The organism is Mesorhizobium sp. M1273 (assembly GCF_040318195.1).
Taxonomy (GTDB): domain Bacteria; phylum Pseudomonadota; class Alphaproteobacteria; order Rhizobiales; family Rhizobiaceae; genus Mesorhizobium.
On the sequence record NZ_JAMYLV010000003.1, the window covers coordinates 1 to 109,292 of the forward strand.

General features: G+C 62.9%; 123 protein-coding genes (1 of these 123 running past the window's edge). 75 read left to right on the forward strand and 48 right to left on the reverse strand.

What is annotated here, in order from left to right:
- Positions 1–172 precede the first annotated feature (172 nt).
- A complete protein-coding gene (locus NKH30_RS04255) occupies positions 173–661 on the reverse strand; it encodes a GNAT family N-acetyltransferase (RefSeq protein ID WP_352541079.1) in 489 nt (162 codons plus the stop codon).
- Positions 654–1,430, reverse strand: coding sequence for a transglycosylase SLT domain-containing protein (locus NKH30_RS04260; protein WP_352541078.1), 777 nt, complete (start codon positions 1,428–1,430; stop codon positions 654–656). Before NKH30_RS04260 ends, NKH30_RS04255 begins: the two co-directional genes overlap by 8 nt.
- Before the next feature lie 207 nt (positions 1,431–1,637).
- Between NKH30_RS04260 and NKH30_RS04265 the strand changes: the two genes are divergently transcribed.
- A complete protein-coding gene (locus NKH30_RS04265) occupies positions 1,638–2,207 on the forward strand; it encodes a methylated-DNA--[protein]-cysteine S-methyltransferase (RefSeq protein ID WP_352541077.1) in 570 nt (189 codons plus the stop codon).
- A 52-nt stretch (positions 2,208–2,259) separates the two neighbouring features.
- Here the strand turns inward: NKH30_RS04265 and NKH30_RS04270 are convergent, their stop codons facing one another.
- Positions 2,260–2,586 (reverse strand): hypothetical protein, encoded by a 327-nt coding sequence (locus NKH30_RS04270; protein ID WP_352541076.1) that lies wholly within the window; start codon positions 2,584–2,586, stop codon positions 2,260–2,262.
- A gap of 295 nt (positions 2,587–2,881) precedes the next feature.
- Between NKH30_RS04270 and NKH30_RS04275 the strand changes: the two genes are divergently transcribed.
- On the forward strand, positions 2,882–3,094 hold the full coding sequence (locus NKH30_RS04275; RefSeq protein WP_023678332.1) for a cold-shock protein: 213 nt from the start codon (positions 2,882–2,884) through the stop codon (positions 3,092–3,094).
- Positions 3,095–3,426: 332 nt separating this feature from the next.
- On the opposite strand, the gene NKH30_RS04280 is transcribed toward NKH30_RS04275, so the two are convergent.
- The 3 genes from NKH30_RS04280 to NKH30_RS04290 form a co-directional block, all read right to left on the reverse strand.
- On the reverse strand, positions 3,427–4,035 hold the full coding sequence (locus NKH30_RS04280; protein ID WP_352541074.1) for a glutathione S-transferase family protein: 609 nt from the start codon (positions 4,033–4,035) through the stop codon (positions 3,427–3,429).
- Positions 4,036–4,298: 263 nt separating this feature from the next.
- On the reverse strand, positions 4,299–5,153 hold the full coding sequence (locus NKH30_RS04285) for an EAL domain-containing protein (protein WP_352506737.1): 855 nt from the start codon (positions 5,151–5,153) through the stop codon (positions 4,299–4,301).
- On the reverse strand, positions 5,150–6,043 hold the full coding sequence (locus NKH30_RS04290; RefSeq protein ID WP_352541073.1) for an EAL domain-containing protein: 894 nt from the start codon (positions 6,041–6,043) through the stop codon (positions 5,150–5,152). Before NKH30_RS04290 ends, NKH30_RS04285 begins: the two co-directional genes overlap by 4 nt.
- Before the next feature lie 202 nt (positions 6,044–6,245).
- Between NKH30_RS04290 and NKH30_RS04295 the strand changes: the two genes are divergently transcribed.
- Complete coding sequence (locus tag NKH30_RS04295; protein ID WP_352541072.1) at positions 6,246–7,448, forward strand: pyridoxal phosphate-dependent aminotransferase; 1,203 nt, start codon at positions 6,246–6,248, stop codon at positions 7,446–7,448.
- A gap of 6 nt (positions 7,449–7,454) precedes the next feature.
- Here NKH30_RS04295 and NKH30_RS04300 read toward each other — a convergent pair whose 3' ends face one another.
- Complete coding sequence (locus NKH30_RS04300; RefSeq protein WP_023678338.1) at positions 7,455–7,850, reverse strand: (R)-mandelonitrile lyase; 396 nt, start codon at positions 7,848–7,850, stop codon at positions 7,455–7,457.
- 30 nt (positions 7,851–7,880) lie between these two features.
- On the reverse strand, positions 7,881–8,477 hold the full coding sequence (locus NKH30_RS04305) for a methyltransferase family protein (RefSeq protein ID WP_352994362.1): 597 nt from the start codon (positions 8,475–8,477) through the stop codon (positions 7,881–7,883).
- A gap of 147 nt (positions 8,478–8,624) precedes the next feature.
- Between NKH30_RS04305 and NKH30_RS04310 the strand changes: the two genes are divergently transcribed.
- The 4 genes from NKH30_RS04310 to NKH30_RS04325 all read left to right on the forward strand — a co-directional run bounded on the left by NKH30_RS04310 (position 8,625) and on the right by NKH30_RS04325 (position 12,978).
- Positions 8,625–9,491: an alpha/beta fold hydrolase gene (locus NKH30_RS04310; protein WP_352475048.1), complete on the forward strand. Its 867-nt coding sequence runs from the start codon at positions 8,625–8,627 to the stop codon at positions 9,489–9,491.
- Between the two features lie 179 nt (positions 9,492–9,670).
- Complete coding sequence (locus NKH30_RS04315; protein ID WP_352541070.1) at positions 9,671–11,722, forward strand: elongation factor G; 2,052 nt, start codon at positions 9,671–9,673, stop codon at positions 11,720–11,722.
- A 497-nt stretch (positions 11,723–12,219) separates the two neighbouring features.
- Positions 12,220–12,432, forward strand: a complete 213-nt coding sequence (locus tag NKH30_RS04320) for a hypothetical protein (protein WP_352541069.1) — start codon at positions 12,220–12,222, stop codon at positions 12,430–12,432.
- Positions 12,433–12,480: 48 nt separating this feature from the next.
- Entirely contained in the window at positions 12,481–12,978 is a 498-nt protein-coding gene (locus tag NKH30_RS04325) for a methyltransferase family protein (protein WP_352541068.1), read from the forward strand.
- Between the two features lie 19 nt (positions 12,979–12,997).
- Here the strand turns inward: NKH30_RS04325 and NKH30_RS04330 are convergent, their stop codons facing one another.
- Positions 12,998–13,750 carry an SDR family oxidoreductase gene (locus NKH30_RS04330; RefSeq protein WP_352469808.1) on the reverse strand — a complete coding sequence of 251 codons (753 nt, stop codon included), beginning with the start codon at positions 13,748–13,750 and terminating at the stop codon, positions 12,998–13,000.
- A 121-nt stretch (positions 13,751–13,871) separates the two neighbouring features.
- Between NKH30_RS04330 and NKH30_RS04335 the strand changes: the two genes are divergently transcribed.
- On the forward strand, positions 13,872–14,516 hold the full coding sequence (locus NKH30_RS04335; RefSeq protein WP_352541067.1) for a TetR/AcrR family transcriptional regulator: 645 nt from the start codon (positions 13,872–13,874) through the stop codon (positions 14,514–14,516).
- A 264-nt stretch (positions 14,517–14,780) separates the two neighbouring features.
- On the opposite strand, the gene NKH30_RS04340 is transcribed toward NKH30_RS04335, so the two are convergent.
- Positions 14,781–15,677: a LysR family transcriptional regulator gene (locus NKH30_RS04340; RefSeq protein WP_023678345.1), complete on the reverse strand. Its 897-nt coding sequence runs from the start codon at positions 15,675–15,677 to the stop codon at positions 14,781–14,783.
- Positions 15,678–15,775: 98 nt separating this feature from the next.
- Positions 15,776–16,750, reverse strand: a complete 975-nt coding sequence (gene trxB, locus NKH30_RS04345) for a thioredoxin-disulfide reductase (protein WP_352541066.1) — start codon at positions 16,748–16,750, stop codon at positions 15,776–15,778.
- 255 nt (positions 16,751–17,005) lie between these two features.
- On the opposite strand from trxB, the gene NKH30_RS04350 reads away from it, so the two are divergent.
- Positions 17,006–17,482 (forward strand): Lrp/AsnC family transcriptional regulator, encoded by a 477-nt coding sequence (locus tag NKH30_RS04350; RefSeq protein ID WP_352469300.1) that lies wholly within the window; start codon positions 17,006–17,008, stop codon positions 17,480–17,482.
- A 323-nt stretch (positions 17,483–17,805) separates the two neighbouring features.
- Here the strand turns inward: NKH30_RS04350 and NKH30_RS04355 are convergent, their stop codons facing one another.
- The 3 genes from NKH30_RS04355 to NKH30_RS04365 form a co-directional block, all read right to left on the reverse strand.
- Entirely contained in the window at positions 17,806–18,381 is a 576-nt protein-coding gene (locus NKH30_RS04355; RefSeq protein WP_352541065.1) for a D-sedoheptulose-7-phosphate isomerase, read from the reverse strand.
- Between the two features lie 7 nt (positions 18,382–18,388).
- On the reverse strand, positions 18,389–19,867 hold the full coding sequence (rfaE1, locus tag NKH30_RS04360) for a D-glycero-beta-D-manno-heptose-7-phosphate kinase (RefSeq protein ID WP_352541064.1): 1,479 nt from the start codon (positions 19,865–19,867) through the stop codon (positions 18,389–18,391).
- Positions 19,868–20,006: 139 nt separating this feature from the next.
- On the reverse strand, positions 20,007–20,639 hold the full coding sequence (locus tag NKH30_RS04365; protein ID WP_352994367.1) for a LysE family translocator: 633 nt from the start codon (positions 20,637–20,639) through the stop codon (positions 20,007–20,009).
- A gap of 175 nt (positions 20,640–20,814) precedes the next feature.
- On the opposite strand from NKH30_RS04365, the gene rfaD reads away from it, so the two are divergent.
- From rfaD to waaC, 3 genes are read left to right on the forward strand one after another with little or no spacing between them, the layout of a single operon-like run.
- Positions 20,815–21,765 (forward strand): ADP-glyceromanno-heptose 6-epimerase, encoded by a 951-nt coding sequence (gene rfaD / locus NKH30_RS04370; RefSeq protein WP_352450437.1) that lies wholly within the window; start codon positions 20,815–20,817, stop codon positions 21,763–21,765.
- The gene (gene waaF / locus NKH30_RS04375) at positions 21,738–22,739 is read left to right on the forward strand and encodes a lipopolysaccharide heptosyltransferase II (RefSeq protein ID WP_352541062.1); all 1,002 of its coding nucleotides are present in this window, start codon (positions 21,738–21,740) and stop codon (positions 22,737–22,739) included. Before rfaD ends, waaF begins: the two co-directional genes overlap by 28 nt.
- Complete coding sequence (gene waaC / locus NKH30_RS04380) at positions 22,736–23,719, forward strand: lipopolysaccharide heptosyltransferase I (protein WP_352541061.1); 984 nt, start codon at positions 22,736–22,738, stop codon at positions 23,717–23,719. Before waaF ends, waaC begins: the two co-directional genes overlap by 4 nt.
- 199 nt (positions 23,720–23,918) lie before the next feature.
- On the opposite strand, the gene greA is transcribed toward waaC, so the two are convergent.
- Together greA and NKH30_RS04390 are read right to left on the reverse strand one after the other, a co-directional pair.
- Positions 23,919–24,392, reverse strand: coding sequence for a transcription elongation factor GreA (gene greA / locus NKH30_RS04385; protein ID WP_023719113.1), 474 nt, complete (start codon positions 24,390–24,392; stop codon positions 23,919–23,921).
- A gap of 328 nt (positions 24,393–24,720) precedes the next feature.
- On the reverse strand, positions 24,721–25,278 hold the full coding sequence (locus tag NKH30_RS04390) for a tetratricopeptide repeat protein (protein ID WP_352541060.1): 558 nt from the start codon (positions 25,276–25,278) through the stop codon (positions 24,721–24,723).
- A 236-nt stretch (positions 25,279–25,514) separates the two neighbouring features.
- On the opposite strand from NKH30_RS04390, the gene NKH30_RS04395 reads away from it, so the two are divergent.
- The 4 genes from NKH30_RS04395 to NKH30_RS04410 all read left to right on the forward strand — a co-directional run bounded on the left by NKH30_RS04395 (position 25,515) and on the right by NKH30_RS04410 (position 28,745).
- A complete protein-coding gene (locus NKH30_RS04395; protein ID WP_023678354.1) occupies positions 25,515–25,940 on the forward strand; it encodes a DUF3775 domain-containing protein in 426 nt (141 codons plus the stop codon).
- Positions 25,941–26,052: 112 nt separating this feature from the next.
- A complete protein-coding gene (locus NKH30_RS04400) occupies positions 26,053–26,985 on the forward strand; it encodes an extensin-like domain-containing protein (protein WP_352541058.1) in 933 nt (310 codons plus the stop codon).
- A gap of 116 nt (positions 26,986–27,101) precedes the next feature.
- Positions 27,102–27,971 carry an extensin-like domain-containing protein gene (locus NKH30_RS04405; protein ID WP_352541057.1) on the forward strand — a complete coding sequence of 290 codons (870 nt, stop codon included), beginning with the start codon at positions 27,102–27,104 and terminating at the stop codon, positions 27,969–27,971.
- A gap of 66 nt (positions 27,972–28,037) precedes the next feature.
- On the forward strand, positions 28,038–28,745 hold the full coding sequence (locus NKH30_RS04410; protein ID WP_352541056.1) for an LssY C-terminal domain-containing protein: 708 nt from the start codon (positions 28,038–28,040) through the stop codon (positions 28,743–28,745).
- Between the two features lie 47 nt (positions 28,746–28,792).
- Here NKH30_RS04410 and NKH30_RS04415 read toward each other — a convergent pair whose 3' ends face one another.
- Complete coding sequence (locus NKH30_RS04415) at positions 28,793–29,812, reverse strand: zinc-dependent alcohol dehydrogenase family protein (RefSeq protein WP_352541055.1); 1,020 nt, start codon at positions 29,810–29,812, stop codon at positions 28,793–28,795.
- A 127-nt stretch (positions 29,813–29,939) separates the two neighbouring features.
- Between NKH30_RS04415 and NKH30_RS04420 the strand changes: the two genes are divergently transcribed.
- From NKH30_RS04420 to NKH30_RS04430, 3 genes are all read left to right on the forward strand, one after another.
- Positions 29,940–30,881 (forward strand): LysR family transcriptional regulator, encoded by a 942-nt coding sequence (locus NKH30_RS04420; RefSeq protein ID WP_352541054.1) that lies wholly within the window; start codon positions 29,940–29,942, stop codon positions 30,879–30,881.
- A gap of 59 nt (positions 30,882–30,940) precedes the next feature.
- Entirely contained in the window at positions 30,941–32,251 is a 1,311-nt protein-coding gene (locus tag NKH30_RS04425) for a hemolysin family protein (protein ID WP_352541053.1), read from the forward strand.
- A gap of 76 nt (positions 32,252–32,327) precedes the next feature.
- Positions 32,328–33,065 (forward strand): class I SAM-dependent DNA methyltransferase, encoded by a 738-nt coding sequence (locus NKH30_RS04430; protein WP_352994373.1) that lies wholly within the window; start codon positions 32,328–32,330, stop codon positions 33,063–33,065.
- A gap of 119 nt (positions 33,066–33,184) precedes the next feature.
- On the opposite strand, the gene NKH30_RS04435 is transcribed toward NKH30_RS04430, so the two are convergent.
- Positions 33,185–33,445: an NAD(+)--rifampin ADP-ribosyltransferase gene (locus NKH30_RS04435; RefSeq protein ID WP_352994376.1), complete on the reverse strand. Its 261-nt coding sequence runs from the start codon at positions 33,443–33,445 to the stop codon at positions 33,185–33,187.
- Between the two features lie 178 nt (positions 33,446–33,623).
- Between NKH30_RS04435 and NKH30_RS04440 the strand changes: the two genes are divergently transcribed.
- Positions 33,624–33,917, forward strand: coding sequence for a hypothetical protein (locus NKH30_RS04440; protein WP_352541050.1), 294 nt, complete (start codon positions 33,624–33,626; stop codon positions 33,915–33,917).
- Between the two features lie 52 nt (positions 33,918–33,969).
- Here NKH30_RS04440 and NKH30_RS04445 read toward each other — a convergent pair whose 3' ends face one another.
- The gene (locus NKH30_RS04445; protein ID WP_352450454.1) at positions 33,970–34,260 is read right to left on the reverse strand and encodes a hypothetical protein; all 291 of its coding nucleotides are present in this window, start codon (positions 34,258–34,260) and stop codon (positions 33,970–33,972) included.
- Between the two features lie 195 nt (positions 34,261–34,455).
- Between NKH30_RS04445 and NKH30_RS04450 the strand changes: the two genes are divergently transcribed.
- The 5 genes from NKH30_RS04450 (at position 34,456) to NKH30_RS04470 (ending at position 39,413) form a co-directional block, all read left to right on the forward strand.
- Complete coding sequence (locus tag NKH30_RS04450) at positions 34,456–34,773, forward strand: ArsR/SmtB family transcription factor (RefSeq protein WP_352541104.1); 318 nt, start codon at positions 34,456–34,458, stop codon at positions 34,771–34,773.
- The gene (locus tag NKH30_RS04455) at positions 34,770–35,258 is read left to right on the forward strand and encodes an SRPBCC family protein (protein ID WP_352541049.1); all 489 of its coding nucleotides are present in this window, start codon (positions 34,770–34,772) and stop codon (positions 35,256–35,258) included. The genes NKH30_RS04450 and NKH30_RS04455 overlap by 4 nt, the downstream gene beginning before the upstream one ends.
- Before the next feature lie 573 nt (positions 35,259–35,831).
- Entirely contained in the window at positions 35,832–37,829 is a 1,998-nt protein-coding gene (locus NKH30_RS04460; RefSeq protein ID WP_352541048.1) for an ABC transporter ATP-binding protein/permease, read from the forward strand.
- Positions 37,830–38,076: 247 nt separating this feature from the next.
- Positions 38,077–38,550 carry a VOC family protein gene (locus NKH30_RS04465; RefSeq protein ID WP_352541103.1) on the forward strand — a complete coding sequence of 158 codons (474 nt, stop codon included), beginning with the start codon at positions 38,077–38,079 and terminating at the stop codon, positions 38,548–38,550.
- Positions 38,551–38,633: 83 nt separating this feature from the next.
- A complete protein-coding gene (locus NKH30_RS04470) occupies positions 38,634–39,413 on the forward strand; it encodes a class I SAM-dependent methyltransferase (RefSeq protein WP_352541047.1) in 780 nt (259 codons plus the stop codon).
- 42 nt (positions 39,414–39,455) lie between these two features.
- Here NKH30_RS04470 and gcvA read toward each other — a convergent pair whose 3' ends face one another.
- A complete protein-coding gene (gene gcvA, locus NKH30_RS04475) occupies positions 39,456–40,349 on the reverse strand; it encodes a transcriptional regulator GcvA (RefSeq protein WP_352541046.1) in 894 nt (297 codons plus the stop codon).
- A gap of 204 nt (positions 40,350–40,553) precedes the next feature.
- On the opposite strand from gcvA, the gene NKH30_RS04480 reads away from it, so the two are divergent.
- The 5 genes from NKH30_RS04480 (at position 40,554) to NKH30_RS04500 (ending at position 43,686) form a co-directional block, all read left to right on the forward strand.
- Positions 40,554–40,739 (forward strand): DUF1127 domain-containing protein, encoded by a 186-nt coding sequence (locus NKH30_RS04480; protein WP_352541045.1) that lies wholly within the window; start codon positions 40,554–40,556, stop codon positions 40,737–40,739.
- 72 nt (positions 40,740–40,811) lie between these two features.
- The gene (locus NKH30_RS04485) at positions 40,812–41,297 is read left to right on the forward strand and encodes a VOC family protein (RefSeq protein WP_352683522.1); all 486 of its coding nucleotides are present in this window, start codon (positions 40,812–40,814) and stop codon (positions 41,295–41,297) included.
- Between the two features lie 34 nt (positions 41,298–41,331).
- Positions 41,332–42,057: an SDR family oxidoreductase gene (locus NKH30_RS04490; protein ID WP_352541043.1), complete on the forward strand. Its 726-nt coding sequence runs from the start codon at positions 41,332–41,334 to the stop codon at positions 42,055–42,057.
- A gap of 234 nt (positions 42,058–42,291) precedes the next feature.
- Positions 42,292–42,726, forward strand: coding sequence for an FKBP-type peptidyl-prolyl cis-trans isomerase (locus NKH30_RS04495; protein WP_352450461.1), 435 nt, complete (start codon positions 42,292–42,294; stop codon positions 42,724–42,726).
- 369 nt (positions 42,727–43,095) lie between these two features.
- Positions 43,096–43,686 (forward strand): HAD family acid phosphatase, encoded by a 591-nt coding sequence (locus NKH30_RS04500; RefSeq protein WP_352994380.1) that lies wholly within the window; start codon positions 43,096–43,098, stop codon positions 43,684–43,686.
- A gap of 49 nt (positions 43,687–43,735) precedes the next feature.
- Here NKH30_RS04500 and NKH30_RS04505 read toward each other — a convergent pair whose 3' ends face one another.
- Positions 43,736–44,716: a quinone oxidoreductase family protein gene (locus NKH30_RS04505; protein ID WP_352994382.1), complete on the reverse strand. Its 981-nt coding sequence runs from the start codon at positions 44,714–44,716 to the stop codon at positions 43,736–43,738.
- Positions 44,717–44,814: 98 nt separating this feature from the next.
- Here NKH30_RS04505 and NKH30_RS04510 point away from each other — a divergent pair, with 98 nt between their 5' ends.
- The gene (locus tag NKH30_RS04510) at positions 44,815–45,207 is read left to right on the forward strand and encodes a winged helix-turn-helix transcriptional regulator (protein ID WP_352994385.1); all 393 of its coding nucleotides are present in this window, start codon (positions 44,815–44,817) and stop codon (positions 45,205–45,207) included.
- 74 nt (positions 45,208–45,281) lie between these two features.
- Here NKH30_RS04510 and NKH30_RS04515 read toward each other — a convergent pair whose 3' ends face one another.
- Entirely contained in the window at positions 45,282–45,887 is a 606-nt protein-coding gene (locus NKH30_RS04515; RefSeq protein WP_352469781.1) for an NADPH-dependent FMN reductase, read from the reverse strand.
- A gap of 90 nt (positions 45,888–45,977) precedes the next feature.
- Between NKH30_RS04515 and NKH30_RS04520 the strand changes: the two genes are divergently transcribed.
- Entirely contained in the window at positions 45,978–46,346 is a 369-nt protein-coding gene (locus NKH30_RS04520) for a winged helix-turn-helix transcriptional regulator (protein ID WP_023678378.1), read from the forward strand.
- A gap of 50 nt (positions 46,347–46,396) precedes the next feature.
- Here NKH30_RS04520 and NKH30_RS04525 read toward each other — a convergent pair whose 3' ends face one another.
- From NKH30_RS04525 to NKH30_RS04535, 3 genes are all read right to left on the reverse strand, one after another.
- Complete coding sequence (locus NKH30_RS04525) at positions 46,397–46,717, reverse strand: hypothetical protein (protein ID WP_352541039.1); 321 nt, start codon at positions 46,715–46,717, stop codon at positions 46,397–46,399.
- Positions 46,718–46,861: 144 nt separating this feature from the next.
- Positions 46,862–47,257 carry an acyl-CoA thioesterase gene (locus tag NKH30_RS04530; protein ID WP_023678380.1) on the reverse strand — a complete coding sequence of 132 codons (396 nt, stop codon included), beginning with the start codon at positions 47,255–47,257 and terminating at the stop codon, positions 46,862–46,864.
- Positions 47,258–47,653: 396 nt separating this feature from the next.
- On the reverse strand, positions 47,654–48,580 hold the full coding sequence (locus NKH30_RS04535; protein WP_352994387.1) for a LysR family transcriptional regulator: 927 nt from the start codon (positions 48,578–48,580) through the stop codon (positions 47,654–47,656).
- Positions 48,581–48,686: 106 nt separating this feature from the next.
- Between NKH30_RS04535 and NKH30_RS04540 the strand changes: the two genes are divergently transcribed.
- The 6 genes from NKH30_RS04540 (at position 48,687) to NKH30_RS04565 (ending at position 54,707) form a co-directional block, all read left to right on the forward strand.
- Positions 48,687–49,478: an alpha/beta fold hydrolase gene (locus tag NKH30_RS04540; RefSeq protein WP_352994389.1), complete on the forward strand. Its 792-nt coding sequence runs from the start codon at positions 48,687–48,689 to the stop codon at positions 49,476–49,478.
- A 127-nt stretch (positions 49,479–49,605) separates the two neighbouring features.
- A complete protein-coding gene (locus NKH30_RS04545) occupies positions 49,606–50,178 on the forward strand; it encodes a GNAT family N-acetyltransferase (protein WP_352994392.1) in 573 nt (190 codons plus the stop codon).
- Positions 50,159–50,815, forward strand: a complete 657-nt coding sequence (locus NKH30_RS04550; protein ID WP_352994395.1) for a hypothetical protein — start codon at positions 50,159–50,161, stop codon at positions 50,813–50,815. The genes NKH30_RS04545 and NKH30_RS04550 overlap by 20 nt, the downstream gene beginning before the upstream one ends.
- Positions 50,816–50,962: 147 nt before the next feature.
- Positions 50,963–52,579, forward strand: coding sequence for a GMC family oxidoreductase (locus NKH30_RS04555; RefSeq protein WP_352994398.1), 1,617 nt, complete (start codon positions 50,963–50,965; stop codon positions 52,577–52,579).
- Positions 52,576–53,787, forward strand: a complete 1,212-nt coding sequence (locus NKH30_RS04560) for a mandelate racemase/muconate lactonizing enzyme family protein (protein ID WP_352816082.1) — start codon at positions 52,576–52,578, stop codon at positions 53,785–53,787. The genes NKH30_RS04555 and NKH30_RS04560 overlap by 4 nt, the downstream gene beginning before the upstream one ends.
- Positions 53,784–54,707 (forward strand): NAD(P)-dependent oxidoreductase, encoded by a 924-nt coding sequence (locus NKH30_RS04565; protein WP_352819934.1) that lies wholly within the window; start codon positions 53,784–53,786, stop codon positions 54,705–54,707. The genes NKH30_RS04560 and NKH30_RS04565 overlap by 4 nt, the downstream gene beginning before the upstream one ends.
- A 92-nt stretch (positions 54,708–54,799) precedes the next feature.
- Here NKH30_RS04565 and NKH30_RS04570 read toward each other — a convergent pair whose 3' ends face one another.
- The gene (locus tag NKH30_RS04570) at positions 54,800–55,738 is read right to left on the reverse strand and encodes a diacylglycerol/lipid kinase family protein (RefSeq protein WP_352683501.1); all 939 of its coding nucleotides are present in this window, start codon (positions 55,736–55,738) and stop codon (positions 54,800–54,802) included.
- 737 nt (positions 55,739–56,475) lie between these two features.
- Here NKH30_RS04570 and NKH30_RS04575 point away from each other — a divergent pair.
- The 3 genes from NKH30_RS04575 to NKH30_RS04585 all read left to right on the forward strand — a co-directional run bounded on the left by NKH30_RS04575 (position 56,476) and on the right by NKH30_RS04585 (position 58,723).
- The gene (locus tag NKH30_RS04575; protein ID WP_023719157.1) at positions 56,476–56,910 is read left to right on the forward strand and encodes a DUF4383 domain-containing protein; all 435 of its coding nucleotides are present in this window, start codon (positions 56,476–56,478) and stop codon (positions 56,908–56,910) included.
- Between the two features lie 6 nt (positions 56,911–56,916).
- Positions 56,917–58,047: a hypothetical protein gene (locus tag NKH30_RS04580; RefSeq protein ID WP_352836587.1), complete on the forward strand. Its 1,131-nt coding sequence runs from the start codon at positions 56,917–56,919 to the stop codon at positions 58,045–58,047.
- A gap of 160 nt (positions 58,048–58,207) precedes the next feature.
- Positions 58,208–58,723 carry a hypothetical protein gene (locus NKH30_RS04585; protein WP_352994401.1) on the forward strand — a complete coding sequence of 172 codons (516 nt, stop codon included), beginning with the start codon at positions 58,208–58,210 and terminating at the stop codon, positions 58,721–58,723.
- Between the two features lie 8 nt (positions 58,724–58,731).
- Here the strand turns inward: NKH30_RS04585 and NKH30_RS04590 are convergent, their stop codons facing one another.
- The gene (locus NKH30_RS04590; RefSeq protein WP_352994404.1) at positions 58,732–60,354 is read right to left on the reverse strand and encodes an FAD-binding protein; all 1,623 of its coding nucleotides are present in this window, start codon (positions 60,352–60,354) and stop codon (positions 58,732–58,734) included.
- Between the two features lie 118 nt (positions 60,355–60,472).
- Here NKH30_RS04590 and NKH30_RS04595 point away from each other — a divergent pair, with 118 nt between their 5' ends.
- Positions 60,473–60,967, forward strand: a complete 495-nt coding sequence (locus tag NKH30_RS04595; RefSeq protein ID WP_352469768.1) for a YegJ family protein — start codon at positions 60,473–60,475, stop codon at positions 60,965–60,967.
- A 15-nt stretch (positions 60,968–60,982) separates the two neighbouring features.
- On the opposite strand, the gene NKH30_RS04600 is transcribed toward NKH30_RS04595, so the two are convergent.
- Together NKH30_RS04600 and NKH30_RS04605 are read right to left on the reverse strand one after the other, a co-directional pair.
- Positions 60,983–61,954, reverse strand: a complete 972-nt coding sequence (locus NKH30_RS04600; RefSeq protein ID WP_352994407.1) for a DUF3137 domain-containing protein — start codon at positions 61,952–61,954, stop codon at positions 60,983–60,985.
- A 72-nt stretch (positions 61,955–62,026) separates the two neighbouring features.
- Positions 62,027–63,067, reverse strand: coding sequence for a CapA family protein (locus tag NKH30_RS04605; protein ID WP_352994410.1), 1,041 nt, complete (start codon positions 63,065–63,067; stop codon positions 62,027–62,029).
- A 143-nt stretch (positions 63,068–63,210) separates the two neighbouring features.
- Here NKH30_RS04605 and NKH30_RS04610 point away from each other — a divergent pair, with 143 nt between their 5' ends.
- From NKH30_RS04610 to NKH30_RS04635, 6 genes are all read left to right on the forward strand, one after another.
- Complete coding sequence (locus tag NKH30_RS04610; RefSeq protein ID WP_352541025.1) at positions 63,211–64,464, forward strand: hypothetical protein; 1,254 nt, start codon at positions 63,211–63,213, stop codon at positions 64,462–64,464.
- A gap of 114 nt (positions 64,465–64,578) precedes the next feature.
- Positions 64,579–67,869, forward strand: a complete 3,291-nt coding sequence (gene uvrB, locus NKH30_RS04615; RefSeq protein ID WP_352541024.1) for an excinuclease ABC subunit UvrB — start codon at positions 64,579–64,581, stop codon at positions 67,867–67,869.
- A 431-nt stretch (positions 67,870–68,300) separates the two neighbouring features.
- Positions 68,301–69,830, forward strand: a complete 1,530-nt coding sequence (locus NKH30_RS04620; RefSeq protein WP_352541023.1) for an ABC-F family ATP-binding cassette domain-containing protein — start codon at positions 68,301–68,303, stop codon at positions 69,828–69,830.
- Positions 69,831–69,933: 103 nt separating this feature from the next.
- Positions 69,934–70,107 carry a hypothetical protein gene (locus NKH30_RS04625; RefSeq protein WP_023719167.1) on the forward strand — a complete coding sequence of 58 codons (174 nt, stop codon included), beginning with the start codon at positions 69,934–69,936 and terminating at the stop codon, positions 70,105–70,107.
- Between the two features lie 128 nt (positions 70,108–70,235).
- Positions 70,236–70,664, forward strand: a complete 429-nt coding sequence (locus NKH30_RS04630; protein WP_352541022.1) for a VOC family protein — start codon at positions 70,236–70,238, stop codon at positions 70,662–70,664.
- Between the two features lie 77 nt (positions 70,665–70,741).
- Positions 70,742–71,095, forward strand: a complete 354-nt coding sequence (locus tag NKH30_RS04635) for a DUF1428 domain-containing protein (RefSeq protein ID WP_023678403.1) — start codon at positions 70,742–70,744, stop codon at positions 71,093–71,095.
- On the opposite strand, the gene NKH30_RS04640 is transcribed toward NKH30_RS04635, so the two are convergent.
- The 3 genes from NKH30_RS04640 to NKH30_RS04650 all read right to left on the reverse strand — a co-directional run bounded on the left by NKH30_RS04640 (position 71,082) and on the right by NKH30_RS04650 (position 73,378).
- The gene (locus NKH30_RS04640) at positions 71,082–72,737 is read right to left on the reverse strand and encodes a tetratricopeptide repeat-containing sulfotransferase family protein (protein ID WP_352541021.1); all 1,656 of its coding nucleotides are present in this window, start codon (positions 72,735–72,737) and stop codon (positions 71,082–71,084) included. The genes NKH30_RS04635 and NKH30_RS04640 overlap by 14 nt on opposite strands.
- 181 nt (positions 72,738–72,918) lie before the next feature.
- Complete coding sequence (locus NKH30_RS04645) at positions 72,919–73,185, reverse strand: DUF1488 family protein (RefSeq protein ID WP_023678405.1); 267 nt, start codon at positions 73,183–73,185, stop codon at positions 72,919–72,921.
- A gap of 10 nt (positions 73,186–73,195) precedes the next feature.
- A complete protein-coding gene (locus NKH30_RS04650) occupies positions 73,196–73,378 on the reverse strand; it encodes a hypothetical protein (protein WP_023678406.1) in 183 nt (60 codons plus the stop codon).
- A gap of 368 nt (positions 73,379–73,746) precedes the next feature.
- Between NKH30_RS04650 and NKH30_RS04655 the strand changes: the two genes are divergently transcribed.
- Both NKH30_RS04655 and NKH30_RS04660 read left to right on the forward strand, forming a co-directional pair.
- Positions 73,747–74,013 carry a hypothetical protein gene (locus tag NKH30_RS04655; RefSeq protein ID WP_352469759.1) on the forward strand — a complete coding sequence of 89 codons (267 nt, stop codon included), beginning with the start codon at positions 73,747–73,749 and terminating at the stop codon, positions 74,011–74,013.
- Entirely contained in the window at positions 74,010–74,255 is a 246-nt protein-coding gene (locus NKH30_RS04660; RefSeq protein ID WP_023678408.1) for a hypothetical protein, read from the forward strand. Before NKH30_RS04655 ends, NKH30_RS04660 begins: the two co-directional genes overlap by 4 nt.
- A gap of 136 nt (positions 74,256–74,391) precedes the next feature.
- Here the strand turns inward: NKH30_RS04660 and NKH30_RS04665 are convergent, their stop codons facing one another.
- A complete protein-coding gene (locus NKH30_RS04665; protein WP_023678409.1) occupies positions 74,392–74,793 on the reverse strand; it encodes a Kazal-type serine protease inhibitor family protein in 402 nt (133 codons plus the stop codon).
- Positions 74,794–75,283: 490 nt separating this feature from the next.
- On the opposite strand from NKH30_RS04665, the gene NKH30_RS04670 reads away from it, so the two are divergent.
- The 3 genes from NKH30_RS04670 to NKH30_RS04680 all read left to right on the forward strand — a co-directional run bounded on the left by NKH30_RS04670 (position 75,284) and on the right by NKH30_RS04680 (position 76,537).
- Positions 75,284–75,496 (forward strand): cold-shock protein, encoded by a 213-nt coding sequence (locus NKH30_RS04670; RefSeq protein ID WP_006202520.1) that lies wholly within the window; start codon positions 75,284–75,286, stop codon positions 75,494–75,496.
- Between the two features lie 227 nt (positions 75,497–75,723).
- Positions 75,724–75,936: a cold-shock protein gene (locus NKH30_RS04675; RefSeq protein WP_006202521.1), complete on the forward strand. Its 213-nt coding sequence runs from the start codon at positions 75,724–75,726 to the stop codon at positions 75,934–75,936.
- 190 nt (positions 75,937–76,126) lie between these two features.
- Positions 76,127–76,537 (forward strand): BA14K family protein, encoded by a 411-nt coding sequence (locus NKH30_RS04680; RefSeq protein WP_023678410.1) that lies wholly within the window; start codon positions 76,127–76,129, stop codon positions 76,535–76,537.
- 69 nt (positions 76,538–76,606) lie between these two features.
- On the opposite strand, the gene NKH30_RS04685 is transcribed toward NKH30_RS04680, so the two are convergent.
- From NKH30_RS04685 to NKH30_RS04695, 3 genes are all read right to left on the reverse strand, one after another.
- Positions 76,607–77,248: an MBL fold metallo-hydrolase gene (locus NKH30_RS04685; protein WP_352450491.1), complete on the reverse strand. Its 642-nt coding sequence runs from the start codon at positions 77,246–77,248 to the stop codon at positions 76,607–76,609.
- Between the two features lie 176 nt (positions 77,249–77,424).
- Positions 77,425–77,736 carry a hypothetical protein gene (locus tag NKH30_RS04690; RefSeq protein ID WP_352450492.1) on the reverse strand — a complete coding sequence of 104 codons (312 nt, stop codon included), beginning with the start codon at positions 77,734–77,736 and terminating at the stop codon, positions 77,425–77,427.
- A 145-nt stretch (positions 77,737–77,881) separates the two neighbouring features.
- Complete coding sequence (locus NKH30_RS04695; RefSeq protein WP_352450493.1) at positions 77,882–78,775, reverse strand: branched-chain amino acid aminotransferase; 894 nt, start codon at positions 78,773–78,775, stop codon at positions 77,882–77,884.
- Between the two features lie 249 nt (positions 78,776–79,024).
- Here NKH30_RS04695 and NKH30_RS04700 point away from each other — a divergent pair, with 249 nt between their 5' ends.
- The 4 genes from NKH30_RS04700 (at position 79,025) to NKH30_RS04715 (ending at position 82,953) form a co-directional block, all read left to right on the forward strand.
- Positions 79,025–79,552 carry a MarR family winged helix-turn-helix transcriptional regulator gene (locus tag NKH30_RS04700; protein WP_352456926.1) on the forward strand — a complete coding sequence of 176 codons (528 nt, stop codon included), beginning with the start codon at positions 79,025–79,027 and terminating at the stop codon, positions 79,550–79,552.
- On the forward strand, positions 79,539–80,258 hold the full coding sequence (locus NKH30_RS04705) for a response regulator (RefSeq protein WP_023678415.1): 720 nt from the start codon (positions 79,539–79,541) through the stop codon (positions 80,256–80,258). Before NKH30_RS04700 ends, NKH30_RS04705 begins: the two co-directional genes overlap by 14 nt.
- A 50-nt stretch (positions 80,259–80,308) precedes the next feature.
- Positions 80,309–81,724, forward strand: coding sequence for an ATP-binding protein (locus NKH30_RS04710; RefSeq protein ID WP_352541020.1), 1,416 nt, complete (start codon positions 80,309–80,311; stop codon positions 81,722–81,724).
- A gap of 206 nt (positions 81,725–81,930) precedes the next feature.
- Entirely contained in the window at positions 81,931–82,953 is a 1,023-nt protein-coding gene (locus NKH30_RS04715; RefSeq protein WP_352541019.1) for a glycosyltransferase family 4 protein, read from the forward strand.
- Positions 82,954–82,965: 12 nt separating this feature from the next.
- Here NKH30_RS04715 and NKH30_RS04720 read toward each other — a convergent pair whose 3' ends face one another.
- From NKH30_RS04720 to NKH30_RS04730, 3 genes are all read right to left on the reverse strand, one after another.
- Complete coding sequence (locus NKH30_RS04720; protein ID WP_352541018.1) at positions 82,966–83,325, reverse strand: tRNA-binding protein; 360 nt, start codon at positions 83,323–83,325, stop codon at positions 82,966–82,968.
- Between the two features lie 6 nt (positions 83,326–83,331).
- The gene (locus NKH30_RS04725) at positions 83,332–83,832 is read right to left on the reverse strand and encodes a type III secretion system chaperone family protein (protein ID WP_023678420.1); all 501 of its coding nucleotides are present in this window, start codon (positions 83,830–83,832) and stop codon (positions 83,332–83,334) included.
- Between the two features lie 331 nt (positions 83,833–84,163).
- A complete protein-coding gene (locus NKH30_RS04730; RefSeq protein ID WP_352469829.1) occupies positions 84,164–84,466 on the reverse strand; it encodes an accessory factor UbiK family protein in 303 nt (100 codons plus the stop codon).
- Between the two features lie 131 nt (positions 84,467–84,597).
- Here NKH30_RS04730 and lgt point away from each other — a divergent pair, with 131 nt between their 5' ends.
- The 6 genes from lgt (at position 84,598) to NKH30_RS04760 (ending at position 90,473) form a co-directional block, all read left to right on the forward strand.
- Positions 84,598–85,449 carry a prolipoprotein diacylglyceryl transferase gene (gene lgt, locus NKH30_RS04735; RefSeq protein ID WP_352541017.1) on the forward strand — a complete coding sequence of 284 codons (852 nt, stop codon included), beginning with the start codon at positions 84,598–84,600 and terminating at the stop codon, positions 85,447–85,449.
- Positions 85,446–86,534, forward strand: a complete 1,089-nt coding sequence (locus NKH30_RS04740; RefSeq protein WP_352541016.1) for a class I SAM-dependent methyltransferase — start codon at positions 85,446–85,448, stop codon at positions 86,532–86,534. Before lgt ends, NKH30_RS04740 begins: the two co-directional genes overlap by 4 nt.
- Positions 86,535–86,672: 138 nt before the next feature.
- Positions 86,673–87,461 (forward strand): peptidoglycan editing factor PgeF, encoded by a 789-nt coding sequence (gene pgeF / locus NKH30_RS04745; RefSeq protein ID WP_352469752.1) that lies wholly within the window; start codon positions 86,673–86,675, stop codon positions 87,459–87,461.
- A complete protein-coding gene (locus tag NKH30_RS04750) occupies positions 87,461–88,612 on the forward strand; it encodes a M24 family metallopeptidase (protein ID WP_023678425.1) in 1,152 nt (383 codons plus the stop codon). Before pgeF ends, NKH30_RS04750 begins: the two co-directional genes overlap by 1 nt.
- A 53-nt stretch (positions 88,613–88,665) precedes the next feature.
- Positions 88,666–89,286, forward strand: coding sequence for a hypothetical protein (locus NKH30_RS04755; protein ID WP_023678426.1), 621 nt, complete (start codon positions 88,666–88,668; stop codon positions 89,284–89,286).
- 251 nt (positions 89,287–89,537) lie between these two features.
- A complete protein-coding gene (locus NKH30_RS04760; protein ID WP_023678427.1) occupies positions 89,538–90,473 on the forward strand; it encodes a ribose-phosphate pyrophosphokinase in 936 nt (311 codons plus the stop codon).
- 99 nt (positions 90,474–90,572) lie between these two features.
- Here the strand turns inward: NKH30_RS04760 and NKH30_RS04765 are convergent, their stop codons facing one another.
- Positions 90,573–91,454, reverse strand: coding sequence for an AraC family transcriptional regulator (locus NKH30_RS04765; RefSeq protein ID WP_352994416.1), 882 nt, complete (start codon positions 91,452–91,454; stop codon positions 90,573–90,575).
- A 128-nt stretch (positions 91,455–91,582) separates the two neighbouring features.
- On the opposite strand from NKH30_RS04765, the gene NKH30_RS04770 reads away from it, so the two are divergent.
- The gene (locus NKH30_RS04770) at positions 91,583–92,833 is read left to right on the forward strand and encodes an MFS transporter (protein WP_352994419.1); all 1,251 of its coding nucleotides are present in this window, start codon (positions 91,583–91,585) and stop codon (positions 92,831–92,833) included.
- Positions 92,834–92,956: 123 nt separating this feature from the next.
- On the opposite strand, the gene NKH30_RS04775 is transcribed toward NKH30_RS04770, so the two are convergent.
- Positions 92,957–94,147 carry a glycerate kinase family protein gene (locus NKH30_RS04775; protein WP_352469747.1) on the reverse strand — a complete coding sequence of 397 codons (1,191 nt, stop codon included), beginning with the start codon at positions 94,145–94,147 and terminating at the stop codon, positions 92,957–92,959.
- 1 nt (position 94,148) lies between these two features.
- Positions 94,149–95,573, reverse strand: coding sequence for an SLC13 family permease (locus NKH30_RS04780; protein ID WP_352469746.1), 1,425 nt, complete (start codon positions 95,571–95,573; stop codon positions 94,149–94,151).
- A gap of 208 nt (positions 95,574–95,781) precedes the next feature.
- Here NKH30_RS04780 and NKH30_RS04785 point away from each other — a divergent pair, with 208 nt between their 5' ends.
- The 10 genes from NKH30_RS04785 to NKH30_RS04830 all read left to right on the forward strand — a co-directional run bounded on the left by NKH30_RS04785 (position 95,782) and on the right by NKH30_RS04830 (position 104,593).
- Entirely contained in the window at positions 95,782–97,386 is a 1,605-nt protein-coding gene (locus NKH30_RS04785) for a sensor histidine kinase (RefSeq protein WP_352469745.1), read from the forward strand.
- On the forward strand, positions 97,364–98,044 hold the full coding sequence (locus NKH30_RS04790; protein ID WP_352450507.1) for a response regulator transcription factor: 681 nt from the start codon (positions 97,364–97,366) through the stop codon (positions 98,042–98,044). Before NKH30_RS04785 ends, NKH30_RS04790 begins: the two co-directional genes overlap by 23 nt.
- Before the next feature lie 421 nt (positions 98,045–98,465).
- The gene (locus tag NKH30_RS04795) at positions 98,466–98,972 is read left to right on the forward strand and encodes a DUF2938 family protein (protein WP_352541013.1); all 507 of its coding nucleotides are present in this window, start codon (positions 98,466–98,468) and stop codon (positions 98,970–98,972) included.
- Between the two features lie 223 nt (positions 98,973–99,195).
- Positions 99,196–99,840, forward strand: a complete 645-nt coding sequence (locus NKH30_RS04800) for a 50S ribosomal protein L25/general stress protein Ctc (protein WP_352469743.1) — start codon at positions 99,196–99,198, stop codon at positions 99,838–99,840.
- A gap of 23 nt (positions 99,841–99,863) precedes the next feature.
- Positions 99,864–100,589, forward strand: a complete 726-nt coding sequence (gene pth / locus NKH30_RS04805; RefSeq protein WP_352541012.1) for an aminoacyl-tRNA hydrolase — start codon at positions 99,864–99,866, stop codon at positions 100,587–100,589.
- Between the two features lie 3 nt (positions 100,590–100,592).
- Complete coding sequence (locus NKH30_RS04810) at positions 100,593–101,156, forward strand: hypothetical protein (protein WP_352541011.1); 564 nt, start codon at positions 100,593–100,595, stop codon at positions 101,154–101,156.
- 77 nt (positions 101,157–101,233) lie between these two features.
- Entirely contained in the window at positions 101,234–102,337 is a 1,104-nt protein-coding gene (gene ychF, locus NKH30_RS04815) for a redox-regulated ATPase YchF (protein WP_352469740.1), read from the forward strand.
- Positions 102,338–102,555: 218 nt separating this feature from the next.
- Positions 102,556–103,530 (forward strand): magnesium/cobalt transporter CorA, encoded by a 975-nt coding sequence (gene corA / locus NKH30_RS04820; RefSeq protein WP_352469737.1) that lies wholly within the window; start codon positions 102,556–102,558, stop codon positions 103,528–103,530.
- Between the two features lie 134 nt (positions 103,531–103,664).
- On the forward strand, positions 103,665–104,126 hold the full coding sequence (locus tag NKH30_RS04825; protein WP_352469736.1) for a MaoC family dehydratase: 462 nt from the start codon (positions 103,665–103,667) through the stop codon (positions 104,124–104,126).
- Entirely contained in the window at positions 104,123–104,593 is a 471-nt protein-coding gene (locus NKH30_RS04830; protein WP_352541010.1) for a MaoC family dehydratase, read from the forward strand. Before NKH30_RS04825 ends, NKH30_RS04830 begins: the two co-directional genes overlap by 4 nt.
- A 46-nt stretch (positions 104,594–104,639) precedes the next feature.
- On the opposite strand, the gene NKH30_RS04835 is transcribed toward NKH30_RS04830, so the two are convergent.
- The 4 genes from NKH30_RS04835 to petA form a co-directional block, all read right to left on the reverse strand.
- On the reverse strand, positions 104,640–105,185 hold the full coding sequence (locus tag NKH30_RS04835; RefSeq protein WP_352469734.1) for an adenine phosphoribosyltransferase: 546 nt from the start codon (positions 105,183–105,185) through the stop codon (positions 104,640–104,642).
- Positions 105,186–105,399: 214 nt separating this feature from the next.
- A complete protein-coding gene (locus tag NKH30_RS04840) occupies positions 105,400–106,272 on the reverse strand; it encodes a cytochrome c1 (RefSeq protein WP_352541009.1) in 873 nt (290 codons plus the stop codon).
- An 89-nt stretch (positions 106,273–106,361) separates the two neighbouring features.
- The gene (locus NKH30_RS04845) at positions 106,362–107,663 is read right to left on the reverse strand and encodes a cytochrome b (protein WP_352541008.1); all 1,302 of its coding nucleotides are present in this window, start codon (positions 107,661–107,663) and stop codon (positions 106,362–106,364) included.
- A gap of 16 nt (positions 107,664–107,679) precedes the next feature.
- Positions 107,680–108,240: a ubiquinol-cytochrome c reductase iron-sulfur subunit gene (gene petA, locus NKH30_RS04850; protein ID WP_352541007.1), complete on the reverse strand. Its 561-nt coding sequence runs from the start codon at positions 108,238–108,240 to the stop codon at positions 107,680–107,682.
- Positions 108,241–108,521: 281 nt separating this feature from the next.
- On the opposite strand from petA, the gene NKH30_RS04855 reads away from it, so the two are divergent.
- Positions 108,522–108,878 (forward strand): cupin domain-containing protein, encoded by a 357-nt coding sequence (locus tag NKH30_RS04855; RefSeq protein WP_352469828.1) that lies wholly within the window; start codon positions 108,522–108,524, stop codon positions 108,876–108,878.
- Positions 108,879–108,905: 27 nt separating this feature from the next.
- On the opposite strand, the gene NKH30_RS04860 is transcribed toward NKH30_RS04855, so the two are convergent.
- Both NKH30_RS04860 and NKH30_RS04865 read right to left on the reverse strand, forming a co-directional pair.
- Positions 108,906–109,220, reverse strand: coding sequence for a DUF6665 family protein (locus NKH30_RS04860; protein ID WP_352469730.1), 315 nt, complete (start codon positions 109,218–109,220; stop codon positions 108,906–108,908).
- Positions 109,221–109,242: 22 nt separating this feature from the next.
- A protein-coding gene (locus tag NKH30_RS04865; protein ID WP_352994424.1) for an ABC transporter ATP-binding protein crosses the window boundary here: on the reverse strand, positions 109,243–109,292 show its 3' end. It continues 1,834 nt past the right edge of the window; 50 of the gene's 1,884 nt are visible here — the last part of the coding sequence; its start codon lies off the right edge, out of view; the stop codon is at positions 109,243–109,245.

The window sequence follows — 109,292 nt, forward strand, 5'->3', positions numbered from 1 at the left end:
CCAATACGGATAAGGTGTTCCACGGACGGCTCCCTTGTTTGAGATCTCAACGAACTCATTCTGGCACATCCGATGCCGTCGGGCGCCGTCCACCCCATCATGCCGTTACCTTCGAGCGTCGCAGCCTGCTTGAATATCAACGCACTTACCCGAAGCCAGCTTTGCCCTGCCTTCACCCCGCCCAGTCGACTTCGACCATCCCCAGCCGTTCGTAGAGCCGGACGGCGGCGGCGTTCTCGACCGTGTTGGTCTTGAGGTCGACATGCACAGCACCCCTTGCGTGAAACACGGCGAAAGCGTGGCGCATCAGCGCCTCGGCGATGCCGTTGCCGCGCGCCTCCGGGTGGACGGCAAGATCCTTGACGAAAGCCCGCGTCCAGCAGAGCGCCGCGCCCGCCAGCCGGCCCTTGTCGTCGATGACCAGGAAACACAAAGCTGGGTCGAATTCCGCGCCGGCCGAAATGCGCGGCCACCATTCGTCGAACGGCCCGTCGGCGCCGTCGTCGAACACCGCGGTCAACAGCGTATGCAAAGCGAGTGCATCGGCGGCTTCGAAGCCGCGCATGAAAAAGCCTTCGGGCCAGCGCGGCGCCAGAAGCGTGTCGTCGAGGATCTTGCGCAGGCGGATGTCGTTTGGCGCCGGCGGGCGCGGCTCAGGCATCGGGTTGCATGCGGCGGCGCAGGCTGTCGCTGCCGAGGCCGGTTTCGCCCAGCATCCCCTTACGCTTGGCGTCATAATAATAGCCGCTCTGGTAGAGCCGGTCGGCGCGCTTGGGGTTGCCGCCTGAGACCAGCCAGGCGCCGCGCAGATATTTCACCGCATATTTCAAATTGGTCTCGGCATCGAACAGGCCGCTTGCCGGCCCGTCATAGCCCATGCCGCGCGCCGTCGCGTGCTTGATCTGCATCAGCCCCCAATGGCCGTGATTGTAGGCTTTCGGGTTGAACGTGCTCTCGCGGTTGACGACGCTGCGCACCAGATCGACCGGCACCTGATAAAGCGCGGAATATTTCTCGATCAGCCGCTCGATCTCGCTGCGGCCGCCGGCGTTGGACTGACCCTCGGTGGGGTCGGTCGCGGCCAGAGCGGCCGGGTCCTGCGGCAGCGTGTAGGAAACCGGCTGAACGCCGGGCATGGCCTCGGTCTGTTGGCTGACCGGCATGGCGACGGCTGGCGTCGCGGTAACAGGCAGCGCGTTGGCGGTCATGACGGCGGGGGTACTTGCCGCCAGCGGCGTCGGCCCGGCAAAGGCGGCGGCCGGCTCGATCGGCAGCGCCGCTGTCTGGGCGACGCCGGACGGCTCCGGCAGCACCGAAACCGTGTCAGGCAGCGCCAGCGTAAAGCCGGCATCGGTATTGGCCGTATTTTCGGTGAAGGCCGGCGTCGGGGTCACCGGCGAAGTCGAGGTGCAACCGCTGAGAGCGGCCACGGCCAACACCGCCGCAAGGACGGGAAAGAGGAATTTTGCTGGCAAGCGGCGCTCGGGTCCGGTTCGTCGGGTGTTAAGAAGTCCTTACACCAGCATCTTTCCTCGGGCAATCCGCGGTAGCTGGTGGTTTTCGGGTGGCGAGCCGGGCCGCGAAATGCGATATTGTTCTGGATTTGTACTTCGAAGGATTCCGGAAAGGAGCACGCCATGCACGCCTCTCATGCCACCGCCGGCCACGCGGTCTTCGAAACCGTGCTCGGCTTCATGGGCATCGCCTGGAGCGATGCCGGACTGACCCGGCTCTGCCTGCCGCAGCGCAATCGCGACGCGGTCGAGCGCCGGCTGCTGCGCCATGCCGCCGCCGACCAGCCTGCGAAGCCCGAGCCGCAATGGGTTGCCGAGCTGATCGCGTCGATCAAGGCCTATGCCGCCGGCGAGGATATAGATTTCTCCAACGTGCCGGTCGATCTCAGCGGCGTCGACGAGTTCCGCCTGGCGATCTATGACGCGGCACGAAAACTCGCCTTCGGCGAAACCACCACCTATGGCGAACTGGCCAAACGCGCCGGCCATGCCGGGCTGGCGCGTGAGACGGGCGCCGCACTCGGCGCCAACCCGGTGCCGCTGGTCATCCCCTGTCACCGCATCCTTGCCGCCGGCGGCAAGATCGGCGGATTTTCCGCGGCCGGCGGCTCGGCCACCAAAGAAAAGATGCTGGCAATGGAAGGCGTACGCGTCGGCCCGCCGCCCCCGGCGCAGGTGTCGTTCGGGTTTTAGTGGTGCTGATATTCAGGCGAGGCCGGCACCCGGCGCACCATTTCGTCCCACTCTAATCCGGAAGCAGGCGCCGGCGAAAACGCCGGTCGATCTCCACCCGCTTGCATTTGTAGACGGTGCAGGAATTCGTGTCGGCGCTCGGCACCGAGGCCCGCGCCCTGACCTCGCCGATGTCGCAGAATTGCTGGCTCCGCACATAGCGGTCATAGAGCGCCAGCCCCGGCACGCGCGCCGATCTGTAGCGCAGGATGACCGCGCCCTCGCGCGCGATCGTCGCCTGCACCCTGCCGCAGCTCATGCGGGTCGGGTCGTAGCGTGAGACCGCCTGCGCCTCGGCGGCCACCAGGGTCAGGCAAGCGGCAAGCAGAACGATTTTCATGTCCCTCCCCCCAAAACCCGTGCCCGAAGCTGTCGCGATCCTCCCGCGTCAGGCGCGCAACGACGACGCTCTCACGTGATTGGGGCGGCCGTTGGGCAGCGTTGCCGTCGCGCCATTTTCCGCCCCGTCTTGTTTTTTGCGCGAAGGCATATTATATGCGGTCCATTGATATTTCGGCCGATCGATCCGGGCCTCGCGATCTTCGCGTTTGCTGACGTTCTATCTCCAAAATCTCGATACAAACCGGCTGGGTTTCGGCCCAGTCAAACTAAAGCAAACGTAAAGGACTATCGAAATGGCAACAGGTACGGTCAAGTGGTTTAATTCCACCAAGGGTTTCGGCTTCATTCAGCCTGACAGCGGCGGCGCGGACGTTTTCGTCCACATCTCCGCAGTCGAGCGTGCTGGACTGTCGACCCTGGTTGAAGGCCAGAAGATCAACTTCGAGATCGAGCAGGACCGCCGCACTGGCAAGTCGTCCGCTGGATCTCTGAGCAAGGCAGCCTGATTTTGCGAATGGCGCGCGCCGGGCGATATCCCGGGGCGCGCGGCAAGTCACGGATGTACTGGCGGTCGCGCGAGAAGCGCGCCGGAGCGAAAGACCCCGACAAGCCGAAGCAGCAGATTGCTGCCGGCCCGGCCAAAACGCTCCCGATCAGGCTACCAAGCATGGGAAGGCGGGATTTTGTCCCGCCTTTTTGCTGTCTGGATTTTAAACGCCGACAATTGGCGAAACCGGCGATACAGCTCCTTCTCCCCGTATAGTGACGGGGAGAAGGACGCTTTCGCCAAAGCTTTCGCCAATTGTCAACGTTGCTCAGCAAAGTCGGCGAGCTGCGCTCAACCCACCCACTCCAGCGGCACATGCCCCGGATCGGCCTCGACCCTTTTCAGCCAGGCGGCAACCGCCGGATAGGCGTCGAGCTGAAACCCGCCCGTCTCGGCCGTATGCGTATAGGCATAGAGCGCGATGTCGGCGACGCTGAGCGCATTGCCGGCAAAGAACGTGCTCCCGGCCAGGTGCTTGTCCATGACGCCGAGCGCCTTGTTGCCGCGCTCCAGCGTCAGCGCCAGCCGCTCGGGCGTTGCGTCCTTGGCTCTTTCAGGGAAGGTCAGCAGCGCCCTGCGCACGGCGATATAAGGCTCGTGGCTGTATTGCTCGAAGAACAGCCACTGATAGGCCAGCGCGCGTTCGTATCTGTCCGCTGGCAGAAACCGCGTGCCTTCGGCGAGATAGAGCAGGATGGCATTGGATTCGGCCAGCCGCCGGCCGTCGTCGAGTTCGAGCAGCGGCACCATGGCGTTCGCGTTTTTCGCGACATAGTCGGGCTTGCGCGTGTCGCCGGTGTGCGAGCTGACCTCGACATTGGTGAAAGCGATGCCGAGCTTGGCCATCAACAGGCGCGGCTTGTAGCAATTGCCGCTGTCGATCATTCCATAGAGTATCATCGGTGCTCCCCCTTGCTCGCAACCACCCCTCTCAGGGCTTGATCCAGCCTCTATCGCGGCAGCGGCGGCTTCATCCAGTGATTTGTTTTGGCGTAAGCATCAGCGCCGCTGATGCATTTCAGGATATGTCGAGATTCAAGTCAGGCCGAGCCGAGAAGAGCGGGTTCCGAGAACCGGAGCGGAGCGTACTTTTTGGGTACGTGAGCACCGGAAGCGCAGGACCCCCCGTTCGCAGGCCGGCATCACTTGAATATCGGCATATCCTAGCCGAACAAGGGGATGACGTTGCTATCCCTGCCAAGCAGCCTGTCGATCGACAGAGGCTCCTCGTCGAACAGCGTACCGGCCAGCGCCGGCCGGGCAAGGTAAAAGCCCTGCAGCAGGTCGACGCCGCCATCCAGCGCGACGCGCAGATGCGTGGCGTTCTCGACGCCTTCGACCAGCACCTTGGCGCCACGGTCGTGCAGCGTCGAAACCAGCGGCCGGAAAAACCGCTCGGCGGCGGCATGGCGGCAGAATTCTGCGAACCAGGTGCCGTCGATCTTGACGATGTCGGGCTGCACCAGCGCTACCCTTTCTTCGGTCGAATGCCCGGTGCCGAAATCGTCGATGGCGATGCGGACGCCGTCGCGCCGCATCTCGCGCGCCAGGCTGACAAGCACCTTGTCGCCGGCCGCCTGTTCGGTGATCTCGCAGACCAGCATGCCGGGATGCAGGCCGAAATCCGCCAGATGCCTGGTCATCAGCCTGATTTCGGCCAGCGCCCGTGCGGGGTCATCGTTGATCAGCGGATTGTAGTTGAAGAAGAGGTCGAGCCCGTCGACGCCGATATTGCGGAAGTTGCGCAAATGCAGCACCCGGCACATGGTTTCGACAAACAGCCGATCCGCTGCCGGCACGCCTTCGAAGAAGATTTGCGGCGCCACCGGCCTGCCTGCACGGTGCGGCTCGATCAGTCCCTCGACCGCAACGGCGGCGAGAAACCTGCCGCGCGGCGCGAAGACCGGCTGATAGGCGCTCCTCAGCCGGAATGCGCCGTAGACGCCATATTCGATGCCGACCTCGTCGGCAAAGATCGCTTCGCCGACCTTGCGCCGCATGTCGGCCCGCCCGGTCACGATGCCACCCTGCGCCCGAAAGCCCGCATCGGTCGCCGCGAGGTCGAAACGGCCGTGGGCACTTTGTCCTTATCGGGCGACACCGCTGATGCCTGCCCGGCCTTGTCGAAGACGTGAAAGCTGGTCGGTGCAAGCTCCGGGCGTGCCAGCACGAAGCCTTGCACCATCGAGGCGCCCGACTTTTCGGCGAGCTCGAGCTGCCAGCCCGTCTCGATGCCCTCGAATACCGTACGGATGCCTTGCTCTTCGAAGCTGGTCACCATAGCGGTCAGCAAGGCGAAGCCGGCACCGGATTCCATCAGCGTCATGATCCAGTCGGCGTCGAACTTGACGATGTCTGGCCTGAGTTCCTTGATGCGATTGATGTCGGATTCGTCCGCGCCGTAATCGTCGACGGCAATGCGCAAACCATTGCCCCTGAGCGCCTCGACGAAATTGTAGAGCGTTTCCTGCGACGCCGATTTCTGTTCGGTGACCTCGCAGACGACGCGGTGCGGATCGATGTCGGCCTCGTGCAGCACCAGCCGCATTTCGCGCAGCGCCTTGTCGGCGATGCTGCGGTCGGTGAACACCGATGGATCGAAATTAATGAAGATGGAGGCGTCTCGCGGCAGGCAGGCGCCGGCGTTCAGAAGGTGCAGCGTCCGTGTCAGCGCCTCGATATGCAGGCGGTCGACCGCCGGACAGCTGTTGAAGAAACTCATCGGCGGCTGCGGCTCGCCTTCGCGGAACGGCCGGATCAGCCCCTCGAACGCGACGACGGAAAGCTTGCCCTTGTTGAAGGCGAAGATCGGCTGGAACGCGCTTTGCAGCGTATAGACCCCCCAGACACCGCTGGCGGTGCCGTCATCATGGCGGATGATATGGGCAAGCCCGATGCTGCGCGTCACGGTTCCTCGCTGTGCGAGACTGGCGGACCGGCTACGGTCCTGCCGTTCTAGCTTTTACCGATCGTTGGTGAATTTATTGTTGCCAGCATTGCGCGCTGGCTCATTCGACAATGCCTGCGCTGGGCTTGCGCTTGACCAGATGATGCGACATGAGAGGCGCCGCGGCGCTTTCGCCCGCCGGTCTTTTCTGGAGATATCTGTCATGGCCTTTCTTGCCGACGTCCTTTCCCGCGTAAAGCCTTCCGCGACCATCGCGGTGACGCAGAAGGCGCGCGAGCTGAAAAACGCCGGCCGCGACGTGATCGGGCTGGGCGCCGGCGAGCCGGACTTCGACACCCCCGACAACATCAAGCACGCCGCGATCGAGGCGATCCGCCGCGGCGAGACGAAGTATCCGCCGGTATCCGGCATTGTGCCGCTGCGCGATGCGATCGCAAAAAAATTCAAGCGCGAGAACAATCTCGACTACCGGCCGGAGCAGACCATCGTCGGCACCGGCGGCAAGCAGATCCTGTTCAACGCCTTCATGGCGACGCTGAACCCCGGCGACGAAGTGATCATCCCGCGGCCCTACTGGGTCAGTTATCCCGAAATGGTGGCGATCTGCGGCGGCACCTCGGCCTTTGCCGACACCTCCATCGACAACGGCTTCAAGCTGACGGCGGCCGTGCTGGAAAAGGCGATCACGCCGCGCACCAAATGGCTGTTGATGAACTCGCCGTCCAACCCCTCGGGCGCCGCCTATACCGAAGCGGAGCTCAAGGGCCTGGCCGACGTGCTGTTGAAGCACCCGCATGTCTGGGTGCTGACCGACGACATGTACGAGCACCTGACTTATGGCGACTTCGTCTTCAAGACCATCGCCGAGGTCGAGCCGAAGCTCTATGAGCGCACGCTGACGATGAACGGCGTGTCAAAGGCCTATGCCATGACCGGCTGGCGCATCGGCTACGCGGCAGGCCCGGTGCCGCTGATCAAGGCGATGGACATGATCCAGGGCCAGCAGACCTCCGGCGCCTGCACCATCGCCCAATGGGCGGCGGTCGAAGCGCTGAACGGCCCGCAGGATTTCATCCCGAAGAACAAGGCGATCTTCCAGGGCCGGCGCGATCTCGTCGTCTCGATGCTCAACCAGGCGCGCGGCATCACCTGCCCGTCGCCGGAGGGTGCGTTCTACGTCTATCCCTCCTGTGCCCAGCTGATCGGCAGGAGGACCAAGAACGGCAAGGTGATCGACAGCGACGAAACCTTCTGCTCCGAACTGCTCGAGGCCGAGGGCGTGGCGGTTGTTTTCGGCTCGGCCTTTGGCCTCGGCCCGAACTTCCGCATCTCCTACGCCACGTCGGAGGCTCTGCTCGAAGAGGCCTGCACGCGCATCCAGCGCTTTACCGCCGCGCTGGTCTGAGACGTTTCAGCCGCCATACTGCTCGTCGTTCACCTTCTCCAGCCAGTCGACATGCACACCCTCAAGCGCCTCCTGCATGGCGATGTGGGTCATCGCCGATTTGGGCGCGGCGCCGTGCCAGTGCTTTTCGCCGGCCGCAAAGGAGATGACGTCGCCGGCCCTGATCTCCTGCAGCGGCCCGCCCCAGCTTTGCACGAGACCGGCACCGGATGTGACATAGAGCGTCTGGCCAAGCGGATGCGTGTGCCAGTGGGTGCGGGCGCCGGGCTCGAAGCTGACCAGCGTGGCTCTGAGCCGCGCCGGCGCCTCTTTCTCGATGATCGGCGTCTGCAAAACCCGGCCAGTGAAGTATTTTTCCGGCGCAACAATCGTCGGCACGCTGCCGCAGGCAATGATCTTCATCGTCGCAAATCCTCGATTCAATCCAGTGTCTTAGACCCTACCACTTTCGTCCGATGCCGGCTGCATCTCCTGCCGGCTGCGGGCAAAACGCGGCCAGAACAGACCGGTCCGCGTGCGGTAAGCGTCGTAGGCATCGGCCAACCTTGTCCGCGAAAATTTTCGCTCTTCGTCCAAGGCCGCGATCACGTAGATCGTAACGATGCCGGCGACCGGCACCACCGCCCAGACCGACCAGGTCGCGATACCCCATCCGACCCAGAAGATGATGTAGGACGTGTAGAACGGATGCCGGACATGGAGATAAGGGCCTTCGGTCACCAGGCTGTCAGGATTGTCAGGATCGAATGCGAACCGCAGCCCCGCCTTGCGGGAGACCGAGATCGCCCACCAGAACAGCGCCGAGCTTGCCAGTTCGATGGCGAGCCCGCCGATCTTCGCCGCCAATGGCTGCCGCTCGATCCACAGCAGCGCAAGAAAGAACAGCGCCGTGCCGACCACGACGGCCGAAATGATCATCGCGCCTGGAGACATGCTCGGCGACTGGAAATGCGCGCGCATCGACCAGGCATATTGGCCGAGCGTCGCGATGCTGCTGATCGAGACGAGAAGGTCGAGTGTGGACTCCATCATCAGGCTCCGGGGGTTAGCTGTGGTGGATTCGTTCATCATACCCGGCGCAAGCCGAGAAATCATTTCTTAACCACCGTTCTAAACAACATGGTGACCTCGGCATGCGATGTTGACCTGGAGACAATCCCAAGGTCCAAACCAGATATGGCCGTTTCCCACCGCACGATCCGTACGCCGCAAGCGGATTTGCGCCTCAGCCAGTCGTCGGGACCCGGCATCCCGCTTGTCCTGATCCACGGCTCAGGCAGTTCGCGCGCCGTATTCGCCCGCCAGTTCGACAGCCCGTTGGCCGCTGCCCATCGGTTGATTGCTTTCGACCTGCCCGGCCATGGCGAATCGTCGGACGCCCGCGATCCGGCGACGGACTACACAATCGCCGGCCTTGCCCAATCGGCGGCCCAGCTCCTCGATGCCTTGGGCATCGGCCGCGCGGTCGTCTTCGGCTGGTCGCTTGGCGGGCACGTGGCAATCGAACTCGCGAGTTTTCACCGCGCCGTCGGCGGGCTGATGCTGACCGGCGCGCCGCCGGTATCGAAGGGTCCTTTCGGCATGCTGCGCGGCTTCCACGCGCATTGGGACATGCTGCTGGCGTCCAAAAAGACGTATTCCGAACGCGATGCCGAGCGCTTCGAGACGCTGTGTTTCGGCGACACCGCCGATCCGTCCTTTCGCCAAGCCATCCTGCGCACCGACGGCCGGCTGCGCGCCGCGGTGACGCGCGGCATGCTCACCGGCAAGGGTGCCGACCAGAGACAGGTGGTCGAGCAAGCCGCGTTTCCGGTCGCTATCGTCAATGGCGAGAACGATCCGTTCGTCCGGCTCGGCTATTTTGAGACGCTCGCCTACGGCTCGCTGTGGGAGCATTGCCACATCGTCTCCGGCGCCGGGCATGCGCCTTTCTGGGAGCGTGCGGACCTGTTCAATCCGTTGCTCGCGCGCTTTGCCGAGACGGTGGCGGTGCAGCGCGTGGACGCACCCCCGCTGGCGTCGCGCCTGACCGGCACCGGCTGAACCGGCCCCAACTTCAAATCCCTTCAACTTCAAATCCCTTCAACTTCAAATCCCTTGCCCTCCCGGCCTGCCCGTGGGACGATGCCCTTTGGGTAGGTGGCAAATTGAAAAAAGCCTCGCCCGCGACGGCCGACAGGCCGGCCGCCGCTCACAGGGAAACGCCTGAGTGGAGGTCAGCCATGGGTACTCGCGCCGGAGGACGACGCACGGGACCGAAATGCATTGCCATAGTCGGTCCCTTCGCAAGCGGTAAGACGACACTTCTCGAAGCCATACTCGCCCGTACAGGCGCCATTCCCCGCCAGAATCCCGTTTCGTCCGGAAATACCGTTTCCGATCATTCGCCCGAGGCGCGCGCTCACGGCATGAGCGTCGAGGCGACCTTCGCCACCACCGATTTCATGGGCGAGCCGTTCACCTTCGTCGATTGTCCCGGCTCGATCGAATTCTCCTTCGAAGCCGAGCCGGTGCTGGCCGCCTGCGACGTCGCCGTGGTCGTTGCCGAGGCCGACAAGAAGAAGATCCCTGCCCTGCAGCTGATCATGCGCAAGCTCGACGAGCTCGGCGTGCCGCGCATGCTGTTCCTGAACAAGGTCGACAAGGCGATAGCAGGTGTGCGCGACACGCTGAAGATGCTGCAGCCGGCAAGCTCGGTGCCATTGCTGCTGCGCCAGATCCCGCTGCGCAAGGACGGCGTCGTCATCGGCTCGATCGACCTCGCTCTGGAGCGTGCCTACATCTACCGCGAATATGCCGAGAGCGAGGTCGCCCAGATCCCGAGCGACGACAAGGCGCGCGAGCTCGAGGCGCGCTTTTCCATGCTGGAGACACTCGCCGACCATGACGACCGGCTGATGGAGCAATTGCTTGACGAGATCGAACCGCCGAAGGACGCGATCTTCGACGACCTCGCCGCAGATCTGCGCGACGGCACGGTGACGCCGGTGCTGATCGGCACCGCCGAGAAGGGCAACGGCGTGCTGCGCCTGTTGAAGGCGATCCGTCACGACGCACCCGACATCGCGGCGACGCGCCAGCGTCTCGGCGCGCCCGATGGCAATGCCACCGTGGTCCAAGTGATGAAGACCATCCACACCGCGCATGGCGGCAAGCTGTCGGTGTCGCGCATCCTGTCCGGCCAGGTCGCCGACGCCGCCGAGCTGTTCCTTCCCAGCGGCGAGACGGCAAAGGTCTCCGGCATCTACAAGATGCTCGGCAAGGACCAGGTCAAGCTGACTTCGGCCAAGGCCGGCGACACTGTGGCGCTCGGCAAGCTGGACGCCGTCAGGACCGGCCAGACGCTGAGCTCGACCAAGGGCGGCATCAAGCCGCTGGTCACGCTGGCGCCGCCGCAACCGGTCTTCGCCTTCGCGCTGCGGCCGAAAGAGCGCAAGGACGAGGTCAAGATGTCGGCGGCCATCCAGCGCCTGGCCGAGGAAGATCCCTCGCTCAACCTGCATCACAACCAGGATTCCGCCGAAACCGTGCTGTCCGGTCATGGCGAGATGCATCTGCGCGTCGTGCGCGAGCGGCTGGAAGGCAAGAACCAGATCCCGGTCGAAGGCCATGTGCCGGCCGTGCCCTATCGCGAGACGATCCGCAAAGCGACGCAGCAGCGCGGCCGCCACAAGAAACAGTCGGGCGGCCACGGCCAGTTCGGCGATGTGGTGCTGGAGATCAAACCGCTGCCGCGCGGTTCAGGCTTCCAGTTCACCGATACGATCACCGGCGGCGTCGTGCCGAAGACCTACATCCAGTCGGTCGAGACCGGCGTGCGCGATTACCTGAAATCGGGCCCGCTCGGCTTCCCGGTCGTCGATGTTGCCGTCAACCTTTCCGACGGCTCCTACCATGCGGTCGATTCCTCCGACATGGCCTTCCAGATGGCGGCGAAGCTGGCGATGAAGGAAGGCATGGCCGCGTGCTCGCCGGTGCTGCTGGAGCCGGTGATGAAGGTCGAGATCGTCACGCCGTCGGATGCGACGTCGAAGATCATCGCTCTGATCCCGCAGCGGCGCGGCCAGATCCTCGGCTACGACGCGCGGCCCGACTGGCCGGGATGGGACGTGGTCGAGGCGACCATGCCGCAGGCCGAGATCGGCGACCTCATCATCGAGCTGCGCTCGGCCACTGCGGGTGTCGCCAGCTACCGGGCCGTCTTCGACCACATGGCCGAACTCACCGGCCGGTTGGCCGACGAAGCGCTGAACGCCAACGGCAAGGCCGCCTGAGCTGCCCTTGCGGCCCAACAGGAAACGGCAGGTCCGCCGCATGCTTGCCGCCGGTGTTTGGCGGAGGAAGGTTCGGACGCGGTAGCTGCCTGAGCCCGGGTCGTCCGAGTGATGCCCCCATCCCCCGGACGAGCCACACCGCGTCCTATGCTCTGCTTAATCGATTTGGCGCGCCCGCGGCATGTTACCCGAGGTTACATGTCACTGTTACGCGACCGTTCCGGCCGATTTTCTGGCGATGTGTTGGTTTCGGGCAACAAAAAAGCCGGATCAATGAAGACCCGGCTGAGTTTGATTGGAAGTGCCTGTTAAGGCTAACCTCCAGAGGGGAACACTCGAGAGCGCTAATGGGAGGAGAACGCGCTCAGGAGATGATCTATATATGTGCTCTTCATGCCCAAGAAACAAGCATCTATTTTGCAACACTCACATGCAAAAAGGCGCCGGCTGTGGTCTAATCCGTCCCGAAGCGCAATAGGACCAGTTGAATCGCTGAAATGCAGCCTGCGGCAAGGCAAAAATCGATCCACGGCCGCGAATCAGCAGCGATTCCTGCTCGGAAAATCGAAAAACGCAGGATGACGTGGAATCGTGCAGCACGCGTTTGTTTTTTCGGCAGCCAGACCTTGCTGGTGCATGCCGCCCAAAAGCCCGCCATCGAGCTTGACCTGAGGTGCGGCGGCTTGGGTTACGTGCCGGACAAGACCTGAAGCGCGTTGCAGGAGACCGTTCAAGGCCGCGCCCGTAAGGAGAGCTATATGCGAGCCACTTCGGCGATCGCCGGCAGCGTCATCTTCCTTGCTGTAGCGCCCGGCGTGGTCGCCGGACTGTTGCCTTGGCTGCTGACCGATCGCTATCGCCTGCCTTGGTCGAGACTGCCCGGTTTCGTTCCTGTGGGCTGGCTGCTGGTTGTCGCCGGCACAGCCATACTGCTGCACGCCTTTGCCCGGTTTGCCCTGGAGGGTCGGGGTACGCCCGCCCCGGTCGCGCCGACCGAGAGGCTGGTCGTCGGCGGCATCTACCGCCATGTCCGCAATCCGATGTACGTCGCCGTGCTGTCGATCGTCCTCGGCCAGGCACTGCTGTTTTCGAGCTGGACGGTCGCCGCCTATCTAGTCATCGCCGCGGCCGCCATGATCTCCTTCGTGAGACTATATGAGGAACCGACGCTTGCCCGCCGCTACGGTGACGAATACGAGGCCTACCGCCGTGCCGTACCAGGCTGGCTGCCCCGCCTGACACCTTGGCGCGGCTGAAGCAGGCTCCAACGCAACGTCACCACGGCAGCGGGCCGTCCTCGTTCGAGAACGTGCCCGTCGGACCGTTCGCGTCGAGAAGCGCGAGGCGCACGGGCTCCCGCGCGGCCTGTTCGACTGTGCGCGGACCTTCGAAGTTGTTGAGCTCCGTCGCGGTGTAGCCCGGGCACGCAGCGTTGACCTTGATGCCGGTCTCCTCGAGCTCGATGGCGAAGGCGAGCGTCATCGCGTTGACGGCCGTCTTCGACGGGTTGTAGACGGCGCCAAACGACGTGCGGTACGGAAAGGCCGGATCCGCGTTCAATGTCAGCGAGCCGGCGCCGCTCGATACGTTGACGATACGCGCCGCCGGCGCCTCACGAAGGAGCCGCAGCATCGCTTGCGTGACGGCAACGATGCCAAACACGTTCGTCTCGAATACCGCGCGTACGTCGTCGAGGGAGGCAATGCTCGGGCGGCCCGAATTGATGATCTCCTCGAGCGGCCTGCCCGGCTTTCCCGCATGGGAGATGCCGGCATTGTTCACCAGCACGTCGAGGCGGCCGAGTTCGATGCGGATGCGCTCTGCCGCGGCGGCGATCGACGCCTGATCGGTGACGTCGAGCTGCAGGGCGTGGGCATCCTCTCCGATGCTATTTGCGGCTGCCTCGGCATGCTCGAGCCTGCGCGATCCTACGAGCACGGTAAGGCCGTTCGCCGCGAGGTCCTTGGCGATCTGAAGACCGATGCCCTTGTTGGCCCCGGTGACCAGGGCGACGGGTTTGTCCTGCATGGTAATCTCCTTTTGTGCACCGATGTGTGGCCAACACCGCCTTGCCGTGCTAGATATAAGTCAAACGGAACCACGTTCCATATATATCCGGAACAAGGTTCCGTTTGCAAGAGGTAATTTGATGGGCGAAAAAACGCCGAACGGCAAAACGGATCAAGGCGATCGTCTGGAACCCCGCGACCGCGCGGATCGGCACGTGCGCGCCGACGCACGGCGCAACATCGACGCGTTGCTCCGGGCGGCCATGGCGGTGTTCGCGACCTCCGGCGTGGAGGCTCCGGTGCGAGAGATCGCGGAAAAGGCTGGCGTCGGCGTCGGCACCGTCTACCGCCATTTTCCACAGCGCTCGGACCTGATCGTGGCCGTCTTCCGCAACGAGGTTGACGCCTGTGCGGACGCCGCGCCGATCCTGGCCAGAAAGCATGAGCCCGGTGAAGCGCTGGCCCTGTGGATGCAGCGCTACGTGGATTTCATCACGGCAAAACGCGGCCTCGCGGCAGCCTTGTACTCAGGCAATCCGGCATTCGACACTTTGCCTGCCTATTTCAACCAACGGCTCCGGCCCGCGCTTCAAACATTGCTGGAGGCGGCGGCCGCGGCCGGCGAGGTGCGAGCCGATATCGAGCCGGGCGATCTGTTAGGGGCGGCCGCCAGCCTTGCCATGCCGGCACATGGCGGCGGCCCTGCCCAGGCACGGCGCATGGTTGCCCTGCTGGTCGACGGTTTGCGCTACGGCGCCAGCACGCTGGCGGATATGCGTTCCTAGTCTATACGCCGACAATTGGCGAAACCGGCGATACGTCCCCTTCTCCCCGTCACTATACGGGGAGAAGTGCCCGGCAGGGCGATGAGGGGCGGCGCGGCATATCAGGACTGCCCATCGCAGGCCAAGTACGACCAAAGGCTGGTGCTGCCCCTCATCTGGCTACCGCCATCTTCTCCCCGTATAGTGACGGGGAGAAGGACGCTTTCGCCGAAGCTTTCGCCAATAGCGGACAGTGCTCGGAAGTCGGTAAGCAGCGCTGGCAAACTAGAACGACCAGCTGCGCGCCTTGGCTATGATGAAATCGCGGAAGACATGCAGCTTCGCCTGGTTCTTCATCGCATCGGGATAGGCGAAATAGGTATCGAAGGACGGCACTTCGGTCTCGGGCAGCAACTGCACCAGTCCGGAATCCTTGCTGACCACGTAATCCGGCAGCATGGCGATGCCGGCGCCGCCCTGCACCGCCCGCTTGATCGACAATATGTCGTTGATCTGCAGCGTCGGCACCCTTTGCCCGCCTTCGAAATCGCCGACCGTCTCCAGCCAGTTCAGTTCCGACAGATGCGCCGGCACCGGCACGCCGAAGGTGACGATGCGATGGGTTTTCAGCTCGGCGATCGAATTCGGCTTGCCGTATTTGTTTACATAGGATGGCGCCGCGTAGAGATGGAAATGCACGGTGAACAGGCGGCGCTGGATGAGGTCCGGCTGCTGCGGCTGGCGCAGCCGGATGGCGCAGTCGGCCTGGCGCATCGTGAGATCGAGCTCCTCATTGGCCAGGATGAGCTGCAGGCTGACCTCGGGATAGAGCTCGATGAATTCCTGCACGCGCTCTGTCAGCCAGCCAGCGCCGAGGCCGACCGTGGTCGTCACCCTGAGCACGCCGGAGGGCCGGTCCTTGGTTTCGGTCAGTCGCGACTTGATGGTTTCGAGCTTCATCAGCACGTCGTGCGCCGTGCGGAACAGCATCTCGCCCTGCTCGGTCAGCACCAGGCCGCGGGCATGGCGATTGAACAGCGGCACGCCGACGTCATGCTCGAGCGCGCTGACCTGCCGCGAGATCGCCGATTGCGACAAATGCAGTGTTTCCGCGGCATGGGTGAACGACCCCGCTTCCGCCGCGGCGTGAAACACGCGTAGCTTGTCCCAATCCAACGCCATGATTTCCCCTCGTCCTGTTTTCTGGCGTCCGCCTGTTTTCGGCGTCTGAATGAAAAATCAGGCTTTTGCGCGGCTTTTCTCAGCCGCTTATCGAACAATCACTCCGCCGCTTCGCGGTGAACCTCGATCCCCGCCAGATATTTTTCCGCCTCGAGCGCGGCCATGCAGCCGAGACCGGCCGCCGTCACCGCCTGGCGGTAGATGTCGTCGGTCACGTCGCCGGCGGCGAACACACCCGGCATATCGGTGCGGGTCGAATCCGGCGCCGTCCACAGATAGCCGTTCGGCTTCTGCTTCAGCTTGCCGGCAAACAGCTCGACCGCCGGCGCGTGGCCGATCGCCACGAACACGCCGTCGACCACCAGATGCATCTCCTGCCCGGTCACCACGTTGCGCAGCTTCAGCCCTTCGACCGACGGCGGCAGCGGCGCCTTGCCGTGCCTGCCGGTGATCTCGTCGACCACCGTGTCCCAGATGATGCGGACATTGTCTTTCCGCAGCAGCCGCTCGCGCAGGATGCGCTCGGCGCGGAAATCGCTGCGCCTGTGGATGACGGTGACGCTCTTGGCCAGGTTGGAGAGATAGAGCGCTTCCTCCACCGCCGAATTGCCGCCGCCGATCACCGCGACGTCCTTGCCGCGGTAGAAGAAGCCGTCGCAGGTGGCGCAGGCCGAGACGCCAAAACCCATGAAGGTGTGTTCGCTCGGGATGCCCAGCCATTTCGCCTGGGCTCCGGTGGCGATGATCAGCGCGTCGGCGGTATAGATCGTGCCGGAATCGCCCTTGGCGCGGAACGGCCGCACGTTGAGGTCGACCTCGGTGATGATGTCGTTGACGATGTCGGTGCCGACATGCTCGGCCTGCCTGAGCATCTCGCTCATCAGCCATGGACCCTGGATCGGTTCGGCGAAGCCCGGATAGTTTTCGACATCGGTGGTGATCATCAGTTGCCCGCCCTGCTGCAGGCCGGCGACCAGCATCGGCTTGAGCATGGCGCGGGCGGCATAGATCGCCGCCGTATAGCCGGCGGGGCCGGAGCCGATGATGAGAACAGGCGCGTGCTTGGTGATCATGAAAAACCTCTGCGGGGAGCAGCCATGGATTGTGGCATGAACTCTCGTCGATTGTTGCGCGTAATGTAAGTGTTGCCTGCGACGCCAGCAAGGCAAGTTGCCGTTCGTCCCCGGAAAGCTTCGGCGCCGGCGACAGCGACAAGCAACCCGCAGCAAGATGATGCGAAAATCCTCGATCCAGCGGATGGAATAGACAGCAAAGTCGTTTAATTACAAAGTCGCGAAAGATTCTTTCGCGTCACCACGGAAGCCACCATGCCGATCAAGGCCGATCTCGATGCCATCGACTGGAAGATCCTGCGCGAGCTTCAGCAGGACGGACGCATGACCAATGTCGAACTGTCGGGCCGCGTCGGCATTTCGGCGCCGCCGTGCCTGCGCCGCGTCAGGAGGCTGGAAGAGGCCGGCATCATCCGCGGTTACCGCGCTTTGCTCAACGCTCCGGCGCTCGGCCTCGACGTCGTCGCCTTCTGTCTGATCGGCCTGCATCACCAGGCCGACGCCGAACTCAAGACCTTCGCCGAGCGCACCCGCGGCTGGCCGATCGTGCGCGACGCCTGGATGGTGTCGGGCGAGTCCGATTTCCTGCTGCATTGCGTGGCGAGCGATCTCGGCACCTTCCAGACCTTCGTCATCGAGGAACTGGCCTCGGCCCCCAATGTCGATACGGTGCGAACCGCGCTGACCATCCGCCGGGTCAAAGACGAAGGGCTGGTGGCGTTTTCGGCTTAAGAGAGCAGGCAAAGCGGCTGCGAAACAAAAAACCGGAAACAAAAAACCCGCCTCGGCGGGCGGGATCGTCGGTGGAATCATCACCATACCGAAATTAGTAGCATAGCTGCCGGCACAAAGCAAGAACAAAATTGCCTTCAGCGTTGAAGATTGGCTTCATTCCAGCTTAGGTTCCTCGCCCCACGAAAGTGGGGAGAGGTGGCTCGGCGAAGCCGAGACGGAGAGGGAACCGCGCTCTACGAAGCCCCCTCTCCGGCCGCTTCGGGGCCACCTCTCCCCCGCTTCGCGGAGGGCGAGGAATCCAGGTCCTGAGAGTTCGACGATCACCCTGCGTCGCAGAGGCGCGTTTCGACCATTTCGCACAAATGGTGGTAGAGGCACAAATGCCCCTGCTGGATGATCGGCGTCGAGGTCGAGGGTACGTTGAGCAGGACGTCGGAGAGCGGCTTCAGCTTGCCGCCGGTGTCGCCGGTCAGGCTGATCACCGTCATGCCCATCATGCGCGCCTGCTCTGCGGCGGCGAGGATGCTTGGCGAATTGCCGCTGGTCGAGATGGCGAGCAGCACGGCGCCCGCCGAACCATGCGCCTCGACCTGGCGCGCAAACACCGTGTCGAAGCCGTAATCATTGCCCCAGGCGGTCAGCACCGCCGCGTTGGCCGGCAGCGCGATGACGTTATAGGCCTTGCGCTCCCTGAGGAAGCGGCCGACCAGCTCGCCGGCGATATGGATGGCGTCGCTGGCCGAACCGCCATTGCCTGCTATCAGCAGCGCCTTGCCCTGCGAAAGCGCGGCGACGACGGCGCTGACCGCCCGCTCCATCTCGCTGGTCAGGTCGCGCTCGACCATCGCCGAAATCGCGGCCGCCGAGCGCGCCAGGTAATCGTTCAGTTCGGACATGAAACCCTCAGTTCCCGGCGCGCAATCTGCCGATAGTGCCGGTCGTGCTCTTGCCGGCGACGAGGTCGACCAGCACGACGCGCCCGCCGGCCTTCTGCACGACATCGGCGCCAACCACCTGATCGACCGTATAGTCAGCACCTTTGACCAGTATGTCGGGGCTCAGCGCCTCGATCAGCGAAAGCGGCGTATCCTCTTCGAAGATGACGACGGCGTCGACCGAGGCAAGTGCTGCCAGCACGCAGGCCCGGTCATGCTGGTCGTTGACCGGGCGCCCCGGCCCTTTCAGCCGGCGCACCGAGGCATCGCTGTTGAGGCCGAGCACCAGCCGGTCGCACTGGCTGCGCGCCGCATGCAACAGGCTGACATGGCCGGCATGCAGGATATCGAAACAGCCATTGGTGAAGCCGACGCTCAAGCCCTCGTCTTTCCAGCCCGCCACCAGCCGCACGGCGGCGGCGGCATCGAGGATCGCATCCAGGTGGGCGACCGGACCATGCGAGCGAAACAGCGCACCGGTGAGTTCCTCGATCGTCAGCCGCGCCGTGCCGCGCTTGCCGACGACAACACCGCCGGCGGCGTTGGCGATCGATCCGGCCATGACACGATCAGCCCCTGCTGCAAGAGCCAGCGCGAAGGTCGCGATTACCGTGTCGCCGGCGCCCGAAACGTCGAACACTTCGCGCGCCTGCGTGGCGATATGGCGGGCATCGTCCGCACCGATGACGCTCATGCCCTTTTCGCTGCGCGTCGCGACGACGAAATCGAAACCGTGCGCCGAAATCAGCTGGCGTGCCGCCGCCTCGATTTCGTCGTCGGCAAACACTGCGCGGCCGACCGCCTCGCCGAGTTCCTTGCGGTTGGGCGTGATTGCCGTCGCGCCGGCATAACGCGCATAGTCGCGGCCCTTCGGGTCGACCAGCACCGGCTTGCCCGCTTCCCGACAGATCGAGATCAGCTCGCCGGCGACGCCGTCGAGCAGCACGCCCTTGCCATAGTCGGACAGAATGACGATGTCGGCGCGTGCCAGCGCTTCGCGAAAATGCCCGACCAATGTCGCGCGCTCGGCATCGCCCAGCGGCTTGATTTCCTCTTCGTCAAAACGCAGCACCTGCTGGTTGAGCGCGCTGAATCGGCTTTTGGACGACGTCATGCGATCGGCATCCTGCGCCAGCCCGCCGGTGTCGACGCGAAATTCGCCGAGCATGCGCATGAGGTTCTTGCCGGCCTCGTCAGCGCCGATCACCGAGACCGGTATGACGGCAGCGCCGAGCGAAACGATGTTGGCGACGACATTGCCGGCGCCGCCCATCGCCAGCGTTTCGCCGCGCCCGTGCAGCACGGGGATCGGCGCCTCCGGCGAAATGCGCTCGATCACGCCGTTGACGAAACGGTCGAGGATGAAATCGCCGACCACCAGCACGGTGGCGCCGCCGAAGCGCGAGATGGCGCGGTGAAGAGGTTCGGGAGAGGGCAGCTTGATCATGTCAACGCGCGGGAGGGCCGATTTTCAGTGACGGGAAATTCGATTGGCAGGGCCGGCCGTTCATGGCGATGCCGATATACCGCAATTTCAGCCGACGCAACGGCGGGCCTTCGACCGATCGCGGCGGCGAGACAATGCGTCAGCTTTTCTGCAACGCGACATGCACGCCCAGTCCGACAAGCACCGCACCGCCGGCGCGCCGCATCAGGCGCTGCGGGCGGCTCGACTGCCGCAGCCTGGCGATCACCGCGCCGGCCAGCACCACGCAAACAATGTCGGCCGACGAGAACATCAAATTGACGATTGTTCCAAGCACGACGAACTGCACCCAGACCGGAAACGCTGCCGAGGCATCGATGAATTGCGGCAGGAACGCCATGAAGAAAATCGCCGTTTTTGGGTTGAGCACCTCGACGGCAACGCTCTCGAAAAAGGCGCGGCGGGCGGATTTCGGCTGAATTCCCGGCAAGACAACGTCGCCTTGCGCCTTGGCGCGAAACAGCGAAACACCGAGCCAGACCAGATACAGCGCACCGACCAGCTTGACCGCCATGTAAAGCACCGGCACGGCATGGAAAAGCACCGACAGGCCGACAGCGGCGGCGAAGACATGAACGTAGCCGCCAAGATGGATGCCGAGCGCCGCCATCAGGCCGGACCACCGGCCGCGCGCCATGGTTTGCGCGGCGGCATAGAGCATGGCGGGGCCGGGGATATAGGCGAAGATCGCCGTGGTGGCGAAAAAGGCGACAAGCAGTTCGGTTGACGGCATTACCTTGCTCCTGTCGCCGGTCGGCCGGCAGGCCGACTGAAACGTGACGTTTGCGGCGCCACTATGGCGCTCATCCGCCGCCCCGCCACCTGCTTTGTCGACAGCCCGGCCCGCCTCCCCTATAAGGCCAGAATCCCACAAGGGCTACAACCGGCACAAGGTACCAGAGGCTTTCATGATCATCGTCACGGGCGGCGCCGGCATGATCGGTTCCAACATCGTCGCCGCGCTCAACGCCGAGGGTTTCAGCGACATCCTCGTCGTCGACGACCTCACCGACGGCCACAAGATCGCCAACCTCGCCGATCTCGAGATCGCCGATTATCTCGACAAGGACGATTTTCTGGCGCGGATGGAGGCCGGTGACCTCGGCCGCATCGAGGCGGTCTTCCACCAGGGCGCCTGCTCGACCACCACCGAATGGAACGGCAAGTTCATGATGGAGGTCAACTACGCCTATTCGAAGCGCCTGCTGCACGCCTGCCTGGCCCTGCGCGTGCCGTTCCTCTATGCCTCCTCCGCTTCGGTCTATGGCAGCGGCGCCGAGTTCCGCGAGGAGCCGCAATGCGAACGGCCGCTGAACGTCTATGCCTATTCGAAAAAACTGTTCGACGACTATGTCCGCCGCACCGTTTTCGATACCGATCACTCGCCGGTCGCGGGCCTGCGTTATTTCAACGTCTATGGACCGCGCGAGGCGCATAAGGGCGCCATGGCCTCTGTCGCCTTCCATCTGTTCAACCAGGTCGAGCAAGGCCAGAACCCGAAACTGTTCGGCGCCTATGGTGGTTTCGGGCCCGGCGAGCAGAGCCGCGACTTCATCCATGTCGGCGATGTCGCCGACGTCAATCTGTGGCTGTGGAAACGCGGCTCGAGCGGCATCTTCAACTGCGGCACCGGCAAGGCCCAGCCGTTCCGCGCCATTGCCGAAACGGTGATCGATACGCTCGGCCAAGGCCAGATCGAATTCATCGAGTTTCCCGACCACCTCAAGGGCAGCTACCAGAGCTTTACGCAAGCTGATATGTCCCGCTTGCGCGCAGCCGGTTACAATGGCCAGTTCCGCACAGTGGAAACCGGCGTCAGAGACTATGTCGAATGGCTGAAAGCCCAACGATCCTCGTGATCGGCCCACGCTGGGTGGGCGACATGGTGATGGCGCAGTGCCTGTTCCAGGCGCTGAGGGAGCTTCATCCGGATGCCGCCATCGACGTGCTGGCGCCGGCCTGGGCAGCACCGCTGGTCAAGCGCATGCCCGAAATCCGCCAGCAGATCGACCTGCCGCTGCAATCCGGCGCGTTCGAATTCCGCGTCCGAAGGCGCTTCGGCCGCCTGCTGCGCGGCCGCTACGACATGGCCTTTGTCCTGCCGGGAAGCTGGAAATCGGCGCTGATCCCGTTCTTTGCCGGCATTCCGCGCCGCGTCGGCCATCTCAGGGAAATGCGCTACGGGCTGCTGACCGACATCGTGCCCTTGCCCGATCGCCTGAAACGGCGCACCGCGCAGGCCTATTTCAGCCTTGCCCGCGGCGGCGCCTTCCAGACTCCAAAGCTTGCCGTCGATCAAGCCAGCCAGGCGGCGCTGCTCGGCCGTTTCGGGCTGACAGCGGGGAAATTCGTGGCACTCATGCCCGGGGCCGAATTCGGTCCGGCCAAGCGCTGGCCGAGCGAACACTATGCCGGGCTCGCCCGCGAGATGATGGCGAAAGGGTTTGGCGTGGCACTGTTCGGATCGAAGAACGACGCTGGGGTGACGGCGGAAATCGCCGCGCTGGCTCCGGGCGCCGTCGATCTTGCCGGCCAGACGCGGCTCGAGGATGCCATCGACCTGATCGCCGCGGCGAGGCTTGCCGTCTCCAACGACAGCGGGCTGATGCATGTCGCCGCCGCCGTCGGCACGCCGGTCGTCGCCGTCTACGGCTCGACCTCGCCTGAGAACACGCCGCCGCTCGCCGAGCGCCGCGAACTGGTCTGGCTCGGCCTGTCCTGTTCGCCCTGCCACAAGAAGACCTGCCCACTCGGTCATCTCAACTGCCTGAAGACGCTGGAGGTCGAACGCGTCGTGGCGGCGGCGGAGCGGCTGCTGCCGGCCGCCGCATGAAAGTGCTGATCATCAAGACATCGTCCATGGGCGACGTCATCCACACTTTCCCGGCGATCGAGGACGCGCGCCACGCTCGGCCGGATATCTCCTTCGACTGGTGTGTCGAAGAGGCATTTGCCGGCATTGTGGCGCTGCATCGAGCCATCCAAACCATCCACAGCGTGGCGATCCGGCGCTGGCGCAGGAAGCTGCTCGAGCCCGGCACATGGCGGGAAGTGATCGGCTTGCGCCGCGCCTTGCGCGATTGCCGCTACGACCTCGTTCTCGATGGGCAAGGCTTGCTGAAATCGGCGCTGGTGGCGCGGCTGGCGGCAGCGCCGATCGCCGGTTTCGATCGGTCGAGCGCTCGGGAGCCGTCGGCGACCTTGTTCTACGACCACCGGTATCCCGTGCCGCGCGGCCTGCATGCCATCGAGCGCACGAGACGCCTGTTCGGGCTGGCGCTCGGCTACGAGCCGGATTTTTCCCGGCTTGACTCCGGCATCGCGCCGCCGGCCGGAAGATCCATTCTTGTCGGTGAAAAGACCGCCTTCCTGCTGCATGGCACCAGCCGCGAGGACAAGAAATGGCCGGTCGCGGACTGGATCGAAACCGCCCGTCTGCTGGTGGACAAGGGGATGACACCGGTCACCACCTGGTCGAACGATCGGGAACAGGCGGCTGCCGAAGCGATCGCCGGCGCCGTTTCGCAAACCGTGGTGGTCGCCAGGTCGCCGCTTGCCGAGATCGCCGCTGTCATCGGCGGCTCGGCGCTGGTCATCGGCGCGGACACCGGCCTGACCCATCTCGCCAGCGCTTTCGGCCTGCCGACGGTGGCGATATTCCTCGCTACCGAGCCCGGCCTGACCGGCCCGCGCGGACCATTCTCATCGACGCTGCTGGCCAGGCCCGGTCACAGCGTCACCCCGCCGGAGGTGATGGCGGAAGCCGAAAGGCTTGTGGAGCGCCAGACGCTTGGTCAGGCCGGTGGCCGCTGATTTGCTCAATCAATTCAATCGGAAAGGTGCCCCTTCCCTTCTCCCCCTGTGGGAGAAGGTGGATCGGCGCGAAGCGCCGAGACGGATGAGGGGTGTTGGACGGAGTGCGGAGGGAGCCAGCTGGAACACCCCTCATCCGACCTCGCTTCGCGAGGCCACCTTCTCCCACAGGGGGAGAAGGCAGAGCAGCGCCAATCCCCTAGATAAATTGCACCTGGACGATCTCGTAGCCCCTGGCGCCGCCCGGTGCGTTGACCTCGATGGCGTCGCCGACTTCCTTGCCGATCAGGGCGCGGGCGATCGGCGAGGAGATCGAGATGCGGCCGGATTTCACGTCCGCTTCCTGGTCGCCGACAATCTGGTAGGTCTTTTTCTCCTCGGTATCCTCGTCGACCAGCACCACGGTGGCGCCGAACTTGACCTTGTCGCCGCTAAGCTTGGTGACGTCGATCACCTCGGCCCGCGCGATCAGGTCCTCGAGTTCGTTGACCCGGCCCTCATTGAGGCTCTGTGCCTCTTTTGCCGCGTGATATTCGGCATTTTCGGAGAGGTCGCCATGCGAGCGCGCTTCGGAAATCGCCTCGATGATACGCGGCCGCTCCTGTTGCTGGCGCCAGCGCAGTTCTTCCTTCAATGACGCGAACCCCTCGCCTGTCATCGGGACCTTGTTCATAATGCCTGACCTTTCCTGCCGCCGCCCCCGCAATCGGGAGCGACCTTGTCGATGGTACAAAAAGAAAACGGTCCGGCAGCCTCGGGCTAACGGAACCGTCTCACCACAATTTCGCAAGATATAGCAATCTTCGCGGGTTTTTCACGTCCAAAAAGTCGGTTTTTGAAAAATCATCCACCGATTGCACGGCTGACCCCATGTCAAGCGGGGGTTTCCAAGATCGTATCGTGTACCGTGATGCCAAATCTCGGTTGTGGCCAACATGTGCAGCACAGCAAAAAACCGGCTGCGATCGCTCACAGCCGGTTATGAGCAGCGTTCCGGAGGATCAGCTCCTCATGAAATGATCGATCTGCTCCGACAGCATACCGTATTCGCGAGATCCCTTGCCCGTGCGCTTCTCGATTTCGCGGAGCTGTTCCTGGGCGCCAGCAAGATCGCCGATCTGCAGGTGCGCCTCGCCGAGATATTCGCGCACCAGCGTGTAGTTCGGGTCGATGCGCAGCGCTTCCTCGTAATAGCCGAGGCCGACGGTGACGCGGCCGGAATGGCGGTGCGAATAGCCGAGATAGTTGAGGATGCGCGGGTCCTGCTTGTTGGCGGCGAGGCTGAGCACGGCGATCGCCTCGTCGTAGCGTCCATCCATCGCCAGCGCGCGACCGGCATCATAGATGCTGTCGTCATCCAACATGCCTTGCTTCGGCGAGACACATTTCTTCTGCTTCTTGTCCCAGGCCTGCCCCTTCTTGCACTGGCTCTGGCCGCCGCCGCCATTGCCGCCGCCGCCGCCACCACCTCCCCCGCCTTCACCAGCCGAAAACGCCGGAGCCGCAATCAGCGGCAGGGCGGCAATGGCCATGGCGTAAATCAGCAATCGTCTGCGCATTACACTCTCCTTTGAACCTGACAATGCAACACTAACGCCGGGCCGAAGCCGTTTCGTCCCCGGAAAATGCCATCCTATCTCAAAACCGCGATCTCTCCCAGCAAGGCCATCTTATCCCGGGAAGAGAGGGCATCGGAAATCATGCTCACGATCAACGCCGCCGCGCAAGATAACGTGACGAGCGCTGCAAATCCGCTATCATCGGGCCGACCGAGCACGAAGCAGGGAGACGGCCGGTGCAGCAACGCGTTGAACGAGACTGGGAGCTTTCGATCGGTCCCGACACCGTGCGCCTGTTCATCCTGAAGGCGAAGGCGCTCAGCGCCGCCGTCAACGAAGACTATGCCGACGGCGCCGAGCACGAGGTAGAGCTCGACGGCAACGCGCACGACAACCACCATCATGACGGCCTTGCCGAGGAAAGCTCCGAAGATCTCACCGAAGAAGAATTGCGCGAGCTGATCGACGATCTCAATGTCGACGAAGCGGCCGAACTGATTGCGTTGGCCTGGGTCGGCCGCGGCGACTATGACGCGACGGAATGGACGGACGCGCTGTCCGCCGCCCGCGAGCGCGCCAACAAGCGCACGGCAAAATATCTGCTCGGCATGCCGCTGCTGGCGGACTGGCTCGAGGAAGGCCTGGAAGCGATCGGCGCGTGACGGCGCGGTTACCGATTGTGATCGCCTCGAACCTTCGTCCAAGGCAACTTCCCTGCATCCTGGCCGTTGCGAGCTGATGGCGGCGTTCGGGTTTTCCAGATTGTGCAGACTGATGCTCGCCGTTGCGATGGCGTCGCTGCTGGCGGGACCTGCATTACCCAAGGCGCCCGAACTACCGCAAACCGCACCGGTTCCCCAGCTCAACCGGGAAGCCACATCGCCATCGCCAACCGAGATCCCGGTCCCCGAACCACGCCCCGCTCCGGAGGCTGAGCGGCCCAAAAACGGTCAGCCTCAAAACGATCAGCCCCAAAATGGCCAGTCCAAGACCGAGCAGCCGGAGCCACCGGCGATCGCACCGCAGCCGCCTGAAAAGCCGGCGCAGGCCGAGCCGCCGGCAAACCCATCGGTCGCGCCACCAAACCCGGCCGAGGCAGACGAGAAGGCCGAGCAAAAAATCCTTCCAGATCCTCGATCGGTCGCCATTGCCGGGAAAGAAATGCCGCCGGAGGAGTTGGCCTGCCGCAGGCGGCTGAAGTCGATGGGCGTCGATTTCGAGGAGCGCAAGCCCGAGCATGATACGGCGGTCGGTTGCTCGATCCCCTACCCGATCGTGCTGAAGACGCTCGGCAAATCCATCGCCATCGGCCCGGACCCAGAGCTCAATTGCCAGATGGCGGAAGCGGCCGCCCGCTTTGCTGCTTCGGTCATTCAGCCTGCCGCAAAGGCCGAGTTCGGCATGGATGTCAAATCGATCGGCCAGGCCTCCGCCTTCGTCTGCCGGCCGCGCCACGCCGGCGGCAAACTGTCGGAGCACGCCTTCGGCAACGCGCTCGACATCGCCAGCTTCACGCTTTCCGACGGCAAAGAGATCGATGTCGGGCCAACGCCGCCGGAAAAGGACGCGAAATTCCTGAACGCAGTGCGCAAGGCGGCCTGCGGACCGTTCAAGACCGTGCTTGGTCCCGGCAGCGATGCCGATCATTCGCTGCATCTCCATTTCGATCTCGAGCCGCGCCGCAATGGCGGCACGTTTTGCCAATGACGCCGGCCGCCGGTAATGGGCGCCGCAATTTGGCCGCAGGCGTGAACAGCGCCGCTGATTTTTCCTTTACTCTTCAGGTTTAGAGTCTGTGCCATCTGGGGACAGGAACCCTTCCGATGGCCGGGCTATTTCGCGCTGCGCTTGCCGCTGCGCGGCACACAGAATGCGCGCGCATAGCCGGCAGGCTTGCCGCCCTGCTTGCCGTGGCGGCGGTCTCGGCCTGCAATACCGGCAGCGTGCTGTCGCTGCAGCCGGCCGTCGATATCGGCAGCCAGACCGCTGCCGTCCCGCCCAATTCCGACCCGCAATATTCCGACCCGCAATATTCCGGCGCGCAAGATTCCGGGCCGCAATATTCGGGTATGCAGCGTCTCGTCCCGTCCAACCCCTATATGACCGCCGCCTATCCGCGCCTGGACAACCCGATGTCGCCGGCCGAACAGATGCCGGCCACAGAGATCGATTGCCGCAAGGAATTGAAACGCCTCGGCGTCGTCTACACCGATGTTGCGCCGATCCATGAAGGCCAGTGCGGCATCGACTATCCGGTCAAGGTCTCGGCCATCGGCAGCGTCGAGATGAAGCCGGCCGCGACGCTGACCTGCGACATGGCCGCCAGCTTTGCCGGCTGGACCAGGAACGAACTCGTGCCGTCGGCCCGCTGGCGCTATTTCTCAGGCGTCAAGACCATCCACCAGGGCTCGAGCTATTCCTGCCGCAGGATTGCCGGCGAAGGTGTTTTGTCGGAACACGGCAAGGGCAATGCGCTCGACGTGATGAGCATCGAGCTTAACAATGGCGACGACATCGACGTCCGCAAGCCCGGCCTGTTCGCCTTCCGCACGCGCGGCTTCCTCAACAATGTGCGCGCCGACGGCTGCCAGTATTTCACCACCGTGCTCGGCCCCGGCTATAACTACGACCACCGCAACCATTTCCATTTCGACATCAAGAACCGCAAGAACGGCTATCGCGCCTGCCGCTGATTGCAGCCCCTGCCCAAGACTTGCTGCGCCGGTTAAGATGGTGCGCAGACGCTTGGGTGGTGCCTCTTGAGCCAACGGAGCCTTCGACGACGTGCAACGACCTGGCTGGTGGCATGCTGTGCCGCCTATCTTTCGCTCGCCTATTTCGCCGCGCCTGAGTTCTGGACGTTACGGGACCGCAATTTTCGCAATCAGCAATTCGAGATGGTGACGCACACGCCGCAAGGCATTCCGGGCGATCCGATCAATGTCGGCCTTGTCGGCACCAAGAAGGAGGTTGTCCATGCTTTTGCCGTCGCCGGCTGGGATACGGCAGACGCCATCACGCTGAAGACCGCGATCGAGATCGGCGAAAGCGTGCTGTTCAACCGCCCCTATCCCGACGCGCCGGTCAGCCGGCTTTTGTTCGAAGGCCGCGCCCAGGACCTAGCCTTCGAAAAGCCGGTCGGCGACAGCGCCGACCGGCGCCACCACGTCCGCTTCTGGCAGACCCATGCGACCGGAGACGACGGCCGGCCGCTCTGGCTCGGCTCGGCAAGCTTCGACCGGGGCGTCGGCCTCAGCCATGACACCGGCGCGATCACCCATCATATCGGCCCCGACGTCGACGCCGAGCGCGACGGGCTGATGCACGACCTCTCCGCCGCCGGCATGCTGATCTCGACCAGCGAGATACCAGGCGTCGGCGCCACGAAGACCGGGCGCAACGGCGAAGGCGATCCCTATTTCACCGACGGCAGGGCCATCATCGGGGTCCTGTTGCAACTGCCGTAGGCGCGCAATCGGCCTTCCCGTCTGACAGCCATTTCGTCCCGACGGGCTCAGGGCACGGTGATCACGATCTTGCCGAACGGTCCTGTCTCCAGACGCTCAAATGCCTGCGGCACCTCGTCGAAGCCAAACACCTTGTCGATCACCGGCTTGATCGCGAGCGTCTCGATCGCCTGGTTCATTCGCTCGAAAGCGCGGCGGTGGCCGATCGATATGCCTTGTACGACGATCCGGTTGCGTATGAACGGCAGGACCGGAAAATTGAGTTCCATGCTGCCGAGAAGGCCGATCACCGAAAGCCGGCCGTCGGCGCCCAGCGCGTTGAGCGAGCGTCGCGCATTGTCGCCGCCGACCATTTCCAGCACGTGGCTGACGCCGGCGCCGTTTGTCAGCTCACGCGCGGCCTCGTCCCATGCCGGCCGGCTGCGATAGTTTATCCCTTGCCAGGCGCCGAGCGCCTTCGCCCGTTCGAGCTTCTCGTCGCTGCTCGAGGTGACGATGGCGCGCAGGCCGAAGGCGGCGGCAAATTGCAGCGCAAACAGCGACACGCCGCCGGTGCCCTGGATGAGAACGGTTTCGCCCGGGATCGGCTTGGCCGCCTCGACCAGCGCGAACCACGCCGTCAGCGCCGCAATCGGCAGCGTCGATGCCTCGACGTCGCTGAGCGACGGCGGCGCCGCCACGGCGGCATCCTCATCAAAAAGCACATGCTCGGACAGCATGCCGGGCAGTGACGAACCAAGCGTATGCTTGTGCAGCACCGGCGGGGCGTCGCCGTCCGGCCAGTCGGCGATCACCTGGCCGAGCACGCGCTGCCCAATGCCGAAGCGGCTGACTTCGCTGCCTATGGCGACTACTTCGCCTACCGCGTCCGATGTCGGCACGAACGGAAAGCTGAGGTCCGGTATCAGCACGCCATCGACGATCATCCTGTCCTTGTAATTCAGCGATACCGCAGTGACGCGTACCAGAAGATCATGCGGCCCGGCTTGGGGCAGCTTTCCATCAGCCGGCTTCAACCTGGACAGGCCGAAACCGTTCATCTGCCAGGATCTGTTTTCGGTGCTCATTTGGTTCGCGCTCCGTGGTTGATGATTGCGCGAGACATTTACGCCGTTTCACTATGGAGAAAAGTGCTTCCATGTGGCATGTTCTGCAACAGATTAAGGAGCAAAACTCTACAATAGGGGCGCTTCATTGGAATCAGCCAATTTGCAAGGCATCGTCGCATTCGTTCACGCGGTGGAGGCCGGCAGCTTCACCGGCGCCGGCGCGCGGCTGCATGTCACCAAATCGGCGGTCGGCAAGTCGATCGCGCAGCTGGAACAGCGATTGGGCGTTCGCCTGCTCAACCGCACCACCCGTAGCCTCAGCCCGACCAGCGAGGGCCTGAGCTATTACGAAGCCTGCGTCAGGGCATTGGCCGAGATCGATGCCGCCCAGTCGCTGCTCGCTTCCCGCAAGCAGGTGCCTTCCGGCCGGCTTCGTGTCGACCTGCCTCTGGCCTTCGGCCGCCGGTGCGTCGCCCCAGTGCTGTTCGAGATTTCCAAAAGATATCCGGATCTGACGATGGAAATCTCCTTCAACGACCGGCGCGTCGACCTGATCGAGGAAGGCATCGACCTGACGGTGCGTATGGGCGACCTCGACGACAGCTTGTCGCTCGCCGCGCGCCGCATCTATGCCCAGCGTTCGGGCGTCTGCGCCGCCCCCGCCTATCTCGACGCCCATGGCAGGCCGCAATCGATCGAGGACCTGGCCAGGCACAGCCTCATCGGCTACGGCCGCGATGGCACGGTCCATCCCTGGACCGTCAGGCACGCCGACGGCCGTCTCGAAAAATTCGCGCCCAAGGCGCGGCTGGTGCTCGGTCACGGCGAACCGATGCTCGATGCGGTACTGGCCGGCTGCGGCATCGTCTATCTGCCGACATGGCTGACGGCCGACAGCATCAGGCGCGGCGAGCTCGAAATGGTTCTGTCGGACAGTCTTGTCGAAAACACCGTGGTGCATGCCATCTGGCCGGTAACACGCAATCTCGCGCCAAAGGTGCGCGTCGTCGTCGACGCCCTGATCGAGCATTTTGCCGCGCCGCCCTGGGATGTGGCAGGAGTGCCGCCTGATTGCCCGGCTCGCTAAATTTAAAAAGCGCGACCGTCCTATTTTCGAAAACAGCGCGGCAATGCTATGGACCCGGCATGCTTTATGCTGAAATTGCCATCGTGGTCGTCCTCATCTGCATTAACGGCCTTCTGTCGATGTCCGAGCTCGCCATCGTCTCGTCGCGGCCGGCGCGCCTCAAGACGATGATCGACCGCAACGTCAAGGGCGCCGGCCGGGCCCTGGCGCTCGGCGCCAATCCGGGAAAATTCCTGTCCTCGGTGCAGATCGGCATCACTTTGGTCGGCGTCTTGTCCGGTGCCTTTTCCGGCGCCACGCTCGGCGAGCGGCTGGCCACCTCCCTGGCGTCGGCCGGCATCCGCGAAAGCCTCGCCGATCCGCTCGGCGTCGGCATCGTCGTCGCCCTCATCACCTATGGCTCGCTGATCATCGGCGAACTGGTGCCCAAGCAGATCGCATTGCGCGACCCCGAACGGGTCGCCGTCAGGGTTGCCCCGGCAATGACCATCCTCGCCGGCGTCTCGGCGCCGCTGGTCTTCCTGCTCGATTTTTCCGGCCGCGCCCTCCTGTGGCTGCTTGGCCAGCGCGGTCAGAGCGAGGATAAGGTCACCGACGAGGAGATCAAGATGCTGGTCGCCGAAGCCGAGCACCACGGCACCATTGAATCCGACGAACGGCGGATGATCGCCGGCGTCATGCGGCTCGGCGACCGTGCCGTGCGCGCGGTGATGACGCCGCGCACCGAAGTCGACTGGATCAATCTGCAATCCGACGAGGCGGCCATCAGGAAGCTGCTGATGGACACCCAGCATTCGCGCCTGCCGGCCGGCGACGGCGGCGTCGACGCCATGATCGGCGTCGTCCAGACCCGCGACGTGCTGGCCGCAATGCTCGGCGGCCGCGCTCTCGACCCGCGCCGGCACGTGCGGGCTGCGCCGATCGTGCACGACCAGGCCGACGCGCTGGACGTGCTTGCGACGCTGAAGGAATCCGACGTGCCGATGGCGCTGGTGCATGACGAGTACGGCCATTTCGAAGGCATCGTCACCCCGGCCGACATTCTGGAAGCGATCACCGGCGTCTTCCGTTCGGATCTCGACGCCGGCGAAGAGGAAAACGCCGTCAAGCGCGAGGACGGCTCATGGCTGCTCGCCGGCTACATGCAGGCCGACGAGATGGCAGAGGTCCTCGGCATCGACCTGCCTGAGAGCCGCGATTATGAAACCGTCGCCGGCTATGTGCTGTCGCATTTGCACCATCTGCCGGCGACCGGCGAATGTGTCGACGCGCAAGGCTGGCGCTTCGAGGTCGTCGACCTCGACGGCCGCCGCATCGACAAGCTCATCGCCACCCGCCTGCCCGGCGGCCACCGCGAGGTCGTGCGCTAAGGATCGACGCTACTTATGGGCTATATGCTCGCGGCGACACCGCTCGCACAGTCAAAGTTGATTGGGAATACCGCCTATGGTCGACCACCTTTTCGCCGACCCATATCTCGCTGCCGTCTACGATGCCTGGCACCCGAGATCTGCGCGCGACGACTATGATTTCTACCTGCCCCGCATTCTAACAGCAGACGCGGTGCTTGATGTCGGATGTGGAACGGGCACCCTCCTTCACGAGGCACGCCTGGCCGGACATTCAGGGCGGCTCTGCGGCATCGACCCAGCACCCGGCGTGTTGAATCGCGCACGAACGCGCGCGGATATCGAATGGGTTCTCGGCGATCTCCAATCGGCCGGCTGGACAGCCGAATTTGATCTCATTGTGATGACGGGGCACGCATTCCAGGCCCTTGTCAGCGACGAAGACCTGAGGGATTTCATGGCGGCTGTCCGACACGCCCTTGTCCCAGGCGGATGCTTCGCGTTCGAAACGCGGAACCCTTCGGTGCGGGCGTGGGAGCACTGGACACCCGAAAATGCGGTCGTCGTTGAGCTGCCTGACGGGTCGCTGGTGCAGATCACAACAGAGGTGATCGTGCCGTTCGATGGACAGACGGTGACATTCACCCACAGGTTCGGCGGAAAGCATCCGAGCCTTCCGCAAGTTAGTCGCAGCACCTTGCGATTCCTCGAGACGGACGCCTTATCGAGCCTGCTGGGGAACGCGGGGCTACGGATCGAACAGCAATTCGGCGACTTTGACGGCAGCCCACTTGGCCCTTCGAGCCCAGAGATCATCACGTTCGCGGCCAGATGAAAAGGAGCATCCGCTCTCCAGCCCTGCAAGCAACGACAACTCGCGGCCCCATTGCGGACGTGGAGCCGTATTTTGCGGCGGCTGCGACGCAGAAATGAGACTGCCGACCGTCAGCCAGGTCAAGCTTGGCAATCGCAGGACTCAGCGATCAATCGATTGCCTCGATGCCTTGTGCCCTCAGCCGTTCGAGATGGTCCATCATCCAGAGTGCCGGTTAGATAGACCCAGGCTGCCTGCTTTCGCGCGCCGTAGTTGGCGCTGTGGCCGGCTTCGATCAGGTCTCCCGGTTTAAGGTCGGCCCGCGTGCCGTGGTAGAATTGGCGCGGCTGGTCGGAGGCTGTCATCGGCTCGCTACTCATCCTCGTCGTCCCAGGCATCATGGTGTCGTAGCGCGCACTATTTCATGCACGCCATCGAATCAAGCCTCCGGCCGCGCGGTTATCGGCCGTCCGCGCTCAGCGCTGCCGACACCCATTCCGGCCATACCGCCCGATGCGCGCTAGCGGTCGGCTGCCGGCGCGGTTATTATCGGCGCCTGCACCGTCGCTAAGGTGGAAAATGGATCTGCAAGCCTTCAGGGAATCGATTGCGAAACCACAGCCGCCAGCCGGCTTGAGCCCTGCCCTGCAGGCGCTGTGGTGGGATGCAAAGGGCGATTGGGCTAAGGCGCACGAGTGCGCGCAGCAGCGCGACGATACGGCGGGCATGCACGTGCACGCCTATCTCCACCGCAAGGAAGGCGACCAGTCGAATGCGGAATATTGGTATCGCCGCAGCAACGCGGCGCCGTCGACCTTAACGCTTGACGAGGAATGGCAAGAGTTGGCGCGTACACTTTTGCAGCAAAGCTGACGCTTGCTCAGTCATCGTAAAATAGCCGGTCCTGCATCCACTCTCCGGGGTTTCAGCTGGCGCCCTGTGGCTTGTCCCTGCCGTTCCATTCCGCATTGCGCGCCTGCGCCTCTTCGGCGATCAGCTTGAACTCCCGCATCTTCGCAGCTTCGATGGCGAATGCGCGGCTTGGCAGGACGCCAGGGTCCTCCTGACTGTTCTGAAACTGAAAACGGGCCTCCAGTTCGGCCCATATTCGCTCGGGTGCCGTATCCTTGCTGGCAAGCAGCGCAACAACCAGCGCCAGAGTCTCGCGCTGGGCGTTCAGCCGCCCTTCGATCTCTTCATTCGGCAATTCGGACATGCGGGTCGCTTCCAGTTTCTGGCTCAACGGCAAAATCGCACCCTTGTTCCGGAATCCAGCGACGGCACGTGAGCAATTCCGAAAACGCGAGCAACAGTTTTCCCGTTAACCGACAGGGTCCGACCGGGGCTGTGGTTCCGCATCGTCGACCCCTCCAGGTTGACAGCGCAGGCCCATCGATTTAAGTTCGCGTTAGTGGCCACTAACGCGAAACACTGGACAGCGCTTGGAGACTCGACGAGGCGCACGATATTCGAACTGTTGGTCGAACATCCTTGCTCGGTCAACGGACTTGCTCGTGTGCTGCCTGTAACCAGGCCGGCGGTCTCTCAGCACTTGAAAGTACTCAAGGATGCCGGGCTCGTGGCCGACGCGCGCTCAGGCAAGGAACGAATATACCGTATCGATCCGAACGGCCTGGCAAGTCTGCGCGCGGAAATCGATGAGTTCTGGAGCAAGACCCTGGCAGGTTACAAACTGGCCGTCGAGCATCCAAAGAAGGACCAGCCATGAGCAAGCATGCTGCAACCGCGCCCGTAAGGCATTTCGTCGTTGTCGAGGCACCTATCGCGCGTGCCTTCAAGGTCTTCACCGAGGATTTCGGGAAATTCAAACCTCGCGAGCACAATCTTCTTGCCGTGCCGATCACAGAGACCATCTTCGAACCCTGGGTCGGGGGCCACGTTTACGATCGCGGCGTGGACGGCAGCGAGTGCCACTGGGCTCGTGTGTTGGCTTACGATCCCCCCGGCCGGCTCGTTCTGAGCTGGGACATCAGTCCTCGGTGGCAGATTGAGAGCGACCTGAACAAAACCAGCGAATGGGAAGTCAGGTTCACGCCTGAGACGGAGAACCGGACCCGGGTCGAGATCGAGCACCGGAATCTCGAGCGCCATGGCGAAGGCTGGGAGGGCGTGCGCGTGGGGGTTGATAGCGATCAAGGCTGGCCGCTGTACCTGCGGCGGTTCCAGGGCCTTTTCCCCGGTGTGGCGGCCTGACCCGTCCGCGCCCTTGCGAGCATGACTCGCAAGCACCGTCTGGTCCACTGCGATTCCAGGGAGCGGAGACAACATGGAAGTCTATTGGTTAAGTCTTCTCGGCGTGCTCGCGCTCTGTTTGCTATCGGTAGTGTTGGCAGTCTACTCGGGTTCGTCCAGAGGTTTGCAGGAGCGCTGGCAGGACCGGTAGTCCCGGCAGACGACGACAACCGGCGCTATAGGATCGACCGGGTTCACATGAATTCGGTCGAGGCACTGGCGCCCTTGATCGTGCCCGCAGTGCCAGCGATGATGGTTGGTGTTGGAGCGGCCAGTTTGGCGACATTGGTCTAGACCCACCTGGCGATACGCCTCCTCCACCTGGGAATCTACCTGCGTGGTGGAAACGCCGCCAAGGGGGGTAGTGTCAGGACGATCTTGTACGTCTCTGGCGCGCTGCTCACGTTGGCCCTCATCGTTTTGACTGGATGGGCAGCACTCAACTGACGTTGGCGCCACTTCTTGAGGCTACAGTTCGCGAGACTCGGCGGCTGACGCTATGAAACCTTCTGATTTTTAACCCGTTATCGCCGGATGCCCGAGGCTAAATTTAAGCTGAAATCGGTTGACGGCGCCCGAACGCGCGATGCCGAGAAGTCGCGCCGCGAGAAACAATCGACTGTCGAAGTCGCGTCAGAGGTCGTCGGCGAGCCCGCGCCGCCGCCGGATGTCACCGAACCCGATCCTGAGCTGACACCTGAAGAGGCCGAGCGGGCGCGCAAGAGATACCTGCTTAAGCGCTTCTGGATCAGCGCGCGCGGTTACTGGAGCGGCAGTGGCGACAGGGTCGCCTGGCCGTTGACGATCGGGCTGTTGGTCCTGATCGTCGCCAATGTCGGCTTCCAGTATGGGATCAATGTCTGGAATCGCGCAATTTTCGACGCCATTGAGCAACGCAATGCCCACACCGTATATTGGCTGAGCGCCGTATTCCTGCCACTCGTGATCGGAAGCGCCAGCCTTGTGGTGGCACAAGTCTTCTTTCGCATGAGGATACAGCGCCGCTGGCGTTCCTGGCTCACCACCGCGGTCATCGCGCGCTGGCTCGCAAGCGGCCGCTACTATCAGCTGAACCTCGTCGGCGGCGATCACAGCAACCCCGAAGCCCGCATCGCCGAGGATTTGCGGATTGCCACCGAATCGCCCGTCGATTTCATCGCCGGTGTCATCGTCGCATTTCTGTCGGCCTCGACCTTCATCGTGGTGCTGTGGACGATCGGCGGCGCCCTGACCCTGACGATTGCAGGTTCGACCGTCACCATTCCCGGCTTCCTGGTCATCACCGCGGTGCTCTATTCCGCGATCACGTCCACTTCGATGGCGGTCATTGGCCGTCATTTCGTCCACCTCTCCGAGGAAAAAAATCAGGCGGAAGCCGAGTTCCGCTACACGCTGACGCGCGTGCGGGAAAACGGCGAGAGCATCGCATTGCTCGGCGGCGAGGAGGAGGAGCGCAGCGGCATGGACAAGACATTTGCCCATGTGCTCAGGCAATGGGCGCTCCTTGCAGGCCAGCACATGCGCACGGCGCTGGTGTCTCAGGGGTCGAGCCTGTTTGCGCCTGTCGTGCCGGTCTTGCTTTGCGCTCCAAAGTTCCTCGAAGGCAGCATGACACTTGGACAGGTCATGCAGGCTGCCTCGGCCTTTGCCATCGTGCAGGGCGCGTTCGGATGGCTGGTCGACAACTATCCCCGTCTCGCCGATTGGAACGCCTGTGCTCGACGCATCGCTTCGCTGATGATGTCGCTCGACGGGCTCGAGCGGGCGGAACAGAGCAACACGCTGGGACGCATAAAGCGCGGCGAGACCGGCGGCAATGCGATGCTCAGCCTGAACAATCTCTCCGTGTCGCTCGACGACGGCACCGCCGTGGTCAAGGAAACCGAGGTCGTGATCGAACCAGGCGAGCGGGTGCTCGTCGCCGGCGAATCCGGCTCGGGCAAGAGTACGCTGGTGCGGGCCGTCGCGGGTCTGTGGCCATGGGGTAGCGGCAGCGTCAACATCCGCGCCGACAGACGGTTGTTCATGTTGCCGCAACGGCCCTACATCCCGACCGGGACGCTTCGCCGCGCTGTCGCCTATCCAGGCGCCGCCGACAACTGGACGCTGGATAAGATCAAGGCTGCCCTCGACAAGGTGGGGCTCGACTACCTCAACGACCGGATCGAGGAGGACGCGCCATGGGACCAGACCTTGTCGGGTGGCGAAAAGCAGCGCCTCGCCTTCGCGCGTCTTCTGCTGCACCGCCCCGATATCATCGTGCTGGACGAGGCAACGTCGGCACTCGATGAGAAGAGCCAGGACAAGATGATGGAGATGATTATTCGCGAATTGCCGAAGGTCACCATCATAAGCGTAGCGCACCGCGCCGAGCTGGAGGCCTTCCACAGCCGCAAGATCACATTGGAGCGGCACAAGGGCGGCGCAAAACTTGTCAGCGATATCGAACTCGTCCCGCGCAAGGACAGACGGAACTTGCTCATGCGCCTTCTGAGGCAACGGCGCGCCAACGGAAAGCCAGCGCGACCTTGAGCAAAGCGGCGCTGCCCTACGCAAAGAGTGAGGCCGCCGGTCGGATCAGGCGGACCATCGCCGGTTCGAGTCACTGCCCGCATCTGGTCCTGAAAGCAGCAGTCGTGGTACCTTGATTCCGGGCAGCTGCTGCTGTCGGAACGTCGATGGCACGAGCGCATTTCCATGTCCGGTGCAACGCCGATGCAACCCGGGTTGATTTCAAAAGCCCAGATTGATTTCGAAAGCAAAGGGACCAGCAATGACAATCGCCAAGAACACGATCTGCCTTTGGTACGACAAGGACGCCGAGGCTGCGGCCCGCTTCTATTCCGAGATTTTTCCCGACAGTTCGGTGAAATCCGTCCACCGCGCTCCCAGCGACTACCCGTCCGGCAAGGCCGGCGACGTGCTGACGGTCGAGTTCACGGTCGTCGGCATCCCCTGTCTCGGCCTCAATGGCGGGCCCGCGTTTAAGCACAACGAAGCCTTCTCCTTCCAGATCGCCACCGACGATCAGCAGGAGACCGATCGCTATTGGAACGCCATCGTCGGCAATGGCGGCCAGGAAAGTGCCTGCGGCTGGTGCAAGGACAAATGGGGCATCTCCTGGCAAATCACGCCGCGCGTGCTGACCGAAGCGATGGCCGCCGGCGGCGATGAAGCAAAGCGCGCATTCGAGGCGATGATGGAGATGAAGAAAATCGACGTTGCAGCGATCGAGGCGGCGCGGCGCGGCTGACAGTTTCGGGTGGCCCGACGCGAAAAGATCAGGGCAGAGCGGCCGGAAATGCTGCCGGCCCATCATCTCCAGGCAGGCGTGCGATGGTGCTGAACTGCGCTGCGTTTTACGACGCCGAACTGCGACGGCACAACGAGGTCTTCAGGGCTGCGGTCAAGGTGGGAACGCGCGATCGCGTGCTCGATATCGGATGCGGTTCGGGACAATCCTCTCGTGATGCTGCCCGTGTCGCGGTGGAAGGCAGCGTGCTCGGCGTGGACGTATCGGCGCAGATGCTCGAGATCGCCCGGAAGTGTAGCGCGAAAGAGGGATTGCGAAACGTCGCCTTTGAGCGCGGCGATGCGCAATTGCTGGTATTTCCGCGCGCCGGTTTCGATCTGTGCATTAGTCGGTTTGGAGTGATGTTCTTTGCCGACCCCGCGGCGGCGTTCGCCAACATCGCCCGGGCGTTGCGACCAGGGGCACGTCTTGTGTGGATGGTATGGCAGTGCGAGGGCCGCAACGAGTGGGCGACTGCCATTCAGCGGGCGATTGCGCCGGGGACCGCCATATCGGGGGGCGCCGCCACCCCGTTTTCGCTTGGCGACCCCGCCATCACCGCGGAGATCTTGCGTGCATCCGGTTTCGTTTCGGTCGACTTTGCCGAAGTGCATGAGCCGGTCTTCTACGGCCAAGACATCGATGCGGCCTATGACGCTTTGCTTGGCCTGCAACTGGTCAAGGATCCGCTCGCCCGCGCGGATGTGGATGTCGACGCGGCGCTGCGGCAGTTGCGCGATCTGCTCGACGCGCATTTGACCGCGGACGGTGTGCTTTTCGACTCGCGTGCCTGGATCGTCACCGCGTTTCGGGCGAGCCGATAGTAACCACTCGATGTAGACGATCCTGTTCTCTCGGCCTTCCCGTCAGTCCATTTGCGGCGTGACTTCTGAAAGCAGCCAATCCCTGAAAGCCTTGACTTTGCGCTGACGGATCGCCTCCGGCGGGTAGACGAAATAGAAGCTGGAGGGGGATTTCAGGGCGTAGCCGAAGGGGCGGACAAGTCGCCCGGCGGCAAGGTCGGCCGCAACGAGCATGGTCCGGCCGAGCACCACCCCCTCGCCTTGTGCGGCCGACTCCATGGCAAAGGTGGCAGAGTCGAAGGTAATCCCGCTCTGCGGGTCCACGCCCTCGACCCCGGCGCTAGCCAGCCAGGTCGCCCAGTCGATCGGAAAGCTGTCACGGATCAGCGTGTGGTGTTTGAGGTCCTGAGGCGTGCGGAGCGGATGTGCACCCTCAAGAAGCTTTGGGCTGCACACTGGAAACACCTCCTCGCCGGTGAGGAACTCTGACGTGAGCCCCGGATAGTTTCCATTGCCATAACGGACGGCGACATCGATGCCGTCGCCGAGGAAGTTGGTCAGCTTCCCGCTCGTCGAAACCCGCACATCGATGTCGCCATGCGCACGGTGAAAGCGGTAGAGGCGTGGCACCAGCCATCTTCCCGCGAAGCCATCGGAGGTGCTGACGTTCAATGTCGAGCTCGAATAGCGGGCTGTTGCTGCAGCGGTGGCGGTGGCCAACTGGGCGAGCGCCTCGCGCACCGCCCGCGCATAGGGCTCGCCGACGGCTGTCAGACTCACCGAACGCGTACCGCGCTCGAACAGCTGCACACCGAGCTGATCCTCAAGATTCTTGATCGCCCGGCTGATCGCACCGTGGGTGACATGAAGTTCCTCTGCCGCCTTGGAGAAACTCAACAGGCGCGCCGCCGCTTCGAAGCTCGGCAAGGTGGTGAGGGGAGGCAGCTTCCGGGGCATGGACCGAGACCTATGTGTGAGCAATGCTCACACATTGTCGCCGATAAGTCGTTTGTCGTCCAGGCCGGAACACTGCATGTTTGCTCGCGTAGTCAGTCATTCACCGCCGCTTCAAAAGGCGATTTGATGTGACTGATACTCTCGCTGACAAAAGTCGCGGGGCAACTGCTGAAACCAAAACTGCCGCCACTCTGGGAGAGCACCATGAACGCCAAACGAGTTGAAGCCATCGTCGACGTCCTGACCGGCATGGCCGGCCGCATCCTCGCCTCGAGCAGCCGGCGCCGGACCGGGCGGCAGATTGCACGCTTCTCTACCCGCCGGCTCGAAGACCTCGGATTTGCCCGCGACTGGGACGGCTCGGTCTATCGGCCGTCGGACCACCGCTAGCCTGAACGAAAGCAACAGCGGACAGGCTCTTCGCAAAAGATCGCTGTCGCAAGGAATTAATGGAGAACGGACATGGCCACCATCCACCCATTCCTCTGGTTCAACACCGACGCGGAGCAAGCCCGCGATTTCTATCTCTCGGTCTTCAAGAACAGCAAAGCGCTCCAGACCATCGAATACACCGACTGGGTGTCCGGAACCAACAAGACGGTCCCGCATGCCACCTTCGATTTCGAGCTCGAAGGACTGCACCTTACAGCGCTCAACGCCGGGCCGCAGCCGCCTTTCAACGAGCGGCTCTCGCTCTACATCGAGACCAGGGACCAAGCCGAGACCGACTACTACTATGAGGCGCTCACCGCCGGCGGCGGCAGGGCACAACCCTGCGGCTGGCTCACCGACAGATACGGCGTCTACTGGCAGGTCATCCCGGAAATCCTGCCGCGGCTCGGTGCCGATCCGGACCGCGAAAAGGCCAACCGCGTCCGGCAGGCGATGTACGGGATGCGCAAGATCATCATCGCCGACCTCGAAGCCGCCTATGCCGGCAAGGCCTGACCCTCACCGCAATCGCAACGAACGGAGAACCCTCATGACATCGCTCGTGGACAGGAAAGTCATCGTCGTCGGCGGTAGTTCCGGCATCGGTCTCGGCGTCGCGGAAGCTGCTCTCAACGGCGGAGCGAAGGTCGTGATCGTCGGACGCTCGCCCGAGAAACTGCTGGCTGCCGAACGGACGCTCAATGCGGGCCGCGTGACCAGCGTGGTCGCCGACATGACCGACGAAGCGGACGTCGCTCGCCTGTTCAACGAGGTCGGTCCCTTCGATCACCTCGTATCGACCGCCGGAACACTGCCGCCCGGCGATCCCATCGGCAGTACCGACATGGAGGCTGTGCGAGGCTTCGTCGATAACAAGCTGATTGGCGCCGTCATGCTCTCCAAGCATGCTGTGCGCACCCTGAAAGCCGGCGGCTCGATGACCTTCACCTCGGGAATAAATAAGGATCGGCCGCCGGTGCCGGGAGGCTCGGTCGTCTCCGCGATTGCCGGTTCATTCAGCTACTTCGCCCGCGCCCTGGCGCTCGAACTGGCCCCGACGCGCGTCAATGTCGTGTCGCCCGGATGGGTCGACACACCGATGTGGGACATTGTTGGAGAAGCCAAATCCAGCTTCTTTGCCGACATGGCTGCCCGGTTGCCATCGAGAAAAATTCCGACCGCTGCGGATGTCGCCGCCGCCTACCTCTACCTCATGGAAAGCGACTTCACGACCGGCGAGACGATCCGCATCGATGGCGGCCATAACCTGATCTAGCCGCCATTTGCACGCCGCCTGGATGGGCTGAGCCGGCATGACTGCTAGACCGGTGCACTGCTGCCGAAGGCGACGAACGCCGGCGGGTCATGCCGGCGTCGCTCAATCGGGGTTTACATCGGCAGCCAGGTCCCTAGTTTTAGCGTTTCGCGCCGCGCACCTAAGTGCGTGGATGATCGAGGACGGGACCGTGAGCTTTGGCCGGCCCCTCGAAACTTTCAAAGGATGGCTATCATGACACAGGCCAAGAATGGCGACACCGTGCGCATCAATTACAATGGACGCCTGGCAGACGGCACTCAGTTCGATTCTTCCGGCAACGAACCGCTGCAATTCACGTTGGGTGAAGGACAAGTGATCGCCGGTCTCGAAACCCATGTCGAGGGTATGGAGGTGGGCGCGAAAAGCACCGTCACCATTCCCGCCGACGCCGCCTATGGCCCCCACCGCCCCGAAGCGGTCATGACCGTCGACCGCGCCCGCGTACCAGACAACATCAATGTCGATATCGGCGCTCGATTGCAGGTCAGAACCCCGGAAGGGCGCCCGATGCCGGTAACAGTCGTCGGCGTGGACGACACCAGCGTCAAGCTCGACGGCAATCATCCGTTGGCCGGGCGCGATCTGGTGTTCGACGTTGAACTGGTCGAGATCGTTCAGGCGGCGTAGGGCACGGCAAAGCGCGTGACGGCCATGATTTTCGGGTGACGCATTTCGACCGGCGGTTCCGGCGGTGCGTCACCTGTTCGGAGGCAAAGACCGCGACGGCGGAAATCGTGTAGCGTGCAGCAACCCATAGAGACATTCGGCATCTGGAATGTCCAATTCAGCGTCGCGGTCTCGAGGACCTGTGGAAGACCTCGCTTGACAGCCGACTTCCCGTGACCGCAAAGTCCCGTGATGCGGGCGATTGGCTGGAATAGAATTGCGCGTGTCGGGGCAATCGTGCTGATGATTGGCACAAATGTTCCTGCGCCGGCACGTTCCGACTCGCTCCTTCTCACAAGCCCGTCCCAGCCAGCCAATGTCGGCGATGCGATGCTGGCGGCTGCCAATTATCATGATTCCGGCGACTATGACCGCGACCTGGCCACTGTGGCGAAGCAGGCAGGCGACTGGGTCATCAAACGCGCAATGGAGGTGCCTCGCCCCGCACTGGTGCTCGATATCGACGAGACGGCTTTGGCCAACTGGGAAGTGATCACACGTGACAATTTCGGCCGCCCTATCGGCGGCGCCTGCGACATCGCAATCGACGGTCCCTGTGGCTGGGCCGCCTGGGATCAGCTTGCGAAGGATCCGGCGATCGACCCGGTGCTGGAGGTTTTCCGGCAGGCGCGAACGGCGAAAGTCGCGGTGTTCTTCATCACCGGACGTCCGGAGGACCAGCGTCAGGCAACCGAACAGAACCTGCAGTCGGCCGGCTATGTCGGCTACGAGCACCTTTACATGGTCCAGCCTGGGGCCAAATACGGCTCCGCCGCAGATTTCAAGGCACCCATAAGGGCCGAAATCGAAAAGGCCGGCTACACGATAATTGCCAATGTCGGTGACCAGCCATCCGACCTGTTCGGTGGGCATGCCGAGAAGCTGTTCCTGCTGCCTAATCCGTTCTACCGGGTTCGCTGACGGCCGGAACGGCACAAGCCCGGATCCTCGGCTCCTTGCCGAGCACCTACTAAGGTATCAAGACGACTTTGCCGGTCGCGCCGCGCTCGTCCAGCAGGCGATGTGCGTGGCTGGCCTGGTCGAGCGGGAAGCGGCCACCTTTGGTCACCACAAGCTGACCACCAGCGGCCAGATCGAACAGCTCCAAAAGGCCGTCACGGAGCCCGTCCGTAGACAGCAACGGCAGCAGGGCAAAACCCTTCAGCGACTGGTTGCGGCCGATCATCGCCTCCATCTCCGGGGCGCCGAGCGCGTATCTGCCGAGTGCTGCAAACACCAACTCTCCGCGAGGTGCCAGAGCCTCCAGCGCAACCGCCGTCAGCGGGCCGCCGACAATGTCGTAGATGATGTCAACGCCGGCGCCGTCTGTCGCCGCCCGGACGTGCACCGGCCAATCCGTGTTGCTGTAGTCGACGGCAGCATCGGCTCCCAGCGACAAAGCAAGGTCGAGCTTGGCCTTGCTGCCGGCTGCCGCGATGACACGGCCTGCGCCGGCGCGCTTGGCAAGCTGGACGAGCAACGAACCGACGCCGCCCGCGGCAGCGGCGACCAGCACCGATCTGCCGGCGGGCGGGCTTTGCCGCGATAGATACAATGCCGTCAGTCCTTGCACCATCAATGCCGTCGCGTTTTCGAACGAGAGCGAATCCGGCAAGGGCACGGCCAGGCTTGCGTCGATCGTCACATACTCGGCATAGCCGCCAAACGGGCGGCTCGAGGCGAACAACGGCGCGGCGACGCGCGTGCCGAGCAAGGAAGCGTCCACCCCCTGCCCAAGCGCCTCCACGATCCCGGCGGCCTCGACGCCAGGGATCATCGGCAGTTGCGGCGTCACCGCATAGCGATCCGCGCGCATCAGCACTTCGAAGAAATTCACCCCGGCCGCATGAACGCGGACCAGGACCTCGCCGGCTTGCGGCTCAGGCTTCGGCACCGTGACTATGTCGAGAACGTCGGGCCCGCCGAAGCGGCTCAGTTGAATGGCTCTCATCGCATGCACCGATAGCTGTTGGCATCGGCCGCTGTTTGCCACTATCTGCCTGGCTTCGACTACACACCAATTTGTCCGCTGCTGACCGGGAGGTGACCATGGCCAAGCCGATCAAGAGACTGCCGATGCTGCCGGCGGAGCGCGCGCTGAAAGTGATTTCGGGGCGCTGGAAGGCGATCATCCTGTACCATCTCTTCGACGCGCCCCGGCGGCTGTCGGCGCTGCAGGCGCTGATGCCCGATATCACCCAGAAAGTGCTGATCCAGCAGCTTCGCGAAATGGAAGAGCACGGCCTCGTCCGCCGCGAGATCTTTGCCGAGATACCTTCGCGCGTCGAATATTCGGCGACGCGGCTCGGCCTCAGCCTCGAACCGATCCTGCTGGCACTTTGCCAGTGGGGCCAGCATCACGCCGACGAGCTGAATGAGATGGACCGCCTTGCCGATTGCATCATCAGACCACGGCAAGCGCAGGACGCCCATGCCGTGTAAACAAAAGGGGCGGCGCATGCGCCGCCCCAATGCTTGGGAGAATTAATCCTTGGGAGGACTGTTCGAACCTGTGCTCAGGCCGCCTTGACTTCCTCGGCGACGGCATCGGCCTGACGCGCCGTCTTCAGCACCCTGGCCCACCATGCAATGTCGTTGACCAGCGCGGTTGCCGCCTGGTTGAGGTGCTCGAACTCATCGAGCTTCTTGTCGCCTTGCTTGACCGCAAGGAAATCGGCCCAGGAGATGTGTACGGCGGACTTCACCGGCGCCATCTGCAACTCGACCGCATGCAGCCTCAGCTGCTCGACCGCGCGCGCGCCACCGACGCTGCCATAGCCGACGAAGCCGGCCGGCTTCTTGTTCCACTCGTTGGCGGCGTAGTCGATGGCGTTCTTCAGCACGGCCGTCGGGCCATGATTGTATTCGGCGGCGGTGAAGATGAAGCCGTCGAATCCGGCGACCTTCTTTTGCCAGCGCTGCGCCACTTCGTTCTGCGACGGCGCCCAGGCGGAGGATGCGACCTCATCGAAGAACGGCAGCGGGAAATCGCGCAGGTCGACGACTTCGACGTCGATGTCGGCGTGCGACTTGGCGATCTTGGCAATCCATTCGGCCGGGACGTCGGCAAAGCGCGCGGCGCGGGTCGAACCAATGACGATGGCAATTTTGGGTTTTGACATAGAGGGGCTCTCCTTACAGGAATACTGGTATCGTTTAGATACCTGAGCTATATGAGTAACTGGCCGCTCAATGTGCAAGGAGGCACTTTTTTGTTACCAAGGCACCCGCACCGCACCGAGGACTGCCGCGCCATCTCGGAAATCCTGCAGCGCGTCGGCGACAAATGGACGGTGCTCGTGGTCGGCAAGCTTGGCAACGGGCCGCTGCGTTTCAACGAGTTGCGCAGCGCGGTCGGCGGGATTTCGCAAAAGATGCTGACCACGACCTTGCGCGGGCTCGAGCGCGACGGCTTCGTTACACGCACCGTGTTCCCGACCATCCCGCCGCGGGTCGACTACGAATTGACCGATCTTGGCTACGAACTGCTGGTGCCGGTCGATGCGCTCGGCGAATGGGCACGCAAGAACACCGAGCGCGTCAAGGCGGCGCGCGAGAAGTTCGACGCCATGCACAGCTGAACCCTTGTGCTGCAAAGGTTTGAACCTGCCCGGGAGCCTCCGGATGAGCGCTACTGCTGTAACTGCATCTTGGTCTTCGGCAGCTTCTCGATCCGGTTCCATTTCGGGTTGGGACTGACCACCCTGCCGCCAATCGTGCAGGTCGTGGTCGTCTCCTTGCGGCAATTGCTCACCGTCGTGCCGCTGGTGTCGCATTTCGTCGCCGAGCAGATCTCGCACTTGGCCGCTTGCCCGTTGATGGTGCGGTTTTCCGACGTGCAGGTGGCACCTGGATCGCCTTTTTTGACCTCGGCAAAAGCGCTTGCGGACGACAGGCAGAGCAAGGCTGCAAAGGCACCCGCCAGGGCAGCGTTCAGCATGTGTTGACGCATTGTCTTTCCTCCCAATATCCCGTCGGTCGCGCTGCAGGCGCGCATGCGGGAAACCCGTTAGCCAAAGACCACGCGGGATCGCTGTCCGCATCCCCCGCGCGGGAGAGACGGCTGTTTAAATCCGTCTTCTGGAATCAGGCCGGGTCAGCCTTCGGCCGGAACCGCCTTCGGCTTGCCTTCGCCGTCCAGCGCCACCATGACGAAGTCGGCATGGGTGACCTTCTCCATCAGGTCGGAGAGATAGCGCTGCGCCCAGGCCTCGACCTTGAGCGTCATCGAGGTGCGGCCGACGCGTTCGACATGCGTATAGATGCACAGCGTGTCGCCGATCTTCATCGGCTTGGCGAAGGACATTTCCTTCACCGCCGCCGTCACCACGCGGCCCTTGGCGCGCTCGGCGGCGCGGATGCCGCAGGCGAGATCCATCTGCGCCATCACCCAGCCGCCAAAAATGTCGCCTGCCGCATTGGCGTCGGAAGGCATGGCCAGCGTCCTGAGCGTCAGATCGCCGATCGGCCGCCCGTCCGCGTAATGCACCATTTGGCCAATCCTCTCGAAGCCGATTGGCCCGATCCCGTATCGTCATGGCACGGACAGGTCAACGCGCCACTGGACAGGTCGCGGCCTGAAGTTCGGCTATCGGTCGACAGTGTTGAAAAGATGCTGTGCGGAGCGGGACGTAGGCATAGGCGTTGCCCTCGCGGATAACATGACCTGCCTGGAAAGCGCAGGTGCATGCCTGCGACGAGCAGGCCATCCGCCGACACCATGTCGAGCACCTTCTTGCGTGTGGCGATTTGCGGCCTCCTGGTCCACGTCGAAGGCGATTGCCCATTCCGGATGCGCAAATTGCAGCGCGGAGGCGTGGATTACGTCAGTGAAGAGCAGCAGGTGGTTGGCCCTCCGAACGGCCTCGCTGAGCCCCGGCTTGGCCGCCTACTGGACAGGTTGCCGGGGTTCGAGCGCTCGACGCAACGTCGGCGCCTCTTGCTCGATATGATCCCACAGACGGTTCGAGATCGGCCCGTGCGGCCGGTCGCGGCGGCGCGCCACCACCAACTCCTCGGTGCGGCCTGGCAGATGACGGCCGGCAACGGATTGCAGGCGTCCGTCGCGCAGCTCATCCTCGATCAGGAAGCGGGGCATGTGGCCCCACGCGAGGCCCTGCAGGATGATTTCCTTCTTCATCCCCTGGTCGGCCACCATGCATTGCGGCGCACCCTCGATCATGAAGTAGTCTTGTTGCGGTGAATGGCGGGCCGTGTCGCGCATGACACATTGGGTGAACGCGTGCATCTGATCCGGCGTGATGGGGTGCTTGATCCGCTCCGGTAGAAAGCCCGACGCCACTACTGGGACGAAGGGCACCTTGCACAGATCGATCCATTCCACCCGCGGATCGGTCTTGTCGATCCAGTGCAGGATCAAATCGGCTTCGTCATCGAAGAGGCGCTCCCACGGGCCGCCCACCGCCTCGAAGTGCAGATGCAGGCGTGTGCCCGGACACTGGGCGAAGAACCGTCCGAGCATGCCCAATGCCTGCGGACGCGGGCAAAGGTCGCCGATCACCACATGGATCTCGCTTTCTTCGCCCATTGACAGCTGAGCAGCATGAAGCCGCAAGCCCTCGAGCTCGCGCAGCAGCAATTGTGCCCTGCGATGGAACGACAGCCCTGCCTCGGTGGGGCGCACGCGATAGCCGCTGCGATCCAGGAGAACGAGGTCGAGTTGCCGCTCCAGCTTTGCAACGGCTGCGAACACAGCCGGGTGCGAGCGATGCAGCATGGCCGCCGCAGGCTGAAAGCCGCCGCAGCGGACCACCGCATCGAAGCATTGCAGGTCGTGCAAAGTGAATTCGGCCATGTCAGCTTCTATTACAGAGATAGTCCTATCTTTGTAATATCCTCAAAAGCGCGCCGCAGCTAGGCTTTGCCACATTCAACGCTCCAAGAAGGAAGGTGTATTCACCATGAATGAGCTGGATTTCGTGACCGTCGGCGATGGCACACGCATCGCCTACCGCATCGACGGCGACGCCGGGAAGCCCGTGCTGATGCTGTCGAATTCCATCGCCACGACGCTGCGGATGTGGGACATGCAGGTCGGCGAGCTGTCGAACCATTTCCGTGTTCTGCGCTATGATTTTCGCGGCCACGGAGGGTCGAGCGTTCCGGCCGGCGCTTATTCGCTCGACCGGCTTGGCCGCGACGTGATCGAGTTGCTCGACACCCTGGGCATTGAACGCGTACACTTCCTCGGTCTGTCGTTGGGCGGCTTCGTCGGGCAGTGGCTCGGCATCCACGCGCCCGAGCGGATCGAGCGCTTGATCCTGAGCAACACCTCGTCCTACCTCGGACCGGCAAAGCAGTTTGACGAGCGGATTGCCGCCGTGCTGCAGGCGCCGGATATGTCCGAAACCGCCGAGATGTTCCTGGGCAACTGGTTTCCTGCGCGTATGCTGGCGGCCAACGAGCCCGTCATCGAAGAATTTCGCGCCATGCTGCTGGCCATCGACCGGCAAGGCTTGGCTGGTCTGTTCGCGGCGGTTCGCGATGCGGACCTTCGCCGAACCGTAGCGCTGATTTCCAGGCCAACGTTGGTGATCGCCGGCCGGCACGACACTGTGACAGCCGCCAGCCATAGCGAGTTGATCGCGGCGACGGTGCCCGGCGCGAAACTGGTTGTCCTGCCCGCGGTCCACTTGTCGAATGTCGAGTACCCCACCGAGTTCATGGAGGCCGTGGTTGGTTTTCTGCGCTGAGATGGAGCACGACAGGGATGCTGAGTGAAACCCCGGTTTGAACATCCCCGCATGGACCGCAACCTATGATGCGCTAGCGCGCAGTGCAGGCTAGACTGGGCAATATCAATAGCGGATGACGGCTGACATGGAACTTGGCTTTCGCCCATTAACGCCCGATCTGTGGCCGGCGCTCGAGGACCTGTTCGGTGACAGCGCCGTCTGCAGTCGCTGTTGGTGTATGTACGGACGGATCGGCAGTTCTTATCGAAAGCGACCCGGCGAGGAAAACAAGGCAGCGTTCCGGCAGGCCGTCCAGCATGGTCCGCCTCCGGGTTTGCTCGCTTTCGACGGCGATACAGCTGTCGGCTGGTGCCAGGTGACACCGCGAGATGCCCTGCCCTGGCTCGATCGGCTGTGGCAGCTCAAGCGCGTGGATGACAAGCCGGTCTGGTCTTTGTCCTGCCTCTACGTGCGAAAAAGATACCGCAGGCGAGGCGTAACATCCCAGCTGATTGGAGAGGCTCTGGAAATCGCAAGGCGCGCAAATGTGCCTGCGCTCGAAGCCTATCCTTTCGAGGCCGACGTATCGCCGAGTGCTTCCGGCAGCGGATATGCCTCCACCTTCGCGCGCGCCGGGTTCAGGGTCGTCGCTCGCAGAACGCCGACCCGCCCGATCATGCGCTATGATTTCAAGCAGATTGCCGATCATCGCCTGTAATGCTTGGATCGCTTGCGAGGAAGCTCAGGCACTTCGAAATGAAGCCGGATCGTTTTCAACTTTTGGTCAGAGGCACAACGCGGATTGGTTCACACGACGCAAGCCGTTCTCGGGCGCTGCGAAGTCAGCTTTCCCATTCAGCATGTTGACCACCATGGCAGAGGAGGAGCTGACGCCCTTTGTCGACGACACTTACCGAACGACGTCCCGACATCTCATTTCTGATGGAGCGGTCATCTATATTCCTTATCGGTTACATTTTCTGCCAAGCGTGCGAGAGCATCACCTTGGCTTTTCATTTCCGTCGCATTGCCTGCTGACACGATCGACAGATGGCTTTTTGCGGCAGAAATCAGCCAAGGTGATCCTGTCGCTGAACGAAAGTTGGAGCATCGCCTTCGTCGTTCTGCTGTTGGGCGAATATGTCGTCGAAATCGCCGAAGACATCTACGCCGCAGTACCTGATCTGGACGCTTCAGCCTATGCCAGTTTTGTCCGACAGAACCGAGACGTAATGCGTGCAATGCGCAGCAAGGCCACAAGCTATTGGAATGCCTATTACAGGCGTGCTTATCCCAACCGGAAATCCTATCCAGCCATTGCTGTCCTCAATCAACTCGATGCGTGGGCAAGTTAGGTCTTCATCAATCTTCTTGGCGCTGAAAGTCGAAATTCAAACGAAGTTGCCAGTCGCTTTTTTCACATCGGATGCCGGAAGACCCGGCGACGCCGCGCCGCGCTCAAGTCTAGGCTAGAGCTGAATTCCGGAGCCGGCCCATCCACCATGCAGACCTATGACTTCATCATCGTTGGCTCCGGTTCGGCCGGCTCGGTCCTGGCCGAAAGACTGTCAGCCTCGGGCCGCTTCTCGGTGCTGGTGCTCGAGGCCGGCGGCAGCGACCGTCGCTTCTACGTGCAGATGCCGCTCGGCTACGGCAAGACCTTCTTCGACCCGGCGGTCAACTGGAACTACAAGGCCGAGCCGGATCCCGGCCTCGCCGGCAATGCCGACCACTGGCCGCGCGGCAAGCTGCTCGGCGGCTCGAGCTCGATCAACGCCATGGTCTGGATCAGGGGCGCGCGCGAGGATTTCGACGCTTGGGCAGCGGCCGGCAATCCCGGCTGGGGCTTCGATGACCTGCTGCCCGCCTTCAAGGCGCTGGAGGATAACCAGGCCGGCGCCGACCAATGGCGCGGCGTCGGCGGGCCGCTGCATGTCACCGACTGCTCGACCTCCGTCCATCCGCTCACCAAGCGCTATCTCGCCGCCGCCAACCAGGCCGGCCTGCCGCTCAACCCGGATTTCAACGGCGCCTCGCAGGAAGGCGTCGGCATCTACCAGATCACCACCAGGAACGGCCGCCGCATGTCGGCGGCGCGCGCCTTCCTGCGCCCGGCGATGAAGCGCAAAAATGTCCGCGTCGAGATCAACGCCCTGGCGACAAAAATCCTGTTCGAGGGCAAACGCGCCGTCGGCATCGAATATCTCCAGAATGGCGCGACGAAAACCGCCCGCGCCGGCCGCGAGATCATCCTGTCGGGCGGCTCGGTCAATTCGCCCCAATTGCTACAGCTTTCCGGTGTCGGCCCGTCGGCGCTTCTTGGTGCGCTCGGCATTCCCGTCGTTCACGCCAACGAGAATGTCGGGGCAAACCTGCAGGACCATGTCGGCATCAACTACACGTTCAAGGGCAGGCTGCCGACGCTCAACCAGATCCTGCGCCCGTGGTGGGGCAAGCTGCTGGTCGGCATGCAATACGTGTTTTTGCGCTCAGGCCCGCTGTCGCTGTCGATGAACAATGCCGGCGGCTTCTTTCGCACCGATCCGGCCACGGCACGGCCCAACATGCAGCTCTATTTCCAGGCGTTTTCAACCGTCATTCCGAAGAGCGGCGAACGCCCGATCCTGACGCCCGATCCACGGCCGGGCTTTTCCATCGGGCTGTCCAATTGCCGTCCGTCGAGCCGCGGCGAAATCATGATCCGTTCCGCCAATCCGCGCGATTATCCCAAAATCGTCGCCAATGCCTTTTCGACCGAGGCGGACGTCGCTGAAATGCTGGCGGCGGTGAAATTCGTCAGGAAGATCGCCTCGATGCCGGCGATGGCCGAGATCATCGAGGAAGAGGTTTTGCCCGGTCCCTCGATCACCTCCGACGCGGATCTCATTCAGGATTTCAGGAAGCGCTCGGGCACCGTCTATCACCCGGTCTCGACCTGCCGCATGGGGCCGGACGCGGCGCACGCCGTCGTCGATCCGCGCCTCAAGGTACACGGCATCCAGGCGTTGCGCGTCATCGATGCCTCGATCTTTCCCGACAACATAACCGGCAACACCAACGCCGCCGCGATCATGACCGGATGGAAGGGCGCCGAACTGGTTCTGGAGGATCAGAAATGAAAATCACCGACGTCAAGACCTGGGTGGTCGGCAATCCGCCGCCCGGCATCGGCGGCAAGTATTTCATCTTCGTCAAGCTCACCACCGATGGCGGCGTCGTCGGCTATGGCGAGGCCTACAACGCCACCTTCTCGGCCCATGTCACGGCGAAAATGGTCGAGGACATGGCCGAGCGTTATCTGATCGGCCGCGACCCGCACGATATCGAGACCTTCTTCCGCCGCGCCTATTCATCCGGCTTCACCCAGAGGCCCGACGTGTCGGGCATGGGCTGTTTCTCGGCGCTGGAAATCGCCTGCTGGGACATTATCGGCAAGGAGGCCGGCAAGCCGGTCTACAAGCTGCTTGGCGGCCAGGTACACGAAACGCTGCGTTCCTATACCTACCTCTACCCGCACAGCGGCAGCGTCCATTCGGAGGACGCCCGCGGCAAGAACGTCTACAACGACCCAGATCTGGCCGCCGCCTGCGCGCTCGAATATGTCGAGCAGGGTTTCAATGCGGTCAAGCTTGACCCAGCCGGCCCCTACACCGCCTTCGACGGCCACCAGCCGCGCCTCGTCGACATCGACCTCTCCGCCCGCATGGTTAAGGCGATCCGCGAGGCGGTCGGCACCAGGGCCGACATCCTGTTCGGTACGCACGGCCAGTTCACCGCATCGGGCGCGCTGCGCCTCGCCCGCGCCATCGAGCCCTATGATCCGCTGTGGTTCGAGGAGCCGGTGCCGCCCGACATGCCCGAGGTGATGGCGCAGGTCGCCCGCGCGACCTCGATCCCGATTGCCACCGGCGAGCGGCTAACAACCAAATTTGAGTTCGCCCGCGTCATCGAGAACCGTGCGGCGACCATTCTTCAGCCCGACCTTGGCCGCTCCGGCGGCATTCTCGAAACCAAAAAGATCGCCGCCATGGCCGAAGCCTACCACATCCAGGTCGCGCCGCACTGCTACTGCGGACCGATCGTCGGCGCCGCCAACATCCAGCTTGCGGTGACGCTGCCCAATTTCCTCATTCTGGAATCGCTGAAACAGTGGGACGGTTTTCACGCGAAGCTGCTCAAGAAGAAGATCGAATGGCTGGACGGCAACGTCATCCCGTCGAAGGAGCCAGGCCTCGGTGTCGAACTCGACGAAGCCGTCTGCGAGGCGCATCCCTGGACCGGCAAGGACCTGCATTTGCAGATGCTGCAGACGCCGTTGATGCCGTGAGCGCGCGTCAGAGCTATGCCTTCGTCGGTCTTGGCCATCTCGGCGGCCAGTTCGCCGCCAACCTGATCCACAACGGCTTTGCCGTCACCGTATTCGACCTCGACCAGGCGGCCGTCGAGCGGCTGGTGATGCTTGGTGCCGATGCCGCCAACAGCCCGGCTGATGCCGCTGGCCGCGCCGGCAATGCCATCACCTGCCTGCCCTCGCCAAAAGTCAGCGAGGCGGTGCTGGCCGGCCCCGGCGGATTGCTCGAAGGCCTGCCCGCAGGCGGCAGTTGGATCGAGATGTCGACCAATGGCCAAGACGAGATCTTGCGCCTTGCATCCCTCGCCTCGGCAAGAGGCGTCGAGACGCTCGAATGCCCGGTCACCGGCGGCGTGCATCTGGCAGCCGTCGGACAGATCACCGCGCTGGTCGGCGGCGACATAGCGCTTTATGCGCGCCACCGCCCTGCCGTCGAGGCGATGTGCGCGCGCTCGTTCCTGATGGGTCCGGTCGGCTCGGCGGCGGTGATCAAGGTCATCACCAACATGCTGGCCTTCATCCATCTGGTCGCCGCCGGCGAAGCGCTGATGCTGGCCAAAAAGGGCGGGCTCGACCTTGCCCAGTCCTATCACGCCATCGTCGCCTCCTCCGGCAACAGCTTCGTCCATGAGACCGAAAGCCAGCTGGTGCTGAACGGCTCCTACGACATCGGCTTCACCATGGACCTGGCGTTGAAGGATCTCGGCTTCGCCCTCGGCATGGGTGAAAAATTCGGCGTTCCGCTCGAGCTTGCCTCGCGCGTCGACGCAATCTTCAGGCAAGGCAAGCAGGCCTATGGCGGCAGCGCCTGGTCGACGATGATCGTGAAACTGCTCGAGGATGCCGTCGGCACCGACCTGCGCGCACCCGGTTTCCCGGCTAAACTCGCAAGTTGATATTGGCCGGATTATCAATCGATTTCAGTCGATTGGAGAGATCGCCGGAACCAGAGCCGCAGTCAACTGAATCAAAGACTTAACAGCTTGATTCAATATCTCAGCGTCAATGCGCCGGGCAGGATCTCGAAAGTCGCTGGTATGCGACCCGGCGATTCGCCGTCTATGTCGATCAGCGCGGCGTTCTTTTGCAGATCGCCGAGCGGCTCGACAACCACTTTCTTGCCGCGCAGGATGGTGATCGCAGGATGGTTGCGGTGCCGCCCGCCATAGAGCAGGCGGATGTCCCAGATCAGCTTCAGCTTGCCGGCGGCGCGCAGGATGACGATGTCGAACTCGCCGTCGTTAAGCTCGGCGTCGGGCGCGATCATCATGCCGCCGCCGAAGAATTTGCCGTTGGCCACCGCCACCAATGCCATGCGCGCCTCAACCGGGGCACCGTCGTCGATGGTGATCGCAACCTCCTGGAACCGATAGCGGAGGAATTCCCAGACCGTGCGCCAGTAGAACAGTGCCTTGGCCGAAACCTTGCCCTTGCGCCTGTCGGCGTTGACGGCACGGTCGGTAGCGCCGGAAAGCCCGAGGCTGGCGATGTTGATGAAATGGCGGCTGGCCAGTGCGCCATGGTCGTCGACATAGCTGATGCAGCCGGCATCGACCTTGCGCGGCTTGGCCTCGGCAATCCGCTTCAGCGTCAGATCGACATTGTTCGACAGGCCGAGCCCGCGGGCAAAGTCGATGCCGGTGCCGCAAGGCAGCAGCCCGAGTTCGGCCGTCCGGCCGCTTTCCCGGAAAGCCTTCAGCAGCCCGTCGGCGACTTCGCTGGCGGTGCCGTCGCCGCCGGCCGCGATCACCAGCTCGAAGCCGATGGCGGCAAGGTCGAGCGCCAGCCGTTCGGCATCCCCCTCGGCCTGCGTTTCACGCAGCTCGAAATCACCGAAATGTCTTTTCAGCGAAGCCGCAACCTCGGGCCAATGCCGCTTGAGCCTGCCGCCGCCGGCGATCGGATTGAGAACCACCGCGACCTTCAAGCCTGCCTCCCCAAGGCCATCGAACACGCCTTCCAATCATTTGCCGGCATTGAAGCCCGCGCCGGCCTGCGGGGCAAGGGTCGATTACCCGACAATGCGGCTTCGGCATCGAGGCGGCAAATCCTGACCGGCGGCGGCAGAGATCGGAAAGTCGCTATTTTGGCAGGGTCAGTCCCCGATAATCCCGCTATCCACAGGCATGCGGCAGTTCCGCCAAACGCTTATCCGACGTACGTTAAAACCCATCTCAGGCGGCTACCGATCGCCACGCCGAAAGGCAAAGCGGAACGGCGGATTTCCTGAGGCCCGTACGGCCCTGAACGAGAACAGGCTTGCTTGTTGGAGGGATGGACGCCGAGACCTACGGGGCCGCGGAAAGCGTGCGAACGCCGACGGCGGACCGATGCTGCCATGAAGGACGGCAAAAACCTTCGATGGCGCGCTGGGCAAAGCTCGCAAGAGTGGAGACCGGCGTGGTCCGGAACGGACGCTGCCCTCGGGTGGCGACTGGCAGGACCGTCAAAATCAAGGCCGGCATGGCGCGACATCTTTCGGGAGTTGCTGCCGCGACCGTGTCCTGATCTGACAGGGAGGCGCTGGGAGAAATCCCGGCGCCGACTGTCTTTGTGGCCCCGCCTGACGATTTTGCCGGCGACGCTTCACGCTGCGCCAAAATCAGCTACTATCCATTTGTCGTCGGGGGCCGTTTAAAGGGGCTGACGGCAGGGGGACATTTCATGACGCTCATCCAGAAGCTTGCTGTTGCCTATGCTTTCCTGTTCTTCGGCGTTGTTGCCATCGGCTATGTGCCGGCTTTCAACGACGCCGGCGGCAATCTGTTCGGCCTGTTCTCGCTGCAATGGTACGACGATTTGCTGCACGCCTTCTCCGGCGTCTGGGCGCTGGCCGCCGCCTTCATCTCGCACCGCCAGGCGGTGTTCTATTTCAAGCTGTTCGGCTCGGTCTATCTGTTCGACGGCGTGCTCGGCCTGGTCACCGGTTCCGGCTGCCTCGATGGCGGCATCTTCATCAACGGCTTCCGCTCCCTGAACGACATCGAATTCCCGGCCCGCTTCTTCGCCAACCTGCCGCACATCGTCATCGGCGGCTTCGCCGTCTACGTCGGGTTCTGGCTGTCGAAACGTGTGTACGACCATTTCGCCACGGCCTGACCGGCCATGTTCCTGTTCCGCTGGCTGAAGCGCATCATCAAGGCGATCCTCTGGCTCGTCGTCATTGTCGTGTTGATCCCGATCGCCGGGCTGGCCTACGGCTTTCTCACGACGCCGTCGCTGGACACAACGCCATTGCCGGGCGTCGCCGAGGGTGCCCCGCCAAAGGCGCTGGCCGACAAGATCCGTGCCGAGATCCCCGGCTACCAGCGGCCGGAGGAATCGACCTTTCTTACCTATCCGGAATGGGCCATCGTCTACGCCGCCCGCGAATATGCCGGCTTCGTCGACAAGAACCAGCCGAGCGGTTTTCCCTATCTCTCCTATATCGGCCGCTTCTGGCAGGACTATGCGATGGTCATCCGCGCCAGCTCCACCTACAAGTTCAACCTCGACAACCACCAGATGCTGGTGGTCATCGGCACCAGCCACACGATCGAGCACGCCATCCAGTGGGCCTATGAAAATACGATCGGCCGCGTCACCGAAGCGACAGCCGGCAAGCGCACCGCCGTCGACATCTACCAGGCCAAGGTGGCGGCCGATTATGCCGGTTTTCTCGACCAGGTGCCGTGGTACCAGTTTCCCTATGCCGAAAAGCGTGCCGGCCTGTTTGCCGTCCAGCCGGCAGCGGACGACAGCGCCGTCCGCACCAGCGAACGCAAGCTCGCTTTCGGCCTCGCCGACACGATCAAGCAGGGCTATGCCGATCTGATCAAGTCGGCGCTCGCCGCCACCACCGATCCCGCCTTGCTCGATATTCATGTCTGGGCCAAGGGTCCGGTCGGCGAGGTGACGCGCAACGAACCCGACACCTTGCTGGAGCGCGATCTCGGCGCCGACGGCGCGATCTTCGTCACCAGACGCTATCAGGTGTTCACCGACATGATCCCGCGCCTGATCGGCAAGGGCGTCTCCTTCGTCGAGATCGGCGGCAATGACGAGATCATGGTCACCATGCTTTCCAATGACGAGATCAATGTTCCCGAAGGTGCACGCACCTTGTTCAGCTACCCGCTTCCGGCGCAACCTTCGACGCGCCGCACCGGCCTGACCGTCGCCGTGCGCAAGCTGCACATCGTGCTGCCGGCGCTGATGACGGCGGGCGCCAGGCTCGAGCATGTCTACGATTACTGAGGCCTTTCGGTCACAGTCGGCCTCGGCAGGACGTTGCGTGATGCTCCGTCACGCTCATTCCACAATCGCGGCCAAATCCCGCCTTGTTCCGCAACGATTGATGATGCCGTAGACACGTTGTCTTGCGCACATGTGCCAGGCAACTCGGAGGGACACGACCGTGATCAAGACCGCCCTTGTCGCCATGACCATCGTCGGCTGCGATTGCGACGCCAGGCTTTGCGAATATATCGGCGAGACGCCCGCCAAATGGTCGACCATCGCCGAATGCGAAGCGGCGATGAAAAGCCAGATGCTGCACGAGCGCAATTTCGACTATCCGCTGGTCTCCGGCATCTGCCGGATACAGAACTCGTCTTCGTCATCGCAGCTCGCTGCGACCGCTTCCGAGCCTGAATTGACGACGGCCAGTACGGCCGCGACAGACCCGCTGCCACCGGAACTGAGCCATCGGCCCAGTGCAGCGGTCGGAACGCAAGTGACCGCGACGGAAACAGAAGCCGTCCGGCCGGTCGCCTACGAAGCGGCGGTCGATGGCGGCCGCGCCGTGGTCTACCGCACGAAGGCCGGGTACGCCGTGGTCAAGACCGATCTCGGCCGCGCCGCATCGGCAACAATCGGCTTCGCCAGGCGTTCGGCGAACTGGCTGGCGGCGAAGCTGCCTGACGGTCTGTAGCCGCCGCTTCAGGCCGTGCCGATCAGTGCCTTGACGGCGCGATAAAAAATCGACGAAAACAGCTCGCCCGGATCGTATTGCAGCTTCTTCGCCAGGAAGGACGGCAGTTCCGGATAGGAGGCAAGCAGCCCCTTGCCTGTGTAGTGGAGCTGGTAGGGCAGGAAGAAACGCCCGCCATGCTTGATCGTCACGTCGATCAGCGCCCTTGTCAGCGCCCGCATCCTGGCATTGCCGTCAGCGTTTGTCGGCTGATTGATGTAGAGCACCAGCGAATAGGCCGGCTCCGGCGCATAATTCAGCGCCACATCCTCCTTGTGGACGATGCGTACCGACGCGTTGAGCACCGGCAGGGTCTGGTTGCGCAGGATCTCGCGCGCTTCCGCGATGAACGGGTTATAGGCCGCCCGCGGGATGAAATACTCGTGCAGGATGTCGGTCTCGTCGAGCAGATCGTTGAACAGATAGGGCACTGAATCGTGCATCGGGTTGTTGCGGGTGACCAGGCAGGCCTCGCCCTCGCCCATTGCCGTCGTCCGCGCCACCGTGCAGCTCTCGAATTGCGGCTCCAGCGTCTTTTCGGTGAACCATTTCAGCTCCTGGAACAGGCTGCCCCATTTCGCCAGGTTGATGATCACCCGCTTGAGCCCGACCGAACCCGGTTCACCGATTGCCGGCTGGTCGGCCGGCGGCTGGTCGGCGACCTTGTCATAGCGGTAGACGATCATATCCTCGAGGAAATTGCCCGGCGCAGTCGACAGATGCCCATAAAACAGACCGATCGCCCTGTTTGGCTCCAGAACCTCGGCGAAGAACGTCGGGAAATCGTCCGATTTTATGATCTCGCGCGAGGTCCGGTAGACGGCGTTGTCGACGATGTCGAGTGTCGCCTCCAGCACCACGCCGAACAGGCCGTAGCCGCCGACGACGTGGCGGAACAGCTCGGTATTTTCGGCCGGTGAGCAGGTCGTCACCGAACCGTCCGCCAGCATCACCCGCATCGATCGGATCGAACCGGCGACCGAGCCGGCCTGGTGGTCCATGCCATGCGCGTTGACCGACAGCGAGCCGCCGACCGAAAAGATGTCGGTCGACTGCATCGCCTTCACCGCGAAGTGCGGGTGCAAAAGGTTCTGGATGTCGTGCCAGCGCGCGCCCGGCTGCAAGGTCATCGTCTTTGCAGCCGGGTCGATACTGACCTTGTTGAATTTACGCATGTCGAGGACCAGCGCGTTGTCGTCGAAGGCGTGGCCGCCCATCGAATGGCGCACCGCCGCGACCGAGACCTTCAGGCCATTGGCGCGGGCAAAGGCCAGCGCGCTCGCGATGTGGTCTTCCTTGCTGACTTCGATAACGCCGTAGACCGGTGTCATCGACAGGCCGCTGGCATCGTTGATGTTGCCGCCCTTGGTCAGCCATGGCAGCGCCGGATCGTAGGCTGGCGGGCCCTCCAGCGGCTTCTGCGCCAGGTCGATTCCGTCAATGTCGGCGATGCGCCCGGAATTCTTCTGCCCCGACGGACCGCGCGCCAGCCGCGCCACGGTCGTGCCGCCCCAGAGCATCGCGCCGCCGACCACGGTCGTACCCAGCAGCAGCCGCCGCGACAGGCGAAACCCCTTGCGTTCTTCGACCATAGCCCCACCCCACTGCCCCAGGAATAGCGCCTGATGGAGACAAAAACCAGTTGCCAATCAGACGTTCGGCGAACGATGATCCGGTTTGCCTGGCGAAAATGTCGAAAGCAGTCGCATCATGAAGCTTGCAGCCCGTATCGCGCTTGCCCTGTTGCTTGCGTTTGCTCCGGCATCAGCCGACGCGCAGACTCCTGGTCAAGGCGACGACAAGGTCGTCAGCGTAGCTGGCGACGATCCGGAGATGGCGGCCGCTATCGAGCAGGCGCGTGCCAGTCTCGACGACTTCCTGGTATTGGCCGACGCACCGCCATCCGGAACGGCCGACTTCCAATTGAAAGTCGTGGTCAGGGACGGGGACGCCACTGAACATTTCTGGGTCTTTCCCTTCCACCGGACGGCGGCCGGATTTGCAGGAACCTTGGACAACGAGCCGCAGACCGTGCACAACGTCGTGGCAGGCCAGGAGATCGAATTCAGCCGGGACGATATTTCCGACTGGGGCTACATGAAGAACGGCCGCCGGGTGGGAAGTTTCACTGTCTGCGTTCTCTTCAAAAAAATGTCGAAGGAAGACGCCGACTATTATCGCCAGAACTATGGCTTCGATTGCTGACGGCTGAATTCTAGTTCAACCGGCTTCTACATCCTTCACGCCGATCTTGCGGACCAGTGCCGCGGTCGCCAGGATCGTGGCCATGTCGGCGATCATCGGCGCAACATGCTTGGCATAGTCGAGCGGCACAGAGATGTCCGGCAGTTCGAAGAAGTTCTTCGTCTGCGGAAGCAGCAGAAAGCCGTCGCTGCCGTTGAGCGCGACGCGTGCCGGTTCCTTCGGCCATGTTTCGCCAAGCCATTCGAGCGCCTGCGCCAGCCGGCCGGTCACCAGCGGCCGCGCCGCTTCGATGTTGTCGGTGTGGAATTCGTAGGCGGCGTCGAGTTCGGGTACGCCGCATGACAGTTGTTCCGTCTTGCTGCCGAACATGCCTCGGAAGAAACCTACCACCATATTGGCACGGCGCGCCGCCACCAAGATTCCCGGGAACGGCGCAATGGTGTCGAACGCAATAATGACGCCCTTGAACGCCTGAGATGTGGTCTTGCCGTTCCTCTCCAGCAGCGTCACCTCATAGAGCTCGAACGCAAAGCCTTCATACCGACCGGAGACGACGTCCTCGAAATACGAACGGTTGAACACGCCAATCGTCTCGCGCGGCAGCCGATCGAAGGAGTTCGGCGTTACGCCATGCTGATAGCGCACGTCCTGGATGAAGCCGAAGACGATCGGCAGCAAACTGTTGCGGAACGTCTGCTGCAATTTGCGCGCTGGCCTGATCGCCTGGAGATAGAGCAGGATCGCCGCCAGGAACCCGCCGATATAGAGGAACACATGCGGGGTCGAGAACCACTGCTCGTTGGGGTCGGCAACCCCGTTGAAGAGCCAGGCCACCAGCGCCACGAAGACAACCACCGATCCGATGAAAAGTGGCACCCGCCAGCGCGTCCGGCGATAGGCCGAAGCCCTTTGCGCCTCGTAGGCCTCGATGTCCTTCCTGAGGCCGGCGATCACCGCTTTGCTCGGCATGAAATCCGCAGTTTCCATCACCCACCCGCCCCACAAGCCCGCCCGCGTTGGGCATGATAGCCGGTTTGGTGGACCGCGTCAGCGCAGCTGTCAGCGCCCGGCACCGAAGATCGCATCGAGGCGGGCCAGAACCCTTTGCCTGGATTTTCCCGCCAGCGTTTCAACCGGCATCAGCCGCTCGTGATCGCCGGCGCGCAGCCGCATGAAGGCATGCAGCCGGTAGGCGGCGATGGCCCCGCGCGTGCCGGGATCGTCGCTGATGTCGACGACGAGAATGGCGCCGATGCGGCCGGGCCATGGCTGGCGCGCGAAGGCGGTGCCGATGAAATCGCCGAGCCCATAGGCGACGAGCGTCTTGCCGATCCGCTCGATCGGCTGCACGACATGGGCATGATGCCCGGCGATCAGGCCGACGCCATGTTCGGCCAGAAGTCGCGCCATTGCCCGCGTCTTCGCACGTGGAAAATGCCGGAATTCCCAATCCCAATGCGGCACCGCGCAGAGGAGGTCGACACCCGAAACGGCAGCGTGCGGCCATTGCGTCGGATCGGTTTGCATCGAGACTCGGCCCGCCAACTGAGCCTCGTCGGTATTGCGCCACAAGGTAAAGGCGGCAAGGCCTATGGTCAGCGAACCAACCGCAAACCGCTCGACCGGAGCCGCACTGCCGATCGTGCGGATGCCTAATTGCTCCAGCGCGGCGACGGTCTCGTCGAAGCCGGCAATACCCTGGTCGAGCACATGGTTGTTGGCCAGCGACAGCACCAGTTTTTCACGCGAAATGCCGGCGGCGGCCAGCGCCTCGGCAAGGAACCGCTCGCTCATCGCGTGGTGCGTGCCGAGCCTGGTGCCCCAAACAGCGCTCGGCCGCTCCACCACCGGGCTTTCGCAATTGCCGACCACCAGATCGGCCGAGGCAAGCAGTGCCGCAATCGCCGGATCGCAGTCTGGCGCGCTGCGATTGGCCACCGCCGAGATATCGCCGACGAAAGCCAACCGCACCACCCGTGCCGGCGGCGGCTCGATCAGAGTCGCTGCCGCAGGCGCAAAGCCGCGCGCGTCGCCGTCGAGCGAAGGCCGGAGGAAGCGTGGCAGCCAGGACAGTTTATAGGAAAGCGGATAGTTCGACACGCGACGTCCAATCGTTTGCCTTGTGTAGACCGTCCGCCGGATTGATTGAAGCGTCGACTGTTGTGGGTGAACCACAGGGCCACAGGCGCAGCGAACCAAATGCGTGTATGATCCACTGCGGAGCGACAAAAGGGGCGATCACGATGAAGCGTTTTTCCAGGCTGGTGGCGTGCGCCATCATTCTTCTCCTGCCGCTGGCTTTACCCAGCGCCGCGGCTCCCGAAGCGGCGGCCCTGTTCGAGGCAAAAATCGTAGCCGAACGCGACAGCGCTCTTGCCGCTCTGGAAGCCGCCGCGCCAGGCGATCCGGCAGCCGCCTACGCCGCCGGCGCCGGCGAATTCTTCACCGCGCTGGAGATCCTGGCCGGCGGTCTGCACCGCCACGGTTTCGACAGCCCGCAATCCTTCATGCTGCCGCTGATGCGGCTGCCGGTGCCGGACAATGCCAATCCCGAGCCGCTGACCTACGAACAATTCCGCGCCATTCTCGTCGCCTTCCGCGACCGGCTGGAGAAATCCGCAGCCAGGCTGGGTTCGGTACCCGCCGACGCCGACATCGGCATGGTCATCGACCTCACCCGCCTCGGCATCGACCTCAACGAGGACGGCACGATCGCGCCGGACGAAAGCGCCGCGGCGATCATGGCATCTCTGTCACGCGGCGGCGGTGCGGCAGACGCGGCCGCACCAGCCCTCACCTTCCGCTTCGACCGCGCCGACGGCTATTGGCTGCAGGGCTATGCCGAGTTCCTGATGGCGCAGGCCGACTTCTGGCTGGCGCATGATTTCAGAAACACGTTCGACGGCTCCTTCCACATGCTGTTCCCGCGCGCAAAACTGCCGCTGCAGGATACGCTCGTGCCGCTGGACGGTGGCACGAATGGCGGCATCCTGACGTCCGAATGGCGCCTAGCCGATTTCATCTCCCTGGTGCATCTCATTAACTGGCAAGTGGTCGAGCCTGAGCGCCGGCAAGCGGCACGCCGCCATCTCATGGAAATGATCCGGCTGTCGCGCGAGGACTGGAAAGCCATCCGCGCCGAGACCGACAATGACCGTGAATGGCTGCCCGGCCCGCAGCAGAAAGGCGCCAGCCCGCTCACCGGCCTCGAAGTCGGCGAGCAGCAGGTGCAGGCCTGGCTCGCCGCCCTTGATATGGCCGAGGATCTGCTGGAAGGCCGCACCTTGCTGCCGCATTTCCGCATCGCCGACAAAGGCATCAACATGAAGCGCTTCTTCGACGAGCCGAAGCCCTTCGACCTGGTGCTGTCGATCACCGGCCCGGCCATCGCGCCCTATCTCGAGCGCGGCAAGACTCTCACCAGCGAGGAGTTCAACCAGATCCAGCGCCAGTTCGGCGGCGCCGGGTTTCTGACGTTCGCGCTTTGGTTTAATTGAGCGGCGCACTTCGACGTTGCTCCTGACAGCCTGCTGTCAGCAGCCAAATTGCGCGCGGCACCCTTCACCACTCCGCTCTTTCCATTTTGGCCGATACCTCCCATATTCGGGGCCATGGCCAGACTCTCCGACAAGAAAACGCCGCCGCCGGCGAATGACGAGCGCGCTTCGCCGCCCAAGCGGCGCAGTCCGCTGACCGATTTCCTCGATGCGTCGGAGCCCCTGTACAAGGGCGGCTTTGCCGAGGCGCCGCAGACCGAGTTCACCGGCGCCCCGCTGACCGGCTCGATCGCCGACTGGGCCGAGCAGATAGAGCAGGAAGCCGAGAAGGAAGGGCGCCAAATCTCCCCCCTCGAGGGGGAGATGTCGCCGAAGGCGACAGAGGGGGTCGCCGGAGGCAGCGCGGGACGCAAAGGAACGTCGAGTACTGCCGCACCGACCCCACCCGGCGGCTCCGCCGCCACCCTCCCCTCGAGGGGGAGGGAAGGCGCCAAGTCTGCCAAGAAAATCCCCGAGCGCTCCTCTTCCCCCGGCCGTACGGCACGCGGTACCTCGATGGGCGGCGCGGCTTCGGCGCGGGAGCGCACTGCGGCCGGTCTCAACCCTGTCGCTGGCCTCGATGTCTCCCTGGAAGAAGCCGAGACCATGGCTTCCGGCGGCGTCACCGCCACCGTCGCGGCGCTGTCGGCGCTGATCGAATCCGGCAATCCGCTGCACAAGGACGGCGTGCTGTGGACGCCGCACCGTCCCGCCCGGCCGGAAAAATCCGAAGGCGGCATCGCCATCAGGATGGTCTCGGATTTCGAGCCCGCCGGCGACCAGCCGACCGCGATCAAGGATCTCGTCGAGGGCGTCAACAGCAACGACCGCACCCAGGTTCTGCTCGGCGTCACGGGCTCGGGCAAGACCTTCACCATGGCCAAGGTGATCGAGGAGACGCAGCGCCCCGCTCTGATCCTGGCGCCCAACAAGACGTTGGCCGCGCAGCTCTACTCCGAGTTCAAGAAATTCTTCCCGGAAAACGCCGTCGAGTATTTCGTCAGCTACTACGACTACTACCAGCCTGAGGCCTATGTGCCCCGGACCGACACCTACATCGAGAAGGAATCCTCGATCAACGAGCAGATCGACCGCATGCGCCATTCGGCGACGCGTTCGCTGCTTGAGCGCGACGACGTCATCATCGTCGCCTCGGTGTCCTGCATCTACGGTATCGGCTCGGTCGAGACCTATACGGCGATGACCTTCCAGATGCAGATCGGCGACCGGCTCGACCAGCGCGCGTTGCTCGCCGACCTCGTCGCCCAGCAATACAAGCGCCAGGACATCAACTTCGTCCGCGGCTCGTTCCGGGTGCGCGGCGACACGATCGAGATCTTCCCGGCCCACCTCGAGGACCGCGCCTGGCGCATCTCGCTGTTCGGCGACGAGATCGAGGCGATCACCGAGTTCGATCCGCTGACCGGCCAGAAGACCGGCGAGCTGAAGAGCGTCAAGATCTACGCCAATTCGCACTATGTCACACCGCGCCCGACCTTGAATCAAGCCATCAAGTCGATCAAGGAAGAACTGAAGTATCGCCTGCAAGAGCTTGAAAAGGCTGGCCGCCTGCTTGAGGCGCAGCGGCTTGAGCAGCGCACCCGCTTCGACCTGGAGATGCTTGAGGCGACCGGGTCCTGCGCCGGCATCGAGAATTACTCGCGCTATCTGACCGGCCGCAAGCCGGGCGATCCGCCGCCGACCTTGTTCGAATACATCCCCGACGATGCGCTGGTCTTCATCGACGAAAGCCATGTCACCATACCGCAGATCGGCGGCATGTATCGCGGCGACTTTCGTCGCAAGGCAACGCTGGCCGAGTATGGTTTCCGCCTGCCGTCCTGCATGGACAACCGGCCGCTGCGCTTCGAGGAATGGGACGCCATGCGCCCGCTCTCCGTCGCGGTTTCGGCGACGCCCGGCGCCTGGGAGATGGAACAGTCCGGCGGCGTCTTCGCCGAACAGGTTATCCGCCCGACCGGCCTCATCGACCCGCCGGTCGAAGTGCGCCCGGCCAAGACGCAGGTCGACGACGTCGTCGGCGAAATCCGCGAGACCACCAAGGCGGGCTACCGCACGCTGGTCACCGTGCTGACCAAACGCATGGCCGAGGACCTGACCGAGTACCTGCACGAGCAGGGCATTCGCGTGCGCTACATGCACTCCGACATCGACACGCTGGAGCGTATCGAGATCCTGCGCGACCTGCGCCTCGGCGCCTTCGACGTGCTGGTCGGCATCAACCTGCTGCGCGAAGGCCTCGACATTCCCGAATGCGGCTTCGTCGCCATTCTCGACGCCGACAAGGAAGGCTTCCTGCGCTCCGAGACATCGCTGATCCAGACGATCGGCCGCGCCGCCAGAAACGTCGACGGCAAGGTCATCCTCTATGCCGACCAGATCACCGGCTCGATGGAGCGGGCAATGGCCGAGACCAACCGCCGTCGCGAAAAGCAGATGGAGTGGAACGCGGCCAACGGCATCACCCCGGAATCGGTCAAGTCGCGCATTTCGGACATCCTGGACTCGGTCTACGAAAAAGATCATGTCCGCGCCGATATCTCGCAGTTCACCGACAGCGCCGGCGCCATGATGGGCAACAATCTGAAAGCGCATCTCGACGCCCTGGACAAGCAGATGCGCGATGCCGCCGCCAATCTCGATTTCGAGAAGGCAGCCCGTATCCGCGACGAGATCAAGCGGCTGCGCGAGATGGAGCTGTCCATCTCCGACGATCCGCTGGCCAAATATGCCGACATGGAAAGCCCGGTCTCGGGCCGCGAAAAGGGCAAGCACAACAAGGGCGTGGCCAAACACCGTACATCGGAGGAACAGGAGCGTTTCCGCAAGCTCGACGAGGCACGTTCGGCCGAAGAGGCGGCCCGGCCCAACCTCTTCCGCAAGCCGGCACTCGACGAGATGGGCGCCGACGGCGCCGTGCCGGTGAAGAAGCCGCTGTTTTCGAAGCCCTCGCTCGACGCCATGGGGCCGGGCACGGATATGCCGACCCCGGCCGGCGCAGTGTCGCGTTCGCTGTTCAAGAAGCAGTCGGCCGAAGAGGCGCACGGCTCCGACTTCGGCATCCCGGGCGAACCGACCAAGCCGCTATTCAAGAAGAACTCGCTCGACGAGATGACCGTGCGGCGGACGGAAAAGCCGGTCGAAGGAAAGGTGCCAGCGAAACCACAGCCGATCTCCCCCCGTGTGGGGGAGATGCCCGGCAGGGCAGAGGGGGGCGCGAAGGAACACGGCGATCCGGGTAAACCAATTGTCCGCCAGCGCGCCGGCATCGGCTCCTACGAAGACCCCGCCGACGCCCGCCGCGAAAAGCGCCGTCCCGGCAAGACGGGACGGCCGGGACGCTAGCGAGCTTCCCTTCTCCCCTTGGGGGAGAAGGTGGATCGGCGCGCAGCGCCGAGACGGTTGAGGGGTGCTGGACGGATCGCCGTCGGTGCCAAGCTGGAGCACCCCTCATCCGATCGCTTCGCGGCCACCTTCTCCCACAAGTGGAGAAGGGGGAGCCTAGCCACTTGCCATCGGCCCTACCCTTGGTGTAGCCAGTTTCTACAACTCGAACGTCTTGAAAGGAGGGCTGCGTGTTATTTTCTCACCACCGTCAGCGCGGCCCTGTCTCTGCCCTGCGAGCTAGCTTGCAGGGCTGACCAGGGACGGTCCGGGTTTTTCCCCGCTTCGATTTTTTGGTCTGCCCTTCGTGGTGCGCAATGCCGAGCCTAATGGCTGGCACGTGCACCGTCAAAGTGCATGAGCCGGGCTCCGGCAAGACCAGAGAAATCAAAATGGCCCTGATCAGCCTCAAATCCCTCGGCGTCACCCTGAATGCGCCGCTGTTTTCCAACCTCGACCTCACCATCGGCACCGGCGACCGGCTCGGCATCGTTGCCGCCAATGGCCGCGGCAAGTCGACCTTGCTCAAATGCCTGACCGGCGAGATGGAACCGACCTCCGGCGACATCACACGCACGCGCGGCCTGCGCGTCGGCTATGTCGAGCAAGTCGTCCCCGCAGCCTTGGCCGGGCGTAGCTTTCATGAGGTGGTGGCCGACGCCTTGCCGGCCGAGCAGGCCGAAAGCGAGCAATGGCGCGTTGACGTGGTTCTCGACTCGCTCGACGTGCCGCAGCCGATGCGAGCGCGGCCGATGCGTGCCTTGAGCGGCGGCTGGCAAAGGCTGGCGCTGATCGCCCGCGTCTGGGTCACCGACCCCGACGTCCTGCTTCTCGACGAGCCGACCAATCACCTCGATCTCGGCAAGATCAGCCAGGTCGAGACCTGGCTGAACGCGCTGCCACGTGAGGTGCCGCTGGTGATTGCCAGCCACGACCGCGCTTTTCTCGATGCTACGACCAACCGGACGCTGTTCCTGCGCCCCGAACAGTCGCCGGTATTCTCGCTGCCCTATTCACGAGCCAGGGACGCATTGAGCGAAGTCGATGCCTCGACCGAGCGCAAATTCCAGCGCGACATGAAAGTGGCGCAGCAGCTGCGCCGGCAGGCCGCCAAGCTCAACAATATCGGCATCAATTCCGGCAGCGACCTTTTGACGGTCAAGACCAAGCAGCTCAACCAGCGGGCAGAGCGTCTGGAAGAAGCGGCAGCGCCGGCACACCGCGAAAGATCGGCGGGCGCGATCAAGCTCGCCAATCGCGGCAGCCATGCCAAGGTACTGATCACGCTCGACGATTTGGTGGTCGGAACACCTGACGGCACGGTTCTGTTCAGCACCGGCAAGCGCCACATCTGCCAAGGCGACCGCATCGTCCTGCTCGGCCGTAACGGCGTCGGCAAGTCACGGCTGATCGGCCTGATCCGGAACGCCATCGTCGAGCCGGAAACGGCGGCGCGAAGCCTGAAGGTGCCGCCGTCGACGGTGCTCGGCTATAGCGACCAGGCATTGTCGGGCATCGGCGGCGACGACACGCCGCTGGCGATGCTCTCGCGCAGATTCGATGTCGGCGAGCAGCGCGCCCGCTCGCTGCTGGCGGGCGCCGGCGTCAGCATCGACATGCAGGAGCGCAGGATCGGCGTGCTGTCGGGCGGACAGAAGGCGCGGCTGATGATGCTGGCGCTGAGGCTCGCCAATCCCAATTTCTATTTACTCGACGAGCCGACCAATCATCTCGATATCGATGGTCAGGAAGCACTGGAAGCGGAATTGCTGGAACATCAGGCGAGCTGCCTGCTTGCCTCGCACGACCGCTCCTTCATCCGCGCGGTTGGCAACCGCTTCTGGCTGATCGAGAAACGGCGATTGACCGAGATCGACAGCCCGGAGGAGTTCTTCCGGGAGGTTGCCGAAGCCGGCGGCTGAAGGCTTGCGGAAAAAAATTCCGGCGCCTGTCGGATAATGATCGCATGCCACGTCCTTGGGTTGCCGACACGGTGATGCCGGCGCCAATCGAGGAGAAAGCATCATGTCTATTCTGTCATCCATAGGTCACGCCGTGACGCGTTACTCGGCGGCTCGCGCCCGCTATCGCAGCGAACGCGCCATCCTTTCATTGCCGATCGAGCTGCGCAAAGATATTGGCTGGCCGGAAATCGTCGTCGACGCGCAAAACAGCCCGCGGATTCGCATCGAAGGTTGAAAGGTGGCAGTTGGCCGTCGCGGCAGGCGCCATTTCGAATCCAAAAAACCATCGGCCGTGTAGGATCGTCGCCGTTCCGTTCGTCCTGTGGTTCGCAAAGGCAAACCAGACGCAAAGAGGAGCATGACATGAATGACCAGCCGCAGACCCAGCCCGCCGCCAAAGTGCTTGGCGGATTGACGCCCTACCTTCAGTTGGATGGCGCTTTCAAAGCCGCCGAATTTTACCGAAAGGCCTTCGGTGCCGAGCAGGTCTTTGCCTATCCGCCGGACGAACAGGGCCGTACCATGCATATCCATCTCCACATCAACGGTTCGACCCTGATGCTTTCCGACTTCTATCCCGAGCATGGAATGGCCGCTGTGAAGCCGCAGGGCTACACCATGCAGCTCCATCTCGGCAGCGACGACATCGACGCCTGGTGGCAGCGGGCCATCGAGGCGGGCTGCGAGGAAGTCGTGCCGTTGCAAGTGATGTTCTGGGGTGATCGCTGGGGCAATATGCGTGATCCGTTCGGCGTCGAATGGGCAATGAACGCACCGGTGAAAGCAGCTTAGCATTCCACACAGGCTGTGTCTGAAATCACCTCTCCCGCTCCAGAGGGAGAGGAAAACGATCGCATGGAGGAAATCAGATGTCCTATGTCGACGGTTTCGTACTTGCCGTACCGAAGGCAAAGCTCGATGCTTACAAGAAGCTGGCGGAAACCGGCGGCGCCGTCTGGAAGGAGCACGGTGCTCTTGCCTACGTCGAATGCGTCGGCGACGACGTCCCTTATGGCGAGCTCACCTCGTTCCCGCGCGCCGTACAGGCCAAGGACGACGAGGTCGTCATCTTCTCATGGGTGGTCTACGAATCGCGCCAGAGCCGCGACGCGGTGATGGCCAAGGTGATGGCCGACCCGCGCCTCAAGTCGGACTGGGAGACCATGCCATTCGACGGCAAGCGCATGATCTTTGGCGGTTTTCAGCCCTTCATCGAGCTGTAGGCGCCCCTCGATCAAGTTTGTCGTGCAGCGGCTTCAGCCGGTCGCCATAGCGCTTCCACAGGTCGACCGAGCCCTGATACATCGGCTGGCGCACTTGCGCAGCCGACGCCGTTCGCACCGGCCGGTCGGTCTCGTGGAACGACAGCACGGCGTCGTCCCACGGCAGGCCGAGATGGGCGATCAGCGCCCGCGACCGGCCTTCCTGGTCGGCGACGAAATCCTCGTAGCGAACGTCGTGCACGACATCAGGCAGCACGGCATGCCAGTGCGCCATGATGTCGGTGTACAGATTGTGGAAATCGGCGAGCTCGTCGAGATCGTAGCCGTAGCGATGGCTGTCGCCGCGGAAGTGCACCTTGTAGATCGACAGGCAGGTCGCCGCCGCATCGCGCGCGCAATGGATGATCTTGGCCCGCGGCAGCATCATGTGGATGAAACCGACCAACAGGAAATTGCCGGGCATCTTGTCGGTGACGTGTCGAGAACCCGGATAGCGGGCGTGCAGCATGTCGAGATAGGCCTGGCCGGCCTCGGCATAGGCCTTGTCGGGCATGTCGGCGATGCCCCAGGGAAAGCCGCCCTTCATGCTGAGCGGAAACTGCTTGCCGACCGCCGTCTTCAATATGCTGAGCTCGCCGGCGCCATAGACCTGCGGATGGCTGGCGATGATCTGCTCGACCAGCGTGGTGCCGGAACGCGGCATGCCGACGACGAAGATCGGCGTGTCCTCGGCTATCTCGCTCGGCTTGTGCCTTTCAAAAAAGGCCTTGTCGAACACCGCCTTCATCGCCTCGAACTCGCCGCGCGTCTTGCCGGCGTCGTAGTCGATGCCCTGGCGGCGGATCGCGTTGCCTTCGGCGAAATAGTCGAAGGCGCGGCCATACTCCCTGAGGTCGTCATTGGCCTTGCCGAGACCGAAGGAAAGCTGCATGCGCGCCAGGCTGCCTCGCGGCGCCTTGGCGTGCTCCGCCTCCATGCGGGCAAGCTCGGCGTCGCGCTCCTTTTGGCGCTTGACCTGGGTAAGCATCAGCCAGGCCCTCGCCATGCCGGGGTCCACAGCCAGCGCCTGCCTGAAAAGATCCGCAGCCTCGTCGAGATTGCCCTTTTCCATCAGCCCGACACCCAGGCCGTGCAAAAGATCGGCATCCTTCGGCCGGATCGTCAGCGCCTCGCGAAAAACAGCCAGTGCCTCATCCAGCCGGCCCGCTTCCTGCAGCGTTTCGGCAAGCCCGACGCGGGCGCGGACATGGAACGGGTTACGGCCCATCGTGCCGCGATAAATATCCTCGGCGCCTTCGAATTGGCCGAGCTGCCTCAGCGACGAGCCGAGATTGTCACGCGCCGCCAACTGGTCCGGCCGAATCGCCACCACCTTGCGGAAGAGATCGGCGGCGGCCGCGACCCGGCCGAGGTCGCGCAGCACGGTGCCGAGATTGTTGAGGAAATCCGGATTGTTCGGTTGCAGACGCACCGATTGTTCGATCAGCGCCAGCCCCTCAGCGCTGCGCCCGGTCTGGTGCAGCAGAAGCCCGAGGAAATGCGCAGCAGCCGGGTGGTTGGCCTTTTGCGCCAGCACCTGTCGGTAAAGCGCCTCGGCTTCCTGCCGGCGCCCCGCCTGGTGCAACTGCAGCGCTTGCTGCACGTACTGGTCGAGCCCCAGTGGTGGCTGCCCGCCTGAGCCGTAACGTGCGCCTGCCGGTTGTCTCGGATCTCTGTTGATGGGAAACCTGCCGTGTTGTCCGCCTGCCGCGATCTAGGCCATCGCTGCGGCGCGTGCAAGAGCAGAGGCGGTCGCAAGGGAGCGAACCTCGGAACCCACCGAGCTAGCGGAAGTCGGCCGGCGTCAGCACATACATGTTCCTGCGGCCGTGCGAGTAGGCTTGGCGCGCAATCTCGTGGATCGACGAACGCTTGGCGTCGAAGGCGCTGAGAAATTCGGCCTCGGCTCCGCTTGCAGCCGGGTTTGCCGCCGAAAGTGCCGCGACCTCGACAAAGAACGGGACTTCGAGCATGCCGTCATGGCCGACGAAACGAATGCGCTTGGCCGCCGCGTCATAGGAGCGGCTGGGATTGGGAAAATTGAGCGTCATGGCTTGCGCGTCAAATCAGGCGGTTGCTTTCGGCAAGCTGGCGCGCCCGCCGCGCCGTGCCGTCGGTGTCGGCAATCCTTCGCCTTGCCGCCTCGTCGCTTCTTATCGTGAGACGCGGCGACAAGACCTTTATCGGCTTTGCGACAGGACTGACTGCAACTGTCGGGACATCCGGTGTTCTTGCGGAGTTCATGACTCTCTTCCTTCCATTGCTAGATAAATACAAATGCCGGAGGAATTTTTTCGGAAGTTCTTCAAATAATTTTCGAGGTGCTCCGGGACCGTATCATCGTTCTGCGGATAACTATAGAAAAGTAATTTGACGTTGGTAGGGGTAAGAGGCCGAAAACTTCTTGAATAAGTCGTATTTTCAGACTAGAGGTATGAAACCGTTTGGGTCATGCTTGGCCCCGCGGTGTCAGGGATTCTCGGCCCGCCAAACTTATCCAAATCGCCGACACCTGGTACCGCAATGCAGGCTCCGCTTCCGGGGCAGGCCGGAAAGAAACTTCAAGGCACGAGAACTTCAAGGCACAAGCGAGAACTTCGAGGCGCACAAGAATGTCTGCTCGCACCACCCATTCCATAGCGCATTTCGCGGCACCGTTCGTGCTTGGCGGGCTGGATGGCATGCAGCCGGCCGGCGACTATGACATCGACCACGACGAAGAACTGATCGACGGCATGTCCTGGCCTGCCTGGCGCCGCGTCGCCACTTTCATCCATCTGCCGGCAAGGACAGTGAAAAGCGCGACCAGCCAGCTTGTCGCCATTGACCATGCCGAGCTCGACGCAGCGCTTCGGCACGACCAGGAGAATGTCACATGATCCGCTTCCAGCAGAATGCGCGGCGCACGGACACGCCGGCGCATATCTTCACCGTCGGCCAGACCGTCCGCATGAAGAGCCGCACCGGCCTTGCCCAAAAGACCGCGGAGCTGTTCCAGATCAAGAGCCGGCTGCCGGTCAAGGACGGCTCGCCGCAATATCGCATCCGCAGCGATCAGGAGACCTATGAGCGGGTCACCACGGAAGACAATCTCGAACCGGTCGACAACCCGGCCAACTGAGCCGACGCGCCGCAACGCTGCTTCACATGCTGATGATGCCGCAGATCCGCGTCGCCTGCGCATCTTCAAGGGAACGGCGCTGAGCTGTACGCCGGCCCCAGATGGTGCTTATCCGGCCAGGCTGTAGGTCGGTGCGCTAGCAGGGCCCGTCATCGACGACGCGATAGTCCGCCGCGCGGGCTTCGCATTCGTTGGGGAATGTGCGCAGTTCGCCATGGCGACGGGCACAGACGGGGCGGTATTCGCGGGTGCAGAATGTCTGCTCCTCACCGCCACCACCACCGCCGCGGCACTCGCCCTCGCGAATGATGCGGTATCCGGCCCGTTCGGCAAGGCAGGCATTGGCGAAGGTCTGGCGGTCGCCGCCGCGCCGGGCGCAGACCGGGTCATATTGCCTGGTGCAGAATTGCGGCCCCGGCCGTGGCGGGCGCGGCCCCGGCCCCTCATCATCCACCACGACGGTGCAGGCTGCGAGAATTGCCGACAGGAACAGGATGGAAAAAACCTGCCGCGGAAAGATTGCCGCAAGAAACCGCATGAATGTTCCCTCCCTCGAAACTCCTGCCTGCACAAATGGTGCCTGGGTCAGGCCGATCCTCGTCATTCCGCCGCCAGATGCAACCCCTGTTTGCAACTGGCGAGCCAGGGCGGTATGCCGGCGCAAGCCAAGACAGCACCTGCCCCGCTTGCTGGACCATGCCTGGGTGAAGTCTGGCCGATGACCGCGCAGAGAACCGGGACTATCGGTGCGATGCGTCGGGATGCGCCTGTTGGGGCCGCCCGCGGCTGTGTCTTGCAAGCATCACGTTTCCGTGCGATAAATTTTGTGTTCGGGCATTTGCGACCCGGAGAGCGGAACGTTTTGGACGACCTTTCCCCGATACTGTGAATCTCTGACAGCCCCGTTTTCGGCGGGGGTTTTTACCATGCGCCAATGCATGACTGCCGAAGCAACCACCGGGACTTGCCCACGGCGCCAGGCGGCGGGCGGAACCACCAAGACTGACACGGGTGAAGGAGTTTCCCCAATGGCCCAGACCGGCACCGTTAAATTCTTCAACGCTACCAAAGGCTTCGGCTTCATCACGCCCGATGGCGGCGCCAAGGATGTGTTCGTCCACATCTCGGCGATCGAGGCTTCCGGGCTGCGCACGCTCGTCGACGGTCAGAAGGTCACCTTCGATGTCGAGCCCGACCGCATGGGCAAGGGTCCGAAAGCGGTCAATCTCCGCGCCGCCTGAACGGCGGCGTGCTGCGCGTCCTTTCGGGGTGTGAGGATGCTGCAAGGCTTTGGTGTGACGTGAGTTTTATGAAGGCGCGGCGGTTTTCGTCGCGCCTTTTGTGTTCCGGGGATGCTTGCCGGCACCCGCAAAACTTTCTCTTGCCGATGGCACTAAAATAAAGGACAAATTTCCGTCCGGGCATTTGCCGGCCCGAGACTGGACTTGTGGGATCAAAGGAGCTTCCCATGCCGCAGACCGGCACCGTCAAATTCTTCAATCACGCCAAGGGCTTCGGCTTCATCACGCCGGACGACGGGGCAAAGGATGTCTTCGTCCATATTTCGGCCGTGCAGGCGTCGGGTCTTCCCGGTCTCGAGGATGGGCAGAAAGTGACATTCGACACCGAGCCGGACAAGCGCGGCAAGGGTCCGAAAGCCGTCAACCTGTCGATCGGCTGAACCACCCCGGGCAGAATGGACGTGGGCCGGTCTGGCCTGCGGTGTTTGCCGCACGCTTGAACCGCCCAGTTAGATGAACCGCCTGGCCAAATTTCGTTCAGCCCCCGTTCAGCCACGGTCGCATATTAATCTTCGTTAAAGCCGGACCGCATCCCCCGAAACGACCCGGGCCGGCACGAAGGAGACTGACATGAACCGAATTTTCAAGACTGCCATCCTGTCCGCCGCGGTCGTTGCGACCACGCTTGCGACCTTGCCCGCGGCCAATGCCGACGAATGGCGCCATCACCGCCGCCACCACGGCCACGGCGACGCCGTTGCGGCCGGCGTGCTCGGCCTTGCGGCCGGTGCCCTGATCGGCGGTGCGCTCGCCAGCCCGCAGCCCCGCTATTACGACCCGGCCTATGATGATGAATACTACAGGCCTGCCCCGGTGCGCCGTTATTACGTGCAGCCGCGAGTGGCCTATGCCGAAAGCTATGCGGAGCCGTGGACCCGCGGCTGGTACGAATACTGCTCGGACCGCTACCGGAGCTTCAACGCCCGTACCGGCACGTTCACCGGCTATGACGGCGAACAGCATTTCTGCACCGCCAATTAGCGGAGGCAGTTTCCCGTCGGAAAAAAGCGCGGTCGCACAGGCCGCGCTTTTTGTTTCCGGCAAGCGGTTTCAGACCAGAAAAGGATTGCTCCGCCGCTCCTCACCAAAACGGCCGCCGGGACCATGGCCGCAGATAAAGCCGATGTCGTCGCCCAACGGCAAAAGCTTCTCCTTGATCGAGGCGATCAGCGCGGCGTGGTTGCCGCCCGGCAGATCGGTGCGGCCGACCGAACCGCGGAACAGCACGTCGCCGACATGGGCGAACTTCGCAGCCCGGCTATAGTAGACGACGTGGCCGGGTGCATGGCCCGGACAATGGAGCACCTCGAACACGTGCGAGCCGAACGAAACGGTCTCGCCTTCGGCAAGGAACCGGTCGGGGACACAGTTGCGCACGGGATCGGTGATGCCGTAGCGCTTTGCCTGGTTCTCGAGATTGGCGAGCAGCGGCCGGTCGGCGGCATGCGGACCGATGATCTCGATACCGAGCGCCTCCTTCAACTCCATGGCCCCGCCGGCATGATCGATATGGCCGTGCGTAATCCAGATCGCGCCGGCAGTGATCGCATTGTCCTCGAGCGCCGCCAGCACCTTGTCGATGTCGCCGCCCGGATCGACGACAACGCCTTGCCTGTCGTCCATGTCGAAGAGGATGGTGCAGTTCTGCTGGAACGGCGTGACCGGCACGATGCCGGCGTTGAGCTGACCCATATTCGTCCTTTCACGCTGTCGGAGCGCTGCGCGTCCCCTCGAACGCGTCAGGAGAGCTCCAACCTTGAACCAGGCCCTGATGTAGAGACACACGCGAACGGCGTCCACCGCTCCCACAAACGGCAAACGAAATGGGCGGCCGAAGCCGCCCATTTGAAAACCTGAAACGTCAAAGCTTATTTCTTCATCGCGTTCATGACCGCACCGATGATGCCGGTCAGGATGGCGCCGCCGCCGGCACCGCCAACGATATTTGAAATGTTCAACGCGCTGCCGGCCCCTGCCGCCGTGGCGGCGGCTGCCGGATCGACCGAGCCACCCAGCAGACTGTTGAGGATGGCCGCACCGCCGACGCCGCCGACAGCGCCGCCCAGGATTTTGGTAAGCTGCCCCATCGCCGCAGTCTTGATAGCCGCGCCAACCGCCTGACCACCGATGATACCCGTAATCACCTGAATAATGATCGGAAGAAGCGTGTTCATATCCATATTTCCAGTCCCTCCATAGCTGCCAGCCTCCCGGGCCGACCCCATCATGAGACGCCGAATTGTGTGAAAGTCAAATGCAGAAGCGCTTAAATAAAAGGGGCGGCCCGAAAACCGCCCTTACTAGTTAAAAAAGCTGTGACTTTCGTTATTCTGCAGCGATTGCGTGCTTGGGCTGAACGGCCGCAGAATAGTCATTCATCAGCGTCTTGGCGATTTCGCCGACCTCGAATCGGTATGGACCGATCTCCGAAACAGGCGTCACCTCGGCTGCCGTCCCGGTGAGGAAGCACTGCTGGAAGCCTTCAAGCTCATCCGGCATGATGGCGCGCTCGATCACCTCCAAACCGCGGTCCTTGGCAAGGCCGATAACCGTGCGGCGGGTGATGCCGTCGAGGAAGCAATCAGGCTTGGGCGTATGGATCTTGCCGTCCTTGACGAAGAAGATGTTGGCGCCTGTCGCTTCCGCCACCTGGCCACGCCAGTCGAGCATCATGGCGTCGGCATAGCCCTTGGCCTCGGCGGCATGCTTGGACATGGTGCAGATCATGTAGAGGCCGGCCGCCTTCGATTTCGACGGTGCGGTGCGCGGGTCGGGGCGGCGCCATTCGGCCATGTCGAGGCGGATCCCCTTGAGCTTCTGCGCCGGGTCGAAATAGCTTGGCCACTGCCAGATGGCGATGGCGCAGTTGATCCGACTGTTCTGTGCGGAAACGCCCATCTGTTCGCTGCCGCGCCACGCGATCGGCCGGACATAGGCGTCCTGGAAACCTTGCTTCTTCAACAGCGTGCGGCAGGCGTCGTCGATCTCGGCGACCGAGTAGGGTATCTTGAAGCCAAGCAGGCGCGCCGATTCATGCAGGCGTTCGGTGTGGTCGGTCAGCTTGAAAATTTCGCCCCCATAAGCGCGCTCGCCCTCGAATACCGCGCTGGCGTAGTGCAGCCCGTGGGTCAAGACGTGGATCTTGGCGTCGGCCCATTTGACGAATTCGCCGTTCATCCAGATAAAGCCGTCCAGTTGGTCGAAGGGAACGGATGCCATGGTAACCTCCCGCGGGCGGCAGCCCGCACATCATTGTGTCGTTGCGTGTTTCGCCTCGGCCGCTGCGGGCGGCCATTGTCTCAAAGCGTAGGCGGATATTTAAGGTCTGGCAAACTCAGGAAGTTCCGGAAAAAACGGCTTCGCTTGCCTTTTCGTTCGCAATCCGCCGAAAAGCTTGCCAAAAATTACCATCGCGCGGAAAATACGTCAATAGTGCTGACATAATTTCCTGCTTCACACGGAGAAAAGATGACGAGCCACGCAGCCGCAGAGCCGATCAGGACAGCGATCACCGACGAGGACGGCATTGATTTCGCCATCATCGAGTTGTTCTTCTTCGCCTATCGCGACTTTACCTCCGATCCGGACCAGATCCTGGCCGATTACGGTTTTGGCCGCGCCCATCATCGGGTGTTGCATTTTGTCAATCGCCGGCCCGGCCTGACGGTCGCCGAGCTCCTCGATGTGCTCAAGATCACCAAGCAGAGCCTGGCGCGCGTGCTCAAGCAACTGATCGACACCGACCATATCGTGCAATTGCAGGGCCCCCGCGACCGCCGCCAGCGCGAGCTTTATCCGACGGCCAAGGGCCGTGCTCTGGCGCTGGCACTGGCGCGGCCACAGTCGCGCCGCATCCATGCTGCATTGGAAGATTCCGGAGCCACCGAACGCGCCGTTATCGAACGGTTCCTTGAAGCGATGGTAAATCCGGAACTAAGGGCGCAGATCGACATTGTGCCCGCAAAGATGTCAGGGAAAAACCATGGAGACCATTGAGAGGGTTGATCATCCGACAGCACCGGAAGACGACGCGCCGCATCTGCTGGTGGTCGACGACGACACCCGTATCCGCAATCTTCTGAAACAGTATCTGACCGAAAACGGTTTTCGCGTCACCGTCGCCGGAAATTCCGGCGAGGCGAGGCGCAAGCTCGCCGGCCTCGACTTCGATCTGATCGTGCTCGACGTCATGATGCCGGGTGAAAGCGGCGTCGATCTCACCAAGGCGCTGCGGGCCGAGAAAAACGTGCCGATCCTGATGCTCACCGCACTGTCCGAAACCGACAGCCGAATCACCGGGCTCGAGGCCGGTGCCGACGACTATCTGCCTAAACCGTTCGACCCGCGCGAGCTGATCCTGCGCATCAACAATATCCTGCGCCGCGGCGGCCCCGCGACGACGCCCAAGGTCGAACAGCTGGTCTTTGGCCCCTATACGTTCCAGATCGCCAGGCGTGAGCTGAAGCGCGGCGGCGAGGCGCTCAAGCTGACCGACCGCGAGCAGGAAATCCTGGCGATCTTCGCTGCGCGTGCCGGCGAAACGATACCGCGGCATGAGCTTGTCGGCGATGAATCCGAGGTCGGCGAGCGCACGATCGACGTCCAGATCAACCGGCTGCGCCGCAAGATCGAACGCGATCCGTCCAATCCGGTCTGGCTGCAGACCGTGCGCGGTATTGGGTATCGGCTCAGCGTGGAATAGAATGCCGCCGACAGCGGCCCTTTGCCGGGTCCCGGTGAGCGAAAGGACGAATGGCGACCACGCAACTCGAACGGCCGGGAGATGGCGGCTTCAGCGCCCGCGCGACGCGGGCGCTCAAGGCCGTGCCGCGCGCCTGGAACCGTTTCTGGCGCCTGGTGTCGCTTTACATGCCGAAGCGGCTCTATGCCCGCTCGCTGATCATCGTCATCGCGCCAATGATCATGCTGCAGTCGGTCGTCGCCTTTGTCTTCATGGAGCGCCACTGGCAGACCGTGACGCAACGCCTGTCGCAGGCCACGGTGCGCGACATCGCCGCCATCATCGACCTGATAGAGACCTATCCGCATGACGCCGACTACGCCAACGTCATCCGCATCGCCCAGGATCGCATGCAGCTGAAGGTCGACCTCCTCCCGCCCGACCCGCTGCCGCCTCCCGGGCCAAAGCCGTTCTTCTCGATCCTCGACGAGATCCTTTCGTCCGAGATCACCCGCCAGATCAACCGTCCGTTCTGGATCGATACGGTCGGCAATTCCAATATCGTCGAGGTCCGCGTCCAGCTCGAGAACAAGGTGCTGCGCGTCTTCGTGCGCCGCAGCCAGGCCTATGCATCGAACACCCATATTTTCCTGATCTGGATGGTCGGCACCTCGCTGGTGCTGCTGATGATAGCCATTCCCTTCCTGCGCAACCAGATCCGGCCGATTCTGACGCTGGCCGAGGCGGCCGAGAGCTTCGGCAAGGGCCGGCCGATGCCGCGCGATTTTCGCCCGCGCGGCGCGGAGGAAGTCCGCCGCGCCGGCTTTGCCTTCATCCAGATGCGCGAACGCATCGAACGCCAGCTCGAGCAGCGCACCGCCATGCTGAGCGGCGTCAGCCACGATCTGAGGACCATCCTCACCCGCTTCAAGCTGCAATTGGCGCTTGCCGGGACCAAGGCGGCCGATACCCAGGCACTCGATCAGGACATCGACGACATGCAGTCGATGCTGGAAGGCTACCTTGCCTTTGCACGCGGCGAAGCTTCGGAAGATGCCGGTCAGTTCGATCTCGAAGCCTTCTTCGACAAGCTTCGCGAGGAAGCCGCGCTGCGCAAGCGCAAGCTGTCGACCGTGCTTGTCGGCGATCCGCATGTGCACGTGCGCCCCAATGCCTTTGCGCGGCTGCTGTCCAACGTCGTCGGCAATGCATTCCGCTATGCCAAGACGGTGGAGATCAATGCCAATCATGGGCGCGGTTCGCTGCTCGTCACCATCGACGATGACGGCCCGGGAATTCCGCCCGAAAAGCGAGAGGATGTATTCAAGCCGTTCGTGCGGCTGGACGAGGCCCGCAACCTCGACGCCAGCGGCACCGGCCTTGGCCTCTCCATCGCACGAGACATTGCCCGCAGCCATGGCGGCGACATTGTCCTCGAACGCAGCCCGCTCGGCGGCCTTCGGGCGGTGATCAAGGTCCCCGCTTGACGGCAGCGACACCCGGGCCTTCATCGGCCCGTCATGAAACCATGGTGAAGAGCGCCAATGAAGCGCGCGATCCTGATTGATTCGGCCCTGCGGCCTCATTTCGACCCCGCGCCTGCCCAGGTGCGCTGGTGCGACGCCCGAGCTGCGGCGTGGTCGCCGCTCAGGCGTCGCGGCGAGGCAATCAAGCTTGCCGCCAAGGGACCGCCATGCGCATCCTGATGGTCACCGACGCCTGGCGCCCGCAAGTCAACGGCGTCGTCCACACGCTGGAGCGTCTCTCGGAGACCCTGAAATCCTTCGATATCGAGACGGACTTCCTGACGCCGAATATCTTTCGCACCCTGCCTCTGCCGACCTATCCCGATATCAGGCTGGCGCTGACGACGCCGCACCGCGTGGCGCAGCTGATCGAGGCACGCAAGGTGGACCACATCCATATCGTCACCGAAGGACCGCTCGGCATTATGGCCCGGCGCTACTGCCGCAACGCCGGCCGCCCGTTCACGACCAGCTATCACACACGTTTTCCGGAATATCTGAGCGCGCGCCTGCCGGTGCCTGAAGCATGGGCCTATCGCTGGCTGCGTGATTTCCACAATTCAGGACAGGGCACGCTGGTTGCCACCCAGTCGCTTGCCGACGATCTTGCGGCCCGCGGCTTCACCAAGCTCCGGCCGTGGACGCGCGGCGTCGACACCGATCATTTTCGGCCGGACAAAAGAAAGGACCTGGGATTTCCCGGACCGATCTTCCTCTGCGTCGGCCGCGTCGCGATCGAAAAGAACCTGCCGGCCTTCCTAGGCCTCGATCTGCCCGGCAGCAAGTTGGTCGTAGGCGAAGGGCCGGAATTGGCGAAGCTGAAGGCCAGATATCCCGATGCCCATTTCCTTGGCCATCGTCCGAACGACGAACTGGCCGAGATCTACGCTTCGGCCGATGTTTTCGTCTTCCCCAGCCGTACCGACACGTTCGGCAACGTCATCATCGAGGCGCTGGCCAGCGGCACGCCGGTCGCAGCCTATCCCGTCACTGGACCGATCGATATTGTGGGTGACGGCATCGGCGGCGCGGTGTCGGACGACCTGCGGCAAGCAGCGCTCGCCGCCCTTCACGTCGACCGCGCCGAGGCGCGGCAACGCGCAATGCGCTACAGCTGGAAGGCCTGCGCGGAAATGTTCATGGAAACGGTCGAAGAAGCGCTGGGTACCACGCGTAAACTGGCTGCGTGAACAACAGCGCAGCTAGAACAGCCGCCCGCCGTTCGGCACTTTGCGTTCGATTGCCCCAAGCACCACCGCGCCCTCTTCATCGGGAAAGCCGAGCGTCAGCACTTCCGACATGAACGGCCCGATCTGACGCGGCGGGAAATTGACCACAGCGAACACCTGCCGGCCGATCAGGGCTTCGGGCGTATAGTATTTCGTGATCTGGGCCGAGGATTTCTTCACCCCGATCACGGGACCGAAATCGATTTTCAACTTGATCGCCGGCTTGCGCGCCTCGGGAAAAGGCTCGGCCTCGACGATCGTGCCGGCGCGGATGTCGACGCGGTCGAAATCGGCAAAGCTGATCTCGGGTTTTCGCGCGTTGCTCGAAACCATCGACGGTCAGGCGTTTCCGTAGGTTTCGAACAGCACGCCGGCCAACGCATCCTTGGCCGAAGTTCCCGACCAGACGACGAACTGGAACGCCTGGAAATAGCATTCGCAGGCTTCCAGCGCCGACGACAGCAGCACCTCGACCTGCTGGCTCGACGGCTCGACCCCACCGGCCAGCAGCAGCGACTGGCGGAACATGATGGCGCCTTCCTGCTCCCAGAGGTCGAAATGGCCAAATAGCATCTGCTCGTTGATCAGCGAAAGCAGCCGCATCACCTCGAGCGCGCGCGCCTCCGGGACCTTGATGTCGAAGGCGCAGGCCAGGTGCAGCGCTTCGTAGTCCTCCATCCAGGAGAATGAAACGTGGTAGTCGGTCCAGCTTCCGGCAACCGAGATCGAGATCTCGTCGTCGCCGGCCCGCTCGAAGGACCAATCGTTGTTGTGCGCCACCTGCTCGATAACATCCACCGGATGGATTTCGCGGGAGAATTCGAGTTCGAGAAGTTCCATGAAATGCTTCCTGTCGTTCTGGGAGCGCCACCACACGCTCCGCGGGAGAGGCACACTCGAACAATTCTGCCTAGAACTCGGACGGCCAGGACTTCGTCAACGCAAAGACCCCGGACCGGACCCCACCGCCCGGCGCATGACCCTGCTCCGAATCATGCAACAAATTCAGTCTATTGATCGGGAGTCGCGTGACCAGCCAAATTTTTCGCACTGCGTCATTCGCATGTGGAAAGGCACTGTCACAAAGATTCACGCAGTACCGGTAAGCGATTCACGACAAAGCGCTTTTTGCGATCCGGCTTTGTGGAAAAGTTTAACGATTTATTTCTTGTTATTTTTTTGCACGCGGCTTTGACGCAGCCGCAGGCGCTGGTTGACCGGTCAATTCGGCAAGCCTGGCCTCGAGCGCCTCGATGCGAGCGGCGAGGCGGGTGTTTTCTTCCCTGGCCTTCGCCGCCATGTCGCGAGCGGCCTCGAATTCCTCGCGCTGCACCACGTCCATGGAGTTGAGTATGCGCTCGGCCTGGCCCCTGAAGGCGGTCTCCACCTCGCGCCGCACGCCTTGCGCGGCACCGGCTGCATCGGTCATCAGCTTGGCGAATTCATCGAGAATGCGGTTCGGTCCGGTCGCCATGGCAAATCCTCGCTTGGTCGAATTGACGTAGTGGCGCGCGATTCGGAATGCAAGCATATGCTTGCCTTGACCCCGCCAAAAGCCTGCCGCATGGTCCGCGCCCGAACCTGATTGGGAACCCGGAGACCCTGTTGAGCGAATATTTGCTGCCGCTGGCCGCCCTGCCCTTTCCCAACATCGACCCGGTCATCGTCCGGATCGGACCGCTGGCGGTGCATTGGTACGGCGTCGGCTACATCGTCGGCATTCTGTTCGCCTGGTGGTATGCCAAGCGCCTCGTCACCAACCCAAAACTGTGGCCCGACGGCACCCTGCCGATGAAGCCCGTCGACCTCGACGACTTCATCGTCTGGGCAGCCATCGGTGTGGTGCTCGGCGGACGCACCGGCTACGTGCTGTTCTACGACCTGCCGCGCTACATCGCCAATCCGCTCGATATCGTCGCCGTCTGGCAGGGCGGCATGTCGTTTCATGGCGGTCTGATCGGCGTCATTGTCGCAATGACGCTGTTTTCCCGGTCTCGCGGCATCCGCACATGGTCGCTGTTCGACGTGGTTGCCGCCGGCGTGCCGGTGGGGCTTGGCCTCGTTCGCCTGGCAAACTTCATCAATTCCGAACTATGGGGCCGGCCGACCGACGTTCCATGGGCATTCGAATTCCCCAATGGCGGTCCATTTGCACGCCATCCGAGCCAGATCTACGAGGCGCTGCTCGAAGGGCTGGTGTTGTTCCTTATCCTGCGCTTCCTCACCCATTCGCGGCTCAAGCTGAAGACGCCGCGCTTCGTCGGCGGCGCCTTCATCGCCGGCTATGGCGCCTCGCGCATCTTCGTCGAATTCTTTCGCGAGCCCGACCAGCAGCTTGGCTACCTCCTTGGCACGAGCTGGCTGACCATGGGAATGGTGCTGTCACTGCCGATGGTGCTGGCCGGCATCTGGGCGATGGCTACAGCCAAGCCGGTGACAAAACCGCAGCCGGCATGACGCGGCTGAAGACCCGCATCGCCGAGCTGATCGGTGCGGTGGGACCGATCCCCATCAGCGAATACATGGCGCTCTGCCTGTTCGATCCGCTGGACGGCTACTATACGACACGCGAGCCGTTCGGCGCCGCCGGCGACTTCGTCACCGCGCCGGAGATCAGCCAGATGTTTGGCGAACTGGTCGCCATCTGGCTCTACCAGGCGTGGCTGGCGATCGACCGGCCGACGCCGGTCGCCATCGCCGAAATAGGCCCCGGCCGCGGCACGCTGATGAGAGATATGCTGCGCACGCTTTCGCGGCTCGATCCGACGCTTACCGCCAGCGCATCGTTCGCCTTGATCGAGACCAGTCCGCGGTTGACCGAGGTCCAGAAACGAACGCTTGCCGGGACGTCGGCCACCGTCGCCTGGCATGAGGCCGTGGACACACTACCGCAGGCGCCGCTTCTGATTGTTGGTAATGAGCTGTTTGACGCGGTGCCCATCCGCCAGTTCGTCCGCGCCGGAGCCGGCTGGCGCGAGCGGATGATCGGTCTCGACGATGCGAACCGGCTGCGCTTTTTCGTCGGCGCCGGCTCGCTCGACCCGATGCTGCTGCCGGAGGGTGCCGAGAATGCGCCGGAAGGTGCGATCGTCGAGGTGGCGCCAGCCCGCGCCGCCCTGATGGCGGCCATCGCCGGGCGACTTGCCGGATTTGGCGGCGCCGGCCTGTTTCTCGACTACGGTCACCTCCAGCCCGGGATCGGCGACACCTTGCAGGCCTTGCGCAAGCACCGTCATGAGGACGTGCTGGCCAATCCGGGGCGGGCCGATCTCACAGCCCATGTCGATTTCGCTGCCCTCGCGGCAACCGTTCGGGCACACAGCCTCGATGCCCACCTCTCAACGCAAGGTGAATTCCTGCTCAAGATGGGGCTTCTCGAACGAGCTGGCCGGCTCGGCGCCAATGCCGATGAGGCAGCTCGCGAAAAGATCGCGGCCGACGTCGAGCGCCTCGCCGGCCCGCTGGCCATGGGCGAACTCTTCAAGGTGCTTGCCGTCCTCCCCGCCGGCATTGCCGTTCCGCCGTTTCCAAGCATGGATTGACTTTTCGCTGCCGCCTCTCCCACTCTCCCATCTCCGACTAGCGGCCGACATCAACTGCGCCAGCCTTAAACTGACCAGCCTTCAACTGCGCCCTTCAACTCGCTTGACGAAATCGCCCATACGGACAACAAAGCCGCCATGCTGAATCAGACCAAACCGGATCCCGTTCGGTCGCCCTTGCTGGAAACGGCGCAAGGCATCCGCCACGGCTACTTCACGCGCGTCGGCGGCATTTCCAGCGGCATCTACCGGGGCCTCAACATCGGCACCGGCTCGAACGACGACCAGACGCTGGTGCGCGAGAATCGCCGCCGGGTCGCCGAATGGATGGGCGTGCCTGCAAACCATCTGCTGACCGCTCACCAAGTTCATTCGCCGGACGTCGTCATTGCCAGGGAGCCTTTTGCCGGCGAGCGGCCCAAGGCCGACGCAATTGTCACCGACCGGCCGGGCATTGCCGTCGGTGCCTCGACCGCCGACTGCGGACCGGTCCTCTTCGCCGACGCCGAGGCGCGCATTATCGGCGCCGCCCATGCCGGCTGGAAAGGCGCTTTCACCGGAGTGCTGGAAAACACCATCGCGGCAATGGAAAGCCTCGGCGCCCGGCGCGACCGCATCGTCGCAGTGCTCGGTCCTTCGATCGGCCCACGGAATTACGAAGTCGGACCGGAATTTGTCACCCGTTTCGTCGACGCCGATGCTGGCAGTGCCCGCTATTTCGCGCCCTCCGCAAATGCCGGACACGCGATGTTCGATCTCAACCGCTACACGGTCGACCGGCTGACCAAGGCTGGCGTCAATGCCGAAGGACTTGGCCGCTGCACCTATGCCGAGGAAGAGCTTTTCTACTCCTATCGGCGCAGCACGCATCGCAACGAGCCCGACTACGGGCGGCAGGTTTCGGCAATCGTTTTGGAGGCTGACTGATGGCGCTGCATTTCGAACGCTCGGAATTCGACGCGCGGCGCGATCGACTGATGATCGAGATCGCCGAAAAGAAGCTCGACGCCGTCCTGCTGTTTGCCCAGGAAAGCATGTATTGGCTAACCGGCTACGACACCTTCGGCTTCTGCTTTTTCCAGTGCCTGGTGGTCAAGGCCGACGGCTCGATGGTGCTGCTGACGCGTTCGGCCGACTTGCGCCAGGCGCGCCACACCTCGATCATCGACAACATCGTTTTGTGGACGGACCGCAACGGCGCCAATCCGGCGGTAGATCTGCGCAATCTGCTCAACGAGCTTGACCTGCTCGGCGCCCGGATCGGCGTCGAATACGACACCCACGGCCTGACCGCCTATAATGGCCGGCGCCTCGACGAGCAGTTGCAGACCTTCGGGCAGATCGCGGATGCCTCCGGCATTGTCAGCCGGCTACGGCTATTCAAGAGCCCGGCAGAAATCGCCAAGGCGGAAAAAGCCGCAAATCTGGCCGACGACGCGCTGGACGCAGCACTGCCGCTGATCAAGCAGGGTGGCGATGAGGCGCTGATCCTCGCCGCCATGCAAGGTGCGATCTTTGCCGGCGGCGGCGATTATCCGGCCAACGAGTTCATCATCGGCTCCGGAGTCGACGCCCTGCTTTGCCGCTACAAGGCCGGTCGCCGCAAGCTCACCAAGAACGACCAGCTGACGCTCGAATGGGCCGGTGTCTTCCACCACTACCATGCGGCAATGATGCGCACGGTGTTGACCGGCAAGGTATCGAAACGCCACCAGGAATTGTTCGATGCCGCCCGCGCCGCGCTACTTGCAGTCGAGAAGGCGATGACGCCCGGTAATACGTTCGGCGACGTGTTCGACGCCCATGCCCGCACCCTCGAAGCCCACAACTTGACCAAGCACCGGCTCAATGCCTGCGGCTATTCGCTCGGCGCCCGCTTCACCCCGTCCTGGATGGATATGCCGATGTTCTATCAGGGTAATCCCGAACCGATTGCGCCCAACATGACGCTGTTCGCCCATATGATCATCATGGACTCCGAAACCGAAACCGCGATGACGCTTGGCCGCACCTATCTGACCACCGAATCCCAGCCGAAGCCGCTGTCCCGCCATGATCTCGACTTGATCGTGCAGTGAATCCATAATGGAAAGAGTGTAAGGGGCGTTCGTCGCCAAGGAGTTTCAGGCTAATGAGACGATCGCATGTGACGACCGTGTCATTGCTCGTGGCGCTGGCACTGGCGGCCTGCACCAATGCGAAGGACGTTCTCGAACCCTCGGCCATTGCCCCGCAATCGACGCAATCCCTCTCCGGAGCCGGAGGTGCCGCGACGCCCCCCGCAACTCCGGCTCAGCCTGCCGGCACCGCGCAAACTGCAGATACGGCGCAGCCTTCCGCTGCAGCAGCCGTGCCGCCCGCCAAAAGCGCGGCTGCCATTGCGCGGACCCGGCTGCAGGTGGCGCCGATCGTCGGCGCCTCGGTAGAAGCCGCGACACCGCTGACCGCCGAGCTTCAGACACGCGCCAGGCAGCGCGGCATCACCTTGGCCGGCAGCACCGACCAGACCCCAACACATGTGCTCAAGGGCTATTTCTCGACCATGACGGAAGGCAAGGACACTACCGTCATCTATGTCTGGGACATCTATGACCCGGCCGGCAACCGGCTGCATCGCATCAACGGCCAGCAGAAGGCGCCGTCTGTTGGCGGCGGCGAAGGCTGGACGGCGGTCGCGCCTGCGACCATGCAGGCAATTGCCGACCAGACAATCGACCAGTTCGCCACCTGGCTTGGCGGCGGCGCCGGCTGACCTGGAGCATAATTCCGAAAGTGAAATCCGGTTTTCGGAAAAGATCATACTCAGACTGAAAGATAGAGCTATGCCGATTCCGTCGGCGTCGAAGTGGACCTATCGCCGCATCGTCAAGCCGTAAGCGTTTATTGAGATTAGCCGGCGGATTCCCATTCACGACGCTTGCAATACCGGCGCGGGCCGCTAAAAGCCCGACTAAGAGGCTGGAGTGCTATCGGAGTCTCTCAATCCTTCGCCAGGAACGGTGCATGAAGCTCTTCGCGGGCAATTCCAACAGGGTGCTGGCCGAATCAGTCGCCCGCTACCTCAACATTCCGCTGGGCAAGGCCAGCGTCAGGCGCTTCGCCGACCAGGAAATCTTCGTCGAGATCCAGGAGAATGTGCGCGGCGAGGACGTCTTCATCCTGCAGTCCACCTCGTTCCCGACCAACGATCATTTGATGGAACTGCTCATCATGATCGACGCCTTCATGCGCTCTTCGGCCAAGCGCATCACTGCGGTTATTCCTTATTTCGGCTATGCCAGGCAGGATCGCCGTGCCTCGGGCCGCACACCGATCTCGGCCAAGCTGGTCGCCAACATGATCACCAGGGCGGGCGTCAACCGGGTGCTGACCCTGGATCTCCATGCCGGCCAGATTCAAGGCTTCTTCGACATCCCGACCGACAATCTGTTTTCCGTGCCGGTCATGGCCCGCGACGTAAAGGCGAAATACAAGCAGCTTGCCAATGTCATGGTGGTGTCGCCGGATGTCGGCGGCGTGGTCCGCGCCCGCGCGCTCGCCAAGCGCATCGACGCCCAGCTTGCCATCGTCGACAAGCGCCGCGAGCGCCCCGGCGAATCGGAAGTCATGAACGTCATCGGTGACGTGCGCGGCAAGGATTGCCTGTTGATCGACGACATCATCGATTCGGGCGGCACGCTGTGCAATGCGGCCGATGCGCTGCTTGCCGATGGCGCCACCAGTGTGACCGCCTATACTACCCATGGCGTTTTGTCCGGCGGCGCCATCGCCCGCATCGGCGCCTCGAAACTGCAGGAACTGGTCATCACCGATTCCATCCAGCCGACCCAGGCAGTGCTGGACGCCGCCAATATCCGCGTCATCTCCATCGCCGAACTGATGGGCGAGGCGATCTCGCGCACGGCGACCGAGGAATCGGTGTCGAGCCTGTTCGATTAATGCGTGTCGCGCAAAACTGTGCAGCGGTTTTGCGATAACGACATGCATACAACAAGAACCCAAAGCGCGTCGCATGAGGCCGGTCGAACGCGACGCCCTTCAGGGCTGCGCCTCAGGCCGAGCCGGACCACTTGTTCGTCGCACACCTTCGCCAGCATCACGGGCGCCCCGCATGTAACCGCGTGGCGAGGCTCCCAGCATGCGCTTGAACATGGTGATGAACGCCGGCACGCTGTCATAGCCGAGATCGAGCGCCACCCTCGTGATCGGCTCGCCGTCGGCCAGCCGTGGCAGCGCCGCGAACAGACAGGCCTGCTGACGCCAGGTCGACAGCGACAATCCGGTCTGGCGGTGGAACGCGCGGGTGAAAGAGCGGCGGCTCATGCCGACGATAGCGGCCCACTCGTCGATCGTCGCATGCGGTGACGGTGCCGACACGAAGCGCCGGCACAGCGTCGCCAACCTTGCATCGGACGGGAACGGAAGGCCGAGCGGCCGTTCCGGCAGGTTCGGGATTTCGTGCAGCAGGAGCTTCATGATCAGTCCGCCCCGCCCCTTCAGCTCGGCGCCTTGCGGCAGCTTTTCCGATTCGACGATCAGGCTGTGCATCAGGTCGGTGATGCCGACGACACGCAACCCGTCCGGCAGGCCGGAAATGGCCTCCGGCATCACATAGACGGACCGCATGCTGACGTCGCCCAGCATCTCGACGGAATGTTCGGTGCCGGCGGGGATCCACATCGCGTGGTCCGGAGGCACCATCCAGCGCCCATGCCGCGTCTTCACCAGCACGACACCGACCAGCGCGTGCAGCAACTGGCTGCGGCTATGATGGTGCGGTGGCACATGGTAGCCGTCCGGATATTCGGTCGGCAGCGCCACTGCCGGCCCTACGGCCTGCTCCAGCCATTGCCAGCGACGCTCATGCAACAGCCCGAAATCGGTGTCGCCCGCTCTGAACATTTCCCTGCCATGCGGCATCAGCTATGGCCCACTTGCGAAACTATTGGACCAAACCACGAAAGAAGTCGCGTGACAAGCAACGTATAAGGCTGCGCCCTATAAGACCGCCTGCGGGAGCGCCCGCCAAAAAGACCACGGAGCCTGCCTTGACCGATACCACAGCAACCGCCGACGCCAAGCCGGCAGCGGCCAGCCACATTTCAGCTCAGGCGACGGCCTTCACCGTCATCCTGGCGGTGAGCTTCTGCCATTGCATCAACGACATCATGCAGTCGCTGCTGTCGGCGATCTATCCGCTGCTGAAGGACAATTACGGTCTCGATTTCTGGCAGATCGGCCTTTTGACTTTTACCTTCCAGGTGACGGCATCCTTGCTGCAGCCGGTGATCGGCATGATTACCGACAAGCGGCCGATGCCTTATTCGCTGCCCTACGGCATGGCTTCTTCGCTGATCGGGCTGGTCGTGCTGGCCTATGCCGGACATTACTCGCTGCTCCTCATCGGCGCCGCGCTGATCGGCATCGGCTCAGCGATCTTCCACCCGGAATCCTCACGCATCGCCCGCTTCGCCTCCGGTGGCCGGTTCGGTCTTGCGCAGTCGCTGTTCCAGGTCGGCGGCAATTTCGGCCAAGCGATGGGGCCGCTGCTGGCAGCCTTCATCGTCGTGCCCTTCGGCCAGACCAGCATCGCCTGGTTTGCCGGCGGCTCGCTGATCGGCATCATCGTGCTGTGGCAGGTTGGCGGCTGGTACAGCCGCCTGCGCGCCGCACAGGGCACCCGCAAGGCGGCACGCTTCGTTTCGCCTTTCCCGCGCCGCAAGGTCCTGGGCGCGCTGGCGGTGCTGACCTTGCTGGTATTGACCAAGAACGCCTACATCGCCAGCCTGTCCAGCTACTACACCTTCTATGCCATCCATAAATTCGGCGTTTCGGTGCAGATGTCGCAGGTCATGCTGTTCCTGTTCCTCGGCGCCTCGGCCCTGGGCATCCTGCTCGGCGGCCCGTTCGGCGACCGCTACGGACAGAAGGCGATGATCTGGTTCTCGATCGTCGGCGTGCTGCCCTTCACCCTGGCCCTGCCCTACGCCAATTTCGAGTGGACAATGGTTCTCACCGTGCTGATCGGCCTGATCCTGTCCTCGGCCTTCTCGAACATCGTCGTCTTCGCGCAGGAACTGGTGCCCGGCCGGGTCGGCATGATCGCCGGCATCTTTTTCGGCTTCGCCTTCGGCATGGGCGGCATCGCGGCCGCCGTGCTTGGCGTCGTCGCCGACATGAAGGGCATCGATTTCGTCTTCCAGGTCTGCTCGTATTTGCCGCTGCTCGGGCTGCTGACGGTCCTCCTGCCTAACATGAAGGAAGCGAGGAAGGTGGAGGCGGGGACCACGATCGGGTGAAGTTTGGGTTGGACTTCGGCTTCCCCGCCCACCGGGCAGCGCGAAATTCGGTTCTCGACATAGACTTCGAGCCGGTCAGGGCCGCAGCGTGGCGACATCGCGGCCATTGGCTGACACGCTCCGTCATCTGAACTTGAAAGCACGCGTCGCCCGCATCAGCCGGAATGCCTGCTCGGCAGCGTTCGCCAGCAGCGTGTCGGCGTCACGGATCGCGTCTTCGAGGGAACACGGTCGGCACAGAATGCTGAAGAAGGCATCGATGCCGATGTCGTGGGTCGCCTCTGCACCTGCTCCGATCGTTCCGGCCAAGGCGATGACAGGCAGATTGTGACGTTTCGCGCGCCGGGCAATCTCGGCTGGTATCTTTCCAAAGCTCGTCTGACCATCCAGGCCACCCTCGGCTGTCATGACGATGTCGGCGTTTGACAGCCGATGATCGAGATCCATATACCGCAGGATCAGGTCGAAGCGCGGATGCAGCCGGGCCCCAGCAAAGGCGTGAAGTCCGGCGCCGAGTCCCCCGGAAGCTCCTCCGCCGACAAGCGACGTCACGTCGACGCCGAGGTCGCGGCGAACGACGTGAGCGACATTTTCCATGCCCTGCTCGAGCAAAACCACCTGGTCAGGTGTTGCACCCTTTTGCGGGCCGAACACCCGGGCGACGCCTCTCTCGCCGAGCAGCATGTTGTAGGGATTTACCGCGACGTCGATACGAACATTCGAAAGGCGATGATCACGACTGGAAAGATCGACACGAGCTAGCGATGAGAGGGCCGAGCCGCTCCCCGAAATGGGACGGCCGCCGCCATCGAGCAGACGCACGCCTAATGCTTGGGCCATGCCGGTTCCTGCATCGTTGACACCCGAGTCACCGCAGCCGATCAGAATTCTTTCCGCGCCAAGATCGAGCGCAAAACGAATCAACTCACCAACCCCATAACTTGTAGTGCGGGTCGGGTCACGCATGTCAGTGGGGACGAGCCGGAGCCCGGCAGCCGCCGCGATTTCCAGAACTGCAGTCCGTTTCTTTCTTCGCCCGAGAAAACCGACATTGGCCGCCACGGGTTGTCCCACCGGTCCCGTCACTGTGACGGAATGCAGCTCGCCATCAGACAATTCAACAAGGGTCCGCGTAAAATCCTCGCCGCCATCCACCATTGGAAGGCCCAGGATCTTTGCTGTCGGAACGGCATTGCGAACGCCGCGCGCCAATGCAGCGATGACATCACGAACGCCGAGGCTCTCCTTAAAGCCGGAGGGTGCGACCAATACTCGAAGCCGTCTTCGTTTCGTCAATCCTTTCTTTTTCGACATTCTACGGCTCTCCAACAAGTTGCAGATGGAGCGTGTTGAGCAGGGCTCCGGTGGCTGGCCACACGGTGACCGCGAACACGACGATGAGGATGAACTGCATCGGCAGCAGGATTGAGCTGAGCAAGGCGAGGTCTTTCGGGCCGTAGCCTTCCTCGTCGACCCCCGCGAAAAGCGCCACCGGTTTCGCGCAGATCGCGAGGGTTTGGCAAAAGCCGGTCGCCGAGACGAGGACAAACATTGCCAGGAGAGGGTCGAGCCGCGCTGTCGATGCGAGCATCAGCGCCGGGGGCAGCAGCACCGAGACACGCGCCGTGCGACTGTGGATCACGAGATGACTGAAAAGCCCAAGCAAGGCTAATAAGGAGATAAGCGCCAACGGACCCAAGCCGGTGCCGCGCAGCGGATCGACAGTCGTCTCGATCAACCACCGATTGAGGCCTGATGCCGTCAGGCCGTCTGCCAAGCAGATCGTCGCCGCCAGAAACAAGAGCAGCTTCCACTCCGCACTCTTGATTGCATCGCCAAACGCCACGGAGCCTACTCTAGGAAGTGTGGCCAAGAGAGCGCCGCCAAGAGCGACAACGGTGGCATCAAGTCCGTGGACAGGTTCGGTCAGCCACGCGGTGACAACCCCGCCGGCGATCCAGAGTATCGGCTGCCGTGCCAATCCGGCACCGCCACTAGTCACCGTCGTTGGCTGCAAAAGGGTCATCCGCCGTTCGACCGGCGACAGGAAAAGCCGGAGCAGGCATTCGACCGAAAGGAAGGTGCTTACGGCCGCAAACGGCAGGCCGAAAGCGATCCATTCCAGATAGCTTACTTTCACACCCGAGAGGCGGCCGACCATTTCGATCGCCAGCAGATGGGCACCGGCGCCGACGGGCGATGCAATGGCCGAGAGCAGGATAACAGTGGGGAACAGCAGCGCGAAGGCCCTTCGCAACCGGGCGCTTCCACAGCGTCCCGCGATCGCCTGAAAGGCGGGGATCATCAAAGCTGCGCGACCTGAGGTCGACGGAATGACGAAGGCTGTGGCGATCATGACGGCCGTCAAGGAATAGGCGATTGCGCGAACCGATCGCATGCGCCCCGTCACGAGGCCGAGAACGCGATCTGCGACCCCACTCGCCTTGAAGGTGGCCGCCAACATGAAGGAGGCAAGCAATAGCCAGATCAACTCATCGCCGAGCGCATGAAACAGCGCGCCTGGATCACGGTTGACCAGCAGCGCCATTGCCAGCCCGGCGGCGATCGCAACGAAGGTGTCGTCGAACGGCGTCAGGGTCCACCCGATGATCGCGACAAGCAGGATCTCGAGCGCTCGCCGGGCGTCGGACGGGAGCGCGGAGAGGCCGAATTCAATGATGGCCACACACAGGGATACACAGGTTCCGATCAGTGCGGCTCGCCATATCGGCCAGAGCACCGGCGGTGTCCTTTCCCGAAGGGTGGCGTCACTGTCGGTCCGAAAATCTACTTGTGCCAACCGAAACCTCGTCTAGTTCGCCGCCAACGTGGCGATGAGGGCGTCGCACACCCTCCGCTCGAACTTAGGAGGTTCCGATTAGACGCTTGCGAGGGCTCCGGTTAGAATTTGGTGAGAGGCATTATCCGATCGCCGGCAGGATTACCGCATGACCGTTCGAGGCCGCATCTTCCTATTTCAAATCGTCATTCTCGCCCTTGTCGGACTGATTTCAGGACTGGCATTCGCAACACTCCAGCTGACAGAGGAATTCGTCCGCCGAATCGACAGCGTCCACGGGCGGTTCGAGGCGCTCGCCGAACTCAATGGGCAAGCCAACAATTACACCGAGCAACTCGCTGAAGTCTTGCTGCTTGGGCCCGAGCAAATGCCGGATTTCGAAGCGGCACGAGAAGCAGTGAAATCCGGATTCTACAAGCTGGAGGGCGCCACTCGCGAGGAACTCGGTGCTCTCGGATATTGGAGCGATAGACGCCAGGAGGAGGCCGAACTCAGATTCGTCGGTCGCGTCAAGGCGCTGTTTGAGGCGATCGATCGGGCCGCCCAGCGACTGTTCAGCCAGCGAACAAAGGGGGATCCAAAGGGCATCGTAGACGCCTTCCGCAACGATGTGGAGCACCGATTAGAGAACGATCTTGAAGAAATGATTGAAGCCGCTTTGCACGATGAGCGCAGGGAGGTTGGAGAGGAACTCGCCGGCGTCCGTGGCGCACAATGGCGGCTGCTGCTGCTGACCGGCGGCTTCGCTGCGTTGCTCATGCTGGGCAGTCTGGGGTTCGGCCTGGTCCTGCGACGATCAATCGCCACACCTGTGCGTGAACTGAACGAAAGCGCCAAAGCCATCGCTGCAGGCAAGCTCGACCATCGCGTTTCCGCGACCGGACGCGACGAGTTCGCTTCCCTCTCGCGAAGTTTCAACAGCATGGCCGAGGCTCTCGAGATCGAACGTGCTGCTCTGATTTCGGTACAGGACCGCTTGGAGGCGGAGGTTCAGTTGCGCACCCGTGAACTGCGGAAAGCCAATGAGCAACTGAGAGCGATCGATAGCCGACGCACACAATTTTTTGCGGAGGCAAGCCACGAACTCCGCACGCCGTTGACGATTCTCCGCGGAGAGGCCGACGTTGCCCTCCGCGGCCAACCGCGTGTTCGATCTTACCGCGAAGCTCTGAGCCGAATCCGCAATTGCGCTGAAGATATGGCTCGCAACCTGGGGGACCTTCTGGCATTCGCCCGCTCCGAAGCTGAAAATTTCAGGTTCTCCTTGCGCAACATCGATACCGGTGAGGTTGTGAAGGCGGCCGTTCAGGAGGCTTCCGTACTCGCAGGTCCCAAGCAGATATCCGTTGACCTGTCGCTCAACCCAGACCATTGCCTCATTCGGGGTGACGCCCAGCGCCTAAAGCAAGCGCTGCTGATCGGCTTCGACAACGCCATAAAGTACTCAAAGCCGTATCAGACAATAGCAGTCGAGATGGCTGAGCGTCATGGAATGCTTGAGATCGCCATCCGCGACAACGGTTCAGGGATCGATGCCAACGATCTCCCGTTCGTGTTTGACCGATATTATCGCGGGCGTGTCGGCGGGAGGTCCGCAGCCGACGGCCTTGGTGTTGGCCTCGCGATCGCCAAGGAGATTATAGACGGGCACAATGGCACAATCGGCCTTGAAGGAATTGAGCCTTCGGGAACCCTCCTCAGAATCAGACTGCCGCTGGTACATCGCACCCATGATTCGAATCCTGATCGTTGAAGACGACCGGCGTGTCTCCGACTTTCTCCGCCGGGGGTTGGAGGCCGAAGGCTTCCACGTGAGTGTCGCGGAGGACGGTCGCGAGGGACTAGCCATTATTCGTACGGATCCATTCGATCTCGTGATCCTGGACCGTCTGCTTCCCTACCTGGACGGCCTTGAGCTGTGCCGGATCGTGCGATTGGAGCAGTGGCCGGTTCTCATCCTGATGCTGACCGCGAAGGAGACAATTCAGGATCGCGTAGATGGGCTCAAGGGCGGTGCCGACGATTACCTGACGAAACCGTTTGCGTTTGATGAACTGGTGGCCAGGATTGACGCGCTGCGCCGACGCCGTCAGGGTGCAGTGGATCGACAATTGCTTCGAGTGAGCCGCCTCAATCTCGACACGAGCGCTCGTCGTTTTGCGGACGGCGACCGGGAAATCAGCCTTACCCGACGTGAATTCGACCTTCTGCATTTTCTCATGCTCAACGCGGGGAAAGTGGTTAGCCGCGAGCGCATCCTCAACAATGTCTGGTCATACAGCTTCGAACCCGGGACGAAGATCGTGGAGGTATACATTCGCTATCTGCGTGCGAAGCTCGGGCCGGATGCATCGGCCAGCATTCAGACAGTTCGTGGGATCGGCTACATGCTGGTCGAGCGGAAGCCATAGAAGGTAGAGCGAAACTCTTTATCGCACCGTTCTCGCCACTCGCTGGAAACCTCCTCTTTCCGCAACGCCGCTTCCACCGCTTGTTTCCGAATAGGTGTTCATCGGCTCCCTTCCATGCTGCCGGCGCGCGCCGTCCACCCGCCGTGGGCATTGCCCCGCCGCGGTTCCCCTTTCCACCCGCCGCGGTTCCCCTTTCCATTTGTGTTCGGGCTTGGGCGGCGACACCGATTTTGGCGGCCGTTAACCGCTTTCGTAATTCACGGCCTCTACCCCCAGGCCTGCAGCCACCCAGTCGGGGAAGCCGCCTTCGAACCGGCGCGGGGCCCAGCCTCGTGCCCTGAGGATTGCCAAGGCGTCGGGCGAAAGAACGCACTGGACTCCACGACAATAGGCGACAACGGGTGAAACAAGAGATGCCAAAATGTTGGAGTTCGTTGTTCGTGCGGCCGTCGTTGGAATCGGCGCGACAGCCCTGATGGACCTCTGGGGATGGTTTCTGAAGCGAATGTTCGCGATTCCACCGCTTGATTACGCCTGGGTCGGCCGCTGGATCGGGCACTTTCCACATGGACGTTTTGCACATGCGAATATCGCACAAGCTGCCCGCGTTCGCGGCGAAACCGCCATTGGATACCGCCATTGGATGGAGTGCGCATTACGCGACCGGCATCGTATTTGCCGCAGCGCTGATTGGAGTGTGGGGCCTCGACTGGGCACGGCACCCGACAGTGCTTCCGGCCCTGTTGGTCGGCGTCTGCACCATCGTCGCCCGTTCTTCGTGATGCAACCGGCTTTTGGGATCGGCATCGCGGCTTCGAAAGTTCCCAACCCGCGCACTGCGCGCCTGCGCAGCCTTATGGCCCATCTGTCTTTCGGGGTTGGGCTGTACGTTGCAGCATCGCTTTCGGCATTGCTACTTCCGGCCTGATGGGCCGCCCGCTTGCACCTCGCGCCGCCTTCCGCTATAGAGCCGCCACCCGCGTAGACACCCTTGGAGGCAACGCGGCGGAAGGCCGCCTTCCCGCATGATCCCGAAAAGTGGATTCCGGTTTTCGGACCAGGTCATGCGTTAGCTATGTCGGCTTTCGACGTTTACGGCCCCGGCACGTTGCCGGCCGCGAACGCTCCAGAACAACGCGAAAGGAAATGCCATGAGCCACGATACTTACGAGCTCAAGGCCGAAGCGCGCGAACAGGTCGGTAAGGGGTCCGCCCGTGCAGTTCGCCGCAACGGTAAAGTGCCTGCAGTGATTTACGGCGACAAGCAGCCTCCCCTGGCGATTGCGCTGACCTACAAGGACATCTACTACAAGATCCATGGCGGCGGGTTTCTGACCACGGTCGCCACGATCGATGTCGACGGCAACAAGATCCAGGTTCTGCCCAAGGATTTTCAGCTCGACCCGGTCAAGGATTTCCCTGTCCATGTCGATTTCCTGCGCATCGGCAAGGATACCGAAGTCAACGTCGATGTGCCCGTGCACTTCATCAATGAAGACAAGTCGCCCGGCATCAAACGCGGCGGCGTGCTCAACATCGTGCGCCACGAGGTCGAGTTCCACTGCCCTGCCAATGCGATCCCGGATTTCATCACCGTCGATCTCACCGGTACCGATATCGGCGATTCGATCCACATTTCGGCCGTCACCTTGCCGGCCGGCGTCAAGCCGGTGATCTCCGACCGCGACTTCACCATCGCGACCATTGCCGGCTCCTCGGCGATGAAGCCGGAGGCCGCGGAAGAGACGACTGAAGCGGCTGCGCCCGAAGCGGCTCCTGCCGCCGAAGAGAAGTAACCCCTTCCCGCCCGGAGGCGACGATGCTTGTCTTTGCAGGCCTCGGCAATCCGGGCGCGAAATACGCCAACAACCGGCACAATGTCGGCTTCATGGCGGCGGACGCGATCGCCCGCCGCCATTCCTTTTCGCCCTGGTCGAAGAAATTCCAAGGTCTGATTGCCGAAGGCACGCTTGCCGGCGAAAAGGTGATCCTGATCAAGCCGCAGACCTTCATGAACCTGTCCGGCCAGGCGGTCGGCGAAGCCCTGCGCTTCTACAAGCTCGGCCCTTCGGCACTGACCGTCTTCTATGACGAGATCGACCTTGCCGCCGGCAAGGTGCGGGTCAAGGTCGGTGGCGGTTCCGGCGGCCACAACGGCATCCGCTCGCTCGACCAGCACGTCGGCAAGGATTTTCGCCGTGTGCGCATCGGCGTCGGCCACCCCGGCGTCAAGGAAATGGTGCATGGCCATGTGCTCGGCGATTTCGCCAAGGCCGATCGCGAATGGCTGGACGTGCTGCTCGACGCAATCGCCGATGGTGCCGGATTGCTTGCCAAGGGCGACGACAATTCGTTCATGAACCGTGTGACGCTGGCGCTGCGCGACAAGCTCACGCCGACGGACGACGACGATCGCCCGCCGCCCAAGGCGCCAAAGGCGCAAAGCCACGTCCGCCAGGCGCGGCCGCAGCAGCCGGCGGCCAAGCTGCCCGAAACCGGCCCGATGGCGGCCATGCTGAAGAAGCTTTTTGGCGGCAAGGACTGAGCCATGGATCTGGATGACATTCAGGAATTGGTCCGTCTCATCAGACAGAAGTATGTTGATTATTTCGTCACCGCTGCCGGCGAACTTGCACGCAACTGCCAAGGATCGCATGCGACCGAAATCAAGTTTTCGAACGTCGATTCCTTCTATCGAAATTTCATCGCGGTTGATTTCGTCAGTAATGACGGACAGCCAAATCCGCAATTCATCAACAGCGATTCCTATGTGAAATTCTCTCCGGATATTCACGCCGGGATGGGTGGAATGGATGTCCTCATCTCACCTTTCAGGTGGGATGAGATTCATTTTAAATTCCCTATAAATGAGCTCGACGGCGATCTCTTCGACGAATGGTTTCGCGGCTGGTTCGATATCGATGGCGAGCGTGAAACATCGGAGACCGTCGGAAACGTCATTCACAGTGCGCAGTTGCTCGACGGGCAACTGACCATCGATTTCGGAACCGCTGAGGTCGACGCGTTCTGGCATCTTCTGCAAATACTGAGCAGGTCCGGCGTTCGTTCGTTGGCGATAGGCACCGATGACATCGCGCAGCGTCTGAATTGAATTGCGCCTTGACGATCATCGGCGCTTTCGCCCATAGCCCTGATCAAATTTCGATTTCCCGATAGGACCAGACAAAAATGGGTTTCAAATGCGGCATCGTTGGCTTGCCCAATGTCGGCAAGTCGACGCTCTTCAATGCGTTGACCAGGACGGCGGCGGCGCAGGCCGCCAATTATCCGTTCTGCACCATCGAACCGAATACCGGCGAGGTGGCGGTGCCCGATCCGCGCCTGCAGAAGATCGCCGCGATCGGCAAGTCGAAGGAGATCATCCCGACCCGCATCTCGTTCGTCGACATTGCCGGCCTGGTGCGTGGCGCCTCCAAAGGCGAAGGGCTTGGCAACCAATTCCTCGCCAACATCCGTGAGGTCGACGCCATCGTCCATGTGCTGCGCTGCTTCGAGGATGACGACGTCACCCATGTCGAGGGCCGCATCGATCCTGTCGCTGATGCCGAGACCGTCGAAACCGAATTGATGCTTGCCGACCTCGACAGCCTTGAGCGCCGCATCGTGCAGATCCGCAAGCGTGCCGCCGGCAAGGACAAGGAAGCAGCGACCGCACTTCCGATGATGGAAGCGGCGCTTGAACTGCTGCAGGCGGGCAAGCCCGCCCGCATCCTGCTCAACGGCATCTCGGCTGAGGATCTACGCATCCTGCAGGGGCTGAATCTCTTGACCTCACACCCGGTGCTTTACGTCTGCAACGTCGCGGAAGCCGATGCCGCCACCGGCAACGCGCATACCAGGGCGGTCGAGAAGATGGCCGCCGCGCAAGGTGCCCGCACCGTTGTGATTTCCGCGGCGATCGAGGCCGAGGTCGCCCAGCTCTCGGACGAAGAGGAAATGGAATTCCTGGCAACGCTCGGTCTGGACGAACCCGGCCTGAACAAGGTCATCCGCGCCGGCTACGAGCTGCTCCAGCTCATCACCTACTTTACCGTTGGCCCCAAGGAGACACGCGCCTGGACCGTGCACAAGGGCGCCAAGGCGCCGCAGGCGGCAGGCGTCATCCACACCGATTTCGAGCGCGGCTTCATCCGCGCCCAGACCATCGCCTATGAGGACTTCGTCAGGCTGGGCGGCGAAGTCGCGGCCAAGGAGGCCGGCAAGGCGCGCGACGAAGGCAAGGAGTATGTCGTCCAGGACGGCGACATCATGCTGTTCAAGTTCAACACCTGAACCGGCGAGGGAGCCCAATGGTCACCATTGCCGTCGCTCGATGACAAACTTCAAAGCAGGGTGTCGCAGTGCCTCTTGCGCTGCTTGACGGGCCATCGTGCGGGGTCTAAGGGGCCTCTGCACCGGCCTCGCGCCTCGCCTGCCCGTGTCCGTGCGATGTGACTGACGCGCCCCCTCCAAACGAACGCTCTTTGGCAACAGCAAGGGAGACCCCGGCGATGATCAAGGCCTTCGTCGTCGACAATGATCGCCTGCGCCTGGTCGACGATCTCGTGCAAAACAGCGACACTGTCGTCTGGGTCGACCTCTTCAACCCGACAAAGGAAGAAGAGACGACAATCGAGACCTGGCTCGGCATCGCCGTTCCGACCCGCGAAGAGATGGAAGAGATCGAGATCTCGAGCCGTCTCTACGTCGAGGACGGCGCCTACTTCATGACCGCCATTCTGCCTGCGCAGACCGAGGTGAACGATCCCTTGATGTCGCCGGTCACCTTCGTGCTCGCCGGAAGCAGGCTGATCACCGTGCGTTACCACGAGCCGAAGGCGTTCAAGACCTTTCCGCTGCGCGCCGAGAAGGTGGCGACCGGCTGCACCAGCGGCGACACCATCCTGATCGGACTGCTGGAGGCGATCGTCGACCGCCTCGCCGACATTCTGGAGCGCGCCGGCCGCGACGTGGAGGCGATCTCGCGCGACATCTTCGAGGCACGCTCGACCAAGGTTTCCAAGCGCAACCGCGACTTCCAGGAGCTGTTGAAAGGCATTGGCCGCAAGGAGGACCTCGCCTCCTCGATCCGCGACAGCCTGATCTCGCTACAGCGCCTTGCCGGCTTTCTCGCCCATGCCTCCACGCAAAGCAGGATGAGCAAGGATACCCGCGCTCGCATCAAGACCTTGTCGCGCGACGTGCTGTCGCTCGCCGACCACGCCACGTTCCTGTCGCAGAAGATCAGCTTCCTGCTCGACGCGACGCTCGGCATGATCTCGATCGAGCAGAACGCCATCATCAAGATCTTCTCCGTCGCCGCTGTCATCTTCCTGCCGCCGACGCTTGTCGCTTCGATCTACGGCATGAATTTCGACATCATCCCTGAGCTCAAATGGCACTTTGGCTATCCCTTCGCCATCGGCATGATGGTGCTTTCGGCAATCCTGCCTTTCTGGTATTTCCGCCGCCGCGGCTGGCTATAGGGTCGTCAATACCGCGCTGCGGCTTGGTCGCAACGGGCTGGCGCAATAGAAATTGCTTGACCAAATGCCGCCCTGCCTGCATCCGGGACCCGGACCCGTAGCGATCGTACAATCCTGAACAGGATTTCCAGACCATGACCGCAAAGACCTGGGCTTATGAGGATTTTGTCGAGGGCGCTTCGCTCGACCTCGGCACCAAGTTGGTAAGCGCCGCCGAAATCATAGAATTCGCCAACGAGTTCGATGCCCAGCCGATGCATCTCGACGAGGCCGCGGGCAAGGCCAGCATCCTCGGCGGGCTGGCGGCTTCAGGCTGGCACACCTGCGCCGTGTTCATGCGCATGCTGTGCGATGCCTTCCTGCTCGACTCGACCTCCCAGGGCGCGCCGGGCGTCGACCAGGTCAAATGGAAACGGCCGGTCCTGGCCGGCGACCTGTTGACCGGCAGCACCACCGTCCTTGCCAAGCGACTGTCCAGATCGAAACCCCGCCTTGGCCTGGTGACCATGCGCAGCGAGTTGTTCAACCAGCGCGGCGAAGGTGTTTTCGAGCTCGAAAACACCGTCATGTTCCTCACCCGCGAGGGCAGTGCGTGAGCCTCGACGAATTCTTCTGCATCGGTATCACCGTCACGCTCGGTTCACATCGATTCGAACCGGAGGCGATCAAGGCGTTCGCCCGCAAATACGACCCGCAGATATTCCATATCGACGAAGAGGCGGCGAGGAACAGCATATTCGGCGGGCTCTGCGCCTCGGGCTGGCACACCGCCGCCACCTGGATGAAATTGAACCTCCAGGCTGGCATAGAGGCAGAGGTCGCCCGCTGGCCCGGTCCCGGGCCGGTGCCGGAATTCGGCCCCTCGCCCGGCTTCAAGAACCTCAAATGGCCCAAACCTGTCTATGCCGGGGAAACCGTGACTTTCACCCGCACCGCGCTGGCCCATCGCCCTATCGCCTCGCGACCGGGCTGGCGGCTGCTGACGCTCCGCTCGGAGGCCTTCGATTCGACCGGCGACAAGGTCATCGAATTCGAAAGTGCCGTGCTGGTGAAGGTGGAGTGAGCGGAGTTCTTCCCTACTCCACAAGAAGGGGAGAAGGAAGAAACGCTCAATGCCCCTCAAACCCGATCAGCGTCCTCACCGGTACGCCGAGCGCCTCTAACCTCTCGCGGCCGCCAAGGTCCGGCAGGTCGATGACGAAGCAGGCGGCGAGGATGTCGGCGCCGATCTGCCGCAATAGCTTGACGGCCGCCTCGGCCGTGCCGCCGGTGGCGATCAAATCGTCGACGAGGATTACCTTCTCGCCTGGAGAAACACCGTCTTTGTGCATCTCCATCTCGTCCAGCCCGTATTCCAGGCTGTAGGCGACGCGCACCGTCTCGGAAGGCAACTTGCCCTTCTTGCGGATCGGCACGAAGCCGGCCGAGAGCTGGTGGGCGATGGCGCCGCCGAGGATGAAGCCGCGCGCCTCGATGCCGGCGATCTTGTCGATCTTGAGGCCGGCATAGGGATGCACCAGTTCGTCGATGGCGCGGCGGAAGGCCCGCGCATTGCCGAGCAGCGTGGTGATGTCGCGAAACAGGATGCCCGGCTTGGGATAATCCGGAATGGTGCGGATCGCGGCAAGCAGCGTCTCTTCGAGCGAGGATTTCATCAAGCGGCTCTCCGGGCCTTTCAGATTCGGCTGAAGACGTGAAGGGAATGGGCCAATCGTAACCCGGTGCAGCTAAGTCCGGCTACCGCCATGTGACGCCTGACGGAAAATTGTCCGGCAAAAGGGGCCACTCTGCGCCGGCAGCGATGAATCGACATGCCTGCAATGAGGAGGGCGTCTTTCGACGCCCTCGCATTCTCGTAGATCGCAGGGCTCAGTGCGCCACGCCGGCCCACACCTTGCGCTTGGTCAGGTAGACCAGTGCGCCGAACAGCAGCAGGAAGACCAGTACGCGAAAGCCGGTCTTCTTGCGGTCCTCGAGGTGTGGCTCGGCCGCCCACATCAGGAAGGCCGACACGTCACGCGAATACTGGTCGACCGTCTGCGGCGCGCCGTCATCATAGGTTACCTGGCCGTCAGAGAGCGGCTTCGGCATCTTCAGCGACACGCCGGACAGGAAGTACGGATTGTAGTACGTGCCTTCTGGTATGACCATGCCCGCCGGCGGCTGCTGGTCGTAGCCGGTCAGCAGCGAGTGGATGTAGTCGGGGCCGCCCTGGGCATACTGGGTAAAGATATCGAAGACGAAGCGCGGGAAGCCGCGTTCGACCCCGCGCGCCTTTGCCAGCAGCGACATGTCGGGCGGTGCTGCGCCGCCATTTGCCGCCGCCGCCGCCTCCACATTGGGGAACGGCGCCGGGAAATGGTCGGACGGCTTGCCGGGACGATCGAACATGTCGCCGGCATCGTTCGGTCCGTCATGGATCGTATATTCGGCCGCCAGCGTCTTGATCTGCGCATCCGAATAGCCAAGGCCCACCAGTGTACGGAACGCCACCAAATTCATCGAATGGCAGGCCGAGCAGACTTCCTTGTAGACCTTCAGCCCGCGCTGCAGCTGGGCCTTGTCGTAGGTGCCGAATGGCCCGGCGAAGCTCCAATCCATTTCCTCCGGTTCGTGTATCGGGAAATGCGTCGGCGCCGCCTCATTGTGCGCCTCTTCCTGGGCGCTGGCTCCAGTGCTTGCGGCACCCATGCCCGCGGCCAAAAGGCCAAGCAGCGCCAGCGAGGAGAGAATCTTCTTCATGCCAAATCCCCTTGAGATTCTCTGACGCGCCGTCACCGTCTCGAGCATGACCTTGTCCGAGTACCGGTTTCCACTTTTCGGAATCATGCTCAGCCCTTGGTTTCCGGCGCGGTCGTGGCGCCGGCAGGATGTCCACCGCCGCCCTTGTTCTTCTCGAGCACCGCCTCGGTGATCGAGTTCGGCAGCCGCCGCGGCTTTTCGATCAGCCCGAGCACCGGCAGCGCTACCAGGAAGAAGGCGAAGTAGAACAGCGTCGCCATCTGCGCCATGAATACATAGCTGCCCTCGGCCGGCTGCGAGCCCAGCCAGCCGAGCAGGATGGCGTCGGCCACGAACAGCCAGAAGAACAGCTTGTACCAGGGCCGGTAGACTGCCGAGCGCACCTTCGAGGTGTCGAGCCACGGCACCAGGAACAGCATGACAATCGCGCCGAACATGCAGAGCACGCCGCCGAGCTTGGAGTTGATGGGCCCGATATTGAAGGTGATAGCGCGCAGGATCGCGTAGAACGGCAGGAAGTACCATTCCGGCACAATGTGGGCCGGCGTCTTCAGGGGGTTGGCAACGGTGTAATTGTCCGGATGGCCGAGATAGTTCGGCAGATAAAAGACGAAATAGGCGAAGACGAACAGGAACACGATCATGCCGAACCCATCCTTGATGGTCGCGTAAGGCGTGAAGGCGAGCGTGTCGGTCTTCGATTTGACCTCGATGCCGGTCGGATTGTTCTGGCCGACGACGTGAAGCGCCCAGATGTGCAGCACGACAACGCCGGCGATCATGAACGGCAGCAGGTAATGCAGCGCAAAGAAGCGGTTCAGCGTCGGATTGTCGACCGCGAAGCCGCCGAGCAAAAGCTGCTGGATCCAGTCGCCGACCAGAGGTATGGCGGTGAAGAAACCGGTGATGACGGTGGCGCCCCAGAAGCTCATCTGGCCCCAGGGCAGCACGTAGCCCATGAATCCGGTCGCCATCATCAGCAGGTAGATGATACAGCCGAGGATCCACAGCAGCTCGCGCGGCGCCTTGTAGGAGCCGTAGTAGAGCCCGCGGAAGATATGGATGTAGACGGCGACGAAGAAGAACGACGCGCCGTTCGAATGCAGGTAGCGCAGCAGCCAGCCCGAATTCACGTCGCGCATGATCTTTTCGACCGAATCGAAGGCGAGAGTGCTGTCGGCCGCATAGTGCATGGCCAGCACGATACCGGTCAGGATCTGCGCCGCCAACATAAGCGCAAGGATGCCGCCGAAGGTCCAGGCATAGTTCAGGTTGCGCGGCACCGGATAGGCGATGAAGCTGTCATAGACCAGCCGCGGGAGCGGCATGCGGGAATCGAACCAGCGTCCGATACCGGTCTTGGGCGTATAGGTCGAGTGTCCCTCGCTCATCGAAATATCCCTTGCCTCAGCCGATACGGATCTTGGTGTCGGAAACGAATTGAAACACCGGCACCGCCATGTTCTCCGGCGCCGGCCCCTTTCGGATGCGGCCGGCCGTATCGTATTGCGAACCGTGGCATGGGCAGAACCAGCCGCCGAAATCGCCTTCCTGGCCGAGCGGGATGCAGCCGAGATGGGTGCAGACCTGGACCATCACCATCCAGGCTTCCTTGCCCGGCGTGGTCCGGTTGGCGTCGGTTGCCGGCGCGTCGGCCGGCAGGTTGGCATTGCGGGCAATTGGATCCTTGAGTTCGGCGAGATTGACCGCCTCGGCGTCCTTCATCTCTTTTTCGGTGCGGTTGCGTACAACCACCGGCTTGCCGCGCCACTTCACGACGAGCGACATTCCCGGCGTCAGCGAGGAGACGTCGACCTCGACCGAGGCGAGCGCCAGCGTCGAGGCATCCGGGCGCATCTGGTCGATGAATGGCCAGGCAACGGCGCCCGCGCCGACCACTGCGGCCATGCCGGTGGCGACGTAGAGAAAATCACGACGGTTGGGATCCTGGGTGTCGGTTGCGCTCACGGGTGCCTGATCCTTTCGCCTCTTCCGTGCCGGCGGCCGAGCCTTGTTCCCCGCTCAATCGCGCCGGCCCGACAGCGCATGGCGAACAGGCTAGCGAATTCCTCCGGCATTTGGGACTTGGGTTTATGCGTGAAGCCTGTTTTTGTCCAGACGGGTGAAGGCACAAGGGCAGATTGTCGCGGGGACGTAATTCGCACGGCGGAACGATTGGAAAACAGCAGCAAAACCAAATGGCTGCGTTCGCCTCGACATCTGGCGCTCGCCCGGTTTATCCTCGGCCTATGGCGCATGTCATAGACCGCGGCAAATGGGCCGAAGCGCCCGACCGCTGGCCCGACCACTGGCAGGGCGAGCTGCAAGGCGGAGCTTACGGCTCCCGCAGCTGTCTGATCTTCAACTACCTGCCTGACATCGGCGGCGGCCCTAGGCTGCACAGCCATCCCTATTGCGAGATTTTTATCATCCGGACCGGCACCGGCCTGTTCACCATCGGCGACCGGCAGATCGAGGCCACCGCCGGCCAGATCCTGGTCGTACCGCCGAACACGCCGCACAAATTCACCAATCTCGGGCCAGGCCCGCTGGAAACCACCGACATACACGAGAACGGCAGCTTCATCACCGAGTGGCTGGAATAACGCTTCTCAAACCAGTTCCGGTTCGGATCATGCGCTGGCGCCGAGCCTGGCCAGCACGGCCTTGGGAATGTTGTATTCCCGGATCACCGCGTCGTGCTTGCGCAGGCCGCAGAGTTCGCGCTGGATGAAATATCCGTGCACCGCTTCGGCTGCATCCCTGAGCAGCCGGGCGCGGTCGACATCGTCGCAATTCTCGCGCAGCCTCGTCAATGTTTCCTCGACGCGCCGGCCGGCGCGGCCGAGCGCGGCCGCCTTCTCGCCGAGGATTTCATGGCCAAGCAGGTCCAACGCGCTCTCCTGCGCGCCGGACCGTCCGAAATTCGATGGCATTCTCACCGCCATGGTCTACTCCGGTCTTTAGAAACTACTCCGCCGGCCGGGTCTCGGCCAGCGCGCTCTCCTCGTTGAACAGGA

Bases quoted from the DNA above. Each gene is read 5' to 3' on its own strand.
- NKH30_RS04255 (WP_352541079.1), bottom strand. From the start codon at position 661: ATGCCTGAGCCGCGCCCGCCGGCGCCAAACGACATCCGCCTGCGCAAG.
- NKH30_RS04265 (WP_352541077.1), top strand. From the start codon at position 1,638: ATGCACGCCTCTCATGCCACCGCCGGCCACGCGGTCTTCGAAACCGTG.
- NKH30_RS04270 (WP_352541076.1), bottom strand. From the start codon at position 2,586: ATGAAAATCGTTCTGCTTGCCGCTTGCCTGACCCTGGTGGCCGCCGAG.
- NKH30_RS04275 (WP_023678332.1), top strand. From the start codon at position 2,882: ATGGCAACAGGTACGGTCAAGTGGTTTAATTCCACCAAGGGTTTCGGC.
- NKH30_RS04280 (WP_352541074.1), bottom strand. From the start codon at position 4,035: ATGATACTCTATGGAATGATCGACAGCGGCAATTGCTACAAGCCGCGC.
- NKH30_RS04295 (WP_352541072.1), top strand. From the start codon at position 6,246: ATGGCCTTTCTTGCCGACGTCCTTTCCCGCGTAAAGCCTTCCGCGACC.
- NKH30_RS04300 (WP_023678338.1), bottom strand. From the start codon at position 7,850: ATGAAGATCATTGCCTGCGGCAGCGTGCCGACGATTGTTGCGCCGGAA.
- NKH30_RS04305 (WP_352994362.1), bottom strand. From the start codon at position 8,477: ATGGAGTCCACACTCGACCTTCTCGTCTCGATCAGCAGCATCGCGACG.
- NKH30_RS04310 (WP_352475048.1), top strand. From the start codon at position 8,625: ATGGCCGTTTCCCACCGCACGATCCGTACGCCGCAAGCGGATTTGCGC.
- NKH30_RS04315 (WP_352541070.1), top strand. From the start codon at position 9,671: ATGGGTACTCGCGCCGGAGGACGACGCACGGGACCGAAATGCATTGCC.
- NKH30_RS04320 (WP_352541069.1), top strand. From the start codon at position 12,220: ATGCAGCCTGCGGCAAGGCAAAAATCGATCCACGGCCGCGAATCAGCA.
- NKH30_RS04325 (WP_352541068.1), top strand. From the start codon at position 12,481: ATGCGAGCCACTTCGGCGATCGCCGGCAGCGTCATCTTCCTTGCTGTA.
- NKH30_RS04330 (WP_352469808.1), bottom strand. From the start codon at position 13,750: ATGCAGGACAAACCCGTCGCCCTGGTCACCGGGGCCAACAAGGGCATC.
- NKH30_RS04335 (WP_352541067.1), top strand. From the start codon at position 13,872: ATGGGCGAAAAAACGCCGAACGGCAAAACGGATCAAGGCGATCGTCTG.
- NKH30_RS04340 (WP_023678345.1), bottom strand. From the start codon at position 15,677: ATGGCGTTGGATTGGGACAAGCTACGCGTGTTTCACGCCGCGGCGGAA.
- trxB (WP_352541066.1), bottom strand. From the start codon at position 16,750: ATGATCACCAAGCACGCGCCTGTTCTCATCATCGGCTCCGGCCCCGCC.
- NKH30_RS04350 (WP_352469300.1), top strand. From the start codon at position 17,006: ATGCCGATCAAGGCCGATCTCGATGCCATCGACTGGAAGATCCTGCGC.
- NKH30_RS04355 (WP_352541065.1), bottom strand. From the start codon at position 18,381: ATGTCCGAACTGAACGATTACCTGGCGCGCTCGGCGGCCGCGATTTCG.
- rfaE1 (WP_352541064.1), bottom strand. From the start codon at position 19,867: ATGATCAAGCTGCCCTCTCCCGAACCTCTTCACCGCGCCATCTCGCGC.
- NKH30_RS04365 (WP_352994367.1), bottom strand. From the start codon at position 20,639: ATGCCGTCAACCGAACTGCTTGTCGCCTTTTTCGCCACCACGGCGATC.
- rfaD (WP_352450437.1), top strand. From the start codon at position 20,815: ATGATCATCGTCACGGGCGGCGCCGGCATGATCGGTTCCAACATCGTC.
- waaF (WP_352541062.1), top strand. From the start codon at position 21,738: ATGGCTGAAAGCCCAACGATCCTCGTGATCGGCCCACGCTGGGTGGGC.
- waaC (WP_352541061.1), top strand. From the start codon at position 22,736: ATGAAAGTGCTGATCATCAAGACATCGTCCATGGGCGACGTCATCCAC.
- greA (WP_023719113.1), bottom strand. From the start codon at position 24,392: ATGAACAAGGTCCCGATGACAGGCGAGGGGTTCGCGTCATTGAAGGAA.
- NKH30_RS04390 (WP_352541060.1), bottom strand. From the start codon at position 25,278: ATGCGCAGACGATTGCTGATTTACGCCATGGCCATTGCCGCCCTGCCG.
- NKH30_RS04400 (WP_352541058.1), top strand. From the start codon at position 26,053: ATGCTCGCCGTTGCGATGGCGTCGCTGCTGGCGGGACCTGCATTACCC.
- NKH30_RS04405 (WP_352541057.1), top strand. From the start codon at position 27,102: ATGGCCGGGCTATTTCGCGCTGCGCTTGCCGCTGCGCGGCACACAGAA.
- NKH30_RS04415 (WP_352541055.1), bottom strand. From the start codon at position 29,812: ATGAGCACCGAAAACAGATCCTGGCAGATGAACGGTTTCGGCCTGTCC.
- NKH30_RS04425 (WP_352541053.1), top strand. From the start codon at position 30,941: ATGCTTTATGCTGAAATTGCCATCGTGGTCGTCCTCATCTGCATTAAC.
- NKH30_RS04430 (WP_352994373.1), top strand. From the start codon at position 32,328: ATGGTCGACCACCTTTTCGCCGACCCATATCTCGCTGCCGTCTACGAT.
- NKH30_RS04435 (WP_352994376.1), bottom strand. From the start codon at position 33,445: ATGATGCCTGGGACGACGAGGATGAGTAGCGAGCCGATGACAGCCTCC.
- NKH30_RS04440 (WP_352541050.1), top strand. From the start codon at position 33,624: ATGGATCTGCAAGCCTTCAGGGAATCGATTGCGAAACCACAGCCGCCA.
- NKH30_RS04445 (WP_352450454.1), bottom strand. From the start codon at position 34,260: ATGTCCGAATTGCCGAATGAAGAGATCGAAGGGCGGCTGAACGCCCAG.
- NKH30_RS04455 (WP_352541049.1), top strand. From the start codon at position 34,770: ATGAGCAAGCATGCTGCAACCGCGCCCGTAAGGCATTTCGTCGTTGTC.
- NKH30_RS04460 (WP_352541048.1), top strand. From the start codon at position 35,832: ATGCCCGAGGCTAAATTTAAGCTGAAATCGGTTGACGGCGCCCGAACG.
- NKH30_RS04470 (WP_352541047.1), top strand. From the start codon at position 38,634: ATGGTGCTGAACTGCGCTGCGTTTTACGACGCCGAACTGCGACGGCAC.
- gcvA (WP_352541046.1), bottom strand. From the start codon at position 40,349: ATGCCCCGGAAGCTGCCTCCCCTCACCACCTTGCCGAGCTTCGAAGCG.
- NKH30_RS04480 (WP_352541045.1), top strand. From the start codon at position 40,554: ATGAACGCCAAACGAGTTGAAGCCATCGTCGACGTCCTGACCGGCATG.
- NKH30_RS04485 (WP_352683522.1), top strand. From the start codon at position 40,812: ATGGCCACCATCCACCCATTCCTCTGGTTCAACACCGACGCGGAGCAA.
- NKH30_RS04490 (WP_352541043.1), top strand. From the start codon at position 41,332: ATGACATCGCTCGTGGACAGGAAAGTCATCGTCGTCGGCGGTAGTTCC.
- NKH30_RS04495 (WP_352450461.1), top strand. From the start codon at position 42,292: ATGACACAGGCCAAGAATGGCGACACCGTGCGCATCAATTACAATGGA.
- NKH30_RS04500 (WP_352994380.1), top strand. From the start codon at position 43,096: ATGCTGGCGGCTGCCAATTATCATGATTCCGGCGACTATGACCGCGAC.
- NKH30_RS04505 (WP_352994382.1), bottom strand. From the start codon at position 44,716: ATGAGAGCCATTCAACTGAGCCGCTTCGGCGGGCCCGACGTTCTCGAC.
- NKH30_RS04510 (WP_352994385.1), top strand. From the start codon at position 44,815: ATGGCCAAGCCGATCAAGAGACTGCCGATGCTGCCGGCGGAGCGCGCG.
- NKH30_RS04515 (WP_352469781.1), bottom strand. From the start codon at position 45,887: ATGTCAAAACCCAAAATTGCCATCGTCATTGGTTCGACCCGCGCCGCG.
- NKH30_RS04525 (WP_352541039.1), bottom strand. From the start codon at position 46,717: ATGCGTCAACACATGCTGAACGCTGCCCTGGCGGGTGCCTTTGCAGCC.
- NKH30_RS04530 (WP_023678380.1), bottom strand. From the start codon at position 47,257: ATGGTGCATTACGCGGACGGGCGGCCGATCGGCGATCTGACGCTCAGG.
- NKH30_RS04535 (WP_352994387.1), bottom strand. From the start codon at position 48,580: ATGGCCGAATTCACTTTGCACGACCTGCAATGCTTCGATGCGGTGGTC.
- NKH30_RS04540 (WP_352994389.1), top strand. From the start codon at position 48,687: ATGAATGAGCTGGATTTCGTGACCGTCGGCGATGGCACACGCATCGCC.
- NKH30_RS04545 (WP_352994392.1), top strand. From the start codon at position 49,606: ATGGAACTTGGCTTTCGCCCATTAACGCCCGATCTGTGGCCGGCGCTC.
- NKH30_RS04555 (WP_352994398.1), top strand. From the start codon at position 50,963: ATGCAGACCTATGACTTCATCATCGTTGGCTCCGGTTCGGCCGGCTCG.
- NKH30_RS04560 (WP_352816082.1), top strand. From the start codon at position 52,576: ATGAAAATCACCGACGTCAAGACCTGGGTGGTCGGCAATCCGCCGCCC.
- NKH30_RS04575 (WP_023719157.1), top strand. From the start codon at position 56,476: ATGACGCTCATCCAGAAGCTTGCTGTTGCCTATGCTTTCCTGTTCTTC.
- NKH30_RS04580 (WP_352836587.1), top strand. From the start codon at position 56,917: ATGTTCCTGTTCCGCTGGCTGAAGCGCATCATCAAGGCGATCCTCTGG.
- NKH30_RS04590 (WP_352994404.1), bottom strand. From the start codon at position 60,354: ATGGTCGAAGAACGCAAGGGGTTTCGCCTGTCGCGGCGGCTGCTGCTG.
- NKH30_RS04595 (WP_352469768.1), top strand. From the start codon at position 60,473: ATGAAGCTTGCAGCCCGTATCGCGCTTGCCCTGTTGCTTGCGTTTGCT.
- NKH30_RS04600 (WP_352994407.1), bottom strand. From the start codon at position 61,954: ATGGAAACTGCGGATTTCATGCCGAGCAAAGCGGTGATCGCCGGCCTC.
- NKH30_RS04610 (WP_352541025.1), top strand. From the start codon at position 63,211: ATGAAGCGTTTTTCCAGGCTGGTGGCGTGCGCCATCATTCTTCTCCTG.
- uvrB (WP_352541024.1), top strand. From the start codon at position 64,579: ATGGCCAGACTCTCCGACAAGAAAACGCCGCCGCCGGCGAATGACGAG.
- NKH30_RS04620 (WP_352541023.1), top strand. From the start codon at position 68,301: ATGGCCCTGATCAGCCTCAAATCCCTCGGCGTCACCCTGAATGCGCCG.
- NKH30_RS04625 (WP_023719167.1), top strand. From the start codon at position 69,934: ATGTCTATTCTGTCATCCATAGGTCACGCCGTGACGCGTTACTCGGCG.
- NKH30_RS04630 (WP_352541022.1), top strand. From the start codon at position 70,236: ATGAATGACCAGCCGCAGACCCAGCCCGCCGCCAAAGTGCTTGGCGGA.
- NKH30_RS04635 (WP_023678403.1), top strand. From the start codon at position 70,742: ATGTCCTATGTCGACGGTTTCGTACTTGCCGTACCGAAGGCAAAGCTC.
- NKH30_RS04645 (WP_023678405.1), bottom strand. From the start codon at position 73,185: ATGACGCTCAATTTTCCCAATCCCAGCCGCTCCTATGACGCGGCGGCC.
- NKH30_RS04650 (WP_023678406.1), bottom strand. From the start codon at position 73,378: ATGAACTCCGCAAGAACACCGGATGTCCCGACAGTTGCAGTCAGTCCT.
- NKH30_RS04655 (WP_352469759.1), top strand. From the start codon at position 73,747: ATGTCTGCTCGCACCACCCATTCCATAGCGCATTTCGCGGCACCGTTC.
- NKH30_RS04660 (WP_023678408.1), top strand. From the start codon at position 74,010: ATGATCCGCTTCCAGCAGAATGCGCGGCGCACGGACACGCCGGCGCAT.
- NKH30_RS04665 (WP_023678409.1), bottom strand. From the start codon at position 74,793: ATGCGGTTTCTTGCGGCAATCTTTCCGCGGCAGGTTTTTTCCATCCTG.
- NKH30_RS04670 (WP_006202520.1), top strand. From the start codon at position 75,284: ATGGCCCAGACCGGCACCGTTAAATTCTTCAACGCTACCAAAGGCTTC.
- NKH30_RS04675 (WP_006202521.1), top strand. From the start codon at position 75,724: ATGCCGCAGACCGGCACCGTCAAATTCTTCAATCACGCCAAGGGCTTC.
- NKH30_RS04680 (WP_023678410.1), top strand. From the start codon at position 76,127: ATGAACCGAATTTTCAAGACTGCCATCCTGTCCGCCGCGGTCGTTGCG.
- NKH30_RS04685 (WP_352450491.1), bottom strand. From the start codon at position 77,248: ATGGGTCAGCTCAACGCCGGCATCGTGCCGGTCACGCCGTTCCAGCAG.
- NKH30_RS04690 (WP_352450492.1), bottom strand. From the start codon at position 77,736: ATGGATATGAACACGCTTCTTCCGATCATTATTCAGGTGATTACGGGT.
- NKH30_RS04695 (WP_352450493.1), bottom strand. From the start codon at position 78,775: ATGGCATCCGTTCCCTTCGACCAACTGGACGGCTTTATCTGGATGAAC.
- NKH30_RS04700 (WP_352456926.1), top strand. From the start codon at position 79,025: ATGACGAGCCACGCAGCCGCAGAGCCGATCAGGACAGCGATCACCGAC.
- NKH30_RS04705 (WP_023678415.1), top strand. From the start codon at position 79,539: ATGGAGACCATTGAGAGGGTTGATCATCCGACAGCACCGGAAGACGAC.
- NKH30_RS04710 (WP_352541020.1), top strand. From the start codon at position 80,309: ATGGCGACCACGCAACTCGAACGGCCGGGAGATGGCGGCTTCAGCGCC.
- NKH30_RS04715 (WP_352541019.1), top strand. From the start codon at position 81,931: ATGCGCATCCTGATGGTCACCGACGCCTGGCGCCCGCAAGTCAACGGC.
- NKH30_RS04720 (WP_352541018.1), bottom strand. From the start codon at position 83,325: ATGGTTTCGAGCAACGCGCGAAAACCCGAGATCAGCTTTGCCGATTTC.
- NKH30_RS04725 (WP_023678420.1), bottom strand. From the start codon at position 83,832: ATGGAACTTCTCGAACTCGAATTCTCCCGCGAAATCCATCCGGTGGAT.
- NKH30_RS04730 (WP_352469829.1), bottom strand. From the start codon at position 84,466: ATGGCGACCGGACCGAACCGCATTCTCGATGAATTCGCCAAGCTGATG.
- NKH30_RS04740 (WP_352541016.1), top strand. From the start codon at position 85,446: ATGACGCGGCTGAAGACCCGCATCGCCGAGCTGATCGGTGCGGTGGGA.
- pgeF (WP_352469752.1), top strand. From the start codon at position 86,673: ATGCTGAATCAGACCAAACCGGATCCCGTTCGGTCGCCCTTGCTGGAA.
- NKH30_RS04750 (WP_023678425.1), top strand. From the start codon at position 87,461: ATGGCGCTGCATTTCGAACGCTCGGAATTCGACGCGCGGCGCGATCGA.
- NKH30_RS04755 (WP_023678426.1), top strand. From the start codon at position 88,666: ATGAGACGATCGCATGTGACGACCGTGTCATTGCTCGTGGCGCTGGCA.
- NKH30_RS04760 (WP_023678427.1), top strand. From the start codon at position 89,538: ATGAAGCTCTTCGCGGGCAATTCCAACAGGGTGCTGGCCGAATCAGTC.
- NKH30_RS04765 (WP_352994416.1), bottom strand. From the start codon at position 91,454: ATGCCGCATGGCAGGGAAATGTTCAGAGCGGGCGACACCGATTTCGGG.
- NKH30_RS04775 (WP_352469747.1), bottom strand. From the start codon at position 94,147: ATGTCGAAAAAGAAAGGATTGACGAAACGAAGACGGCTTCGAGTATTG.
- NKH30_RS04785 (WP_352469745.1), top strand. From the start codon at position 95,782: ATGACCGTTCGAGGCCGCATCTTCCTATTTCAAATCGTCATTCTCGCC.
- NKH30_RS04790 (WP_352450507.1), top strand. From the start codon at position 97,364: ATGATTCGAATCCTGATCGTTGAAGACGACCGGCGTGTCTCCGACTTT.
- NKH30_RS04795 (WP_352541013.1), top strand. From the start codon at position 98,466: ATGTTGGAGTTCGTTGTTCGTGCGGCCGTCGTTGGAATCGGCGCGACA.
- NKH30_RS04800 (WP_352469743.1), top strand. From the start codon at position 99,196: ATGAGCCACGATACTTACGAGCTCAAGGCCGAAGCGCGCGAACAGGTC.
- pth (WP_352541012.1), top strand. From the start codon at position 99,864: ATGCTTGTCTTTGCAGGCCTCGGCAATCCGGGCGCGAAATACGCCAAC.
- NKH30_RS04810 (WP_352541011.1), top strand. From the start codon at position 100,593: ATGGATCTGGATGACATTCAGGAATTGGTCCGTCTCATCAGACAGAAG.
- ychF (WP_352469740.1), top strand. From the start codon at position 101,234: ATGGGTTTCAAATGCGGCATCGTTGGCTTGCCCAATGTCGGCAAGTCG.
- corA (WP_352469737.1), top strand. From the start codon at position 102,556: ATGATCAAGGCCTTCGTCGTCGACAATGATCGCCTGCGCCTGGTCGAC.
- NKH30_RS04825 (WP_352469736.1), top strand. From the start codon at position 103,665: ATGACCGCAAAGACCTGGGCTTATGAGGATTTTGTCGAGGGCGCTTCG.
- NKH30_RS04835 (WP_352469734.1), bottom strand. From the start codon at position 105,185: ATGAAATCCTCGCTCGAAGAGACGCTGCTTGCCGCGATCCGCACCATT.
- NKH30_RS04840 (WP_352541009.1), bottom strand. From the start codon at position 106,272: ATGAAGAAGATTCTCTCCTCGCTGGCGCTGCTTGGCCTTTTGGCCGCG.
- NKH30_RS04845 (WP_352541008.1), bottom strand. From the start codon at position 107,663: ATGAGCGAGGGACACTCGACCTATACGCCCAAGACCGGTATCGGACGC.
- NKH30_RS04855 (WP_352469828.1), top strand. From the start codon at position 108,522: ATGGCGCATGTCATAGACCGCGGCAAATGGGCCGAAGCGCCCGACCGC.
- NKH30_RS04860 (WP_352469730.1), bottom strand. From the start codon at position 109,220: ATGGCGGTGAGAATGCCATCGAATTTCGGACGGTCCGGCGCGCAGGAG.